This is a genomic window from Variovorax sp. KK3 (assembly GCF_001984055.1).
Taxonomy (GTDB): Bacteria; Pseudomonadota; Gammaproteobacteria; order Burkholderiales; family Burkholderiaceae_C; genus Variovorax.
Genome location: NZ_LYVO01000010.1, coordinates 1 through 110,674, shown reverse-complemented (window position 1 = coordinate 110,674; position 110,674 = coordinate 1). Strand labels below are relative to the sequence as shown.

Annotated in this window: 113 protein-coding genes, 1 tRNA gene and 1 pseudogene (1 of these 115 cut by a window edge); 39 read left to right on the top strand and 76 right to left on the bottom strand. The window is 67.6% G+C overall.

What is annotated here, in order from left to right:
- Positions 1–22, bottom strand: the start of a protein-coding gene (thiD, locus tag B0W80_RS07510) for a bifunctional hydroxymethylpyrimidine kinase/phosphomethylpyrimidine kinase (protein WP_076998496.1). Its footprint begins 824 nt before the window's first position; the window shows 22 of its 846 coding nt (coding positions 1–22); it begins with the start codon at positions 20–22; the stop codon falls past the left edge of the window.
- 47 nt (positions 23–69) lie between these two features.
- Here thiD and B0W80_RS07505 point away from each other — a divergent pair, with 47 nt between their 5' ends.
- From B0W80_RS07505 to B0W80_RS07480, 6 genes are all read left to right on the top strand, one after another.
- Positions 70–1,164 carry an FAD-dependent oxidoreductase gene (locus B0W80_RS07505; RefSeq protein ID WP_076998495.1) on the top strand — a complete coding sequence of 365 codons (1,095 nt, stop codon included), beginning with the start codon at positions 70–72 and terminating at the stop codon, positions 1,162–1,164.
- Complete coding sequence (gene thiS / locus B0W80_RS07500) at positions 1,161–1,358, top strand: sulfur carrier protein ThiS (protein WP_076998494.1); 198 nt, start codon at positions 1,161–1,163, stop codon at positions 1,356–1,358. The genes B0W80_RS07505 and thiS overlap by 4 nt, the downstream gene beginning before the upstream one ends.
- A 21-nt stretch (positions 1,359–1,379) precedes the next feature.
- Positions 1,380–2,204, top strand: coding sequence for a thiazole synthase (locus B0W80_RS07495; protein ID WP_076998493.1), 825 nt, complete (start codon positions 1,380–1,382; stop codon positions 2,202–2,204).
- A gap of 11 nt (positions 2,205–2,215) precedes the next feature.
- Entirely contained in the window at positions 2,216–3,130 is a 915-nt protein-coding gene (locus B0W80_RS07490; RefSeq protein WP_076998492.1) for a thiamine phosphate synthase, read from the top strand.
- A gap of 78 nt (positions 3,131–3,208) precedes the next feature.
- Positions 3,209–3,284, top strand: a tRNA-Asn gene (locus B0W80_RS07485).
- Positions 3,285–3,431: 147 nt separating this feature from the next.
- Positions 3,432–3,668 (top strand): hypothetical protein, encoded by a 237-nt coding sequence (locus B0W80_RS07480; protein ID WP_076998491.1) that lies wholly within the window; start codon positions 3,432–3,434, stop codon positions 3,666–3,668.
- A 46-nt stretch (positions 3,669–3,714) separates the two neighbouring features.
- Here the strand turns inward: B0W80_RS07480 and B0W80_RS07475 are convergent, their stop codons facing one another.
- Complete coding sequence (locus B0W80_RS07475; RefSeq protein WP_076998490.1) at positions 3,715–4,011, bottom strand: DUF4148 domain-containing protein; 297 nt, start codon at positions 4,009–4,011, stop codon at positions 3,715–3,717.
- A gap of 220 nt (positions 4,012–4,231) precedes the next feature.
- Between B0W80_RS07475 and B0W80_RS07470 the strand changes: the two genes are divergently transcribed.
- From B0W80_RS07470 to B0W80_RS07425, 10 genes are all read left to right on the top strand, one after another.
- Positions 4,232–4,408: a DUF3606 domain-containing protein gene (locus B0W80_RS07470; protein WP_076998489.1), complete on the top strand. Its 177-nt coding sequence runs from the start codon at positions 4,232–4,234 to the stop codon at positions 4,406–4,408.
- 191 nt (positions 4,409–4,599) lie between these two features.
- Positions 4,600–5,910, top strand: coding sequence for a sugar ABC transporter substrate-binding protein (locus tag B0W80_RS07465; protein WP_076998488.1), 1,311 nt, complete (start codon positions 4,600–4,602; stop codon positions 5,908–5,910).
- A 143-nt stretch (positions 5,911–6,053) separates the two neighbouring features.
- On the top strand, positions 6,054–6,890 hold the full coding sequence (locus B0W80_RS07460; RefSeq protein ID WP_076998507.1) for a carbohydrate ABC transporter permease: 837 nt from the start codon (positions 6,054–6,056) through the stop codon (positions 6,888–6,890).
- A gap of 13 nt (positions 6,891–6,903) precedes the next feature.
- Complete coding sequence (locus B0W80_RS07455) at positions 6,904–7,728, top strand: carbohydrate ABC transporter permease (protein WP_076998487.1); 825 nt, start codon at positions 6,904–6,906, stop codon at positions 7,726–7,728.
- A gap of 14 nt (positions 7,729–7,742) precedes the next feature.
- The gene (locus B0W80_RS07450; RefSeq protein WP_076998486.1) at positions 7,743–8,774 is read left to right on the top strand and encodes an ABC transporter ATP-binding protein; all 1,032 of its coding nucleotides are present in this window, start codon (positions 7,743–7,745) and stop codon (positions 8,772–8,774) included.
- A 7-nt stretch (positions 8,775–8,781) separates the two neighbouring features.
- Entirely contained in the window at positions 8,782–10,200 is a 1,419-nt protein-coding gene (dalD, locus tag B0W80_RS07445; protein ID WP_179106850.1) for a D-arabinitol 4-dehydrogenase, read from the top strand.
- A complete protein-coding gene (locus B0W80_RS07440) occupies positions 10,197–10,985 on the top strand; it encodes an L-iditol 2-dehydrogenase (protein WP_076998485.1) in 789 nt (262 codons plus the stop codon). Before dalD ends, B0W80_RS07440 begins: the two co-directional genes overlap by 4 nt.
- A 19-nt stretch (positions 10,986–11,004) precedes the next feature.
- Positions 11,005–11,940, top strand: a complete 936-nt coding sequence (locus B0W80_RS07435; protein WP_076998484.1) for an AraC family transcriptional regulator — start codon at positions 11,005–11,007, stop codon at positions 11,938–11,940.
- Between the two features lie 21 nt (positions 11,941–11,961).
- Entirely contained in the window at positions 11,962–13,461 is a 1,500-nt protein-coding gene (gene xylB / locus B0W80_RS07430) for a xylulokinase (protein ID WP_076998483.1), read from the top strand.
- A gap of 1 nt (position 13,462) precedes the next feature.
- A complete protein-coding gene (locus B0W80_RS07425) occupies positions 13,463–14,389 on the top strand; it encodes a carbohydrate kinase (RefSeq protein WP_076998482.1) in 927 nt (308 codons plus the stop codon).
- Positions 14,390–14,492: 103 nt separating this feature from the next.
- Here the strand turns inward: B0W80_RS07425 and B0W80_RS07420 are convergent, their stop codons facing one another.
- The 5 genes from B0W80_RS07420 to B0W80_RS07400 form a co-directional block, all read right to left on the bottom strand.
- The gene (locus tag B0W80_RS07420) at positions 14,493–14,837 is read right to left on the bottom strand and encodes a hypothetical protein (RefSeq protein ID WP_143684514.1); all 345 of its coding nucleotides are present in this window, start codon (positions 14,835–14,837) and stop codon (positions 14,493–14,495) included.
- Between the two features lie 142 nt (positions 14,838–14,979).
- Complete coding sequence (locus B0W80_RS07415) at positions 14,980–16,452, bottom strand: DegQ family serine endoprotease (RefSeq protein WP_076998480.1); 1,473 nt, start codon at positions 16,450–16,452, stop codon at positions 14,980–14,982.
- A gap of 59 nt (positions 16,453–16,511) precedes the next feature.
- Complete coding sequence (locus B0W80_RS07410; protein ID WP_076998479.1) at positions 16,512–17,843, bottom strand: ATP-binding protein; 1,332 nt, start codon at positions 17,841–17,843, stop codon at positions 16,512–16,514.
- Positions 17,843–18,499 (bottom strand): response regulator transcription factor, encoded by a 657-nt coding sequence (locus B0W80_RS07405; protein WP_076998478.1) that lies wholly within the window; start codon positions 18,497–18,499, stop codon positions 17,843–17,845. The genes B0W80_RS07410 and B0W80_RS07405 overlap by 1 nt, the downstream gene beginning before the upstream one ends.
- A gap of 49 nt (positions 18,500–18,548) precedes the next feature.
- The gene (locus tag B0W80_RS07400; RefSeq protein ID WP_076998477.1) at positions 18,549–19,319 is read right to left on the bottom strand and encodes an IclR family transcriptional regulator C-terminal domain-containing protein; all 771 of its coding nucleotides are present in this window, start codon (positions 19,317–19,319) and stop codon (positions 18,549–18,551) included.
- Between the two features lie 149 nt (positions 19,320–19,468).
- On the opposite strand from B0W80_RS07400, the gene pobA reads away from it, so the two are divergent.
- The gene (gene pobA / locus B0W80_RS07395; protein WP_076998476.1) at positions 19,469–20,650 is read left to right on the top strand and encodes a 4-hydroxybenzoate 3-monooxygenase; all 1,182 of its coding nucleotides are present in this window, start codon (positions 19,469–19,471) and stop codon (positions 20,648–20,650) included.
- 15 nt (positions 20,651–20,665) lie between these two features.
- Here the strand turns inward: pobA and B0W80_RS07390 are convergent, their stop codons facing one another.
- Positions 20,666–22,996, bottom strand: coding sequence for a xanthine dehydrogenase family protein molybdopterin-binding subunit (locus tag B0W80_RS07390; protein ID WP_076998475.1), 2,331 nt, complete (start codon positions 22,994–22,996; stop codon positions 20,666–20,668).
- Positions 22,997–23,111: 115 nt separating this feature from the next.
- Here B0W80_RS07390 and aat point away from each other — a divergent pair, with 115 nt between their 5' ends.
- Genes aat through B0W80_RS07375 form a run of 3 tightly spaced genes read left to right on the top strand, consistent with a single transcriptional unit; the run spans position 23,112 to position 25,438 of the window.
- Positions 23,112–23,864: a leucyl/phenylalanyl-tRNA--protein transferase gene (aat, locus tag B0W80_RS07385; protein ID WP_076998474.1), complete on the top strand. Its 753-nt coding sequence runs from the start codon at positions 23,112–23,114 to the stop codon at positions 23,862–23,864.
- Positions 23,861–24,610 carry an arginyltransferase gene (locus B0W80_RS07380; protein ID WP_076998473.1) on the top strand — a complete coding sequence of 250 codons (750 nt, stop codon included), beginning with the start codon at positions 23,861–23,863 and terminating at the stop codon, positions 24,608–24,610. Before aat ends, B0W80_RS07380 begins: the two co-directional genes overlap by 4 nt.
- Before the next feature lie 30 nt (positions 24,611–24,640).
- Positions 24,641–25,438 carry an IclR family transcriptional regulator gene (locus B0W80_RS07375; RefSeq protein ID WP_076998472.1) on the top strand — a complete coding sequence of 266 codons (798 nt, stop codon included), beginning with the start codon at positions 24,641–24,643 and terminating at the stop codon, positions 25,436–25,438.
- 40 nt (positions 25,439–25,478) lie between these two features.
- Here the strand turns inward: B0W80_RS07375 and B0W80_RS07370 are convergent, their stop codons facing one another.
- The 7 genes from B0W80_RS07370 to B0W80_RS07340 form a co-directional block, all read right to left on the bottom strand.
- The gene (locus B0W80_RS07370) at positions 25,479–26,669 is read right to left on the bottom strand and encodes a serine hydrolase (protein WP_076998471.1); all 1,191 of its coding nucleotides are present in this window, start codon (positions 26,667–26,669) and stop codon (positions 25,479–25,481) included.
- A gap of 115 nt (positions 26,670–26,784) precedes the next feature.
- On the bottom strand, positions 26,785–28,323 hold the full coding sequence (locus B0W80_RS07365; RefSeq protein ID WP_076998470.1) for a 2-isopropylmalate synthase: 1,539 nt from the start codon (positions 28,321–28,323) through the stop codon (positions 26,785–26,787).
- A 16-nt stretch (positions 28,324–28,339) separates the two neighbouring features.
- Complete coding sequence (gene leuA / locus B0W80_RS07360; RefSeq protein ID WP_076998469.1) at positions 28,340–30,049, bottom strand: 2-isopropylmalate synthase; 1,710 nt, start codon at positions 30,047–30,049, stop codon at positions 28,340–28,342.
- Positions 30,050–30,233: 184 nt separating this feature from the next.
- Positions 30,234–31,058, bottom strand: a complete 825-nt coding sequence (gene pssA, locus B0W80_RS07355; protein ID WP_076998468.1) for a CDP-diacylglycerol--serine O-phosphatidyltransferase — start codon at positions 31,056–31,058, stop codon at positions 30,234–30,236.
- A gap of 90 nt (positions 31,059–31,148) precedes the next feature.
- Complete coding sequence (gene ilvC, locus B0W80_RS07350) at positions 31,149–32,165, bottom strand: ketol-acid reductoisomerase (protein WP_076998467.1); 1,017 nt, start codon at positions 32,163–32,165, stop codon at positions 31,149–31,151.
- Positions 32,166–32,219: 54 nt separating this feature from the next.
- On the bottom strand, positions 32,220–32,711 hold the full coding sequence (ilvN, locus tag B0W80_RS07345) for an acetolactate synthase small subunit (protein WP_076998466.1): 492 nt from the start codon (positions 32,709–32,711) through the stop codon (positions 32,220–32,222).
- 132 nt (positions 32,712–32,843) lie between these two features.
- Positions 32,844–34,619, bottom strand: a complete 1,776-nt coding sequence (locus B0W80_RS07340; protein WP_076998465.1) for an acetolactate synthase 3 catalytic subunit — start codon at positions 34,617–34,619, stop codon at positions 32,844–32,846.
- Between the two features lie 283 nt (positions 34,620–34,902).
- Between B0W80_RS07340 and B0W80_RS07335 the strand changes: the two genes are divergently transcribed.
- The 6 genes from B0W80_RS07335 to B0W80_RS07310 all read left to right on the top strand — a co-directional run bounded on the left by B0W80_RS07335 (position 34,903) and on the right by B0W80_RS07310 (position 38,314).
- Positions 34,903–35,469 (top strand): RNA polymerase sigma factor, encoded by a 567-nt coding sequence (locus B0W80_RS07335; RefSeq protein ID WP_076998464.1) that lies wholly within the window; start codon positions 34,903–34,905, stop codon positions 35,467–35,469.
- Positions 35,466–35,891, top strand: a complete 426-nt coding sequence (locus B0W80_RS07330; protein ID WP_076998463.1) for a DUF3619 family protein — start codon at positions 35,466–35,468, stop codon at positions 35,889–35,891. The genes B0W80_RS07335 and B0W80_RS07330 overlap by 4 nt, the downstream gene beginning before the upstream one ends.
- A gap of 20 nt (positions 35,892–35,911) precedes the next feature.
- Positions 35,912–36,706: a DUF3106 domain-containing protein gene (locus tag B0W80_RS07325; protein WP_083745236.1), complete on the top strand. Its 795-nt coding sequence runs from the start codon at positions 35,912–35,914 to the stop codon at positions 36,704–36,706.
- Between the two features lie 120 nt (positions 36,707–36,826).
- On the top strand, positions 36,827–37,288 hold the full coding sequence (locus tag B0W80_RS07320; protein ID WP_373038390.1) for an RDD family protein: 462 nt from the start codon (positions 36,827–36,829) through the stop codon (positions 37,286–37,288).
- Complete coding sequence (locus tag B0W80_RS07315) at positions 37,285–37,680, top strand: diacylglycerol kinase (protein ID WP_076998461.1); 396 nt, start codon at positions 37,285–37,287, stop codon at positions 37,678–37,680. The genes B0W80_RS07320 and B0W80_RS07315 overlap by 4 nt, the downstream gene beginning before the upstream one ends.
- Positions 37,681–37,723: 43 nt before the next feature.
- Positions 37,724–38,314 (top strand): TIGR00730 family Rossman fold protein, encoded by a 591-nt coding sequence (locus tag B0W80_RS07310; protein ID WP_076998460.1) that lies wholly within the window; start codon positions 37,724–37,726, stop codon positions 38,312–38,314.
- 16 nt (positions 38,315–38,330) lie between these two features.
- Here B0W80_RS07310 and B0W80_RS07305 read toward each other — a convergent pair whose 3' ends face one another.
- On the bottom strand, positions 38,331–38,669 hold the full coding sequence (locus B0W80_RS07305; protein ID WP_076998459.1) for a P-II family nitrogen regulator: 339 nt from the start codon (positions 38,667–38,669) through the stop codon (positions 38,331–38,333).
- Positions 38,670–38,892: 223 nt separating this feature from the next.
- Between B0W80_RS07305 and B0W80_RS07300 the strand changes: the two genes are divergently transcribed.
- The gene (locus tag B0W80_RS07300; RefSeq protein WP_076998458.1) at positions 38,893–39,831 is read left to right on the top strand and encodes a DMT family transporter; all 939 of its coding nucleotides are present in this window, start codon (positions 38,893–38,895) and stop codon (positions 39,829–39,831) included.
- 17 nt (positions 39,832–39,848) lie between these two features.
- Positions 39,849–41,000: a GNAT family N-acetyltransferase gene (locus B0W80_RS07295; RefSeq protein WP_083745235.1), complete on the top strand. Its 1,152-nt coding sequence runs from the start codon at positions 39,849–39,851 to the stop codon at positions 40,998–41,000.
- A gap of 56 nt (positions 41,001–41,056) precedes the next feature.
- Here B0W80_RS07295 and B0W80_RS07290 read toward each other — a convergent pair whose 3' ends face one another.
- From B0W80_RS07290 to nac (B0W80_RS07235), 12 genes are all read right to left on the bottom strand, one after another.
- A complete protein-coding gene (locus B0W80_RS07290; RefSeq protein ID WP_076998457.1) occupies positions 41,057–41,899 on the bottom strand; it encodes an ABC transporter substrate-binding protein in 843 nt (280 codons plus the stop codon).
- 60 nt (positions 41,900–41,959) lie between these two features.
- Positions 41,960–42,694, bottom strand: a complete 735-nt coding sequence (locus B0W80_RS07285) for an amino acid ABC transporter ATP-binding protein (RefSeq protein ID WP_076998503.1) — start codon at positions 42,692–42,694, stop codon at positions 41,960–41,962.
- Between the two features lie 90 nt (positions 42,695–42,784).
- Complete coding sequence (locus B0W80_RS07280; RefSeq protein ID WP_076998456.1) at positions 42,785–43,543, bottom strand: amino acid ABC transporter permease; 759 nt, start codon at positions 43,541–43,543, stop codon at positions 42,785–42,787.
- Between the two features lie 3 nt (positions 43,544–43,546).
- A complete protein-coding gene (locus B0W80_RS07275; protein WP_076998455.1) occupies positions 43,547–44,248 on the bottom strand; it encodes an amino acid ABC transporter permease in 702 nt (233 codons plus the stop codon).
- A gap of 31 nt (positions 44,249–44,279) precedes the next feature.
- The gene (locus tag B0W80_RS07270) at positions 44,280–45,032 is read right to left on the bottom strand and encodes an SDR family oxidoreductase (protein WP_076998454.1); all 753 of its coding nucleotides are present in this window, start codon (positions 45,030–45,032) and stop codon (positions 44,280–44,282) included.
- A 146-nt stretch (positions 45,033–45,178) separates the two neighbouring features.
- Positions 45,179–45,946 (bottom strand): LamB/YcsF family protein, encoded by a 768-nt coding sequence (locus B0W80_RS07265; RefSeq protein ID WP_076998453.1) that lies wholly within the window; start codon positions 45,944–45,946, stop codon positions 45,179–45,181.
- A 36-nt stretch (positions 45,947–45,982) separates the two neighbouring features.
- Entirely contained in the window at positions 45,983–46,399 is a 417-nt protein-coding gene (locus tag B0W80_RS07260; RefSeq protein ID WP_076998452.1) for a biotin/lipoyl-containing protein, read from the bottom strand.
- Position 46,400: 1 nt separating this feature from the next.
- Positions 46,401–47,387, bottom strand: coding sequence for a biotin-dependent carboxyltransferase family protein (locus tag B0W80_RS07255; RefSeq protein WP_076998451.1), 987 nt, complete (start codon positions 47,385–47,387; stop codon positions 46,401–46,403).
- The gene (pxpB, locus tag B0W80_RS07250; protein WP_076998450.1) at positions 47,384–48,052 is read right to left on the bottom strand and encodes a 5-oxoprolinase subunit PxpB; all 669 of its coding nucleotides are present in this window, start codon (positions 48,050–48,052) and stop codon (positions 47,384–47,386) included. Before pxpB ends, B0W80_RS07255 begins: the two co-directional genes overlap by 4 nt.
- Positions 48,049–49,401, bottom strand: a complete 1,353-nt coding sequence (gene accC, locus B0W80_RS07245) for an acetyl-CoA carboxylase biotin carboxylase subunit (RefSeq protein WP_076998449.1) — start codon at positions 49,399–49,401, stop codon at positions 48,049–48,051. The genes pxpB and accC overlap by 4 nt, the downstream gene beginning before the upstream one ends.
- Positions 49,402–49,414: 13 nt before the next feature.
- Positions 49,415–49,867, bottom strand: a complete 453-nt coding sequence (locus B0W80_RS07240) for an acetyl-CoA carboxylase biotin carboxyl carrier protein subunit (RefSeq protein ID WP_076998448.1) — start codon at positions 49,865–49,867, stop codon at positions 49,415–49,417.
- Between the two features lie 111 nt (positions 49,868–49,978).
- Positions 49,979–50,920 (bottom strand): nitrogen assimilation transcriptional regulator NAC, encoded by a 942-nt coding sequence (gene nac / locus B0W80_RS07235; RefSeq protein WP_076998447.1) that lies wholly within the window; start codon positions 50,918–50,920, stop codon positions 49,979–49,981.
- A gap of 175 nt (positions 50,921–51,095) precedes the next feature.
- On the opposite strand from nac (B0W80_RS07235), the gene B0W80_RS07230 reads away from it, so the two are divergent.
- Both B0W80_RS07230 and B0W80_RS07225 read left to right on the top strand, forming a co-directional pair.
- Positions 51,096–52,304, top strand: coding sequence for an aspartate transaminase (locus tag B0W80_RS07230; RefSeq protein WP_076998446.1), 1,209 nt, complete (start codon positions 51,096–51,098; stop codon positions 52,302–52,304).
- 33 nt (positions 52,305–52,337) lie between these two features.
- Positions 52,338–53,015 carry an RraA family protein gene (locus tag B0W80_RS07225; RefSeq protein WP_076998445.1) on the top strand — a complete coding sequence of 226 codons (678 nt, stop codon included), beginning with the start codon at positions 52,338–52,340 and terminating at the stop codon, positions 53,013–53,015.
- A gap of 19 nt (positions 53,016–53,034) precedes the next feature.
- Here B0W80_RS07225 and nac (B0W80_RS07220) read toward each other — a convergent pair whose 3' ends face one another.
- Positions 53,035–53,958: a nitrogen assimilation transcriptional regulator NAC gene (gene nac / locus B0W80_RS07220; protein ID WP_076998444.1), complete on the bottom strand. Its 924-nt coding sequence runs from the start codon at positions 53,956–53,958 to the stop codon at positions 53,035–53,037.
- Between the two features lie 121 nt (positions 53,959–54,079).
- Here nac (B0W80_RS07220) and B0W80_RS07215 point away from each other — a divergent pair, with 121 nt between their 5' ends.
- Positions 54,080–55,042: a LysR substrate-binding domain-containing protein gene (locus B0W80_RS07215; protein ID WP_076998443.1), complete on the top strand. Its 963-nt coding sequence runs from the start codon at positions 54,080–54,082 to the stop codon at positions 55,040–55,042.
- Positions 55,043–55,048: 6 nt separating this feature from the next.
- Here B0W80_RS07215 and B0W80_RS07210 read toward each other — a convergent pair whose 3' ends face one another.
- The 19 genes from B0W80_RS07210 to B0W80_RS07120 form a co-directional block, all read right to left on the bottom strand.
- Positions 55,049–55,843 (bottom strand): Fic family protein, encoded by a 795-nt coding sequence (locus tag B0W80_RS07210; protein WP_076998442.1) that lies wholly within the window; start codon positions 55,841–55,843, stop codon positions 55,049–55,051.
- 67 nt (positions 55,844–55,910) lie between these two features.
- Positions 55,911–56,636 (bottom strand): HpcH/HpaI aldolase/citrate lyase family protein, encoded by a 726-nt coding sequence (locus B0W80_RS07205; RefSeq protein ID WP_076998441.1) that lies wholly within the window; start codon positions 56,634–56,636, stop codon positions 55,911–55,913.
- A 14-nt stretch (positions 56,637–56,650) separates the two neighbouring features.
- Positions 56,651–57,454, bottom strand: a complete 804-nt coding sequence (locus tag B0W80_RS07200; RefSeq protein ID WP_076998440.1) for an SDR family oxidoreductase — start codon at positions 57,452–57,454, stop codon at positions 56,651–56,653.
- The gene (locus tag B0W80_RS07195; RefSeq protein ID WP_076998439.1) at positions 57,454–59,136 is read right to left on the bottom strand and encodes a hydantoinase B/oxoprolinase family protein; all 1,683 of its coding nucleotides are present in this window, start codon (positions 59,134–59,136) and stop codon (positions 57,454–57,456) included. Before B0W80_RS07195 ends, B0W80_RS07200 begins: the two co-directional genes overlap by 1 nt.
- A gap of 8 nt (positions 59,137–59,144) precedes the next feature.
- A complete protein-coding gene (locus B0W80_RS07190) occupies positions 59,145–61,253 on the bottom strand; it encodes a hydantoinase/oxoprolinase family protein (protein WP_076998438.1) in 2,109 nt (702 codons plus the stop codon).
- A gap of 35 nt (positions 61,254–61,288) precedes the next feature.
- On the bottom strand, positions 61,289–62,029 hold the full coding sequence (locus B0W80_RS07185) for an ABC transporter ATP-binding protein (protein WP_076998437.1): 741 nt from the start codon (positions 62,027–62,029) through the stop codon (positions 61,289–61,291).
- A gap of 1 nt (position 62,030) precedes the next feature.
- Positions 62,031–62,804, bottom strand: a complete 774-nt coding sequence (locus B0W80_RS07180; RefSeq protein WP_076998436.1) for an ABC transporter ATP-binding protein — start codon at positions 62,802–62,804, stop codon at positions 62,031–62,033.
- Entirely contained in the window at positions 62,794–63,849 is a 1,056-nt protein-coding gene (locus B0W80_RS07175; RefSeq protein ID WP_076998435.1) for a branched-chain amino acid ABC transporter permease, read from the bottom strand. The genes B0W80_RS07180 and B0W80_RS07175 overlap by 11 nt, the downstream gene beginning before the upstream one ends.
- Positions 63,850–63,875: 26 nt before the next feature.
- Positions 63,876–64,748: a branched-chain amino acid ABC transporter permease gene (locus tag B0W80_RS07170; RefSeq protein WP_076998434.1), complete on the bottom strand. Its 873-nt coding sequence runs from the start codon at positions 64,746–64,748 to the stop codon at positions 63,876–63,878.
- 33 nt (positions 64,749–64,781) lie between these two features.
- The gene (locus B0W80_RS07165) at positions 64,782–66,005 is read right to left on the bottom strand and encodes an ABC transporter substrate-binding protein (RefSeq protein ID WP_076998433.1); all 1,224 of its coding nucleotides are present in this window, start codon (positions 66,003–66,005) and stop codon (positions 64,782–64,784) included.
- Between the two features lie 139 nt (positions 66,006–66,144).
- Positions 66,145–67,353 carry an aspartate transaminase gene (locus tag B0W80_RS07160; protein ID WP_076998432.1) on the bottom strand — a complete coding sequence of 403 codons (1,209 nt, stop codon included), beginning with the start codon at positions 67,351–67,353 and terminating at the stop codon, positions 66,145–66,147.
- Positions 67,354–67,550: 197 nt separating this feature from the next.
- Positions 67,551–68,954 (bottom strand): acyclic terpene utilization AtuA family protein, encoded by a 1,404-nt coding sequence (locus tag B0W80_RS07155; protein ID WP_256856511.1) that lies wholly within the window; start codon positions 68,952–68,954, stop codon positions 67,551–67,553.
- Positions 68,951–69,271, bottom strand: a complete 321-nt coding sequence (locus B0W80_RS07150; protein WP_076998431.1) for a DUF4387 domain-containing protein — start codon at positions 69,269–69,271, stop codon at positions 68,951–68,953. Before B0W80_RS07150 ends, B0W80_RS07155 begins: the two co-directional genes overlap by 4 nt.
- Entirely contained in the window at positions 69,268–70,215 is a 948-nt protein-coding gene (locus B0W80_RS07145; RefSeq protein ID WP_076998501.1) for a D-2-hydroxyacid dehydrogenase family protein, read from the bottom strand. The genes B0W80_RS07150 and B0W80_RS07145 overlap by 4 nt, the downstream gene beginning before the upstream one ends.
- A gap of 52 nt (positions 70,216–70,267) precedes the next feature.
- The gene (locus B0W80_RS07140; RefSeq protein WP_076998430.1) at positions 70,268–71,011 is read right to left on the bottom strand and encodes an isochorismatase family protein; all 744 of its coding nucleotides are present in this window, start codon (positions 71,009–71,011) and stop codon (positions 70,268–70,270) included.
- Complete coding sequence (locus B0W80_RS07135; RefSeq protein ID WP_076998500.1) at positions 71,008–72,246, bottom strand: CaiB/BaiF CoA-transferase family protein; 1,239 nt, start codon at positions 72,244–72,246, stop codon at positions 71,008–71,010. Before B0W80_RS07135 ends, B0W80_RS07140 begins: the two co-directional genes overlap by 4 nt.
- On the bottom strand, positions 72,243–73,421 hold the full coding sequence (locus tag B0W80_RS07130; RefSeq protein ID WP_083745233.1) for an iron-containing alcohol dehydrogenase family protein: 1,179 nt from the start codon (positions 73,419–73,421) through the stop codon (positions 72,243–72,245). Before B0W80_RS07130 ends, B0W80_RS07135 begins: the two co-directional genes overlap by 4 nt.
- Positions 73,418–74,194 (bottom strand): HpcH/HpaI aldolase/citrate lyase family protein, encoded by a 777-nt coding sequence (locus tag B0W80_RS07125; protein WP_076998429.1) that lies wholly within the window; start codon positions 74,192–74,194, stop codon positions 73,418–73,420. Before B0W80_RS07125 ends, B0W80_RS07130 begins: the two co-directional genes overlap by 4 nt.
- The gene (locus tag B0W80_RS07120; protein WP_076998428.1) at positions 74,191–75,180 is read right to left on the bottom strand and encodes a tripartite tricarboxylate transporter substrate binding protein; all 990 of its coding nucleotides are present in this window, start codon (positions 75,178–75,180) and stop codon (positions 74,191–74,193) included. Before B0W80_RS07120 ends, B0W80_RS07125 begins: the two co-directional genes overlap by 4 nt.
- A gap of 114 nt (positions 75,181–75,294) precedes the next feature.
- On the opposite strand from B0W80_RS07120, the gene B0W80_RS07115 reads away from it, so the two are divergent.
- The 3 genes from B0W80_RS07115 (at position 75,295) to B0W80_RS07105 (ending at position 78,326) form a co-directional block, all read left to right on the top strand.
- Positions 75,295–76,227: a LysR family transcriptional regulator gene (locus tag B0W80_RS07115; protein WP_076998427.1), complete on the top strand. Its 933-nt coding sequence runs from the start codon at positions 75,295–75,297 to the stop codon at positions 76,225–76,227.
- A gap of 254 nt (positions 76,228–76,481) precedes the next feature.
- Positions 76,482–77,255, top strand: a complete 774-nt coding sequence (locus tag B0W80_RS07110; protein WP_076998426.1) for a glucose 1-dehydrogenase — start codon at positions 76,482–76,484, stop codon at positions 77,253–77,255.
- 36 nt (positions 77,256–77,291) lie between these two features.
- Complete coding sequence (locus tag B0W80_RS07105) at positions 77,292–78,326, top strand: L-idonate 5-dehydrogenase (protein ID WP_076998425.1); 1,035 nt, start codon at positions 77,292–77,294, stop codon at positions 78,324–78,326.
- A gap of 72 nt (positions 78,327–78,398) precedes the next feature.
- On the opposite strand, the gene ppa is transcribed toward B0W80_RS07105, so the two are convergent.
- Positions 78,399–78,929, bottom strand: coding sequence for an inorganic diphosphatase (ppa, locus tag B0W80_RS07100; RefSeq protein WP_076998424.1), 531 nt, complete (start codon positions 78,927–78,929; stop codon positions 78,399–78,401).
- Positions 78,930–79,164: 235 nt separating this feature from the next.
- Here ppa and B0W80_RS07095 point away from each other — a divergent pair, with 235 nt between their 5' ends.
- Complete coding sequence (locus B0W80_RS07095; RefSeq protein ID WP_076998423.1) at positions 79,165–81,699, top strand: sodium-translocating pyrophosphatase; 2,535 nt, start codon at positions 79,165–79,167, stop codon at positions 81,697–81,699.
- A gap of 58 nt (positions 81,700–81,757) precedes the next feature.
- Here the strand turns inward: B0W80_RS07095 and B0W80_RS07090 are convergent, their stop codons facing one another.
- The 7 genes from B0W80_RS07090 to B0W80_RS07060 all read right to left on the bottom strand — a co-directional run bounded on the left by B0W80_RS07090 (position 81,758) and on the right by B0W80_RS07060 (position 88,443).
- Positions 81,758–82,327 (bottom strand): hypothetical protein, encoded by a 570-nt coding sequence (locus B0W80_RS07090; protein WP_076998422.1) that lies wholly within the window; start codon positions 82,325–82,327, stop codon positions 81,758–81,760.
- A 205-nt stretch (positions 82,328–82,532) separates the two neighbouring features.
- Positions 82,533–82,766, bottom strand: coding sequence for a hypothetical protein (locus B0W80_RS07085; RefSeq protein ID WP_076998421.1), 234 nt, complete (start codon positions 82,764–82,766; stop codon positions 82,533–82,535).
- Positions 82,753–83,106 carry a hypothetical protein gene (locus B0W80_RS07080; RefSeq protein ID WP_179106849.1) on the bottom strand — a complete coding sequence of 118 codons (354 nt, stop codon included), beginning with the start codon at positions 83,104–83,106 and terminating at the stop codon, positions 82,753–82,755. Before B0W80_RS07080 ends, B0W80_RS07085 begins: the two co-directional genes overlap by 14 nt.
- Positions 83,107–83,134: 28 nt before the next feature.
- Positions 83,135–84,028 (bottom strand): hypothetical protein, encoded by an 894-nt coding sequence (locus B0W80_RS07075; RefSeq protein WP_076998419.1) that lies wholly within the window; start codon positions 84,026–84,028, stop codon positions 83,135–83,137.
- Entirely contained in the window at positions 84,025–85,938 is a 1,914-nt protein-coding gene (locus B0W80_RS07070) for a StlD/DarB family beta-ketosynthase (protein ID WP_076998418.1), read from the bottom strand. The genes B0W80_RS07075 and B0W80_RS07070 overlap by 4 nt, the downstream gene beginning before the upstream one ends.
- Before the next feature lie 3 nt (positions 85,939–85,941).
- Complete coding sequence (locus B0W80_RS07065; RefSeq protein WP_076998417.1) at positions 85,942–86,832, bottom strand: fatty acid desaturase; 891 nt, start codon at positions 86,830–86,832, stop codon at positions 85,942–85,944.
- 36 nt (positions 86,833–86,868) lie between these two features.
- Positions 86,869–88,443 carry a phospholipase D family protein gene (locus B0W80_RS07060; RefSeq protein WP_076998416.1) on the bottom strand — a complete coding sequence of 525 codons (1,575 nt, stop codon included), beginning with the start codon at positions 88,441–88,443 and terminating at the stop codon, positions 86,869–86,871.
- Positions 88,444–88,558: 115 nt separating this feature from the next.
- Between B0W80_RS07060 and B0W80_RS07055 the strand changes: the two genes are divergently transcribed.
- Both B0W80_RS07055 and B0W80_RS07050 read left to right on the top strand, forming a co-directional pair.
- Positions 88,559–89,122, top strand: coding sequence for a peroxiredoxin (locus tag B0W80_RS07055; RefSeq protein WP_076998415.1), 564 nt, complete (start codon positions 88,559–88,561; stop codon positions 89,120–89,122).
- A 48-nt stretch (positions 89,123–89,170) separates the two neighbouring features.
- Complete coding sequence (locus B0W80_RS07050) at positions 89,171–90,604, top strand: aldehyde dehydrogenase family protein (protein WP_076998414.1); 1,434 nt, start codon at positions 89,171–89,173, stop codon at positions 90,602–90,604.
- Between the two features lie 18 nt (positions 90,605–90,622).
- Here the strand turns inward: B0W80_RS07050 and B0W80_RS07045 are convergent, their stop codons facing one another.
- Both B0W80_RS07045 and B0W80_RS07040 read right to left on the bottom strand, forming a co-directional pair.
- Positions 90,623–90,826 (bottom strand): hypothetical protein, encoded by a 204-nt coding sequence (locus B0W80_RS07045; RefSeq protein ID WP_076998413.1) that lies wholly within the window; start codon positions 90,824–90,826, stop codon positions 90,623–90,625.
- 70 nt (positions 90,827–90,896) lie between these two features.
- Positions 90,897–92,090, bottom strand: coding sequence for a cystathionine beta-lyase (locus B0W80_RS07040; protein WP_076998412.1), 1,194 nt, complete (start codon positions 92,088–92,090; stop codon positions 90,897–90,899).
- A 48-nt stretch (positions 92,091–92,138) separates the two neighbouring features.
- On the opposite strand from B0W80_RS07040, the gene B0W80_RS07035 reads away from it, so the two are divergent.
- Positions 92,139–93,050, top strand: a complete 912-nt coding sequence (locus tag B0W80_RS07035) for an AraC family transcriptional regulator (protein WP_076998411.1) — start codon at positions 92,139–92,141, stop codon at positions 93,048–93,050.
- Positions 93,037–93,489, top strand: a complete 453-nt coding sequence (locus B0W80_RS07030) for a VOC family protein (protein WP_076998410.1) — start codon at positions 93,037–93,039, stop codon at positions 93,487–93,489. Before B0W80_RS07035 ends, B0W80_RS07030 begins: the two co-directional genes overlap by 14 nt.
- Before the next feature lie 117 nt (positions 93,490–93,606).
- On the opposite strand, the gene B0W80_RS07025 is transcribed toward B0W80_RS07030, so the two are convergent.
- From B0W80_RS07025 to B0W80_RS34405, 18 genes and pseudogenes are all read right to left on the bottom strand, one after another.
- Positions 93,607–94,131: a phosphoribosyltransferase gene (locus B0W80_RS07025; RefSeq protein WP_076998409.1), complete on the bottom strand. Its 525-nt coding sequence runs from the start codon at positions 94,129–94,131 to the stop codon at positions 93,607–93,609.
- A 31-nt stretch (positions 94,132–94,162) separates the two neighbouring features.
- Positions 94,163–95,494: an adenylosuccinate synthase gene (locus tag B0W80_RS07020; protein WP_076998408.1), complete on the bottom strand. Its 1,332-nt coding sequence runs from the start codon at positions 95,492–95,494 to the stop codon at positions 94,163–94,165.
- Positions 95,495–95,513: 19 nt separating this feature from the next.
- Entirely contained in the window at positions 95,514–96,665 is a 1,152-nt protein-coding gene (locus tag B0W80_RS07015) for an ATP phosphoribosyltransferase regulatory subunit (RefSeq protein WP_076998407.1), read from the bottom strand.
- A 74-nt stretch (positions 96,666–96,739) separates the two neighbouring features.
- The gene (locus B0W80_RS07010; RefSeq protein ID WP_076998406.1) at positions 96,740–96,928 is read right to left on the bottom strand and encodes a DUF2065 domain-containing protein; all 189 of its coding nucleotides are present in this window, start codon (positions 96,926–96,928) and stop codon (positions 96,740–96,742) included.
- Between the two features lie 16 nt (positions 96,929–96,944).
- On the bottom strand, positions 96,945–97,844 hold the full coding sequence (hflC, locus tag B0W80_RS07005) for a protease modulator HflC (protein WP_076998405.1): 900 nt from the start codon (positions 97,842–97,844) through the stop codon (positions 96,945–96,947).
- Positions 97,845–97,858: 14 nt separating this feature from the next.
- Positions 97,859–99,217 carry an FtsH protease activity modulator HflK gene (gene hflK, locus B0W80_RS07000; RefSeq protein ID WP_076998404.1) on the bottom strand — a complete coding sequence of 453 codons (1,359 nt, stop codon included), beginning with the start codon at positions 99,215–99,217 and terminating at the stop codon, positions 97,859–97,861.
- Positions 99,218–99,269: 52 nt separating this feature from the next.
- Positions 99,270–100,463, bottom strand: a complete 1,194-nt coding sequence (gene hflX, locus B0W80_RS06995) for a GTPase HflX (protein WP_076998403.1) — start codon at positions 100,461–100,463, stop codon at positions 99,270–99,272.
- A 53-nt stretch (positions 100,464–100,516) separates the two neighbouring features.
- Entirely contained in the window at positions 100,517–100,762 is a 246-nt protein-coding gene (gene hfq, locus B0W80_RS06990; RefSeq protein ID WP_076998498.1) for an RNA chaperone Hfq, read from the bottom strand.
- A gap of 197 nt (positions 100,763–100,959) precedes the next feature.
- Positions 100,960–102,303, bottom strand: coding sequence for a ribosome biogenesis GTPase Der (gene der / locus B0W80_RS06985; RefSeq protein WP_076998402.1), 1,344 nt, complete (start codon positions 102,301–102,303; stop codon positions 100,960–100,962).
- Positions 102,304–102,320: 17 nt separating this feature from the next.
- Complete coding sequence (gene bamB / locus B0W80_RS06980) at positions 102,321–103,466, bottom strand: outer membrane protein assembly factor BamB (RefSeq protein WP_076998401.1); 1,146 nt, start codon at positions 103,464–103,466, stop codon at positions 102,321–102,323.
- 6 nt (positions 103,467–103,472) lie between these two features.
- Positions 103,473–104,183 (bottom strand): tetratricopeptide repeat protein, encoded by a 711-nt coding sequence (locus tag B0W80_RS06975; protein ID WP_076998400.1) that lies wholly within the window; start codon positions 104,181–104,183, stop codon positions 103,473–103,475.
- 6 nt (positions 104,184–104,189) lie between these two features.
- Positions 104,190–105,500, bottom strand: a complete 1,311-nt coding sequence (gene hisS / locus B0W80_RS06970) for a histidine--tRNA ligase (protein ID WP_076998399.1) — start codon at positions 105,498–105,500, stop codon at positions 104,190–104,192.
- Between the two features lie 11 nt (positions 105,501–105,511).
- The gene (gene ispG / locus B0W80_RS06965; protein ID WP_076998398.1) at positions 105,512–106,813 is read right to left on the bottom strand and encodes a flavodoxin-dependent (E)-4-hydroxy-3-methylbut-2-enyl-diphosphate synthase; all 1,302 of its coding nucleotides are present in this window, start codon (positions 106,811–106,813) and stop codon (positions 105,512–105,514) included.
- On the bottom strand, positions 106,810–107,670 hold the full coding sequence (locus tag B0W80_RS06960) for a helix-turn-helix domain-containing protein (protein WP_256856510.1): 861 nt from the start codon (positions 107,668–107,670) through the stop codon (positions 106,810–106,812). Before B0W80_RS06960 ends, ispG begins: the two co-directional genes overlap by 4 nt.
- A 61-nt stretch (positions 107,671–107,731) precedes the next feature.
- A complete protein-coding gene (gene pilW / locus B0W80_RS06955) occupies positions 107,732–108,562 on the bottom strand; it encodes a type IV pilus biogenesis/stability protein PilW (RefSeq protein WP_076998396.1) in 831 nt (276 codons plus the stop codon).
- 4 nt (positions 108,563–108,566) lie between these two features.
- Complete coding sequence (gene rlmN, locus B0W80_RS06950) at positions 108,567–109,712, bottom strand: 23S rRNA (adenine(2503)-C(2))-methyltransferase RlmN (RefSeq protein WP_076998395.1); 1,146 nt, start codon at positions 109,710–109,712, stop codon at positions 108,567–108,569.
- Positions 109,713–109,732: 20 nt separating this feature from the next.
- Positions 109,733–110,152: a nucleoside-diphosphate kinase gene (gene ndk / locus B0W80_RS06945; protein ID WP_076998394.1), complete on the bottom strand. Its 420-nt coding sequence runs from the start codon at positions 110,150–110,152 to the stop codon at positions 109,733–109,735.
- Positions 110,153–110,416: 264 nt separating this feature from the next.
- A pseudogene (locus B0W80_RS34405) lies at positions 110,417–110,674 on the bottom strand (23S rRNA pseudouridylate synthase B); the annotation flags it as partial.

Genomic DNA, 110,674 nt, shown 5'->3' with positions numbered 1-110,674 from the left:
ATCGGGAAGATGCTGCAGTCATGCGGAAAATTATCGGCCACGTGGCGGTGCCCTCGCGGAGCAAGAGCCATGATGCCCTTCCGCTCGGCCACCATCCTCGGCGCCGGCCTCATGGGGCGCCTGCTCGCGGTCGCGCTCGCCCGCGCCGGCTGCCGCGTCGAGCTCTTCGATGCCAGCGGCCCGGAAGCCGACGGCGCGGCAGCGCGCGTCGCGGCGGCGATGCTCGCGCCCTTGGCCGAATCGGCCGTCGCACCGCCCTCTGTCGTGCGAATGGGCCACCATGCGCTCGACCGCTGGCCGGCGCTGCTCGCCGAGCTGGCGCGGCCGGTGTTCTTTCAACGCCAGGGCACGCTGGTGCTGTGGCACCGGCAGGATGCCGCCGAGGCTGCGCGGCTTGCGCGCGTGCTGGCACGCACCGGCGAACAGGTGCCCGAGCTGCCGGCCATGAAGACGCTGGACGCCACCGGCATCGCCGCGCTCGAGCCCGCACTGGGCCAGCGATTCGCTCAGGGATGGCTGCTGCCTGAAGAAGGCCAGCTCGACAACCGCGAACTGCTCGCCGCCCTGCTCGACACGCTGCAGTCCATGCCGAACGTCGCGCTGCACTGGCACTCGCCACGCAGCCTCGACGACGTGTCGCCGCGCACGGACGAACGCGTCATCGACTGCCGCGGCCTGGGCGCGCGGCCGCAATGGAGCGCACTGCGCGGCGTGCGTGGCGAAGTGATCCGCGTGCATGCGCCCGAAGTGACGCTGACGCGGCCCACGCGCCTGGTGCATCCGCGCTATCCGCTGTACATCGCGCCCAAGCCGGGCCAGGTGTTCGTGATCGGCGCCACCGAGATCGAATCGGAAGACATGTCGCCGGCCAGCGTGCGCTCCACGCTCGAACTGTTGAGCGCGGCCTATGCCGTGCACAGCGGCTTCGCCGAAGCGCGCATCCTCGAAATCGCCACCCAGTGCCGCCCCACCTTGCCCGACAACCTGCCGGCCTTTCGCCAGCCGCGGCCGGGCGTGATGCAGATCAACGGCCTGTACCGCCACGGCTTCATGATCGCGCCGGCCCTACTCGACGTGGCGCTGGAGCTGCTGCGCGACGGCCGCTCGGCGCTTGCACCGCGCTTCGCGCTGCCGGACTGCCTCGAAGAGACAAGCCCATCATGAACGTCCTGATCAACGACAACCCCCGGACGCTGCCCGACCGCGCCACGCTGGCCGATGCCATCGCGCTCATCGAAGCCGTTCCGCCTTTCGCGGCCGCGGTGAACCGCCAGTTCGTGCCGCGCTCGAGCTATGCCTCGCATCTGCTGCAACCCGACGACCGCATCGAAGTCATCCGCCCCGTCACGGGCGGCTGACATCAACAACGGAGACACGCCATGACAACGAACGCCAACGACGCCCTGGTGCTGTACGGCCAGGCCTTCCAGAGCCGGCTGCTGCTCGGCACTGCCCGCTACCCCTCGCCCGACGTGCTCGAAGCCGCAGTGCGCCGTGCCAAGCCGGCGATGCTCACCGCCTCGCTGCGCCGGCAGACCGCCTCGCCAGGTACCACCGGCACCAGCGGCGAAGGCAACGGCTTCTGGGATCTGCTGCGGCGGCTCGACGTGCCCGTGCTGCCCAACACCGCCGGCTGCCACAGCGTGCAGGAAGCCATCGCCACCGCACAGATGGCGCGCGAGTTGTTCGACACGCCCTGGATCAAGCTCGAGCTCATCGGCGACGACTACACGCTGCAGCCCGACACGCTCAACCTGGTGGACGCCGCCTCGCAACTGGTGCGCGACGGCTTTCACGTGCTGCCCTATTGCACCGAAGACCTGGTGCTCTGCCAGCGCTTGGTGGACGTGGGCTGCCAGGCGGTGATGCCGTGGGCCGCACCCATCGGCACCGGCCGCGGGCCCGTCAACCCCTATGCCATGCAGGTGCTGCGCGAGCGATTGACCGTGCCCATGCTGGTCGACGCCGGCCTGGGGCTGCCTTCGCATGCGTGCCAGGTGATGGAATGGGGCTACGACGGCGTGCTGCTCAACACGGCAGTGGCGCTGTCGCAAGACCCGGTCGCCATGGCCGGTGCCTTCGCCGACGCGGTGCAGGCAGGGCGCAGCGCACACCTGGCCGGCGCCATGGCCGCGCAGGAATCCGCCCAGCCCAGCACGCCGGTGCTGGGCACGCCCTTCTGGCATCACGCCAACTCACAGTGACGAAGCAAGCCATGAACGACCAGCACGAGATCACGCGCGACATTCTGGCGGCGCATGCGGCGCGCTTCGGCCAATCGGGCGGGAGCCCGGCTTCCTTCTCCGGCGACGACGCGGTGTACCGCGGCGCCAAGTCCGCCTGTGCGGCGCTGGGCTTCATCGACGTCGATGCCGAATGCCTGGCCCGTGCGTGGCATGCGCAGACCCAGGGCACAGGCCGCTTCGATGCGAACGAATGGCCCGCCACGCCGGCCGATTTCGGCATGCGGCCCTTTCCGCCGACGGCTCGCGGCGACGCTTTCCCGGCCTGCCCCGACAAGCTCGGCCTCTACGCCGTGCTGCCCGATGCCACCTGGGTCGGCCGAATGGCGCGTGCCGGCGTGCCGACCGTTCAACTGCGCTTCAAATCCGACGATCGCGATGCGATCCAGCGCGAAGTGAAGGCGGCCGTGGACGCGGTGCGCGGCACGAATGCGCTGCTCTTCATCAACGACCATTGGCGCGACGCCATCGAAGCCAAGGCTTACGGCCTGCACCTGGGCCAGGAAGACCTCGATGCGCTGAGCCCGCAGGACCTGCAGGCCATCCGCGCTTCGGGCATTCGGCTGGGCGTCAGCACCCATGGCTACGCGGAGATGGTCCGGGCCGATGCGGTGAGCCCGAGCTACATCGCCATGGGCGCGGTGTACCCGACCACGCTCAAGCAGATGGCGACCGCGCCGCAGGGTGTGGCGCGCCTGGCAGCCTATGCGCGCCTCATGCGCGGCTATTCGCAAGTGGGCATCGGCGGCGTCGATGCGCAAAGGTTGCCAGAGGTGTTGGCGACCGGCGTCGGTTCGGTGGCCGTCGTGCGCGCCCTGGTCGCCGAAGCCGACCCCGAAGCCGCAGCAGCGCGCTTGATGGCCGCCATGTCGGAGAAGCAGGGCTGAAAATTTTTCGCACTTTTGCATCGTGCGTGCCGATGGCTCCAGATCAGCCCATAAAGCGGGCTATAATCTGAGGCTTGTTCCTCGATAGCTCAGTCGGTAGAGCGCCGGACTGTTAATCCGTAGGTCCCTGGTTCGAGCCCAGGTCGAGGAGCCACCTACAAGCCTCACGGCACTCAAAGCCCTGCTACCCACCGGTTGCAGGGCTTTTTCTTTGTCTGCGGTGTTCGACGCGTTGCCGTCCGACACAACTTCATGACCGCTCTGCACGCCGGAGCCCCGGCTCGGGCTCATAGTGGCATCCATGCTCTTCTTCTTTCGACGAAGGGGCGCGGCCAAGAAGGGTGAGAAGCGTCGCGACCTGCCAGACGTCAGCCAACCAGCACCGCTCACGCGTCCTCCCATCGAGGACGACTCGGCCGAGTCCGGTGTCACGGTGACCGAGTTGTCCGAGATGGAAGCGCGCGTGCTGTGCGCGCGTGAAGACATTCCGGTGTTCTGGAGCAGGCCCGACAAGGAGAAAAAGGAACGCAAGGGCTGAAATGTTCCGCTCCCGGGCTGCCCCGCGCGCCCTCACGCTCTGTGACTCAGCGTTGCACTTCTCCATAGGTCGCCGGCCCCTTGGCGCTGATCGCCAAAGCCTGCGCGCGCACGGTCGCGCGATCGGCCATGCCCGCCAGCATCGCCACACCGGTACCGCCGTTGCTGATCTGCACGGGGCGCCGCGCCTCCTGCTGTACCGCCGCGCGTGAAAGCGTCGACTGGAAGGTCTGCGGAGGCAGCGGATTCTGCTCCCCTTGGAAGGCCTGGGCGCCAGCTGCGGCGCACAGCGCGGCCGTGGCAAACGCGATGTGGGAAACGACGCGACGAGTGATGATCTGCATGATGTGCTCCGGGTAGGGATGCCCGCTGCACCGACGCAGCAAGCTGCTCCAGATACGCGGTCGACGAGGCGACGGATTCAGCAGACAGGCATGGGCATGCGCCGGTCTGCCGTCGTCGACGTCAGCTTCCCTCTTGCAGCCGCACGCGCCCTGGTCCGGCCACGTTGCGTGCACGAGCTACACACACTCCGGCGCATTCACAAGCGCAAGGAGACAAGACATGGCAGACGATCTGAGCAATCGCGGGCCGCAGGACCGGTCGCGCATCAACGTCAGCGAAGTCCACGAGCTTCGCTACTGGACGCAGACCCTCGGCGTGAGCGAGTCGCAGTTGAGGGCCGCCGTGGCAGCGGCGGGCACGTCGGTGCAGGCCGTTCGCCAATACCTCGGCAAGTAAGCCGAGCCCCCGGCAGGGCGGGCTCGTACGCCCTGCTCTCATGCATCCATAGTTGCCAAAACTAGGGAAGTCACTGAGCGATCGGTGCATCCAAGTATCGATCCAGGCAATACCAGTACCAATTCGGCAAGCTGGAGTCTCCAGAATCGGCGCGAGCGACTGCCTCGTCGCCAACCCCAAGGAGACAACACATGAAGCGTTTTCAGAAGGCCGGTCTGCTGCTCGCACTGGCCGGTGTCGGCTTGGCCGCCAATGCGGCCACCGAATTGGTCGTGGCCACCGTGAACAACGGCCACATGATCGAGATGCAGAAGCTCACGCCGATCTTCGAGAAGGCCTATCCCGAGATCAAGCTCAAGTGGGTCACGCTCGAAGAAGGCACGCTGCGCCAGCGCGTCACCACCGACATCGCCACCAAGGGCGGCCAGTTCGACGTGATGACCATCGGCATGTACGAGACGCCCATCTGGGCCAAGAAGGGCTGGCTCAACCCCATCGCGACCGACGCCGCCTATGACGTCGACGACCTGCTGCCCGCCATGCGCACCGGCCTGTCGGCGGACGGCAAGCTCTACGCCGCGCCTTTCTACGGCGAAAGCTCGATGCTCATGTACCGCAAGGATCTGGCCGACAAGGTGGGCTTCAAGATGCCCGACCAGCCGACCTGGGCGCAGGTGAAGGAACTCGCCGGCAAGGTGCACGACCCGAAGGCCGGCGTGTACGGCATGTGCCTGCGCGGCAAGCCCGGCTGGGGCGACAACATGGCCCTGCTGACCACGATGGTCAACACCAACGGCGGCCAGTGGTTCGACATGAGCTGGAAGCCGCAGATCGACTCCAAGCCTTGGAAGGACGCGATCAGCTTCTACGTCGACCTGATGAAAGCCTACGGCCCGCCCGGCGCGTCGGCCAACAGCTTCAACGAGAACCTCGCGCTCTTCAACGAGGGCAAGTGCGGCATGTGGGTCGACGCGACCATCGCGGCGTCCTTCGTGAGTGACCCGAAGCAGTCGAAGGTGGCCGACAAGGTGGCTTTCGCGCAGGCACCGGTCGCCGTCACGCCCAAGGGCGCCAACTGGCTGTGGGCCTGGGCGCTCGCGATTCCGGCGGGCTCGCAGAAGGTCGACGCCGCGCAGACCTTCATCAAGTGGGCGACCTCCAAGGACTACATCAAGCTCGTCGCCAAGGAACAAGGCTGGAACGCAGTGCCCACCGGCACGCGCAAGTCGACCTACGCCAACCCCGAGTTCATGAAGGCGGCGCGCTTCGCCGAGGCCGAGAAGAAGGCCATCGACACCGCCAACCCGACCGACAGCACGCTGCCCAAGTCGCCCTACGTCGGCGTGCAGTACGCGGCCATTCCCGAGTTCCAGGCCATCGGCGTGGCGGTCGGGCAGCAGATGAGCGCGGCGCTGGCAGGCAAGACCTCGGTCGACCAGGCGCTCAAGACCGCCCAGACGGCGGCCGAGCGCGAGATGAAGAAAGCCGGGTACTACAAGTGAGCTCGCTCACACCCTCCTCCGCGGGGGAGGGTCGGGCCGGCGGCGTGCCGTCCGCACAGGACGACGCGCCGGCACGTCCCGGCTTCTCCGAGAGCGGGAAGAAGAACAAGAACAACACCGCCCCCGACCGCTTTCTGCCGCGCATGCTGATGGCGCCGGCGGTGATCACGCTCTTCCTCTGGATGATCGTGCCGCTCGCGATGACGATCTACTTCTCGTTCGTCAACTACAACCTGATGCAGCCGGGCGACCATCCCTTCGCCCGCTTCGAGAACTTCCACTACTTCATCACCGACCCCGACTTCTGGCCGGCGGTATGGAACACCCTGCTGCTGATCGGCAGCGTGATCGTGAGCACGGTGGTGCTGGGCGTGCTGCTGGCGCTGCTGGTCAACGAGCCTTTCCCCGGGCAAGGCATCGTGCGCGTGCTGCTGATCTCGCCCTTCTTCGTCATGCCCACGGTCAATGCGCTGCTGTGGAAGCACATGATGATGAACCCCATCTACGGCGTGCTCGCGGACGTGTGGCGCATGTTCGGCGCCGAGCCGGTCGACTGGCTGACCGACGTGCCGCTGCTGTCGGTGATCATCATGGTGGCGTGGCAGTGGCTGCCCTTCGCCTGCCTGATCTTCATCACCTCGCTGCAGTCGCTGGACCGCGAGCAGATGGAAGCTGCACGCATGGACGGCGCCAGCGCCATCCAGCGCTTCGGCTACCTGACCATTCCGCACCTGGCGCGGCCGATGGCGGTAGTCATCATGATCGAGATGATCTTTCTGCTCTCGGTCTTCGCCGAGATTGCGGTCACCACCAACGGCGGGCCGGGCAACGAGAGCACCAACCTCACGTACATGATCTTCAAGCAGTCGCTGATGAACTTCGACGTGGGCGTGGCATCGGCGGGCGCGCTGTTCGCGGTGATCCTGGCGAACATCGTGGCGGCCTTCCTGATCCGCATCATCGGCAAGAGCCTGGACTGAGGGAGCGATCACCATGCAAACCGACAGCATCGTTCCCGTCATCCTGCGCACCGCCGGTGCATGGGTGCTTTCACTGCTGCTCTTCTTCCCGCTGGGCTGGCTGGTGCTCACAGCGTTCAAGACGGAGTTGCAGGCGATCCACGTGCCGCCGCTGTTCATCTTCGAGCCGACGATGGACAACTTCTCCGAGGTGCAGCGGCGCAGCGACTACCTGCTCTTCGCCAAGAACTCGATCATCACCAGCGTGGGCTCGACCATCCTCGGCCTGGCGATCGCGGCACCGGCGGCCTACTCGATGGCCTTCTTCCGGACCAAGCGCACGCGCGACATCCTGATGTGGATGCTCTCCACCAAGATGATGCCGGCCGTGGGCGCGCTGGTGCCCATCTACGTGCTCGCGCAGACCGCCGGCCTGCTGGACTCGCGCACCGCACTGGTGGTGGTGTTCACCTTGTCCAACCTGCCGATCATGGTGTGGATGCTGTACACCAGCTTCAAGGACATTCCGCCCGAGATCCTGGAAGCCGCGCGCATGGACGGCGCCACGCTGTGGACCGAGTTCCGCAACGTGGTGATGCCGCTGTCGATCGGCGGCCTGGCCTCCACCGGCCTGCTGTGCCTGGTGCTGAGCTGGAACGAGGCCTTCTGGGCCCTCAACCTGAGCTCGGCCAAGGCCGGCACATTGGCGGTGCTGATCGCTTCCTACTCCAGCCCCGAAGGCCTGTTCTGGGCCAAGCTCTCGGCCGCCTCGCTGCTGGCCATCGCGCCGATCGTGGTGTTCGGCTGGTTCAGTCAAAAGCAGCTGGTGCAAGGCCTGACCTTCGGCGCCGTCAAATGAACAAGGAGACCTGAATGGCCTACCTCCAACTCGACAACATCAAGAAGAGCTTCGGCGACACCCACGTCATCAAGGGCGTGGACCTGCAGATCGAGAAAGGCGAGTTCATCGTCTTCGTCGGTCCTTCGGGCTGCGGCAAGTCGACGCTGCTGCGCCTGATCGCCGGGCTCGAGCCCATCACCAGCGGCACGCTGTCGCTCGACGGCCGCGACATCACGCGCACGCCATCGGGCAAGCGCGACCTGGCGATGGTGTTCCAGAGCTATGCGCTCTATCCGCACATGAGCGTGTACGACAACATGTCCTTCGCGCTCAAGCTGGCCAAGGTGCCCAAGGACGAGATCAAGACCAAGGTCGAGTACGCGGCCAAGCAGCTCAACCTGACGCAGTACCTGCAGCGCACGCCCAAGGAGCTGTCGGGCGGCCAGCGCCAGCGGGTGGCGATCGGCCGCGCGATCGTGCGCGCGCCGAAGGTCTTCCTGTTCGACGAGCCGCTGTCCAACCTCGACGCCGCGCTGCGCGGCAACACGCGCGTCGAGATCAGCAAGCTGCACCGCGCGCTCGGCGCGACCAGCATCTACGTCACCCACGACCAGGTCGAGGCGATGACGCTGGCCGACCGCGTGGTGGTGTTGCGCGACGGGCTCATCGAGCAGGTCGGCACGCCGATGGAGCTCTACGACCGTCCGGCCAACCAGTTCGTCGCGCAGTTCATCGGCATGCCGTCGATGAACATGGTGCAGGCGCGCGCCATCCCGAGCTTTTCGGCCCAGGTCAACGGCCGGCTGCCGACCGACGGCTTCCTCGGCGTGCGGCCCGAGGGCCTGCGCGTGCACCCGCAAAGCGGCGTCGGCGCACCGGGTCGCGTGGAGTTGGTCGAGGCGCTCGGTGCCGACACGCTGATCCACGTCGACGTGGGCGGCGTGCCGCTGGTGGCGCGGCAGAACGAGCGCACGCCGCTGCATGCGGGCGATACGGTGAGTGTCGAGCTCGATCCTTCGGTGCTGCACTTCTTCAACCAGGAAGGCCGCGCGGTCGCGGCGTAGAGCACACATGCCCGTCCTTCCGATCTCGGAGTTCGTGATCCTGCATCTCGGACTCGGCTCCTTCCATCGCGCGCACCAGGCGGTGTACCTGCAGCAGCTGATCGAGGCCGGCGATGCGCGCTGGTCGATTTCGGGTGCCAACCTGCGGCCCGACATGGCCGAGGTGGTCGACGCCCTGCGCGCGCAAGACGGCTGCTACACGGTGGAAACCGTGTCCCCGGCCGGCGACTACCGCTATCAGCGCATCGGCGCCATCCGCGAGGTGCTGCCCTGGGACGCGTCGCTGGCCGGCGTGATCGTGCGCGGCGCCGATCCGCGCACGCGCATCGTGTCGTTCACCGTGACCGAGGCCGGCTACTACCTCGATCCGCACGACCGCCTCGACCTCGACGCCGCGGAGCTGGCGCAGGATCTCGAACGCGCCCGCCGCGGCGAGGCCGGCCAGACCATCTACGGTGCCGCCTGCGCGATCCTTCGGGCCCGGCGCAGCGCCGATGCGGGGCCGCTCACGCTGCTCAATTGCGACAACCTGCGCCACAACGGCGAACGCTTCCGCCGCGGCTTGTTGGAGTTCATCGGCCTTGCCGGCCAGCAAGACCTGGCGGACTGGGTGCGCGACAACACCCGCTGCCCCAACGCGATGGTCGACCGCATCACGCCGCGCCCGCCGCCCGAGTTGCGCGAGCGCGTGCGGCAAGCCACGGGCAACGACGACGCCGCAGCGGTCACGGCGGAACGCTTCACGCAGTGGGTGATCGAGGACGACTTCATCAACGGCCGCCCCGACTGGGCGCGCGTGGGCGTGGAGCTGGTCGACTCGGTGGCTCCCTACGAAGAAGCCAAGATCCGCATCCTCAACGCCAGCCACAGCTGCATCGCCTGGGCGGGAACGTTAATCGGCCTGCAGTACATCCACGAAGGCACGCACGACCCGGCCATCCGGCGCATGGCCTTCGACTACGTTACCGAAGACGTGATTCCCTGCCTGCACACGCCGGAGCGCCCCAGCCCGATCGACCTGGCGGCCTACCGCGACGTGGTGCTCGACCGCTTCGGAAACCCGGCCATCCGCGACACCAACCAGCGCGTGGCGATGGACGGCTTCTCCAAGATTCCGGGCTTCATCGCGCCCACCGTGCGCGAGCGCCTGGCGCGCGACCAGAGCATCGCGAGCGTCGCGATGCTGCCGGCGCTGTTCCTGGCTTTCCTGCAGCGCTGGCACGCAGGCGCCCTGCCCTACACCTACCAGGACCAGGTCATGGACGAGGCCACCGCGCATGCGATCTGCGCGGCGCCCGATCCGGTCGCCGCGCTGTGCGGCGACACCGGCCTGTGGGGCGAGGTCGCGGGCGACGCGCGCCTAACCGCGGCTGTGCGCGACGCTGCGGTCCGGGTCCGGGCCTTCATCGAGGGCACGCCGACATGACGAATCGTCTGCAGGGGCGCCACGTGCTCGTCACCGGCGCGGGCGGCGGCATCGGCCTCGCCATCGCCGAAGCCTGCCTGCTGGAAGGCGCGCGTTGCACGCTGGTCGACCGCGCGCCGGCGCCGCCGGACGGCGTGGCCGTGTTGCAGCGCGTCCATCCGAAGCAGGTCGTCTATCTGCCGGCGGACGTGACGGACGCCCATTCGGTGGCGCACCTGCTCGAGGCGGCGCAGGCCGCCGGGGGGCCGGTGCATACGCTGGTCAACAACGCCGCCGTCTTCGACATGGCACCGCTGCTCGACAGCGACGAAGCTTCGTTCGACCGCCTGTTCGCGGTCAACGTCAAAGGCCTGTTCTTCGTGATGCAGCGGGTGCTGCAGCACATGGTCGACCACGGCGCGCCGGGCTGCTCGGTGATCAACATGGCATCGCAGGCCGGCCGGCGCGGCGAGGCGCTGGTGTCGCACTACTGCGCGACCAAGGCCGCCGTCATCAGCTACACCCAGAGCGCGGCGCTGGCCATGGCGCCGCACGGCATTCGCGTCAATGCCATTTCGCCGGGCGTGGTCGACACACCGATGTGGGACCAGGTCGATGCCCTGTTCGCCCGGCACGAAGGCCTGCAGCCCGGCGAGAAGAAGCGCCTGGTCGGCCTGGAGGTGCCGCTCGGCCGCATGGGGGTGCCGGCCGAGATCGCCGACGCCGCCGTCTTCCTGGCCAGCGACGAGGCTCGGTACATCACCGCACAGACGCTCAATGTCGACGGTGGTAACGTCATGAGCTGAAGGTGTGGAGAACACGGCCATGACATCGGTGCGACAGCGCCACCTGCCCCGTCACCGCGAGCCCGAACTCGAACGCGACATCGCGCGCTCGCCCTCGCTCGGCTACGAAGCCGCCGAAGAAGCCGGCCTGGTGCGCTGCCTCGCCCATGGCTTTCCGAGCCCGCTGGTGCGCTGGCATTTCCACGAGGAATACGAGCTGCACCTCATCACCGAAACATCGGGCAAGGCCTTCATCGGCGACTGGATCGGCCCCTTCCAACCCGGGCACCTGGTGCTGTGCGGGCCGCGCCTGCCGCACAACTGGATCTCGCTCGATGCACCGGCCGGCGGCGCCGCGGGGCGCGACCGGGTGATCCAGTTTCGCCACGAGCCGATCGAAGCCGCGGCGGCCGGCATTCCGGAGCTGCGCGAGGTGCTGCAGCTGCTGGAGCGCTCGCGCCACGGCATCGAATTTTTCGGCCTGGCCGAACGCGCGCAGTCGCACTGGGACGCGGTCAAGGGCGCGCGCGGCCTGCGCCGCTTCGCGCTCTTCTGCGACTACCTGGCCGACCTGGCCCAATGCACCGACTACCGGCTGTTGTCCAACGTGCAGATGCAGGGCGTCGAGGGCGAGGCCGGCGTCGACCAGATCAACGTGATCGTCGACCGCATCACCTCCAACCTGGCCGAGCCGATCGCCATGTCCGACATCGCCGCCGAGCTCGGCATGAGCGAAAGCCGCTTCAGCCGATTCTTCAAGCGGTCCACCGGCAACAGCTTCACTGACTTCGTCAACCGCGTGCGCATCAACAGCGCCTGCCACCTGCTGATGCAGACGGACCACTACGTCACCGACATCTGCTACCAGGTCGGTTTCAACAACGTGGCCAACTTCAACCGTCGCTTCCTGGAGATCAAGGGCATGACGCCGACCGAATTCAGGCGCCAGAGCGACCACCGCTTTTTCGGCGCCTGACCAGGCGTGGACCGTACCGCCATGTACCTTGGGCTCGACCTGGGCACGTCCGAGCTGAAGGCCCTGCTGCTGGCCGACGACCATCGCATCGTCGGCATGGCGCGGGCATCGCTCGAAGTCAGCCGGCCCGCGCCGCTGCATTCGGAACAGCACCCTTCGCAGTGGTGGGAAGCAGTGGAGGCCGTGATGGCCGAACTGGGGCGGACCCAACCCGCAGCGCTGAAGGCCGTGCGCGCCATCGGCCTGTCGGGCCAGATGCACGGGGCCGTCGTCATGGATGCGCAGCATCAGGTGCTGCGCCCGGCCATCCTCTGGAACGACGGGCGCAGCGCCGCGCAGTGCCGTCGACTCACCGAACAGGTGCCGCGCCTGGCCGCCATCGCCGGCAATCTGGCCATGCCGGGCTTCACCGCGCCCAAGCTGCTGTGGATGCGCGAGCACGAGCCATCGCTGTTCGAACGCATCGCGCACGTGCTGCTGCCCAAGGATTGGCTGCGCTTCAGGCTCGGAGGCGAGCTGGCCAGCGACATGTCGGACGCCTCGGGCACGCTGTGGCTGGACGTGGGCGCGCGCGACTGGTCGGACGAATTGCTCGCAGCCTGCGGCCTCACGCGCGCGCAGATGCCCCGGCTGGTCGAAGGCAGCGCGCCGGCCGGCCGGCTCGAACCCGCGCTGGCGCAGCGATGGGGGATGGCGCCGGGCGTCGTGATCGCCGGCGGCGGTGGCGACAACGCGGCCAGCGCGGTCGGCATGGGGCTCGTCGATGCAGGCCAGGGCTTCGTGTCGCTCGGTACCTCGGGTGTGATCTTCGTCTGCAGCGATCGCTTCGAACCACGGCCCGAAGCGGCTGTGCATGCCTTCTGCCACGCGTTGCCCGGCCGCTGGCACCAGATGTCCGTGATGCTTTCGGCCTCCAGCGCCGTCAACTGGGCCGCACGCAGCTTCGGGCTCGGCGACGCGGTTTCGCTGCTGGCCGCGGCCGCCACGCTCGGCGACGAAGCGCGCCGGGGAGCGCCGCTGTTCCTGCCCTACCTGTCGGGCGAACGCTCGCCGCACAACGACGCCGATGCGCAGGGCGTGCTCTTCGGCCTGACGCATGCGCACGGGCCGGCAGAGATCGCCTATGCCGTGGCCGAGGGCGTCGGCATGGGCCTGCGCGACGGGCTGGACACGCTCGCCAGGCCGGCGGGCGACCTGGTGCTGGTCGGCGGCGGTGCGCGCAGCAGTTGGTGGGCGCAACTGCTGGCGGACGTGCTGGAAACGCCCTTGGCCATCTGCGAAGGCGGCGAAGCCGGCGCGGCACTCGGCGCGGCACGGCTGGCCTGGCTGGCGGACGGCGGACAGGCCGACCAGGTGTGCCTGCGCCCGGCGGTGCGGCGCCGCTTCGAGCCGAGGCATGCGGCGGCCGACAGCCTTCGCACGCGCCACGCGCGCTTCAAGGCGCTCTACGCGCGGCTGCGGCCGTTCTTCGCCGAGGCCGGTGCCTCGGGCGACTCATCCGATTCATCGAAGGGGGATTGACATGTTCGTGGTGTGCGGCGAGGCGCTGATGGATGTCTACGTGCAGGAGGCGACGCCCACCGGCCTGCGCCTGGATGCACGCATCGGCGGCTCGCCCTTCAACGTGGCGGTCGGCCTGGCGCGACTCGGTCGGCCGGCGGCATTGCTGACCGGCCTGTCGCGCGACGCGGCCGGCGAGCGGCTGCTGCAGGCGCTGGCGGCGGAAGGCGTGGACGCCGGGCTGGTCGTCCGCAGCGATGCACCTACCACCCTGAGCGTGGTCAGCGTCGACGCCGCCGGCACGCCGCGCTACACCTTCTACGGGCACGGCACGGCCGACCGGGCGATCACCACCGACAACCTGCCTGCGCTGCCTGCCGAAGCACGTGTTCTCCAGTTCGGGTCTTACGCGCTGGTGGTCGAGCCCGTCGGCAGCGCCTTGCGCGCCTTGGCGGCCCGGGAGCGGGGCCGCTGCCTCGTCGCCTACGACCCCAACGTGCGGCTCAACGTCGAACCCGATCTGGCGCGCTGGCGCGAAACGGTCGAGGCCATGGCTGGCCTGGCGCACATCGTCAAGGTGAGCGACGAAGACCTGGGCCTGCTGTACCCCGATGTCCCGCCGGCCGAGATGGCGCGGCGCTGGCTCGGCGCCGGCGCCGGTCTGGTGGTGCTCACGCGAGGCGCCCACGGCAGCGAAGCCTGGACGCGGAAGCTGCATGAAACGGGCGCGGCCGTCACGGTGAAGGTGGTGGATGCGGTGGGTGCCGGCGACACCTTTCAGGCGGCGCTGCTGACCTGGCTGGACGAGCACGATGCGCTGAGTTCCGACGGACTGGACGGGCTCGATGCCGCAGGCCTGGCGGCGCTGCTCAGCTTCGCGTCGCGGGCCGCCGCGATTACCTGCTCACGCCGGGGTGCCGACATGCCGCGCCGCGCCGAATTGGACTGAGGCCTGTCGGCGGCTTCGTGCTGCTGCGCCTATGGTTTCGCGCTTGTTTGTGACGAGTGCGGTTGCAGTTGCGGTTGCGCTTGCTTGCGGTTGCCGTTGCGGCTCAGAGCAGCGAATGGTCGGTGGTCAGCATGCAGGAATCCGCTTCGGTCGGCGTCTGCGAATCTTCTGCGGGGGCCAGGCGCGTCGACAGCGCCTTGGGCGAACCGCCGAGGATGCCCGTGGGGGCGACAGGCTTGCCGAAGGGCGCCAGGCCCTGCAGCACGCGCAGCGCGGAAGCCCCCTGGATCAGCGCCTCGGAGTAGTCGGGCAGCCCCTGGGTGGAGGAATCGACCGGCCGATAGACCAGGCATTCCTCGGATTCCGCCACCACGGCCTCCATCAGAACCCAATGGAATTCAAAGGGCTCGAGTTCGAGAACTGTCAGTGCAAGGTCGCGGAGTGCCATGGGGGAAACCTCTTATTCAATTGCTCCGGCGAATTGTTACAGGTTAACAATTTGCGACAAGGCACTTTTGCACGATGTATCGCTGCCACACCTCCCCGGCCGTGTGGCAGCGTGACGGGCGCCACGCCGACGCCCGCCTTCGTCACCCCAGGCGCACCGGCACGAAGATCCGGTCGCCGTCGCGCTGGATCAGCAAGGCGACGGATTTGTCGGCCTTGGCCGCCACTTCGCGTACCTGCTCGACGCTCTTGGCCGGCGTGCCGTTGATGGCCAGCAGCACGTCGCCGGGCTGCACGCCTGCCAGCGCAGCGGGGCCGCCCGCGTCCTCGATCAGCAGGCCGGCGTCGACGCGCGCCTCGCGTCGCTCCTGCGGTTGCAGCGGGCGCAGCGCAAGGCCCAGCTTGCCGTTGCCGGGGCCGGCCTCGTTCTTCGCGACGGTGCTCGTCTTCTCGGCTGCGTCGCCGAGCCGGGCGCTGATCTCGTGGCGCTCGCCCTGGCGCCAGACATCGAGCGTGATGCGGCTGCCAGGCTTCTTCTGGCCGATGAGCGCCGGCAGGTCGCCCGAGGCGACGATGGGACTGCCGTCGACCTTGCGGATCACGTCGCCCGAGCGCAGGCCCGCCTCGTCGGCCGGGCCGCCCTTCTCGACGTTCGACACCAGCGCGCCCTCGGGCTTGTCGAGCTTGAAGGAGTCGGCGAAGGTCTGGTTCACCTCCTGCACCGCGACGCCCAGCCGTGCATGCGTGGCCTTGCCGGTGGCGACGATCTGGTCTTTCACCTGGATCGCGATGTCGATCGGAATCGCGAAGGAAACGCCCTGGAAGCCGCCGCTGCGGCTGTAGATCTGCGAGTTGATGCCCACCACCTCGCCGCGCGTGTTGAGCAGCGGGCCGCCCGAGTTGCCAGGGTTGATCGCCACGTCGGTCTGGATGAAGGGCACGTAGCTGTCGTCGGGCAGCGAACGTCCCTTGGCGCTGACCACGCCGGCCGTCACCGTATTCTCGAAGCCGAAGGGCGAGCCGATGGCGAGCACCCATTCGCCGACCTTGAGGTCCTTGTTGCTGCCCAGCGAGAGCGTGGGCAGGTTCTTGGCCTCGATCTTGAGCACCGCGATGTCGGTCTTGGCATCCGAGCCGACCACCTTGGCGCGGAACTCGCGACGGTCGGTGAGCTTGACGGTGACTTCGCTGGCGTCCTTCACCACGTGGGCGTTGGTGAGGATCACGCCGTCGGCACTGACGATGAAGCCCGAACCCTGTCCACGCACGGGCGTGTCGCGCTGCTGGCCGCGCGGGCCGGCGCCGCCGCCGAAGCGCTTGAAGAACTCGTACATCGGGTCGTCCGGGTCCATGCCGGGCACACCGCCTTGCATCGAGGTCTTGGTGGTGCCCGTGACGCTGATGTTGACCACGGCCGGGCCGTCGCGCGAGGTGATGGCCGAGAAGTCGGGCATGGTGACCAGCGGCGCGGCGGTCGGGGCCACCGCGGCAGGCGCGGCGGCCGACGTACCGAGGGCGCTGGCGCTTGTGTAGGCGCCCGCGCCGACGGCACCGATCACGCCGGCGGCGGCGAGCGCGGCCGCGAGCGCGCGGGGCGAGTTCAGACGGACTTTCATGAAGCTTCCTTTCGAGGTGCCAGTTGAAACACGATGGAAAGGAATGTCGGCGCAGTCGCTTAGGCCCGTCTTAAAACATCCGAAGGAAAACGCAGCACCACGCGCAGGCCACCCAAGGCCTCGGAACGCCCGATGCCCAGGCCCGCGTTGTGCTGCTCGGCGATGGATTTGACGATCGACAGGCCGAGGCCGCTGCCGGGTGCCTGCGGCTCGCCCGAGCGGTAGAAGCGGTCGAACACGCGCCCGCGTTCATCCTCGGGCAGGCCGGGCCCGCTGTCTTCGACGATGAGTTCGCTGGCGCCGTTGCGGCGCGCGATGCGGATGTCGACGCGACCGCCTTCGGGCGTGTACTTGATGGCGTTGTCGAGCAGGTTGCGCAGCAGCGTGCGCAGCGGCTCGAGGCGGCCTTGCACCTGCGCGGCATCGTCGTCGGCGTCGGCGATGCCGACATCGATGCCTCGCGCCTGTGCCGCGGCGATCGCGTCGGACAGCGCGAGCCGCGCGACCTCGCGCAGGTCCACGGTTTCCATCGGCGAGCCGGCGGCGGCGCTGGCTTCCTGGCGGGCCAGCACCAGCATCTGCTCGACCAGCCGGGTCGCACGGTCGATGCCGGCCGCGAGCCGGCCCACGGCCAGGTCGCGCGCGGCATCGTCGTGCGCGCGTTGCAGCCCCTGCACCTGAAGCTTGAGTGCCGCGAGCGGTGAGCGCAGTTCGTGCGCGGCATCGGCCACGAAATGCCGCTGCGCTTCGAAGGCGCGCCGCACGCGATCGAACAGCAGGTTGAGTTCCTGCACCAGCGGGCGCACTTCCTCCGGCAGCCCGTCGTCGCTGACCGGGGACAGGTCGTCCGCCTGCCGCGACGCGACCTGCCCGCGCACGCGCGCCACCGGCGCCAGCGAACGGCTCACCACCCACCACACGACCAGCATCAGCAGCGGTGCCGCAAGCGCGATGGGTCCGACGGTGCGCAATGCCAAGGTGCCTGCCATGTTGCGGCGCGCAGCCATGTCCTGCGCGACCTGGATCACCAGCGTGCGGCTCTGCAGCGAGAACACGCGGTAGGTGGTGCCGCGCGCGCGGACGTTGGAAAAGCCCAGCACCGCGCGCTGCGGCAGCGCGGCCTGCGCGGCCGATTCGAAGATGCGCTGGCCGTCGAGGGTCCACACCTGCACGACGAATTCGAAGTTCTCCTCGCTGTCGCCCAGGCCGCTGACGGCCGCGCTCGGCGGCAAGCCGGCGCGCAGCGACAGGGCCATCTGCTGCATGTGGTAGTCGAAGATCTGGTCGGCTTCTTCGAGCACCGTGCGGTAGGCGACGAAGCCTTGCACACCCGCGGCGAGCACGATGGCCGCCAGCAGAAACAGGAGGAGGCGCGCGCGTAGAGACTTCATTACTTGGGCACCATGTACCCCACGCCCCGCACGTTGCGGATCAGGTCTGCGCCGAGCTTCTTGCGCAATCCGTGCACGTAGACCTCGACCGCGTTGCTGCTGATCTCGTCCTTCCAGCCGTAGAGCTTTTCTTCCAACTGCGCGCGCGACAGCACCATGCCCGGCCGTGCGATCAAGGGCTCGAGCACGGCCCACTCGCGTGCCGACAGCACGACGGACTGGCCATTCACCGTGACTTCTCGCGTGGTCGGGTAGATGCTGACGCCCATGTGTTCGTAGACGGGCTCGGCACGCCCCGATGCACGGCGCAGCAGCGCACGGATACGCGCCAGAAGTTCGTCGAGGTCGTAGGGCTTGAGCACGTAGTCGTCGGCGCCGGCATCCAGGCCCTCGATGCGCTGCTGCACGGAATCGCGCGCCGTGGCGATGAGCACGGGCATGCGCTGCTTGCGCGTGCGAAGGGCACGCAGCACCTCCAGCCCATCGCGCCGCGGCACGCCCAGGTCGAGCAGGACCAGGTCGTACTGCTGGGTGCGCAACGCGGTGTCGGCGGTGTCGCCGTCCTTCACCCAGTCGACCGCGTAGTTCTCGGCCCGCAGCAGGTCGAGCACGGCCTCGCCGATCATCACGTCGTCTTCCAGCAGCAGCAGTCGCATGACGGGTTCGTCCGAAAAATGGTGTTCGAGATGGTAGCGACGGTGAAGTTCAGAGCAGCGAACGCACCTCCCGCGCGGCCTCGAACAGCAGCGGCAGCATGTCGCGGCGCAATGCTTCTTCGGGGTAGCGCGCGCCGGACAGCACCACGTTGAGCGCGGCCACGGTGTGCCCCTGCATGTCGCGGAGCGGCACGGCCAATGCCTGCACGCCGAGTTCGTGTTCCTCGCTGGCGAAGCAATAGTCGTCCTTGCGCACCTGGGCGATGCGCTGCCGCAGCGCACGCACCTGGGTGACGGTGTGCGGCGTGAGCCGCGGCAGCGCGCGCCCCTTGAGCCATTGGGCGAGTTGGCCCGCGCTCATGGCCGCGAGCAGCACGCGGCCGGTCGAGGTCGCATGCGCGGGCAGGCGCGCGCCCAGGTGCAGGCCGTAGGCCAGCACACGCGTCGGCGTGCCGTAGCTGCCGCTGCGCGCGACGATCACCACCTCTTCGCTGTCGAGCACCACGGCCGAGAACGACTCCCCGGTCTGCGCCGCCAGCCGGTTGAGCGTGGGCTGCAATGCGCGCGGGAGCCGGGACGATGCAAGGTAGCTGCCCGAGAAGCGCAGCACTTTCGGCGCCATCCAGAAGTAGCTGCCGTCGGTTTCGAGGTAGCCCAGGTGGGCCAGCGTGAGCAGGTGGCGCCGGGCCGCGGCGCGGGTCAGCCCGGCGCGCTCGGCGGCCAGGGTGGCGTTCAGGCGCTGGCGCTCGGTGTCGAAGCTTTCCAGCACGGCCATGCCCTTGGCGATGCCTTCGATGAAGTCCGGCTTGGCGATGGTCATGTGCGGCTCGGGTACGGCAGGAGGGAGGCTGCAAGTGTTGCGCGATCATCGCGCAGGCGGCCTCATCATCGCACAGAGCATGCGTTGTCGGCACCCTCGAAAGCGCACTGCGCCCTACGCTCGGTCCATCGACTAAACAGGAGACATTCATGCGCACCCAGGTCGCCATCATCGGCGCCGGCCCGGCCGGACTGCTGCTCGGCCAGCTGCTGTTCAAGGCCGGCATCGACAACGTGATCGTCGAACGCCAGACCGCCGACTACGTGCTGGGCCGCATCCGCGCCGGCGTGCTCGAACAGGTCACCATGGACCTGCTGGCACGCGCCGGCGTCGACAGCCGCGCCAAATCCGAAGGCTTGCCGCATGAAGGCATCGAGCTGCTGTTCAAGGGCGCGCGCCATCGCATCGACCTGCACGGGCTGACCGGCGGCAAGCAGGTCACGGTGTACGGCCAGACCGAGGTGACGCACGACTTGATGAATGCGCGCGAAGCCGAGGGTCTGACGACGATCTACAGCGCGTCCAACGTGAGCCTGCACGACTTCGACGGCGAGCGGCCGACGGTGCGCTACGAGAAGGACGGTGCCACGCACGAGATCCAGTGCGACTTCATCGCCGGCTGCGACGGCTACCACGGCGTGAGCCGTGCCAGCGTGCCGGCCGACGCCATCCATACCTACGAAAAAATCTACCCTTTCGGCTGGCTCGGCGTGCTGGCCGACGTGCCGCCCGTGTCGCACGAGCTGATCTACGCCAACACGCAGCGCGGCTTCGCACTGTGCAGCATGCGCAGCACCACACGCAGCCGCTATTACGTGCAGGTGCCGGTGGAGGAAAAGGTGGAAAAGTGGAGCGACGAAGCCTTCTGGAACGAGTTGCGCCTGCGCCTGGACCCCGAAGCGCGCGAACGGCTGGTGACCGGTCCTTCGTTGGAGAAGAGCATCGCACCGCTGCGCAGCTTCGTGGCCGAGCCAATGCGCTTCGGCAAGCTCTTCCTGGCGGGCGACGCGGCGCACATCGTGCCGCCGACGGGCGCCAAGGGCCTGAACCTGGCGACGGCCGACGTCGGCTTTCTGTCTCGCGCCTTCGAGATCCATTACGGCGAACGCAGCGCCTCGGCGCTCGACCGCTACTCTGAGCTGTGCCTGCGCCGGGTCTGGAAGGCGGAGCGCTTCTCGTGGTGGTTCACGTCGCTGATGCACCGCTTTCCGGACACCGGCGAATTCGGGCAAAAGATCCAGGAGGCCGAGCTCGACTACCTGGTGAACTCGCGCGCGGCGTCGACCTCGCTGGCCGAGAACTACGTGGGCCTGCCGCTCGAAGACTTCTGACGGACGACCCGGCGCTCAGGGGCCGGTCTGCATCAGCTGCCAGATGCGCGCCGAGGTCAGCGGCATGTCGAGGCGCTCGGTCAGCGCTTCCATGCCGGCGCGCGCCAGCGCATCGGCCACGGCATTCACCACCGCGGGCGTAGCGCCGATGGTGCCCAGCTCGCCCACACCTTTCACGCCCAGCGGGTTGTTCTTGCAGGGCGTGCTCTCGTCCATCTCGGTCTTCATCATCGCGCCCATGATCTCGGCGCGCGGCGCGGCATAGTCCATCAGGCTGCCGGTCAGCGGCTGGCCGGTTTCGGCGTCGTACACCACGCGCTCGCACAGCGCCTGGCCAATGCCTTGCACGGCGCCGCCTTCGAGCTGGCCGCGCACGATGAGCGGGTTGATCACACGGCCCACGTCGTTGACGGAGGCGTAGGCGACCACACCGATCTCACCGGTGGGCGCGTCGATCTCGATCTCGCAGATGTGGCAGCCGTTCGGCCAGGTCGGGCCGGCGACGGTGCTGGTGGAGTCGACGAAGATCTCGCGTTCGGGCTGGCGGCCGGCCAGTGCGAACAGGTCGAGCCGCAGGTCGGTGCCGGGCACCTGGAATGCGCCCTCTGCGTACTGCAGGTCTTCGGCCGCCACTTCGAGCTCTTTCGCCGCGAGCGTGCGGGCCTTGTCGATGGTGCGCTCCGCGCCCACGCGGACGGCCGAGCCGCCCGTGAAGATGGAGCGCGAGCCGGCGCTGCCGAAGCCATCGCCGCGATCGGTGTCGCCGAGCACGATGCGCACCTTGTCCATCGGCACGCCGAAGGCATCGACCACCAGTTGCGCCAACGTGGTCGCGATGCCCTGCCCCATGGCGTTTACGGCCGAGAACACCTCGATCACGCCATCGGCCTGGACGGCGACCGTCACGCGCTCTTCGAAGACGTTGCCGCCGGTCCACTCGAGAAAGGTCGCGATGCCGAGCCCGCGCAGGCGGCCTTTGCTTCGCGATTCCTCGGCACGGGCGTCGAAGCCCTGCCAATCGGCGAGCGTGAGGGCGCGATCCATCACCTGTTCGAAGCGACCCGTGTCGTAGGTCTGCTTCATCGGGTTGGTGTAGGGCATCTGTTCCGGCTGGATGAAATTGCGGCGGCGCAGCTCGATGCGGTCGATGCCGATCTGGCGGGCGGCCTCGTCCATCAGCCGCTCGATGGTGTAGATGGCCTCGGGACGGCCAGCGCCGCGATAGGCGCCGGTGGGGGCGGTGTTGGTGAGCACCGCCAGGAAATCGAAGTCGATGGTCTGGATGTCGTAGACGCTGGTCTGCACCCATGGCCCGATCAGCAACTGGATGGCGACGCCGGTGCCGGTGGCGTAGGCGCCGACGTTGGCCAGCGTGCGGATGCGCAGGGCGAGGATCTTGCCGTCGGCGTCGAGCGCCAGTTCGGCCAGCGCCTCGATGTCCCGGCCGTGAGAGGTCGACAGGAATTCCTCGCTGCGCTCGGCCACCCACTTGACCGGTCGGCGCAGCACGTGGGCGGCGTAGGCGACCACGATGTCTTCAGGGTAGGCGCCGGTCTTCATGCCGAAGCCCCCGCCCACGTCGCCGACCACCACGCGCACCTGCTTGTGCTCGAGGCCGATCGCGTCGCAGATCGAGTTGCGCACGCCCGAAGGCATCTGGGTGCTCATGCGCACCGACAGGCGGCCAGACGCGGCGTCGACGTCGACGAGCACCGAGCGCGGCTCGATGGTCAACGCGACCACGCGCTGGTTGACGACGTCCAGCGACACCACGTGCTCGGCCCGGGCGAAAGCCTCGCTGGCGGCCTCGGTGCTGCCGTGGCGCATCTCGGCGGCGATGTTGCCGGTGGCGGCCGGCCAGACCTGGGGCGCGCCGTCGGCCACCGCGGCCTGCGTTTCGACGACCATCGGCAGCTCTTCGTAGTCGACCATCACGGCCTCCGCGGCATCGCGCGCCTCGCGCCAGGTGTCGGCGATCACGGCCGCCACCGCCTCGCCCACGAAGCGCACCGTGTCGGTGGCCAGCACGTGGCGCGGCGGCGAGGCGCAGTCGGAGCCGTCGGCACGCTTGAAGGCCGCGGCGCCCGGCAGTGGCTGCACGCCGGCCTGCGCCAGCTCGGCGCCGGTGAGGACGCGCAACACGCCGGGCATCGCAGCAGCAGCAGCGGTGTCGACCGATGTCACCCGCGCGTGCGGATACGGGGAACGCACGAAGACCAGATGGGTCTGACCGGGCAATGTGACGTCGTCCGTGTAGCGGCCGGCACCGGCGAGAAGACTTTCGTCTTCGAGACGTCGGACGGCCTGGCCGCTGCCGAAGCGGGTGGGGTTGGTTTCTGCTGTCACCGTGGTCCTCTGCTGTTGTGCGCGAGCCGCACGCCAGCGACGACTATATGGGCTTCCCACCCATTCGGCATCGCGGCGGCGTCACGCCCATCCGAAGCCGTGTATATCTTCGACTATGCAACTGCCCTGGCTCGCCCCCGGTGACCCGCTTCCCGACGCCGCTTCGGCCTGGGGTGAATCCGACCCCGTCCCCGGACTGCTCGCCGCAGGTGGCGGCCTCGACGTGCCGAGCCTGCTGCAGGCTTATTCGCATGGCATCTTCCCGTGGTTCAGCGAAGGCCAGCCGATCCTCTGGTGGAGCCCGGACCCGCGCATGGTGCTCGAGGTCGACCGCTTTCGCCTGCACCGCTCGCTGCGCAAGACGCTGCAGCGATTCGTTGTCGAGCCGGGTTGCGAAATCCGCATCGACCACGGCTTCGAGGCGGTGATCCGGGCCTGTTCACAGGCGCCGCGCGAGGGCCAGACGGGGACCTGGATCCTCCCCGAGATGGTGCAGGCCTACACCGCGCTGCATCGCGCCGGCCATGCGCACAGCGTCGAGACCTGGATCGCCGGCGAACTCGTCGGCGGCCTCTATTGCGTGGCGATCGGCCGCGCCGTGTTCGGCGAATCGATGTTCGCCCGCCGGCCCGACGCGTCCAAGATCGCACTGGCGGCGCTCATCGCCTTTTGCCGCCACCATGGCATCGGCATGATCGACTGCCAGCAGAACACGAGCCACCTGGCCAGCCTGGGCGCAGAGGAGATGCCGCGTGCACGCTTTCTGTCACACGTGGCAGGGGCACGCCGATTGGCCGGCCCGTCGTGGCGTTTCGAGCCCGTATACTGGCTCGACCTCCTGCCCACGCCAAGCTCTCGACCGACGTGACGCACCTCAAGGATCTCCCGCTCCACACGCTGCAGTTCTACGCGACGGCGCCCTACCCGTGCAGCTACCTGCCGGACCGGCAGGCCCGCTCGCAGGTGGCGACTCCCAGCCATCTGATCCACAACGACGCCTACTCGGACCTCGTTCTCAGCGGCTTCCGGCGCAGCGGGATGTTCACCTACCGGCCCCACTGCGACGGCTGCAACGCGTGCGTGCCGCTGCGCGTGCTGGCGAACGAGTTCAGGCCCACCCGCAGCCAGCGCCGGGCGGTGGCGCGCCATGCGAACCTGCAGGCACGCGTGCTCAAGCTGTGCTTCGTGCCCGAGCACTACCAGCTCTACCTGCGCTACCAGAACGGTCGCCATGCAGGCGGGGGCATGGACCACGACAGCATCGACCAGTACACCCAGTTTCTGCTGCAGAGCCGGGTCAATTCGCGGCTGGTGGAGTTTCGCGAGACGCAAGCCGACGGCAGCCCGGGCGCGCTCAAGATGGTGTCCATCCTCGACGTGTTGAACGATGGCCTGTCGGCCGTCTACACCTTCTACGAGCCCGAGGCATGCGCGGGCTACGGCAACTACAGCGTTCTCTGGCAGATCGAGCAGGCGCGCAAGCTGGGCCTGGCGCACGTCTATCTGGGCTACTGGATCGAGGGCAGCGCCAAGATGAACTACAAGGCGCGTTTCGCGCCACATGAAGTGCTGGTCGGCGGCCGCTGGCAAGCAACAAACGATTTCACCAAGTAAAATCGCAACCGGTTCCACCACCGCGTTGCCATGAGAAAACCCCAATCAGACGTTCCGGCCACGCCGGTCATCCAGGTGATCGAGCGCATGTTCTCGCTGATCGACGTCCTGGCTTCACGCGAAGAAGCGATCTCCCTGAAGGAAATCAGCGAGAAAACCGGCCTGCACCCCTCCACCGCGCACCGCATCCTCAACGACCTGGCGGTCGGCCGTTTCGTCGACCGGCCCGAGGCGGGCAGCTACCGGCTCGGCATGCGCCTGCTCGAGTTGGGCAACCTTGTGAAGGGAAGGCTCAACGTGCGCGATGCGGCAATGACGCCGATGCGCGAGCTCCACAAGCTCACGCAGCAGCCGGTCAACCTCAGCATGCGCCAGGGCGACGAGATCGTCTACATCGAACGCGCCTACAGCGAGCGCTCCGGCATGCAGGTGGTTCGCGCCATCGGCGGACGGGCGCCCCTGCACCTGACGTCCACCGGCAAGCTGTTCCTGGCGGTCGACGAGCCCCAGCGCGTTCGCAGCTACGCCACCCGTACCGGCCTGGCCGGTCACACCCGCAACAGCATCACCCAGTTGCCGGCATTGGAGCGCGAGTTGTCGAAAGCACGCCAGTACGGCATCGCACGTGACAACGAAGAGCTGGAACTCGGCGTGCGCTGCATGGCCGCTGGCATCTATGACGATCAGGGGAAGCTGGTGGCCGGGCTGTCGATTTCGGCGCCGGCCGATCGGCTCGACGATGGCTGGCTGCCGAAGCTGCAGGCCACCGCCGACGAGATTTCGAACGCGCTGGGCTACAGCGCGAAGGCGCCGCCCGCTGCGGCTTGAAGCCTGGGGCGCCTTGGGTGCTCGCGGGAAGAAAAGAGGTTCAGCCCGCGACTTGCTGAGCAAGCACCGGCTGGGCAGCCGCCGGGTTGGTCAGGTGAGGATTGGCCTCGACCCACCGCCGCACGCGCTCGGCATCGCCGATGCGGCCGAATTTGCCGGCCGAGTCGAGGAACACCATGATCAGCTTGCGCCCGGCGATCTTGGCCTGCATCACGAGGCACTGGCCGGCTTCGGAGATATAGCCGGTCTTTTGCAAACCGATGTCCCATTCCGGGCTGCGCACCAGGCGATTGGTGGTGTTGTACTGCAGCACCCGGTTGCCGACCTCGACCTGGTATTCGGGCGAGGTGGACAGCTGGCGCACCGTGGAATCCGCGTAGGCGGCATTGACCAGAAGGGCCAGGTCTTGCGCGCTCGACTGGTTGCGGCTGGACAGGCCGGTCGGCTCGACGTAGCGCGTGTCCTTCATGCCCAGCATCTTGGCCTTGGCGTTCATGACGCTCACGAAGGTGGCGAGCCCGCCCGGGTAAGTGCGGCCGAGCGCGTGTGCTGCGCGGTTCTCGCTCGACATCAGCGCCAGGTGGAGCATCTCGCCGCGCGGCAGCGTGGTACCGACGGTCAGCCTGGACCGGCTTCCCTTCTCGGTGTCGACGTCGTCCTGGGTGATGGTGATGAGCTCGTCGTTCGGCAGGTGAGCCTCGCTGATGAGCAGGCCCGTCATGAGCTTGGTCAACGAGGCGATCGGCAGTACGACGCTGTCGTTCTTGCTGAAGAGCACTTCGTGCGTGTCTTGATCGATCACCAGCGCGACACTCGACTTGAGGTCGAGTGCGTCTTCGGTGTGGTGAAGGCCGGCGAGTTGACCGAACGATTGGCGCGCCGCCACTTCGGGCACGCGCACCACCGACCGACGTTGCACCGCGACCACCGTCTTGCCGTCGCGCTTGCGGATCGATGCGACGACGTTGCGGCCACCGCTCACGACGCGGTCAGCCTGCTCGGCCTTCGCGGTATTGCGCTTGGAAGATGCTGCGCGAGGAGCCGCAGACTTGGCTGCCGTGCTGCGCTTGCTGTCGACGCTGGTTGACGCCTTCTTGGCGGCGGCTGCCTTCTTGTTGGCTGCCTGCGCTGCGGGCAACAAAAACGCCGTGGCGCAAAGCGCGACGGCGACGAAGCGAAGAGCGGGGAGGAACCGCTGGCTGGAGACTCGAAAAGAGCGGGCTTCGGGCATCAAAAATCTCCAGCGGCGACGATCAGAGACCGCAGTGTATCGAAATCAAAAAAGGCAGGCAATATCAGTTACTTGCATCCTTTTCTTCAAACGATTCAAAGGATCACACTTTCTACTAACCTTGTGCTGCCACTCTCTCAGCTTGGCTCTGTAACTTGTTGAGCGCACTCAAGTAAGCCTTGGCAGAAGCCACCACGATGTCGGGATCGGCACCGATGCCGTTGACGACCCGGCCGGCATTCTGCAGCCGCACCGTGACTTCACCCTGGCTCTCGGTCGACCCGCTGATCGCATTCACCGAATAGAGCACCATCTCCGCCCCGCTATTGACGTGGGCTTCGATGGCCTTCAGCGAAGCATCGACCGGGCCATTGCCATCCGACACACTCGTGACTTCCTTGCCTTGCACCGTGAACACGATCCGCGCCTGAGGCCGCTCGCCGGTTTCGCTGTGCTGCGCCAAGGATACAAAACCAAACTGTTCGGAAACGTGCGAGTGCTCCTCGTCGCTTACAAGTGCGAGGATGTCTTCGTCAAATATTTCGCTTTTTCGATCGGCCAGCTCTTTGAAGCGTGAAAAGGCGGTGTTGATGTCGGCCTCGCTCCCCATCGTCACGCCCAGTTCTTGCAACCGCTGCTTGAATGCATTGCGGCCGCTCAGCTTGCCGAGCACGATCTTGTTGGCCGCCCAGCCCACGTCTTCGGCCCGCATGATCTCGTAGGTGTCGCGTGCCTTGAGCACGCCGTCCTGGTGGATGCCCGAGGCGTGCGCGAAGGCGTTGGCGCCGACCACGGCCTTGTTGGGCTGCACGACAAAGCCGGTGGTCTGGCTGACCATGCGGCTGGCGGCCACGATGTGGCGGGCATCGATACCAAGCTCGAGCCCGAAGTAGTCCTTTCGTGTCTTCACGGCCATCACGATTTCTTCGAGAGAGCAATTGCCGGCCCTCTCGCCCAGGCCGTTGATCGTGCATTCGACCTGCCGCGCCCCACCGATCTTCACGCCTGCCAGGGAGTTGGCGACCGCCATCCCCAGGTCGTTGTGACAGTGGACGGACCAGACGGCCTTGTCGCTGTTCGGAATGCGCTCGCGCAGCGTCCGGATAAAGTTGCCGTAGAGCTCAGGCACGGCATAACCAACCGTGTCGGGCACGTTGATGGTCGTCGCGCCTTCATGAATGACGGCCTCGAGCACCCGGCACAGGAAATCGACGTCGCTGCGATAGCCGTCTTCGGGGCTGAACTCGACATCGCCGACCAGGTTGCGCGCGAAACGCACCGACAGCTTGGCCTGCTCGAACACCTCGTCGGGCGTCATGCGCAGCTTCTTCTCCATGTGCAGCGGCGACGTTGCGATGAAGGTATGGATGCGGCTGCTGGCCGCGCCCTTCAGCGCCTCGGCTGCGCGGGAGATGTCGCGGTCGTTCGCCCGCGAAAGGCCGCAGACCGTCGACTCCTTGATCGCAGCGGCGATCGCCGCGACGGCCTCGAAATCACCATTCGAGCTGGCCGGGAAGCCGGCTTCGATCACATCCACCCGCAGACGTTCGAGCTGGCGTGCGATGCGCAGCTTCTCGTCCTTGGTCATCGAGGCGCCGGGCGATTGCTCGCCGTCGCGCAGGGTGGTGTCGAAGATGATGAGTTTGTCGGCCATCGTGGGTCTCCTAGATTCAGGCGGCTTGCGCAGCCTCCGATTGTGCGCTGGACGCGCCCTGCGCCCTGGCCCGCACCAGGCCGGAGACGATCGCCTTGAGCGAAGCCGAAACGATGTCGGCATCGCGTCCAACACCGAAGAGCGTCTGGCTTTCGTCCACGCGCAGTTCGAGATAAGCCACCGCCTGCGCATCGGCACCGGTGCCGATCGCGTGCTGGTGATAGTCGATCACGCGAATGGCGTGCCCCGTTGCATCGGCCAGCGCGTGAATGAAGGCATCGATCGGCCCGTTGCCACGGCCTTCGATGCGACGCAGTTCGCCTTCCCAGGGCAGGTCGGCGCGCAGCACCACCTCGGCGTCGCCCCCCTCGCCTCGTTCCTCCAGCACCCGGTGCTGGGGCGCGGCCTGCTGGTCGCCGAGGCGGTATTCGCCTTCGAACAAATGCCAGAGATCGGCCGCCGTCAGCTCCTTGCCGGCGACGTCCATCACTCGCTGCACCACTTGGCTGAACTCCATCTGCAGGCGCCGCGGCAGTTCGAGACCGTATTCGCTTTCGAGCAGGTACGAGATGCCGCCCTTGCCCGACTGGCTGTTGACGCGGATCACCGCCTCGTAGCTCCGGCCCACGTCCTTGGGGTCGATGGGGAGATAGGGCATGTCCCACACATCGCCTTCCTTGCGGGCCGCGAAGGCTTTCTTGATCGCGTCCTGGTGCGAGCCCGAGAAGGAGGTGTACACCAGGTCGCCCACGTAGGGATGGCGCGGGTGCACCGGCAACTGATTGCAGTGCTCGACGGTGGTGCGGATCTCGTCGATGTTGGAGAAGTCCAGCCCCGGCGAAACGCCCTGTGTGTAGAGATTGAGCGCGACATTCACCAGGTCGAGGTTGCCGGTGCGCTCACCGTTGCCGAACAGGCAGCCCTCGATACGCTCGGCGCCCGCCATCAGGGCGAACTCACCGGCCGCAGTGCCGGTGCCGCGGTCGTTGTGCGGATGCACGCACAGCACGATCGAGTCGCGTCGCGCCAGGTTGCGGTGCATCCACTCGATCATGTCGGCGAAGATGTTCGGCGTCGAATGCTCGACGGTCGAGGGCAGGTTGACGATGCACTTTCGCTCGGGCGTCGGTGCCCACACCGCGGTGACCGCGTCCACAACTCGCTTCGAGAAGGCCAGCTCGGTGCCCGAGAACATCTCGGGCGAATACTGAAAGGTCCACTTCGTCGTCGGCTGCTTGGCGGCAAGCTCGTTGAACAGGCGGGCATGCGTGGTGGCGAGCTCGACGATCTCGTCTTCATCCATGCCGAGGACGACCCGGCGCATGATGGGGGCGACGGCGTTGTACAGATGCACGATGACGCGAGGCGCGCCCTGAAGCGCTTCGAAGGTGCGCTCGATCAAATGGTCGCGCGCCTGGGTCAGCACCTGGATGGTGACGTCGTCGGGAATGCGGTCTTCCTCGATCAGCTTGCGGACGAAGTCGAACTCGATCTGTGATGCGGAGGGGAAGCCGACCTCGATCTCCTTGAAGCCGATGGCCACCAGCGTTTCGAACATCCGCATCTTGCGGGCGATGTCCATCGGTTCCACCAGCGCCTGGTTGCCATCGCGCAGGTCGGTCGACAGCCAGATAGGGGCCTGGGTCAGCACGGCATCGGGCCAGGTCCGGTCCTTGAGGCCGATCGGTGCGGAGGCGCGGTACTTGCGGTCGGGTTGCTTCAACATCTGGTATTTCTCGCTATGGTTGGATGGACAACCAGCAACCCCAAAACAAACGGCCCGTTGCTGGTGCGAACGGGCCGTGTGAGGGAATGTCGCTTGCGCGCTCTACCGTCTCCGCCCGTGGGGGATCAGTAGTAGGGCCAGCGAAAGCTTGTTCATGGGAGCGGCAAATGTAGCACAGGCCGAATCACTTGTGCAGCCCGCGCTCGTCGGGTTCTTCCGTCGAGGTGCTGATCACGCTCACGTGCTGGCCCTTGGCCTTGCGCCAGGCGTAGACGGCGTACCCGCTCAGGCCGTAGGCCACGAACACGCCGAACAACACCGTCGGCGGATGGATGTTGATGACGGCGATGGCCAGCGCGATCAACACGATCACCGCGAAGGGCACGCTCCGCTTCATCTGCACATCCTTGAAGCTATAGAACGGCACGTTGGTCACCATGGTGAGCCCGGCGTAGAGCGTGAAAGCGAAGGTGATCCAGGTGATCTGGTGCCACGACAGATACAGCACCTCGCCACCGCGCTTGCCCCATTCCGTCATGAGCCAGATGAAGCCCGCCACCAACGCCGCCGCTGCCGGCGACGGCAGTCCTTGAAACCAGCGCTTGTCGACCACGCCGGTATTGACGTTGAAACGCGCGAGCCGCAATGCCGCGCACGCACAGTAGACGAAGGCAGCGATCCAGCCCCAGCGCCCGAGGCCCTTGAGCGACCATTCGTAGGCGATCAGGGCCGGCGCCGCGCCGAACGACACCATGTCGGACAACGAATCCATCTGCTCACCGAAGGCGCTTTGCGTGTTGGTCATGCGAGCCACACGCCCGTCCAGGCTATCGAGGATCATCGCGGCGAACACACCCAGCGCCGCCAGGTCGAAGCGCGCGTTCATGGCCATCACGACCGAATAAAAACCGCCGAACAGCGCCGCCAGCGTGAACAGGTTGGGCAGGATGTAGATGCCTTTGCGGCGCTTGCGCGGCGCTGCATCGTCGGGGAGCGTGTCGTCATGCATGGATCGCGGCAGTGTAGTTCAGCGGCCGAGGCGGCCTCAAAGAAGAAGGGCCACCTCGCGGGTGGCCCTCTGAGGCTGGATCGGCGCCGATCAGTTACGAGTCTGGTCGACCAGCTTGTTCTTCTTGATCCAGGGCATCATCGCGCGCAGCTTCTCGCCGACGACCTCGATCTGATGCTCTGCGTTCAGCCGGCGGCGGCTGATCAGCGTGGGCGCGCCACCGGCGTTCTCGAGCACGAAGCTCTTGGCGTACTCGCCGGTCTGGATGTCCTTCAGGACCTGCTTCATGACCTTCTTGGTTTCGTCGGTCACGATGCGCGGACCCGTCACGTACTCGCCGTACTCGGCGTTGTTCGAGATCGAATAGTTCATGTTGGCGATGCCGCCTTCGTAGATCAGGTCCACGATCAGCTTGAGCTCGTGCAGGCACTCGAAGTAGGCCATCTCGGGCGCATAGCCGGCTTCCACCAGCGTCTCGAAGCCGGCCTTGATCAGCTCGACGGTGCCGCCGCACAGCACGGCTTGCTCGCCGAACAGGTCGGTCTCGGTTTCTTCGCGGAAGTTGGTTTCGATGATGCCGGCCTTGCCGCCGCCGTTGGCGGTGGCGTAGGACAGGGCCAGGTCACGCGCCTTGCCGCTCTTGTCGGCATGCACCGCAATCAGGTGCGGCACGCCGCCGCCCTGGGTGTACGTGCTGCGCACGGTGTGGCCGGGGGCCTTGGGCGCCACCATCCACACGTCGAGGTCGGCACGCGGCTGGACGAAGCCGTAGTGCACGTTGAAGCCGTGCGCGAACACGAGCGACGCGCCTTCCTTGATGTTCGGAGCCACGTCGTTCTTGTAGACGCTGGCGATCTGCTCGTCGGGCAGCAGGATCATCACGACGTCGGCCGACTTCACGGCATCGGCCACTTCGGCGACCTTGAGGCCGGCCTTCTCGACCTTGGGCCAGGAGGCGCCGCCCTTGCGCAGGCCGACCACGACCTTCACGCCGCTGTCGTTGAGGTTCTGCGCGTGCGCATGGCCTTGGCTGCCGTAGCCGATGATCGCCACGGTCTTGCCCTTGATCAGGCTCAGATCGGCGTCCTTGTCGTAATAGACCTTCATGGTGTTGCTCCTTCGTAGATTCGGTGATGTGTGGTTGAGAGGGCGGGGGCTGGTTCAGACGCGCAGGATGCGCTCGCCGCGGCCGATGCCGCTGGCGCCGGTGCGAACGGTTTCGAGGATGGCGCCACGGTCGATCGCCTCGAGGAAGGCGTCGTTCTTGCCGTGGTCGCCGGTGAGCTCGATGGTGTAGCTCTTGTCGGTCACGTCGATGATGCGGCCGCGGAAGATCTCGGCCATGCGCATCATTTCCTCGCGCTCCTTGCCGACCGCACGCACCTTCACCATCATGAGCTCGCGCTCGGTGTAGGCGCCTTCGGTCAGGTCGACGACCTTGACCACCTCGATCAGGCGGTTCAGGTGCTTGGTGATCTGCTCGATCACGTCGTCCGAGCCGGCCGTGACGATGGTCATGCGCGACAGGCTCGGGTCCTCGGTCGGCGCGACGGTGAGCGATTCGATGTTGTAGCCACGGGCGGAAAACAGGCCCACGACGCGGGAGAGTGCACCGGGCTCGTTTTCGAGCAGCACGGCAATGATGTGTTTCATGTCAGCAAGGGAATCCTCTTTTCGCCGCCCTCCCCCGCGCACGGTAATGCACGGGCTCGGCGGACAATAGATTCATCCGCGAAAAAAGTTAAACAAGGAGCCGGCCCGCGCAGCAGGCCGACTTGTCGTCCGTTACAGATCCTCGGAACCCAGCAGCATCTCGGTGATGCCCATGCCCGCCTTGACCATCGGGAACACGTTCTCGGTGGGGTCGGTGCGGAAGTCCATGAACACGGTCCGATCCTTGAGCTTCCGAGCTTCGCGCAGCGCGGGTTCGACGTCCTGCGGCCGCTCGATCAGCATGCCGACGTGCCCATAGGCCTCGGCCAACTTCACGAAATTGGGCAGCGCATCCATGTAGCTGTGGCTATAGCGGCCGGAGTACTCGATCTCCTGCCACTGGCGCACCATGCCGAGGTAGCGGTTGTTCAGCGAAACGATCTTGATCGGCGTGTTGTACTGCAGGCAGGTGGAAAGCTCCTGGATGCACATCTGCACCGAGCCCTCGCCCGTGACGCAGAACACTTCCGAATCCGGCTTGGCCAGCTTGATGCCCATGGCGTACGGAATACCCACGCCCATGGTGCCCAGGCCACCGGAGTTGATCCACCTGCGCGGTTCGTCGAAGCGGTAGTACTGCGCCGCCCACATCTGATGCTGGCCGACGTCCGACGTGATGTAGGTGTCGGCATCCTTGGTCATGTCCCAGAGCGTCTCGACCACGTGCTGCGGCTTGATCACGTCCTTGTTGCCGCGGTCGTACTTGAGGCAGTCCTTGCTGCGCCAGCTCTCGATGGTCTCCCACCAGCCGGCCAGAGCGCTCGGGTCGGCGCGCTGGGGGCTTTCCTTGATCATCGAGATCAGCTCGGTCAGCACTTCCTTCACGTCGCCGACGATCGGGATGTCGACCTTCACCCGCTTCGAGATGCTCGACGGGTCGATGTCGATGTGGATGATCTTGCGTTCGTTCTGCGCGAAATGCTTGGGATTGCCGATCACGCGGTCGTCGAAGCGTGCACCCACCGCCAGCAGCACGTCGCAGTTCTGCATCGCGTTGTTGGCTTCGATGGTGCCGTGCATCCCCAGCATGCCCAGGAACTTGCGGTCGCTGGCCGGATAGGCGCCCAGGCCCATCAGCGTGTTGGTGACCGGGTAGCCCAGCATGTCGACCAACGCGCGCAGCTCGTTCGTCGCGTTGCCGAGCAGAACGCCGCCGCCGGTGTAGATGTAAGGGCGCTTGGCCGAGAGAAGCAACTGCAGCGCCTTGCGGATCTGGCCGCCGTGGCCCTTGCGCACCGGGTTGTACGAGCGCATCTCGACCTTATCGGGATAGCCGTTGTAGCTGACCTTCTTGAAGGACACGTCCTTGGGCACGTCCACCACCACGGGGCCCGGACGGCCGCTGCGTGCGATGTGGAAGGCCTTCTTCATCGTCATCGCCAGGTCCTTCGGGTCCTTGACGAGGAAGTTGTGCTTGACGATCGGCCGGGTGATGCCGACGGTGTCGCATTCCTGGAAAGCATCGAGCCCGATGGCCGCCGTCGGCACCTGGCCCGAGATGATCACCATGGGGATGCTGTCCATGTACGCCGTCGCGATGCCCGTGACCGCGTTGGTCAGGCCGGGACCGGAGGTCACGAGCGCCACGCCGACGTCGCCTGTGGCGCGCGCATAGCCGTCGGCAGCGTGCACGGCTGCCTGCTCATGACGCACCAGCACGTGCTGGATGGTGTCTTGCTTGTAGAAAGCGTCGTAGATGTAGAGCACGGCGCCGCCTGGATAGCCCCAGACGTATTGCACGCCTTCGGCCTGCAGTGCCTTGACCAGCACCTCGGCGCCCATGAGTTCTTGCGTTTGACTGCCGGTGACGGCTGCTGCGGACGCGAGTTCCGCCTTTGACATTTCCATGATCAACCTTTGCGTTTTTTCGGGAACGAAAAACCTTGGGTGCTTCTTCGCGGGCTCTTGTGAAGCTGCGTCGAAACTTGAGGCCAAAGCCATGAGCGGACTTGTCGAACCGCCGGACCGTGACCCGTTTGCCTTTTGACTTGCAGCGCGGATTATGACATTGGAAAAGCCGCGCGGCCGCGGCCGGAGCGCCCCTTATGGCCGGAAGGCATAATCCGCGGCGACAAAAGCAAGCTTCGTCTTCGAGACATTCCCCACGCGGCGCCCCCTGCGCCAGATCCGCTTGGCCACTGAAAAAGAACTCTCCGACTTCCTGAAAGGCGCCGAGCGGCGGGCCTTCAAGCGCACGGTCTACCACGTGCGAGAGGAGGAAGCCGCGCTCGACATCGTGCAAGACAGCATGATGAAGCTCGCCGAGCACTACGGCGACAAGCCGCCCAACGAGCTGCCGCTGCTGTTCCAGCGCATTCTCTCGAACTGCACCCTGGACTGGTTCCGCCGCCAGAAGACGCGCCGCGCCTTGTTCTCGAACATGAACGACTTCGAGGCGGTCGCCGACGACGGCGAATTCGACCTGCTCGAGCATTTCACGGCCGGCCCCGACACGCGGGAAAGCGAAAGCGCGGAAGACAGCACGCGGCGTAACCAGATCTTTCACCAGATCGAGGAACAAATCGCCGCGCTTCCGACTCGTCAACGCGAGGCGTTTTTGATGCGTTACTGGGAAGAGATGGACGTCGCAGAGACGGCCGCTGCAATGGGCTGCTCCGAAGGCAGCGTCAAAACGCACTGCTCGCGTGCCGTCCACGCCCTGAGCAAGGCACTCAAGGCCAAGGGAATTTCGCTATGAACACAACGCTTTCGACCACCGCTGCCGCAACCGAAGAGCTGTTCGGCCGCCGCGTGGCCGCACGGCTGTCGGCCGGAACGCAGCAACTGCCGCACGACATCGGCGAGCGCCTGCGCGCTGCCCGCGAGCAGGCCCTGGCGCGCCGCAAGGTGGTGCGGGTGCTGCAGGCCGCCCCTGCCGTCGTGCAGAGCGGCGGTGCCGCGGCACTGGGCGGCGGCTGGTGGACCCGCATCGGCTCGGTGATCCCGCTGGTCGCGTTGGTGGCCGGCCTCGTGGTCATCACCACGCTGCAGGAAGACAACCGCGCCAACGAACTGGCCGAAGTCGATGCAGCCTTGCTCACGGACGATCTGCCGCCCTCGGCCTACACCGACCCCGGCTTCGCTCAGTTCCTGAAATCCGAAAGCGCCACGCAGCGCTGAACCCTTCCATCCCGCTTCGCATGCTTCAGCCCCGCCGCCCCCTCGCAAAAGTGACGCTGCCGATTCATTCGGCTGCGACGGCGGGTGCAGTCGTCCTGATCGCGCTGGCCGGCCTGGCAGCGTGCCCGGCCGGTGCGCAGTCCTCCAAGGCCGAGCCGGGCGCTGCCGTGGCCTCCAGGCCGATCGCCTCCAAGCCGCTGTGGCGCGACCTGAGTAGCCGTCAGCAGCGCGCGCTCGAACCGCTTGCTCCCCATTGGGACACCCTGACCGAGCCGCACAAGCGCAAGTGGCTGGCGCTCTCGCGCAACTACGCCGACCTCTCCACGGACGAACAGCAGATCCTGCATAGCCGCATGACGGCCTGGGCCCAGCTCAGCAACCAAGAGCGCTCCCAGGCCCGCTTCAACTTCGCCGAGGTCAAGCAGGTTCCCGCCGACGAGCGCAAGGCCAAGTGGGAGGCCTACCAGGCGCTCAGCGAAGACGAAAAGCGCGAACTGGCTTCGCGCGCGGTGCCCCGTCCGGGCGCCGCAGCTGCAATCCGGCCCGTGCCGGCGCAGAAGCTGGCTCCCCTGCCCTCGCTCGCGTCGGACGGAAGCCACACACCCCGCATACAGCTGACGCCGCCGGCGCCGGTGGTCACGCGGCTTCCGGCTGTCATTCCCGCGGCGGCGCCGGCCACCACGACCGCTTCGCCCACCGGAGCTCCCGTGGCGGCAGAGGCACAGGTGCCGCCGCCTTCCGAATCGACGGCCGAGCCGTCCGTTTCCGCCACACCGTCCGTCCGCGCTTCCGACCAGCCGTCCGCTGCGCCGTGATACAAGCTGCGGATGGCTTCCAGTTCCCCTGACGGGGTCGGCGCGAGCGGTCCGACGCTCGCCGACTCTTCTTTCCCGTCCTCCCCCAGCACCCTCGTCGCACCCGGCCTGTGGCGCCGCATGGCCTGCTGGCTCTACGAAGGCATGCTGCTCTTCGCCGTGGTCTTCGTCGCAGGCTGGCTCTTCAGCACGCTGGGCCAGATGCGCGACGCGATGGACTCCCGCCGGCACCTGCTGCAGGCCTTCCTGTTCGTCGTCTTCGGCGTCTATTTCGTCTGGTTCTGGTCCCGTGGCCAGACGCTCGCCATGAAGACCTGGGGCCTGCGCGTGGTCGACCGCCTCGGCCGCCCCGTCACGCAAAGCCGCGCGCTGCTGCGCTACCTGCTTTGCTGGATCTGGTTCCTGCCGCCGCTGGCCGCCATCGCTCCCTTCAAGCTGGGCGGCGGCGAATCGTCGGTGCTGATCTTCGGCTGGGTGATCGTCTGGGCCCTGCTGTCCCGTTTCCATCCCGAACGCCAGTTCTGGCACGACGCATGGGCCGGCACCCGGCTGATCGCGTCCAAACCTATGAGCCGCCGATGAGCATCGTGAACCAACCCGTCAATCCGCAGAAGGCACGGCGTGGCCTGAACCGCATCTGGCACGCCACCCTGATCTCGCTCGACGGCTTTCGCGCCGGCTGGGGCGAAACCGCGTTCCGACAAGAAGTGCTGCTCGCCATCGTCATGGTGCCGGCCGCCTTCTGGGTCGGGCGCAGCTGGGTCGAGGTGGCGCTGCTCGTGTCCCTGGTCGTGCTGGTGATGATCGTCGAGCTGCTCAACACCGGCATCGAGGCCGCCATCAACCGCGTGGGGCCCGAATGGCACGCCCTCTCCAAGAACGCCAAGGACCTGGGCAGCGCCGCCGTGCTGATGTCCATCCTGCTGTGCAGCGGCGTCTGGATCGCAGCCCTGTGGCACCGCTTCGCCGGATGAGCCTTGCAAGCTGTCCGTCATTCGATGGCGGCATGATCGCGGCATGACCTCCAATTTCTCGATTTGCGTCTATTGCGGCTCTCGACCCGGCGAGCGGCCCGAATTCTCCGAAGCGGCCCGTGCAGTCGGCCGATGGATCGGCGAGCGCGGTGGCCAGTTGGTCTACGGCGGCGGCCGCACCGGCCTCATGGGCACCGTGGCCGAGGCCACGCGCCAGGCCGGCGGGCGGGTGGTCGGCATCATCCCCAAGGCCCTTGTCGACAAGGAACTGGCCAACCCGCTGTGCGACGAGCTGCACGTGGTCGACACCATGCACGAGCGCAAGGCCATGATGGGCGAACGCGCCGACGCCTTCGTCGCATTGCCGGGCGGCATCGGTACCTTCGAGGAATTGTTCGAGATCTGGACCTGGCGCCAGCTCGGCTACCACGACAAGCCGGTCGGCATTCTCGACGTGTCGGGCTACTACGCCGGCTTGCTCGAGTTTCTGGCCCACAGCGTGCGCGAGGGCTTCATGGGCGAATGGCAGATGGGGCTGATCCGCTCGGGCACCGAAGTCGCGCCTCTGCTCGAAGCCCTGGTCGAGGACGCCAGCCGGCATCCGCGCGGCGACAAACTCGCCGAAGTGCTCTAAGCCGGCGCCTTGGGCGTCAGACGGCCTGTTCGTCTTCCTCGCCGGTGCGGATGCGCACCACGCGCTCCACGTTGGTCACGAAGATCTTGCCGTCGCCGATCTTGCCGGTGCGCGCGGCACTGACGATGGCGTCGACGCAGCGATCGAGATCGGCCTCGTTCACCACCACCTCGACCTTCATCTTCGGCAGGAAATCGACCACGTACTCGGCGCCGCGGTAGAGCTCGGTATGCCCCTTCTGCCTGCCGAAGCCCTTGACCTCGGTCACGGTGAGCCCGGTCACGCCGACCTCGGCGAGCGCCTCGCGCACGTCGTCGAGCTTGAACGGTTTGACGATGGCGGTGATTTGCTTCATACGTAAGGTCTTTCTTCCGGCGATGTCGATGGAACTGGCTGATAGGGTAGCGCCATCCCGCCGATGGCGGCGGAACGACCTTGGGTCCACGATGCCCGTGCCTTTCAGCATGTAGCGTGCCAGGCTCGCGTCGCGAATCGATTATGCATTCGCCTTCGCTCATCGATGGCTTGGGGCCCGCAGCCCGGCGCACCGTCGCAGGGGCTGATACGCTCTGCGGGCCATGCGCTCAGGTTCTTCCTCTCCCGGTTTCTTCGCCTCCTTCGTTCCCTGGCTCCACGACCAAGCCTACGTGCTGCTGGTCTTCACCATGCTGATCTGGGGCGCCAACGCGGTGGCGGCGCGCCTGGCGGTGGGCGAGGTCTCGCCCATGATGCTGACCTTCTCTCGCTGGATCGTCTGCTGTATCGCGCTGGGTTTGTGCGCGCGCCGGCAGATCGCCCTTCATTGGCGCAGCCTGCTGCCCTCGTGGCGCTTCATCACGCTGATGGGCACCCTGGGCTTCACCGGCTTCAACGCGCTGTTCTACGCGGCGGCCCATCACACCACGGCGATCAACATCGCGATCATCCAGGGCACCATCCCGGTGCTGGTGCTGCTGGGCAGCCTGTTCTTCTTTCGAACGAAAGTCGGCGGACTGCAGCTGGCAGGTGTCGCACTCACGCTGGCGGGCATCGTGGTCGTGGCATCCGGGGGCCATCCGGAGCGCCTGGCCCAGCTGGGCTTCAACATCGGCGACCTGTGGATGATCGTGGCCTCGCTGCTCTACGCCGCCTACGCGCTGGGCCTGCGGCGCCGGCCCGACGTGCCCGCCATCGTCTTCTTCGCGGCGACCGCGGCGGTGGCCTGCCTGGTGTCGGTGCCTCTGCTCGTCGCCGAAGTCGCGATGGGCGACTTCATCGTGCCCACGCCGACGGGCTGGATGCTGATCCTGTTCGTCGGCCTGCTGCCCTCCTTCATCTCGCAGGTCACCTTCATCCATGCCGTCGGCCTGATCGGGCCGGCGCGGGCGGGCGTGTTCCTCAACCTGGTGCCGATCTTCGGCCCGCTGCTCGCGGTGCTGGTGCTCGGCGAGCCGCTGTCGCTCTATCACGCGCTGGCCCTGGGGCTGGTGCTGGGCGGCATCTACATCGCCGAGACCATGGGTCCGCGCGGCCGCTGAAGAGAAAGAGAGCTTTCTTGGCCACCCCCGTCGTCCGCATCCACGGCAGCGTATCCGAGATCGATTCCGCCACCTGGGACGGCCTGCTCGCCGCCCAGGCCGTGCCCTCCCCCTTCATGCGCCACGCCTACCTGGCCGCGATGGAGCAAAGCGACAGCGCCGCGCCCCAGAGCGGCTGGGCGACGCGCTTCGTGACGCTGTGGCGCGGCCGCCAACTGGTCGCGGCCTGCCCGATGTACCTCAAGGGCCATTCCTACGGCGAGTACGTGTTCGACTGGGCCTGGGCCAACGCCTACCAGCAGCATGGCCTCGCCTACTACCCCAAAGCTTTGGTGGCGGTGCCCTTCACGCCGGTGCCGGGCACACGCCTGCTCGCACGCGACGCCGAAAGCCGGGCGCTGCTCGTGCAAGCGGTCATCGCCTGGTGCAAGGAAGAAGAGCTGTCGTCCCTGCACCTGCTCTTCGGCGCCGACGAGGACATCGCGGCCTGCGCCGAAGCGGGCCTGATGCTGCGCCACACCGTCCAGTTCCATTGGACCAACCATGTCGAATGGCACGACTTCGACGCCTTCCTCGCCAGCCTCGCCCACGACAAGCGCAAGAAGATCCGCCAGGAGCGCCGCAAGGTCCACGATGCCGGCGTGCGATTCCGCTGGTCGCGCGGTGCGGACATCGCCGAGGCCGACTGGAAGTTCTTCTACCGCTGCTATGCCCGCACCTACCGCGAGCATGGCAACCCGCCCTACCTCACGCCCGATTTCTTCGCTCGCATGGCCCAGGACATGCCCGAAGCCTGGCTGCTCTTCATCGCGGAGCGAGACGGCAAGCCCATCGCCTGCAGCCTGATCGCGCTCTCGGCCGACGCCTCGGTCGCCTACGGCCGCTACTGGGGCGCGATGGAGCGGGTCGATTGCCTGCATTTCGAGGCCTGCTACTACCAGCCTCTCGCCTGGTGCATCGAGCACGGCGTGCAGCGCTTCGAAGGCGGCGCGCAGGGCGAACACAAGATGGCCCGCGCGCTGATGCCTGTGAAGACCACCAGCGCGCATTGGCTGGCGCATCCTTCCTTCGCCGACGCGGTGGAGCGCTTTCTGGAGCGCGAAGACGAAGGGATCTCCGGCTACCTCGATCACCTGGGCGAGCGCAGCCCCTTCCGTCACCCTGCCTGAGGGTCTGCGTCTCACGCAGGAGCGCCGCCGCGCAAGCCCCGGCTGCGATCAAGTGATCAAGGCAGCAGCTCGAACTTCAGGTCAGCCAACGGCGTGACCTTCTCATCGCGCGTCATCTTGTACTCGGTGTTCGGCCCCAGCCACTTGGCCCAGATCCGGTCGAGCTCGCCCGACTTCTCGAGCGCATAAAGAGCCCCGTTCACCTTCGACAGCAAGACAGGCTCGTCCTTCTTCATCCCGACCCCGATCGGCTGCAGCACCATCGGGTCCTTGATCATCTTCAGCTCGACGCCCGCCGTCTTCGACTGGTTGACCAGCTTGGTGATGGTCATCGTGTTGGCGACCATGCCCACCGACTTGTTCTGCTGCACCGCCATGAAGGCCGAGCCGGTGTCCTGGAAAGTCACAGGCTCCGAGCCGTTCATCTTGATCGACAGCTCCGAGGTCGAACCCTTGGTCGAGCTCAGGCGCTTGCCCTTGAAGTCGGCCTTGGCCATGCCCGGGTCCGACGCCTTCACGGCCAGCATTTCCTTGGCCACGTAGTACGGGTCGCTGAACTGGATCTGCTCGCCGCGGCTCTTGGTGTAGGCCAGGTTGGCCACCGTCACATCGACGCGGCCCAGCTTCACCTCGGGCACGCGCGCTTCCACCGACAGCGGCGTGATCTTGGCCGTCAGGCCCAACTGCTTGGCCACCGCGTTGCACAGGTCGATGTCATGCCCCACCATCTCGCGCGTCTTCGGATCGGGCGCGGCGAAGGGCGGCACGTCGGCGAAGGTGCCGCACTTGAGCTCCTTGCGCTGTGTGATCTCGTCCCACTGATCGGCCTGCGCCACGCCGCAAAGCGCGAGGACACATCCGGCGACGGCGGCAACATGAAAAGCAGTCTTCTTCGACATGATCGATTCCTCGTGTGAGTAAGTGAGTGAGAGAAATGGAGTGGATGAAACGAACGCAGCTCAGTGGGAGCGCAGGTCCGACAGAAAGCGCTGCGCGCGCGGATGCTGCGGCTTGGTGAAGAAGGCTTCCGGCTCGGCCTTTTCCAGGATGCGGCCCGCATCCATGAACCAGATGCAGTCGGCCACCTCGCGGGCGAAATTCATCTCGTGCGTGACGCACATCATCGTCATGCCGTCGTTGGCCAGGCCGCGCATCACGGACAGCACCTCGCCCACCATTTCGGGGTCGAGCGCGCTGGTGGGCTCGTCGAACAGCATGGCTGGCGGCTCCATCGCCAGCGCGCGAGCGATCGCCACCCGCTGCTGCTGGCCCCCCGAGAGCTGCGCCGGGTAGGCGCCGGCCTTGGCGGCCAGGCCCACGCGCTCGAGCAACTGCATCGCCTTGGTCTTCGCCGCGGCACGTTTCACACCCAGCACGCGCATCGGCGACAGCATTACGTTGTCGAGCACCGACAGGTGCGGGAACAGGTTGAAGCTCTGGAACACGAAGCCGATGCGGCTGCGCAGCTTGTTGAGCGCGGCGCTATGCATCGGCGCATGCACGTCGTTGCCGTCGAACAGCAGCTGCCCCGACTTGACTTCTTCGAGCCGGTTCACCGTGCGGATCAGTGTGGACTTGCCCGAGCCCGAAGGCCCGCACACCACCACCACTTCGCCCTTCTTCACTTCGGCGTTGACGTCGGCGAGTGCCTGGTAGTCGCCGTACCACTTGTTGATGTTCGAGAACAGGATCATCGGAGCGCTTTCTGCGTTCGTCGGTTGGGTCATGGTTCTTGTCTCCTGTTGTCTTGTCGTGTCGCGTCCTGGGCCGTCTGCGCGGCTTTGTCAGGGGTTGGCCGCCACCGGCGGCGGCAGCGATACGTCGCTGGGCGACACGCGCGCGACGCCGCTGCCGGCCCGCTTGTGCGCGATGCGCCGCTCCAGCCACAGCGCCAGCTGCGTCAGGCTGAAGCACACCACGTAGTACGTCATCGCGAGGATGAAGAACACCTGGAAGGGCTTGGTCAGCAGCTGGTTGTTGATCTGGTTGGCCGCGAAGGTGAGCTCGTTCACGTTGATGACGTAGCCCAGCGTCGTTTCCTTGATCGTCGAGATGAACTGGCTCAGCATGCTCGGCAGCATGTTGTAGAGCGCCTGCGGGAGGATCACGAACCACATCGTCTTCAGGTGGCTGTGGCCCAGCGCACGCGCCGCTTCGGTCTGTCCCTTCGGCAGTGCGAGGATGCCGGCGCGCACCACTTCCGACAGGTAGGCGCCCTCGTAGATCACCAGCGTGCAAACCATGGTCGTGAAGCCCGAGATCTCGCGGCCGATCAGCAGCGGCACCAGGAAGTAGACCCACAGGATCACCATCAGCAGCGGCACGCCGCGCACCACGTACACCAGCGCCGCCACCGGCCAGCGCAGCACTTTCCAGGGCGACAGCCGCGCCAGCGCCATCAGCACCGACAGCGGAAACGCCAGCACGATGCCGAGCACCGACAGCACCAGCGTGGCGACGATGCCGCCCATCGGGCCGTTGGGGTACTGCCCGATGAGCAGCAGCAGCCAGTTGTCGCGCAGGATCTCGAAGATGCTGAACATCGCTCACCTCGCTCCGGCAATGCGGTAGTGCCGCGACACCCAGCCGCCCGCGGCCATGATGAGCAGCGAGAACACCAGGTACAGCACCGTGGCCACGCTGTAGGCCTCGAAGGCACGGAAGCTCTGGCTCTCGACCTCCTTGACGGCATGCGTCAGCTCGGCCACGCCGATGGCCATGGCCAGGCTGCTGTTCTTGAACAGCGACACGCTGTGGTTGATGAGCGCCGGAATTGCGTTGCGCATGGCCTGCGGCAACATCACGTAGCGCATCGAGCCGATGAAGCCGTGGCCCAGCGCCCGGGCCGCTTCGGCCTGGCCGGCCGGAATGGAGCGCAGGCCCGAGCGCATGTCTTCGCTGAAATACGCGGCCTGGCACAGCCCGAGCGCGACGATCGAAAGAATCGCCTCCGCGTTGTGCGCCGACAGCCAGGCCTGCAGAAACTCGGGCAGCAGGCTGAAGATGCCGAAATACCACAGCATCAGCTGCACCAGCGTAGGCACGTTGCGGTGGTACGAAACATAGGCGGCCACCGCGCGTTCGCCGATGCGGCTCGGCATGAGTCGCACCGTCAGCAGCACCACGGCCAGGCTCATCGCCAGCATCCACGAGCCGGCCGCGATCTTCAGCGTCATCTCCACGCCGTGCAGCAGCATCGCGCCGAACTCCGGCTTCAGCAGGATGGCCAGCAGGTCGAAGTCCTTCATGCCTTGCTCCTGTGCGCGTCGTGGCGGCCGTTCAGGCGCGGGGCGACTCGGGCCGGGTGGTGGAGAGGCCGCCCGGCACCTGCAGCGTCGGCGTGATCTCCATGTGGCCGACGTTCATCGACACGGGCGCGGCGATGGCGAAGGCGATGGCGTTCGCGATGTCTTCGGCCTGCGGCAGTTCGAAGCCTTCGATGAAGCGCTTGTGCATCTCTTCCGCGTTGCCGTGGACGTGGGCGAAGATGTCCGTGGCCACGCGGCCCGGGCAGATCTCGGTGACGCGCACGCGCTTGCCGAAGACGTCGATGCGCAGCTGGCGCGACAGCATGCTCACCGCCGCCTTGGTCGCGTGGTAGGTGCTGTTGCCGCCGAAGTTGTAGGCACCGGCGATGGAGCTGATGTTGACCACGTGGCCACGGTCGCGCGCCGCCATGCCGGGCACCACCAGCCGGCACAGGTGCAGCACGGCGCGCAGGTTCACGTCCACCAGCAGGTCGATGCCCTCGGCGTCGGCCTTGAGGATCGAGCCCGGCCGGTCGACGCCGGCGTTGTTGACCAGCACATCGAACTCGAATTCGTTCGCCAGGCGGGTGATGCCTGCGAGATCGCTCACGTCGATGGCGTGCGGGATGCAGCCGGTGCGCGAGGCCAGCTCGTCGAGCTTGCCGGCGCTGCGTGCGAGTGCATGGACCTGCAGGCCTTCCTTGCAGAGGCGCTCGACGACGGCGGCGCCGATGCCCGAGGAGGCACCGGTCACCAGCGCGGTCTTGTAATCGGAGAAAGGCATCTTCGGCTTCTTTCGTTATGACGAATTCACTGTATCCAGGGGGGCCTCGGGGCGCCAAGACGGAATGTCTGTGGAGAGATAAGCCGTCCTTATGTCGCCCCGGGGTGCATCGGAGCGCCCCTTTTCAGGGCGCTTTCAGGGCGCCTTCAGGCCGCCAGCTGTTGCGATATGGGCACCACGCGCCCGGCCGCTTCGACCACGCTGCGCACGGCGCGAGCCAGTTCCACCGCGCCGGGCGTGTCGCCGTGAACGAGGATGGAGCGGGCCTGCATCGCGATCTTGTTGCCACCGTGCGTGGTGACGGTGCCGTCCTCCAGCAGTTGGCGCACGCGCGCCAGCACCGCCTCGCGTTCGTGGATGACGGCGCCGGGCAGCTTGCGCGGCACCAGCAGGCCTTCGTCGTCGCAGGCACGGTCGGCCAGGAAGGTGCGCGCCACGCGCATTCCGCAGCGCTCGGCAGCGTCCTCGATGGCGCGGCTGGCGGAGGTGCTCATGATGAGTGCCGGGTCGAAATCGGCCACCGCGCGCACCAGCGGGCCGGCCAGCGCCGCATCGGCAGCCGCCATGTTGCCCAGGGCGCCGTGAAAGCTCATGTGCGTCATCCGGTGGCCGGCCGCCCGGGCCATGCCGGCCAGCGCGCCCAGCTGGTAAATGACGTAGGTCGCGAGTTCGGCCACGTCCATCTGCATCTGGCGGCGGCCGAAGCCCTGCAGGTCGGGAAAACCCACATGCGCCCCCACGTCGACGCCTCGCTCACGGGCCATGCGCACCGTGCGATTCATGATGACCGGGTCGCCGGCATGGAAACCGCAGGCCACGTTGGCGGAGCTGACGATGTCCAGCAGCGCCTCGTCCTCGCCCATGCGCCAGGGGCCGAAGCCCTCGCCCAGGTCGGCATTCAGATCGATGTCCATCGCGATGTGCTCCCGTGTTCCTGTGGTCGTATTGCGTCAATCGTCGGGCTGCAGCTCGACCAGCGGCGTGCCGAAGCCCACGGCCTGGCCGTCGGGCACCAGGTGGCCGACCGGCGTGCCGGCTTGTGACGCGTTGACCGGCAGCAGCAACGGACCGATCTGGATCAGGCCCACAGGCTGCCCCGCGGCCAAGCGCTCGCCAGGTCGGGCCAGCGGCGCGGCATGGAGCGGATGAGCGTGCAGAAAAGCGCCCAGGGACGGCGCGACGACGGTAATGACCGGCGCCGTTTCCTCGGGCTCGTCCTCATCGGCATCCAGCGGAACCACCTCGTTGCCGGATTCGGCCGTCCGCCCCAGGCGCAACACGCCGTATGGCGTGCGCAGCTCCAGCAGCCCGATGTCGGTGGCCGCCAGCCACGCAGCCAGTTCCTGGACTTGTTCGGGACTCTTCATGTCAATTCACCTGAGGCGCGCTGCGATGCAGCGACACCATGCGCCCGACCCGAGCCAACCACGCATCGACTTCGTCCTGCGCCGCAACCGCTTCGTCCCAGCTGCATTCGACGAAGCGGATGCGGCTGCCGATCGGCGCCTGCCCCAGCCGCCACAGATCGGCCTCGATCACGGTGCCGAACTTGGGGTAGCCCCCCGACGGCTGCGCGTCGCGCATCTGGATGATGGGCTGCCCGCTGTGCGGCACCTGGATCACGCCGGGCACGATGCCGTGCGAGCGGATTTCCATCGGCGCGACCGGGCGCAGGGCCTCGCCATCCAGGCGATAGCCATAGCGGTCGCTCTGCGCCGTGATCTTCCACGCACCGGCCCAGAAGGCGGCACGCGAGCTTTCCTCGAAGCCCAGGTACTCGGCAGCCGGCAGCACCCGCACCGCCGGCAGGTCGTCGACCTGCAGCGGCAGGCTCAACGAGGGCGGCACCAGGCCGAAGCCGGTGCGGCGCTCCTGCCCCTCACCGACCGCCCGCAGCACGTCGCCGCGCTGCAGCGCCCGGCCCTCGTGGCCGCCGAAGGCACCGCGCAGCTGGGTGCTGCGCGAGCCCAGCACACGGGGGACGTCCACGCCGCCCGCCAGGCACAGCATGGCCCGGCTGCCGCGGTGCGCGCCGCCCTGCGGAAGGCCCAGCGTCAGCGTCTGCCCGGCGCGCGCCTGATGCACCCACCAGGGCAGCAACGGCGTGTCGTCGAGCTTCGCGGCGCAATCCGCGCCGGTCAGCGCGAAGGCGCAGTCGGCGTCGAAGCGCAGCTTGAACGGGAACACCGGCACCTCGATGGCGGCCGCGTCGGATTCGTTGCCCAGCAGCAGGTTGCCGGCCGCGAGCGCCAGCTTGTCCATGGCGCCCGAGGTGCCCACGCCCCAGCGCAGGCTGCCGGTGCGCCCCATGTCCTGCACGGTGGCCAGGGCGGTGGAAGACAGCACTTCGATCATCGAATCACTCCCTGCACCCGAAAACGGATCATGTCGCCCGGCTGCAGCACGGCCGGCGGGTCTTGCGACGGGTCGAAGAAGGACATCGCCGTGCTGCCGATGGTGTTCCAGCCGCTCGGGCCGGCCGAGGCCGACACGCCGGTCTGCGCGCCGCCGATCGAGACCGCCCCGCCCGGAATGCTGAGCACCGGCACCTTGCGGCGCGGCGTGGCGATGCGCGGGTCCATGCCGCCCAGGTAGCAGTAGCCGGGGTGGCTGCCGAGCGCGTAAACCGGGTAGACCGGCGTGCTGTGCAATTCGACGATCTCGTCCACGCTCAGGCCGGTGTGCGACACCACGTCCGCCATGTGCGGGCCGCCCTCGCCACCGTAGACCACGGGCAGCTCGACCACGCGGCCTTCCAGCGGCAGCGGCGCCGCCGCCTCCCAGGCGGCCTGCAGCCGCGCCTCCAGCGCGTCCAGCGCCGCGGCGCCGCGCGGCGCTTGCTCGAAAGTGAGCATCAGGTTGTTCATGCCGGGCACCGCCTCGCGCACCTCGGGCCAGTCTTGCGCCTCGCGCGCCAGCGTCCAGATTCGCTGCTGGGAGGGCAGCGCCAGTTCGCCGGGCGCCTCGAACAGCAGCGCGGTGGTGCCGAGCAGACTGATCGATGCCGTCGTGGAGATCATGAGGCGCTCCTCTGCTGCAGCCAGCGCTCGAGATGGTGGATGTCCACGCCGCCGACGGCGAAACCTTCGTCGCGCAGCAGCTCGCGGTGCAACGGCACGTTGGTCGCGATGCCGTCGACGCGCATCTCGGCCAGCGCCAGGCGCATGCGGTCCAGCGCATCGTCGCGCGTGCTGCCGTGCGCGACCAGCTTGGCGATCATCGAGTCGTAATACGGCGGCACGCGGTAGCCGGCGCCGGCATGCGAATCCACCCGCACGCCGAAGCCGCCGGGCAGCTGCCAGCCGCTGATGCGGCCCGGCGATGGCGCGAAGGTCCGCGGGTCTTCGGCATTGATGCGGCATTCGATCGCATGGCCCTGGCAGCGCACGTCGGCCTGCGTCAGCACCAGCCGCTCGCCACGGGCCACGCGCAGCTGCTGCTGCACGATGTCGATGCCGGTCGTCATCTCGGTCACGGGGTGCTCCACCTGCAGGCGGGTGTTCATCTCGATGAAGTAGAAGGCGCCCTGCTCGTATAGGAACTCGAAGGTGCCGACGCCGCAGTAGCCGATCTGCCGGCAGGCCGCGGCACAGCGCTCGCCCACGTCGGCCAGCAGCGCCTCGTCGATGCCGATGGCGGGCGCTTCCTCGATCACTTTCTGGTGGCGGCGCTGCAGCGAGCAGTCGCGGCTGCCGAGCCACAGCGCGTTGCCGTGGCTGTCGGCCAGCACCTGGATCTCGACGTGCCGCGGGTGCAGCAGGAATTTCTCGATGTACACCTCGGGGTTGCTGAAGGCGCGGCGCGCCTCTTCGCGGGTCAGCGACATCGCCTCGGGCAACGCGGCCTCGTCGTGCACCACACGCATGCCTCGGCCGCCACCGCCACCGGCGGCCTTCACGATCACCGGGAAGCCGATCTCGCGTGCCAGCGACAGGATCGCGGCCGGATCGTCCGGCAGGCTGGCGTCCGGCCCGGGCACACAGGGCACGCCGGCGCGGCGCATCGCGCGCTTGGCGGCCACCTTGTCGCCCATGGTGCGGATGCAGGCGGCACTAGGGCCGACGAAGACCAGGCCGGCCTGCTCGATGCGCTCGGCGAAGCCCGCGTTCTCCGACAGGAAGCCGTAGCCCGGATGGATGGCCTGCGCGCCACTGACCTCGGCGGCGAACAGGATGGCGGCCTGGTTCAGGTAGCTCAGCCCCGGCGCCGACGGGCCGATGCACAGCGCCTGGTCGGCCTGCGCCACGTAGCTCGCGTCGCGGTCGGCCTCGGAATACACGGCCACTGTACGAAGCCCCAGGCCACGGCACGCACGCTGGATGCGCAGCGCGATCTCCCCACGGTTGGCGATGAGCACGGTGTCGAACATGGTCGTCGCTCCCTCACGCATCGACGAAGCGGAACAGTGCCTGCCCGGCCTCGACCTCTTGCCCCGAGCGCACCAGCACCGCCTGCAGCGTGCCATCGCGCTCGGCGCGCACCTCGTTGAAGACCTTCATGGCTTCGATCACGCACAGCGTCTGGCCGGCCTTGATGGACTGCCCGGCCTGCACGAAGGGCGGCTGATCGGGCGTGGGCTGCAAGTGCACCACGCCGTACAGGGGCGCAAGGCACTCGGCCGATGCAGATGCCGCAGCCGCGGGTGGCGGCGTGTTCGCGCCCGGCGAAGCAAGGCGCGACGGCCGTGCCGCTGCCGCCGTGCGACGCGGCGCCGTGGCGTCCGCCGCGGGCTTCTTGACCAGCCGCAGCGTGCAGCCGTTCTCGCTGAACTCCAGCTCGGACAGGTCCGAGCCTGCCAGTGCGTCGATGAGCGTCTTGATCTGTTCCTGGTTCATGCCAATCTCCGCCGCCGGTGCATTCGACGAACGCATCGGGGCTGGCATGAACGGTAGCGGCCCGCGGCCGCAAAGCCCAAGACGGATTGACTGTGCCGCGATAAGAGCGGCTTATGACAAGGCGGCGAGGCTCGGTTCGGGCGTGGCCGCGACGTGGGCGGCCAGGTCGGTCACCAGTTCGAGCAGGATGTCCTTCACCGCCTGGGCGGGCTCCGACAGCGGCAGGTGGTCGGACTGGCACAGCGCGAGCGGGGCCTCGATCACCGGGTCGACGATCTGGAACTTCCACGCCCCGCAGGAGGCCGCCATCTCGCGCGCCATCGAGGCCGGCAGGATGGTCGCGCCCAGCCCGTCGGCGATGGCGGCCGTCAGCGTGAAGGCCGATTCGATCTCGGCCACCACGCGCGGCGGCGTCGCGCCCGAGCGCGCGAACGCCGCATCGACCAGCTTGCGCACCACGTTGTACGGTCGCGGAAGAAACAGCTCGATCTCGCGCAGGTCGGCCAGCTTCACCGGCTCCGCCGGCGGCGGCATCGATGCCGGCCCCACCAGGAACAGGGGTTCCTTCAGCAGCGGCAGGAAGGTCAGGCCATGGATCGCCTTGTCGCCGTACAGCACGGCCAGGTCCATGCGGCCGTTCATGATGAGTTCGCTGAGCGTGGTGCCGTAGTTCTCGTTGAGGTAGAGCAGGATGCCCGGGTGCCGCGCCCGCACGGTGCGCAAGAGCGGCAGCGACAGCGCCGAGGCCGCCGTGCCCGGCGCCAGGCCCACCGACACCGGCCCCGACAGGCCCGCACCGGCCGCTTCCATGTCGACCCGCGCCTGCTCGCACTGGCGCAGGATGATCTGCGCATGGCGGTAGAGCACCTTGCCCGCCTCGGTGGGCGTGACGCCGCGCTTGGTGCGCACCAGCAACTGCTGGCGCACCTCGCCTTCGAGCGTGGCGAGCTGCTGGCTCAACGCGGGCTGGGCGATGAACAAGACTTCGGCCGCCTGCGTCAGGCTGCCGATGTCCACGATCTTCACGAAGTATTTGAGGCGCCTGAGGTTCACGCCTTGTCTCCAAGCAAAAGCCAAGCCTGCCTGAGCCTAGCACCGCCCTCGCCCGGGGCATACCCGGGCTCACCATAAGCTGTGCCTATACGACCAGAGCGATCTCGTCTTGGCCTCGCGCAGGCGATGTGCGTACCGTACGTCCCATCCATCCTCGCCATTCCAGGAAGAGACCGTGACCACCTCCCGCATCGCTTCGCGCGTTCGCCGCATCAAGCCCTCCCCCAGCACCTCTGCCGCCGACCGCGCCAACGAACTGCGCCGCCAGGGCAAGTCGATCGTCAACCTGGTGGTGGGCGAGCCCGACTTCGACACCCCCGAACACATCCGCCAGGCCGCCGCCGAGGCCATGAACCGCGGCGCGACGCGCTACACGCTGATGGCCGGCACGGTCGACCTGCGCCAAGCCATCGCCGCCAAGCTGGAGCGCGAGAACGGCCTGCGCTATGCGATGAACGAGATCATCGTGACCAGCGGCGCCAAGAGCGCCATCTACAACGCGCTGGCCATCACGCTGGAGCCGGGCGACGAGGTCATCATTCCGGCGCCCTACTGGGTGTCGTATCCGGACATGGTGCTGGCCTGCGAAGGCACGCCCGTCACCGTCGCCTGCCCCGAAGAGAACGGCTTCAAGCTCACGCCGGCCCAGCTGGAAGCGGCCATCACGCCGCGCACGCGCTGGCTGCTCATCAATTCGCCGAGCAATCCCACCGGCGCGAGCTACACCGCCGACGAGTACCGGGCGCTCGCCGACGTGCTGGAGAAGCATCCGCACGTGATGGTGATGACCGACGACATCTACGAGCACATCCGCTTCGACGGCCAGCCGACGCCGCACCTGCTGGCCGTGGCGCCCGCGCTGCGCGAGCGCACGCTGGCGATCAACGGCGTGTCGAAGACCTATGCGATGACCGGCTGGCGCATCGGCTGGGCCGCCGGGCCCACGGACCTGGTGCAGGCCATGGACACGCTGCTGTCGCAGTCGTCCGGCAACTGCTGCTCGATCAGCCAGGCCGGCGCGGCCGCCGCGCTCAACGGCGACCAAGCCTTCGTGGCCGAAAGCGTCGCGGTGTACAAGGCGCGGCGCGACCGCACCTTGGCACTCATCAATGCGATTCCCGGCTTGAGCTGCGCCACGCCGCCCGGCGCCTTCTATCTGTACATCCGCTGCGAGGGCCTGATCGGCAAGACCACGCCGGCAGGCAAGACCCTGGCCGAGGATGGCGACGTCGTGATGTACCTGCTCGAAAGCGCCGGTGTCGCCACGGTGGCCGGCACCGCCTACGGACTCTCGCCCTACTTCCGCCTGTCCATCGCCACGGCCATCGAGACCCTCGAAGAAGGCTGCGCGCGCATCGCCCGCGCGGTGGCCGAACTGCTCTGAGCCCACGACACCGAGACCAGAAACCCACACGCCATGCCCACGCCCTACAAAGCCCTCCGCAAGAACCCTTCTTCGCCGTCCGTCGATGCCGACATCCTCGCCGCGCTGCGCGAGATCCCGGTCGCCGCGCTCAGCGACAACATGCACCGCAACATCGGCAGCACCGGCCTGCAGCCGTACCACCGGCCCGTGGCCGCCACCATGGCCGGCACGGCCGTCACCGCACGCTCGCGCGGCGGAGACAACCTGACCTACCTGCGCGCCCTCGAGTTCTGCCGGCCGGGCGACGTGCTGGTGATCGATGCCGGCGGCGACCTGAACAACGCGGTGGTCGGCGGCATCCTGTCGTTCTACGCGGCGCAGATCGGCGTCGTAGGCCTCGTCATCGACGGCGCGATCCGCGACGTGTCGGAGATCCGCGACCGCGAGTTTCCGGTGTACGCGCGTGGCGTCACGCACCGCGGCCCCTACAAGGACGGCCCCGGCGAAATCAACGTGCCGGTCTCGGTCGGCGGCATGGTCGTGAACCCCGGCGACGTCGTCGTGGGCGATCAAGACGGCCTGCTGGCTTTCGCGCCCGAAGGCACCGAACTGCTGATCGAGAAGGCCCGCGCGCACCTGGCGGCGGAAGCGGAAACGATCCGCGCGATGAAGGAAGGCCGCTGGGACCGCGCCTTCATCGATGCGCTCGAGGCGCGCTGCAACAACTGAGGTGCAGTGAACGCGCGGGTCAGTGCAGCGTGTGCAGGCCGGCGTCGAGTTCGAGCCGCCCCACCAGCTCCAGCACGATCGCCTTGACCACCTGCGCCGGCTCCGACAGCGGCAGGTGATCCGATTCGCAGAGGGCCAGCGGCACCTCGATGGGCGGCGAGACGATGCGGTGCAGCTGCAGGTCGGCCGCAGCCGCGACTGCGCGCGCCGCCGACACCGGCAGGATCGTCGCGCCCACGCCCGAGGCCACCGCCGCGGCCAGCGTGTTCGACGACTCCATCTCGGCCACCACGCGCGGCACCACCTGCGCCGAGGCGAAGGCCTGGTCCACGTAGCGGCGCAGCTGGTTGCTCGCGCAGGGCAGCAGCAGGTCGACGCCGCGCAGGTCGGCCAGCGCCACTTCGCCCTCGCTTTGCAGCAGGCCGTCGGGTGCCACCACGAACAGGTCTTCGGTGAGCAAGGGGTCGAAAGACAGACCCTGGATCGCATTGCCGCCGCCGTAGAGCACGGCCATGTCCATCGCGCCGTTGCGCACCACCTCGCAAAGCGTGGTGCCGAAGTTCTCGTTGATGTGCAGCACGATCTGCGGATGCCGCCCCTGCACGGTCTGCAGCAGGGGCAACGCGAGTGCCGACGCGGCCGTGCCGGGCGCCATGCCGACCGACACCTGCCCCGCCAGCGTGCGCCCGGCATTGAGCACGTCGGCCTGCGCCTGGCTGAACTGCCGCAGCATGATCTGCGCATGCCGGTACAGCGCCTTGCCGGCCTCGGTGGGCATCACGCCCTTCTGCGTGCGCAGCAGCAGCTGCTGCTTGAACTCCGCTTCGAGCGTGGCGAGCTGCTGGCTCAGCGCGGGCTGCGCGACGTGCAGCACTTCAGATGCATGGGTGAGGCTGCCGACATCGACGATCTTCACGAAGTACTTCAAACGCCTGAGATTCACCGGGGCCTCTTCGATGACTGGATGACTGGATGACTGGATGCTTGGCTGCCGCTCCACAGGGCATCAAGCAAGCATCGAGCCACGGGCCCGCGCCCGTCAACCGGGGTTACGATCACCCGGCATGACGGTGAACTTCAAGACGCTGCGCAGCTTCGTCACGGCGGTGGATGCCAAGAGCCTCTCCGCCGCGGCGCAACAGTTGCGCGTGGCGCAGCCGGCGCTGAGCCAGCACATCGCGTCGCTCGAAGAACATTTCAAGCACAAGCTGCTGAACCGCTCGAACGCCGGCGTCACGCCCACGCGCACCGGCAGCGAGCTGTACCGCCATGCGCAGATCATCCTGAGCCACCTCGAGCAGATGGAGCGCGAGCTGGCCAGCCGCAGCGAGGCCAGCTTCATTTCAGGCCCGGTCTCGGTGGGCCTGGCCACCTACAGCACGGCCGCGATCCTCTCCATGCCGCTGCTGCAGGCCGTGCGACGCGAGTACCCCGACATCAGCCTCTTCATCAACGACAACTTCGGCCTGGTGCTCAGCGAGATGGTGATGACCGGCCGCATGGACATGGCCATCATCTACGCGGCCGGGCCCATGAAGGGCGTGACGTTGCAGCCGCTGTTCACCGAATCGCTGTGCCTGATCGCGCCGCCCGGCCTGCCCTTGCCGCCGGGCAGCGATGCAGCCGTCGCGCTGCGTGCCCTCGCCGACATCGACCTGCTGCTGCCGAGCCGCACGCACTTCCTGCGCCGGGTGATCGACGAAGCCTTCGCCCGAATCGGCGTGACGCCACGCATCACGGCCGAGATCGAATCGGCCGCGACCTTGCGCCAGGCCATCGAAGCCGGCGTCGGTGCCACCATCCTCCCGTCGGCCTCGGCGCGCGACTCCAGCCTGGCGCAGCTCGTCGTCCGCCCGATCGCCGAGCCTGCGCTGCAAGCCACCGTGTCGCTGTGCGTGGCCGACCATGTGCCGATGTCCGACCAAGCGCGGGCAGTGCTGCAGATCCTCAGGAAGCAGATCGATGCGCTGTTCGCGGACGGGAGACTGGTGGGTATCCGCGCGGCGGAGCCCAATGCGAACGGCTGAGCCGAATCAGGAACTGGTCTCCGCCCCTTCGAGCGGCGGCGTATCCGGATAAGACGCCCTGTAGGTTTCGAGCACGAACCCGCGATGCATGAGGTAGTCGCCGGTCTCGTAGTAGACGAGCTGCGCGTCGATGTAGGCCTCGATCATCGAGATCGGAAACTGGATCGGCGGCAGCCCGGCAGCGATCAGGATGGCATTCTGGAAGACGCGCGACGTGCGCTTGTTGCCATCTTCGAAGACCTGCAGGTACGACAGATTGCAGGCGGCATAAACGGAGGCATCGAACGCATTGCTCGCGAGCCCGACATTGCCGAAGATCGCGTCGGCCTGCTTCTCGATGTAGGCAACGCCGTCGGGCGGCACGTACTCGGTGCCGGCGATTCGCACCCGCGTCGTCTTGCGCGTCGCCCCCAATTGGTCGTCGGGCAGAATGCCGCGCATCAGCACGGCATGAACCCGTCGCAGGCCGTCGATACCCGCTTCGACGATGTCCTGCGCATGGTCGAGCACCAGTGAGTACGCATCCCGAAGGTTCACGATCATCTGGGCTTCCATGAAGCTCTTGCCGCCCGCGGTTCTGCCCAGCTTCAACAGCGTGATCGTGTCGGCGCGCGAGTAGGTGTTGCCTTCGATCTGCGCGGAGGTGTAGGCGAAATTGATCGCAGACTCCTCCTTCCACCTTGCGTTGCCGAGAAGCGCCGCGAGCGGGTTGGCTTCGGCACAGCGACGCAGTTCCGCCAGCTCGACATCACGAAAAATGTCGGCGCTCTCCAGGCGTGATGGGATGAAGCCAGTGGTCATCCGCGCCCAGTTTATCGGGCTGACGCCAGCTTGGTCGATTCATCGCAGAGCGCCCGCCCCGTCCGTGTCAAGCTGTCGCAGCTGACTCGCGGCTCGCCGTACACAGCCCCCGCATCGCCCCCACCCCCTCCACCACGAACGGATCGGCGTGGTAGTAGATCAACTGCGCGCCCATCGACACCAGGTGCGCCGCGTCGTGCCGCACGGCCAGCGTGCCTGCCAGCTTGCCTGCCGCACGGATGCGCCGCAGCGTCTGGTCGACGAGGTCGAGCGCCGGTTGCGGCCGGCGTTGGCCCGTCGCCACGGCGGGCGAATAGCCCATCGACTGCGACAGGTCACCCGGCCCGACGAAGAACACGTCGATGCCGTCCACGGCCAGGATCTCGTCGAGGTTGCTCACGGCTTCGAGCGACTCGACCATGCCGACCAGCAGCCGCGTCTCGTGATCGTCCGGGCAGGCATAGCGGAAGGTGTGCACCACCTGGCGCGCGATCTCGGCGGTATGGATCAGCGGCACCATCACGCCGTCGGCGCCGGCGTTGAGGCAGCGCGTGATGGTCGAGCGTTCCTGGTTCTGCGGCCGCACGATGCCGAAGCCGCCCGCGTAGCGCGCGGCCTTCGCCATGTGGTGGATGTCCTCGAAGCTGGCCAGGCCGTGCTCGCAGTCGATGAAGACCGAGTCGGCGCCCGAGTGCACGAGCTTTTCGCACAGCGTGGGCGAGATGTGGTTGGGGTTGACCATCAGCACGCTGTCGCCGCGGGCCAGGCGTTCTTTCAATGACGGGTTGCTCATCGCTTGTCTCTCGCTCAAGGCTTGCCGGGGGTGCCGTCTGGGGCGCCGAGCCAGCGGCTGATCTCGACATCGGGCGCCTGGTCGCGCGCCAGCGTCGGGCTGATGACCAGTTGCTCGATCGTCGTACCCTGCGGCAGCGTGCACGCCAGCAGGATGGCGCGTGCCACGTCTTCGGGCGCGACCATGGCGGCGCGCTCGGCGGCCGTGGGCGGGCGCACGCGCGTGTCCATGATCGGGGTGTTCACTTCGCCCGGCAGGATGGTGGTCGAGCGGATGTTGTCGTTGCGGAAGGTGGCGTGCATGAAGCCCATCAGGTTGCTCACCGCCGCCTTGGCCGCACCGTAGGGTGCGCCGCCCAGCATGTTGGGCCGCACTGCCGCCAGCGACGACACCGTGACGATGGTGCCCGCGCCGGCCGCCAGCATGCCGGGCAGCACGGCCTGGATCAGCACGTAGACGGCGGTCAGATTGACCGAGATCGCGGACTCCCAGTCGTCGGGCTCGATCCAGCGGATGTTGCGCACACGGCTCGTGAGGCCGGCGTTGTTGACGAGGATGCCGACCGGCCCGACCTCGGCTTCGGTCCAGCGCACGAGTTCCTGCAGCTGCTCGCGGCTTTGCAGGTCGGCCTGCCGCGCCCAGGCCTGGCCGCCGGCGGCGTGGATCTCGGCAACCACGTCGTCGAGCGCTTCCTTGCGGCGACCCATGATCACCACCCGCGCGCCCTCGGCCGCGAGCATCAGGGCCGTCGATCGACCGATGCCGGAACCGCCGCCGGTGACCAGTGCGACCTGCCCGGACAAAGACTGCGCCGCCATCACGCCCTCACTTTCATGGGCCGGCCGAGCGACTGGTAGCCATAGTCCGCGCGCGCAGCCTCGGGGCTGACCAGCCCTTGCTTCAGGTCGTCTTCGACCAACTCGCGCGGACGCTCTCGCGCATCGCCCCAGCCGCCGCCACCGGGCAGCTCGATGGTCAGGCGTTCGCCCGGCGCCAGCACCAGCCGCCCCTTGGCGAACACCGGCTTGTCGTCGTGCAGCACGGCGCCGTTGCGGCCGGCCTGGCCACCCAGCACGCCCAGGCAGGGATGCTTGACGTGCTCGGTGCTCAGGTAGATGTTCATCTCGCGATCCGACAGGTTGCGGATCACGCCGCGCTGGCCCAGCCCGCCACGGTACTTGCCGGGGCCGCCCGAATCGGGAATCAGCTCCTTGCATTCGGTGAGCACCGGCACCGCGAGCTCGTACATCTCGATCGGCGTCACGCGGCAGTTCGACGGAAAGCTCAGGGTGTCGAGCCCGTCCATGGTCGAGCGGCCGCCCTGCCCACCGTGGAAGTTCTGTGCGCTGCCGTAGGCGGTGCCGTCGGAGCGCTGGCCCTGGCAGTTGATGCCCCAGATGGGCGCGCCGCCGCTGTCGCCCATCGCGCCCTCGGGCACCACGTTCTGCAGCGCCTTGAAGATCAGGCTGGGGATGCAGTGGCCGACCAGGTTGCGGGCCGCACCGGCCGCATGCGGGCGTGGGTTGAGGATCGAGCCCGCAGGCGCGGAGTCGGTCAGCGGCACCATGCAGCCCTCGTTGTTGGGCGTGTCGGGGTCCAGCAAGCACTTGAGCGCGTACACGCTGTGGGCCACGCGGTAGTGCGGCACCACGTTGATGCCGCGCGCCACCTCGGGCGACGTGCCGGTGTAGTCGACGTGGATCGAGTCCTCGCGCACCTCCACGCTCACGCACAGCTTCACCTCGGTCTCGAAGCCGTCGATGGTCATGTCGGCCTTGTAGCTGCCGGCGGGCCAGGCGGCGATGGCCTGGCGCATATGGCGCTCGGAGCGGCTGAAGATCGCTTCGCCCAGGGCCTCGCAATCGTCGAGCCCGTACTCGTCCATGAAGCGGCTGAACTCGCGGCTCATCACCTCGTTGGCGGCCACCATGCTCTGGATGTCGCCGCGCACCTCGTGGGGCAGGCGCACGCTGGCTTCGATGACCGAGAACACGTCGACGTTGGGCTGGCCGGCCTTGAAGAGCTTGAGCATCGGGATGCGGATGCCCTCCTCGAACATGTCGGTGGAGTCCGGCGACTGCGGCCGCCCGCCGATGTCGGGCAGGTGCGCGATGCTGCCGGCATAAGCCACGATCTTCCCTCGGCGGAAGATGGGCGTGAGCATCACCATGTCGGGCAGGTGGCCGGTGCCGATCACGGGGTCGTTGGTGGCGAGCACGTCGCCCGGCTCCAGCGACTCCGGCGGAAAGGCCTTGAGGAAGTAGTTCTGTGCCGCCATCGGCAGCGTGGTGATGAACACCGGGATCGACCAGGTGCATTGCGCCAGCGCGCGGCCCTGGGCGTCGAGCAGCACGTTCACGTAGTCGTGGTTCTCGCGCACGATCGGCGAGAAGGCGGTGCGGCCCAGCGCGGTGTCGGCCTGGTCGGCGATGAAGACCAGGCGGTCCCACATCACCTGCAGCGTGATCGGGTCGTTGAAGTCGGGTTTGGCGAGGGACATGGCGGCCTTCAGGACAGAAGCATGATGAGGTTGTGCTGCTCGTCGAGCGAGGCGGTGGCGTTCGGCCCCATCACCACGGTCGACTCGCGCTGCTCGATGATGGCCGGGCCTTCCACCGGCACGCCGGGCAGCAGCGCGTATTGGTCGTACACGGGCGTGTCGACGGCCTTGCCCAGCTCGGAGAAGTAGACAGGCCGCGTCCCCTTTCGCGGGTCGCGTACCGCGCCGGCCTCGCCGCGCAGCCCGGCCAGCGAGACGACACCCTTCGGCCCGCTGGCCCGGATGCGCCAGGTGATGACCTCGGCATCGGTGCCGCTGACCGCACGCCCGTAGAGCGCCACGTAGTTGGCGTGGAAGCGCGCCATCAGCTCGGCCACGAAGCCAGGGTCTTCGGGGTCCAGCTCCGGCAGCGCGACCGAGATTTCGTAGCCCTGCCCCACGTGTCGCATGTCCACCGAATACGAGAAGCGGATGCGGTCGGCCGGCACCTTGCTGGCCAGCACCACCTCGCGCCCTTGCTCGGCGAGCGAGGTCTTGACGACCTTCACCGCGCTCGGGTTCCAGGCCGAGACGCGCATCGGCAGGCTGGTCGACAGGTCGGCCGCCACCGGCGCGCCGAGCAGGCCGATGGCCGAGGTGACGCCGGCGCCGATCGGGCAGATCACCTTGCGGATGCCGAGCTTGCGCGCCACGCCGTAGGCATGCACCGGGCCGGCGCCACCGAAGGCGATCAGCGGCAACGCGCGCGGGTCGACGCCGCTGTCGGTCGCCTGCATCGAGGCGGCCTCGGCCATGCTCTCGTTGACCATGTCGTGGATGCCCCAGGCGCAGCGCTCCCGCGAAATGCCCAGGTCCTCGGCCAGGCGGTCCATCGCGGCTTCGGCGGCAGGCCGGTCGAGCGCGAAGTCACCGCCGAGAAAGGACTTCTCGTCGAGGTAGCCCAGCAACAGGTCGGCATCGGTCACCGTCGGCTCGGTGCCGCCGCGGCCGTAGCAGGCCGGGCCGGGAGCGGCCGCTGCGCTGCGCGGCCCCACGCCCAGCAGGCCCAGCTTGTTGCGCGCCGCGATGCTGCCGCCACCGGCGCCGATCTCGATCATGTGGATCGACTGGATCTTGAGCGGGAAGCCGCTTCCCTTGCGGAAGCGCTCGTGCCGCGCGACTTCGAGGTCGTTGGCGACCATCGGCTCGCCGTTCGGGATCAGGCACAGCTTGGCCGTGGTGCCGCCCATGTCGAAGGAAAGCACGCTGGCCTCGCCGGCCTGCCGTGCGTAGTCCGCCGCGGCCACCGCGCCGGCCGCGGGGCCCGACTCGATCAGCCGCACCGGCGTGCGCGCAGCCGCGGAGCTGGGCACCACGCCGCCGCTCGAGGTCATCCAGAGCAGTTGCCCGTCGACGCCGCGCTGCGACAACTCGCGCTCCAGGTGGTTGACGTGGCCCACCATCATCGGCCGCGTGTAGGCGTTGACGACGGTGGTGGAGGCGCGGTCGTATTCGCGCACCTCGGGGCACACGGTGGACGACAGCGATACCGAGATGCCCGGCGCCACCTCGGCGATCAGCTCGGCCACCCGCTTCTCGTGCTGCGCGTACTTGTAGGCATGCAACAGGCACACGGCGACCGATTCGACCTGGCGCTCCAGCAGCGTGCGGGCGATGGCGCGCACGCCCTCCTCGTCCAGCGGCTTGATCACCGTGCCGTCGGCCGCGATGCGCTCCTCCACGCCGAAGCACAGCTCGCGCGACACCAGCGGGTCCGGGTACTTGATGCGCAGGTCGTAGAGGTCGTAGCGCCCCTCGGTACGGATGCGCAGCATGTCCTGGAAGCCATCGGTGGTGATGAAGGCGGTGTTCACGCCACGCCGCTCCAGCACGGCGTTGGTGACGACCGTGGTGGCGCCGAGGATCTGCAGCGCGCCATTGCCCGCCGCCTTGGCCGCCTCGGCCGCCTTGGTCGCGTGCTTGTCCCGCACCTTGGCGAGCAGTTCGTCGACGCCCTGCAGCACGGCCCGCGCCGGTGCGTCGGGGGTGCTCAAGACCTTGTGCAGCAGGATGGTTCCGTCGTCTTCGGTCATCGCGAAGTCGGTGAAGGTGCCGCCCGTGTCGAATGCCAGTTTCATGCCTTTCAGCTCCTTGAATGTTCGCTATGTTTCGATCAGGCCGGCTGCGCGTCGGATGCGCGCCGCCCCGTCATGAACAGCTCGCCGAGGTCGGCGTTGCTCAGTTCGCCCACCGGGCTGTCCCAGATCACCTTGCCCAGGCGCAGCACCACGGCGCGTTCGGCCGCCTGCATCGCCTTGCGGGTGTTCTGCTCGACGAGCAGGATGGTCCGGCCCCCTTCGTGCAGCCGCTTGAGCTCGTTGAAGACCAGCGTGATGGCTTGCGGCGACAGCCCGACCGAGGGCTCGTCCACCAGCAGGATCTCGGGCCGGCGCAGCACCGCCATCGCCATCTCGAGCAGCTGCTGCTCGCCGCCGGACATGTTCCCGGCCAGCTCGTTGCGGCGCTTGCGCAGGATGGGGAACAGGTCGTACACGTAGTCGCGCTCGCCCTTCAGGTCGCCGTCGCGCAGGGTGTACGCCGCCATCTCCAGGTTCTCGTCGATGGACATCAGCTGGAAGTTGCAGCGCCCCTGCGGCACGTAGGCGATGCCGTGCGACAGCATCTGCTGCGGACGCAGGCCCGCGATGTCCTGGCCCTTCCAGCGGATGGCACCGCCCTTGTGCGTGGTCATGCCGAAGAGCGACTTGAGCAGCGTCGACTTGCCCGCGCCATTGGGCCCGAGCAGCGTGACGAACTCGCCGTGGCGGATCTTCAAGTCGACGCCGTGCAGGATGTCGAGATGGCCGTAGCCGGAGCGCAGGTTGTCGATGTCGAGTTCCATGATCGGGTTCATGTCAGCCTCCCAGGTACGCATCGATGACTTCGGGGTTGCGCACCACCGCCTCGGGCGTGTCGTCGGCCAGCTTGGCGCCCTGGTGCAGCACCACCACACGGTGGCTCAGGTTCATCAGCACGTCGGTGTTGTGCTCGATGACGACGAAGGTCACGCCCAGCGCCTGGTTCGCATGCTCGATGCACTGGATCACCTTCTCGATCAGCACCGGGTTGATGCCGGCCAGCGGTTCGTCGAGCAGGATCAGCTCGGGCTCCGGCATCAGCATCGACGCGAACTGCAGCAGCTTCTGCTGGCCGCCCGACATCTGGCCGGCCGGCAGGTGCGCCACGCGCGACAGGCCCGACACCTCGATCAGCTCGCGCGCCCGCTCGCGCAGCGCCTTCACCCGCTTCTTGGCCGACGGCCCGACCCAGAAGGTGGACAGCACGCTCGGAAACCGCGACATCTGCCCCGCGAGCACCAGGTTCTCTTCGGAATCGAGCGTGGGGAACACCACCGTCTTTTGAAAGCTGCGCAGGAAGCGGCCTTCGCGGGCGATGCGGTTCATGGGCCAGCCCGTGATGTCGACGCCCTTGAGCAGCACGCGGCCAGCGTCGCTCTTCTGCAGGCCGGTGCAGCAGTCGAAGAGCGTCGACTTGCCCGAGCCGTTGGGGCCGATCAGGCCCATCACCTCGCCGCGGCGGACTTCGATGTCGACACCCTGCAGCGCGGCCACCGCGCCGTAATTCTTGCGCAGGCCTTCGATGCGCAGCATGGCTTGCTCAGCGGCCATCGTGCTGCTCCTTGCCGTTGCCGTTGCCAGCCTGGCCGATGCGGGCGATGCGCTCGGCCACGCTCTGGAACAGCGGCGCGAGGCCCTGCGGGAACAGGAACACCAGCCCCAGCAGCACGAAGCCGTAGATGACCATGCGCAGCTCGGGCGTGATGCGCAGCGCCTCGGACACGGCCACGAAGACGAAGCTGCCGATGATCGCGCCCGGCACCTTGCCCACGCCACCGCCCAGCACGATGATGAGGATGGTGTTCGAGTAGTAGGCCTGGAACACCAGCGGGCTCACCACCGTCGAGAAGTGCGCGTAGAGGCTGCCGCCGAGGCCGGCGAACACCGCGCTCAGCATGAATACGATGAGCTTGTAGGTCCAGGTGGGCACGCCCAGCGATTCGGCCAACGTCTCGTTGTCGCGAATCGCCACCATGCAGCGGCCGGCCGGCGAGCGGATGAGCGCGACGAAGGCCGCCACCGCCAGCGCCGCGACGGCGAGCACCAGGTAGAAGTATTCGGGGGCCTTGACGATGGTCAGCACCATGTCGCCCAGGCCCAGCGTCGGCCGCGGCACGCCCGACAGGCCCATGTCGCCGCGCGTGAGGTCGACCCAGTTCTTCGACACCACCTGGGCGATGACCACCATGCCCAGCGTGCACATCACGAACGAGGTGTCGCGCAGCCGCAGGGCCGGTATGCCCAGCGGCAGCGCGACCAATGCGGCGAGCAGCCCGGCGCACAGAAAGTTGACCAGGAAAGGCGTGCCGAAGTGAATGGCCATCAGCGCCGAGCCGTAGGCGCCCAGGCCGAAGAACACGCCCTGGGCCAGCGACAGCATGCCGGTGTAGCCCAGGATCAGGTTCAGGCCCAGCGCGGGAAGCAGGAAGATCATGGCCAGCACCATCGCGTGCAGGTAGTAGTCGCCCAGCACCAGCGGCGCTGCGAGCAACGCGGCCACTGCGAGGCCGCAGGCGCTCCAGTTCACCGTGGCCAACCGGGCAGCGGGCAGGCGGGGCGTGTCCAGCGTGGTGATCGACGTCATCGTGCGTTCCATGGGGTGGGGTCTCGCGGGTCGGGCAATCAGAAACGGGCCTTGCTGCTGAACAGGCCGTGCGGCCGCAGCATCAGCATGAGGAGCAGCGCGATGAAGCCGACCGAGTCGCGGTACTGCAGGCCGATGAAGCCGGCCACCAGGCTTTCGACGACGCCCAGCAGGCAACCCGCGATCAGCGTGCCGCGCACGTTGCCCATGCCGCCCATCACGATCACGGCGAAGGTCTTGAGCGTGATCGACTCGCCCATGCCGCCGTAGATGCTGACGTTGATCGGGCCGGTGAGGATGCCCGACAGCGCGGCGATGCCGACACCGATCAGGAAGGTGCGGCGCACCACCTGCTCGACGTCGATGCCGTTGACCTGGCAGCACTCGATGTTCTGCGACACGGCGCGGATGGAGCGGCCCAGCCGCGTGCTGCGCACCATCCATTCGAGCGTGGCGAACACGGCGAGCGTGACCACCACCAGGATCACGCGCTGCTGCGACATGCCGAAGTCGCCGAGCTCGATCGGCTCGATCCAGCCGCCGGAGAACACCTTGTAGCCCCCGCCGAACGCCAGGATGACGACGTTCTGCAAGATGAGCGACAGGCCCAGCGTGGCCAGCACGCCGGCCTGGAAGGGCTGGCCGACGAGCCGCTGCATCACGGTGCGGCCGATCAGCACGGCGATGAGCGACACGATGGCCACGCCCCCGACGATGGCCAGGCTGTAGTCGGCCATCAGCTTCGACATGACCCACCAGGCCGCGAAGGTGCCCAGCATGTAGTACTCGCCATGGGCGAAGTTGATGGCACGCAGCACGCCGAAGATCATCGTCATGCCGGCCGCGACCAGCGCGTACACCGAGCCGGTGATGATGCCGTTGACGATCTGTTCGAGGATGAAGGAGCTCACGTGGTGTTCCCGCAGGCGGATGGAGCCGTGGCCTTACTTCGGCGCGGCGTAGTCGACCTTGGTGGTGATCGTTCCCTTGATGGCCGGCTTGCCGTCGGCGATCTCGAGCAGCACCATGGGCAGCACGGCCTGGTTGTGGTCGTCGAAGGTGACCACGCCCATCGGGCTGTCGTACTGGATCCTGGCGAGCGCATTGCGCACGTCCTCGCCCTTCAGGCTGTTGGCGCTCTTGATGGCCTGCGCCACCAGCTGCAGCGTGTCGTAGTGCGTGTACGCGTGGTTGTTGGGCATCTCGCCGCCGTTGGCCTTCTTGTAGTCCTCCACGAACTTCAGGCTGCGCGGCGCCGGCACCTCGGGCAGCCAGGCGGCCGCCTCGACCGCGCCGTTCATCACCTTGGGTGCGGCGGCGATGGTTTCCTTGGTGTTGAACTCGCCGTTACCCACCAGCGCCACCTTGCCGGCCAAGCCCAGTTCGAGCATCTGGCGCGCGATGATCGGCGTGGTGTCGGCCTGCCCGTAGAGGATGATGGCCTGTGCACCCGAGCGGCGGATCTTGCTGAGTACCGAGCGGAAATCGGTCTCGGAGTCCTTGTAGTAGTCCTCGCTGAGGATCTCGGCGCCTTCGTACTTGGGCAGGTAGCGCTTGGTGAACTTGATGGCGCCGCGGCCGTAGTCGCTGTCGACCGACAGCACGGCGTACTTCTTGAAGCCCTTGGTCTTCGATGCGTATTCGAGCACCGTGGCGGCGCGCACCTCATCGGTCGGGTAGTTGCGGAAGGTCCACTTGAAGCCGCCGACGCCGGACTTGTAGGTGATGTCGGGGTTGGACGATGCTGCATTGACCAGCAGCACCTTCGACTCCTCCACCAGCGGCTGCATCGCGAGCGTGACCGAGCTGCAGACGTCGCCGATGATGATCGGCGTCTTTTCGAGGCTGATCATGCGCTGCGTGGCGGCCACGCCTTCGGCCGGGACGCACTGGCTGTCGCCGCTCACGAGCTCGATCTTCTTGCCGAGCACGCCGCCGGCGGCATTGATCTCCTTGGCCGCCAGCGCGGCGCCCTTGTTGGCGAAGGCGCCGTAGCGGGCATTGGGGCCGCTCATGGGGCTGATGATGCCGACCTTGAAGGTGTCGGTACCTTGAGCATGCGCAGGTGCGAAACACAGGCCCGAGAGCGCGGACAGCGCCGAGAGCGCAACGAGCGCCATCCGGGCCGCGGGGCGCATGTTCGTCCTGGTCGTGGGGTGGAAGTTCATCGCGAGTGCTCCAGTCGAAGAGGTCAATGAAGTCAATGAAGAGGGGTTGCAGGAAATCATAGGAAGGGCTCCCGCAGCGGGCCAATACGTCATGCGTCTTTGCGTATAAGCGTTCTTGATAGGGCCCCGCACAGGGCTCTCAGTGCAGCATCGCCACGGCCTTGGCGATGCGCCGGCAGCCCTCTTCGATGAGCTCCACGCTGGTCGCGGTCGACATGCGGAAGTACGGCGACACGCCATACGCCGTGCCGGCCAGCACCATCACCCCGCCGGCCTCCAGCAGGTGGATCACGACGTCGTTGTCGGTCTCCAGCGTCTTGCCCTCGGGCGTGCGCTTGCCGATCAGGCCGCCGCAATGCGGGTAGAGGTAGAAGGCGCCGCCAGGCGCGCGTGCGCGGATGCCGGGGATGTCGTTCAGCAGGCGCACCGCGGTGTCGCGCCGATGGCGGTAGGTCGCCACCCAGTCGGGCAGGAAGGCGGTCTCGGTGTTCAGGGCCTCGACGGCCGCCGCCTGGCTCACCGAGCAGACGCCGCTGGTCGACTGGGACTGCAGCATGTCCAACGCCGCGACGATGTCGGCGGGGCCGGCCGCGTAGCCGATGCGCCAGCCCGTCATCGCATAGGTCTTCGAGACGCCGTTGACCACCAGCATGCGCTCGCGCAGCGCGGGCTCGATGGCCAGCAGGTGCCGCGGCGATGCGCCGTCGAAGCGGATGTGCTCGTAGATGTCGTCGGCCAGCACCATCACCTGCGGGTGGCGAAGCAGCACGTCGGCCAGCGCACGCAACTGGGGCTCGGTGTAGGTGGTGCCGGTCGGGTTGGTCGGCGAGTTGAAGACCAGCCAGCGCGTGGCCGGCGTGATCGCGGCCTCCAAGGCCTCGGGCGTGAGGCGGAAGTCGTCTTCCTCGCGGCAGGCCACGATGACCGGCGTGCCGTCGCAGGCCAGCACCATGTCGGGGTACGACACCCAGAAGGGCGCAGGCACGATCACCTCGTGGCCCGCTTCCACGGTGACCGACAAGGCGTTGAAGAGCGCGTGCTTCGCGCCGCAGGTGACGATGATCTCGCGTGGGCGGTAGTCGAGCCCGTTCTCGCGCTTCAGCTTGGCGGCGATGGCCTCGCGCATTGCGAGCGTGCCGGCCACCGGCGTGTAGCGCGTCTCGCCGCGCTCAATCGCCCCGCAGCCGGCCCGCCGGATGTGGGCGGGCGTGTCGAAGTCGGGTTCGCCGATCGCCAGGTTGACGATGTCGCGGCCTTCGCGGCGCAGTTCGGCGAAGCGGTCCGCGGCGGCGCTGCTCGGGGATGGCTTGATGCGGCGGATGCGCGACGAGATGCGGGAGGGGCTCACGGGGTGTCCTGTTCAGTTGCAACAGGTGCGACGGTAGGCCGGCCGCGCCGCAGACGCCAAGACGGCTTCGCTCTAGGGGTCTCGCAAGCTCTTATGGGCCGGCGCCGGCGTCGCGGCAACCTGCCGGCCTTGCCAATCCTGACGTGCTGGCGAAAGCTCGCTGAACGACGGCGACAAGCGCGGCCGATCGTCCCCCGCTACAGCACTTCCACCCGCAACGGAAACAACGAAGCGTACTCCGGCGTCCGCATGATGTGATACACGTTGAAGCGGTACGCCGTGCCCATTCCCACTTCAGGCGGTGTGAACGGGAACGCGATGTTGCCGCCCGTCGACAGCCGCCCCGCATAGCCGAAGTGAAGCAGGTACTGCTTCATGGTGCGCGCCACTTCCTCGGCACGCGCGAGGGTCGGCGCGATGCATTCGATCAGCAGGAACACTTCCGCGGGCAGCGGCGCACCGGGCTGGGCGTCGGTGACGCCGTCCACGCCATACACCCGCCAGCGCAGCGCGTAGTCCTCCTCGGCCTCTTCGCACACCAGGTCGCGGACGATCTTCGCGACGGCCGGCAGGATGTCGCGATGCTGGGCGATGAAGCGCGGGTCTGCCGCGCCGGCCATCAGGATGGCCCGTTCGCCCACCACACGGGCGCCTTCGAGCTTCACGCTCGGCTCCGTCGCCGCGATCCAGCGAGCGCCGCTCACGCGGGTCCGCCGCTCGTCGATGGCCTCGTAGCGGGCCTCGCGCAGGTCCGCGCGGCCCTCGGGCTCGATGATCGAGTACGGGTCGCCTTGTTCGTAGAGGCTGTGGGCCGCCACGGACAGTGGCGTCGCGCGGCGCTGCGGCGCCATGCTTTCGAGCTCGAAGCCCTCGTCGTCCAGCGTCGCGAGGATGGTGTCGCGGCCACCCGGCAGGCAGCACAGCGATGCGCATTCGATGATCTTGGCCATGTGAACGGCCAGGCCCAGCGGGAAACCCAGCATCGCCGGCAGCGTCGAGAAGATGGCGGCGTCGCAGGCGCGGCCCGCGATGACGATGTCCACGCCGGCTTCGAAGGCGCGGCGAAAGGCGTCCATGCCCATCTGGCCGACCAGGTGGGTGCTGGCGCCGATCTCTTCTTCGGTGAGATCGGCCATGCCGTCGATGCCGGTGACGGTGCCCGCCCGCACGGCAGCGCAGGCCACCTGGCGATCGATGTCCCCCGCAAGCACGCCGAGCCGGAAGTGCCAATCCTCGGTGCGCGCGATCTCGCGCACCATGGCCAGCGTTTGCTCCAGGTGGGGCGCAGCGCCTGCGCTGCCGGCCGTGCCGATCACCAGCGGAATGCGCAGCTTCAACGCACCGGCCATCACCTTGCGCAGGTCGCGGCGGGTTTGCCCGGGGGCCGTGGCCAGGTTGCCGCTGCCCAGGTAGTACGGGCCCGGGTCGATGGACCCCATGTCGCAACCGATGAGGTCGGGCGAGCGTGCGAGGCCGGCCTCGAAAGCCGGTGTGGGAATGCCGTAGCCCAGTTGTCCCGAGGCGCCGAGGATGCGCAGCGGCCTGCGCGGACCGGCGGCGAAGGCGTCGAGGATGCGGCGCGTGGCCGAATCGCCGCTCACACGCGCACCCCGAACAGGCGCGCATGCTGTTGTGCGCCGTAGACGTCGCGGTCACCGGGATCGCCGGCCGTGAGCTTGCGCGGAAAGGTGATCTTGATCGCCCGGCAGTCCGGAACCTCGATCACCCGCACGTCTTGCGCCGCCACGCCGTAGAGCACCGCGATGTTCGGGGCGGACAGCGCGCCGCTCGCGCGCACGCGTGCGAAGGCGGCCTCGTCGGCGAAGATCACGTCGAGCGTGGTCGTGCGCGGGCCGGCGTTCTTGCTGCGGATCACCTGCGCGATGTCCGCGAGGCATGTTGTCGCAGCACCGCTCAATTGATCACCCGCATGGGCTTGCCGGCGATGTAGGCCTGGAGGTTCTCCACCGACTGGCCGTAGAAGAGGTCGTAGTTCTCTTGCGTCACATAGCCGATGTGCGGCGTCGCCACCACGTTCTGCAGCAGGCGGAAGGGATGGTCGGCGGCGAGCGGCTCGCTTTCGTAGACGTCGACGCCGAGCCCGCCGATGCGGCCATCGCGCAGCGCGGCGATCAGCGCGTCCTGGTCGACCAGCGGCGCGCGAGAGGTGTTGACGAGCACCGCATCGCGCTTCATGCGCCCGATGTCCGTCGCGTTCACCAGGCCGCGGCTGCGGTCCGACAGCGGCAGGTGCAGCGTGATGGCGTCGGCCTGGCTGAACAGCTGCTCGCGCGACACGGCCTGCACGCCGTGCGGCTCGGTGCGTTCCGCCGTGAGGTTCGGGCTCCACGCGATCACCTTCATCTCGAAGGCCAGCGCCACGCGCGACACCGGAATGCCCATGGTGCCGAAGCCGACGATGCCCAAGGTCTTGCCGGTGAGGCGGCGCCCCACGCCCAACTGCCAGCCGCCCGCGCGCAGCGACGCCATCTCGCGTGGCAGCCCGCGGAACAGCAACAGGATCAGGCCCCAGGTGAGCTCGACCGTCTCGCGCTGCAGCGCCTCGGTGCTGCAGACCGTGATGCCCAGCTCGCGTGCGGCGGCCAGGTCGATCGAGTCCTTGTTGCGGATGCCTGTCGCCAGGATCAGCTTGAGACGCGGGAGCCGTGCGAGCAGCGAACGCGGGAATTCCGTGCGCTCGCGGATGCGCAACACCGCGTCGAAATCCGCGAGGCGGCTCGCAAGCTCGTCCTCGTCGTGTACATGGTCGCGAAACGGCACGACGGTCGCGCCCTCCACTTTCGTCCAATCGCCGTGGCGCAATGCCACGCCCTGGTAGTCATCCAGCAAAGCCACTCGCATGCTGCTCACTCGTTGCTCTCCTCGTGTCAAAAAACTCGAACGATCAGGGCCGTCACGGCTCCGCGTGGAAGGCGATGGCCTCCAGCGCCCGATCCAGCGTCACCACGTCGCCGTACTTCTGGTCGATGTCGAAGAGGCTCACGGCATGCGAGGCTTCGAGCCGGTCGAACACGCATTCCTCCACGACCATCATGCGCAGCCGGTTCGCCGCGCCGTCCACCACGCTCGCCCGCACGCAGCCGCTGGTCGCCATGCCCGCGACGAGCACCGTGTCCACGCGCAGCTGCTGCAGGTGGCCCACCAGCGGCGTGCCCCAGAAGGCGCTGGGCGCCGACTTGGCGATCACCGCTTCGCCGGGTCGCGGGCCGGCCTCTTCCAGGATCTCCTTGGCGCGCGCGTTGCGCTGTGCGTCCCCGCGCGCCATGGCGCCGCCGTTGTCGCCGTGCAACGCCTCCATCCATCCGAGCAGGCCGTCGTCGGACTGGCGCATCGTCGAATGGATCACCGGCACCTGCGCCGCGCGCGCGGCCGCCAGCAGCGTGCGGATGTGCGGCAAGGCGCGCCAGCCGTGCGGGCCGCAGCTCCAGGGCCATTCGCGCATCGATTCGAGCAGGGGTTGGTCGCGGTCGCCGAAGCCACCTCGGTACAGATCGATCACCAGCAGCGCGCAACGCTCGCCGAAGCCGATGGGGCGCTTGGCGCGCAATTGCGCCCACTGCCGGTCCGTGGGCGTGAGAAACGCGTCCCAGATGCGGGCACCGCCGGCCTGGACGGACGTGGGGTCTGCGGCGCTCATACGACACCTTCTTCGCGCAGGCGCGCGATGCCGGCGGCGTCGTAGCCTTGCGTCGCCAGGATCTCGTCGGTGTGCTGGCCCAGCAGCGGCGGCGGAGAATCCACGCGCACGCCACCCGCCGACATCAGGAAAGGCGCGGTCGGAAAGCTCGCCGCACCGGTGATGCCCGGAACGTCGTGCATGGTGTGCATCACGCCACGGGCCTGCACCTGTTCCATCGCCAGCGCTTCGGGAATCGTGCGCGCGCGCGCGGCCGGTACGCCTGCCTCGTTCAGGATGTCCTCCCACGCCTGCGCGCCGCGTGTGCGGAACGTGCGTTCCATCTCCGCGTGCAGCAGGTCGATGTTGCGGCTGCACAGTTCGTCGGTCGCGAAGCGCGCATCCGCCGGGATGTCGGCCCGCCCCATGGCCTGCCACATCCGCGCGCGGTGGTAAGGCTCCATGGCGGCGATCGAGATCAACCCATCGGCGCACTGGAAGCAGGCATTGCCGTAGGTCTCCGCCGGCGCCCGGTTGCCGGGCGGCTTGGGGAGCGATTGCGCGGTGGCGGCCTCGGTGACGAGCGCGCCCATCATGACGAGCGCGGTGTCCAGCATGGACACGTCGACGTACTGCCCCAGGCCGCTGCGCGAGCGCTCGAACAGCGCGCTGGCGATGCCGAAGGCGGCCGCCAGGCCCGCCGAGTAGTCCATGACGGGTGCGCCCACGCGCACCGGTGCGATGTCGGCCGTGCCGTTGACGCTCATGAGCCCGCTCGCGGCCTGGATCACCGGGTCGTAGGCGCCATGCGTGCGCTTGGGGCCGGTGTGGCCGAAGCCGGTGAGCGAGCAGTACACGAGGCGCGGGTTCTCGTCCTTGAGGTCTTCGTAGCCGAAACCCATGCGCGCCATCGCACCGGCGCGGAGGTTTTCGACGAGCACGTCGGCTTCGAGCGCCATCTTGCGGAAGATGGCACGCGCTTCGGGCTTGCGCAGGTCGAGCGTCATCGACTTCTTGTTCGCGCTTTGCGACAGGTAGAAGGTCGCCATGCCGTTGGCGCCGTAGGCGGGCTTGGTGCCTTTGCGATAGCGCATGGTGTCGCCACGGCTTAGCGGGTCTTCGATCTTGATGACCTCGGCACCGAGCAGGCCGAGCTGGTACGAGGCGAAGGGCCCCGCGACGACCCGCGTCACGTCGAGCACGCGGATGCCGGCGAAGGGCCTGCGGGGGGTCGACGCGGCGTGTGCGCCGCTCACCACGCAGCCTCCAGCAGCGACAGCACGGCCTGGGGCGTGGGCGTGGGGCCGGGGTTGAAGTACAAGGCCCGGTCGCCCATGGCGTGGTCGGCAATGGCCGGCAGCAGCGCGCGGTCGAGCGGCGTGTCGCGAAGCCGCGTCGGCACGCCGAGGTCGCGCTGCAGTTGCCGCACGGCCTCCACCGAAGCGTCAACGGCCGCGGCTTCGTCCATGCCTCGCACATCGACACCGAAGGCCTCGGCCGCCAAGGCGAGCTTGGACGCGGCCGCCTCGCGATTGAAATGCATGGCATGCGGCAGCAGGATGGCGTTGGCGACGCCATGCGGCAGGCCGCCGAGCGCACCCAGGCAGTGGCAGACGCCGTGGTGGATGCAGGTCCGCGTGTTGGGGATCACCATGCCGCTCAGGTGGGCGCCGTTGAGCACGTCGGCACGCGCGTCGATGCTGTCTGGATCGCCCACCATGGCGCGAAGCCCTTGCGCGAGCAGGCGAATGCCGTGCAGCGCCAGCGCGTCCGATATCGGGTTGGCGCGCTTCGAATACAGGCCCTCGATGCAATGCGCGAGGGCATTCATGCCGGAGGTGGTCATGATCGCGAGCGGCACCTCCAGGTTCGCCTGCGGGTCCAGGATGATCGTGCGCGGCATCGCCTTGGCGTCCCACAGCAGCAGCTTGTGGCCGTGTTCGTCGCGGATGCCGAGGCCGGGCGTCACTTCGGCGGCAGACGCCGTGGTCGGCACCGCGATGATCGGCATCTTGGGCTGCAGCAGTTCCTGCTGCACGAGTTTGTCGGGTGGCGTGAAGGTGTTGGCGTGGCGCGCCAGCGGCGGGCCCTCGGCCAGCAGGATGGCCACGCCCTTGGCGGTGTCGGATGCGCTGCCGCCGCCGACGGCCAGCAGCAGGTCGGCATCGATCTCGCGCACCCTTCGAGCGAGCTGCTCCACGATCGCCACGGACGAATGCTCCGTCACGCCGTCGAAGGTCTCGACCAGCAGCTCGCCGAGCACGGTGCGAATGCGTGCGACCAGTTGTGTCTGGCCCGTGCGCCGGCCGGTGATGAGCAGGACGCGCTTCGCGTCGAGCCGGCGCACTTCGTCGGCGATGCGGTCGATCGTTCCGGGGCCACTCAGCACACGGCTGGCGAAGCCGGCGTAGTCGAAGGAGGGAGACATCATGGTGGGGACGAAGGCTTGAGCGCACGCGTCGCATCGCGAAACGCGGCGCCGAGGATCTTGAGATCGATGAGGTAGACGACGAAATCGAGCCCGGCATCACGCCAGTCGGCCGACTCGTCCAGGGAATTGAGGTACATGCCCGTGCGCACGCCCGCGTGCCGCGCCCGGGCCAGGGTGTGTTCGATGGCTTCGCGCACGCGCGGATGGCCCGGCTCGCCCGGCACGCCGAGCGAGGTGGCGATGTCGCCGGGGCCCGGCATCACGGCGTCGCAGGGCGCTTGCTCGAGCACGGTGTCGATGTTCTCGACGGCCGCCATGTCTTCGATGAGCCCGATGCCGAGCACGCCGGCATCGGACTCGCGCACGTAGCCCGCGAAAGGACGCAGCCCGTAGCCGGCCGCCCGCACGCCCGTGCAGCTGGGGCGCATGCCGCCAGGCGCATATCGCAGCATGACCGTCGCGGCGCGCGAGGCGGCCAGGTCGACGCCGAAATGCGGAAAGACGATGCCGTCGGCGCCCAGGTCCAGCGCCTTCGCGGCCAGCGCCGTATGGGCCACGCCGGGCACACGGACCAGCGCCGACGCGCCATGCATCCGCGCGGCCCGGATGTGCTGCTCCACCTCGCGCAGTTCGAGCGCGGCATGCTCCATGTCGGCCACCACGAAGTCGAAGCCGGCCATTGCCGCCAGTTCGCTCACCGCCGCGTCGCGCGAGAACACGAAGGTGCCGGCGGCACGCTCGCCGGCACTCCACGCGCGGCGAATGGCATTCATGAACTCTCGACCTTGATGCCGATGTCCTTGATCAGGCGGGTCCACTGTTCGGCCTCCGAGCGCGTGAAGGCCGCTTGCTGCTCCGGTGTCCCGGGGATCGGTTCGAGGCCGGTCGACAGCATCTGCGTCCGCACCTCGGGCAGCTGCAGGATGCGCACGATCTCGGCGTTGAGCTTGGCGACGACGTCCTTGGGCGTGCCGGCCGGCACCGCCATCGCGTTCCAGAGCGTCACGTTGTAGCCGGCCACGCCCGCTTCGGCAACGGTCGGCAGATCCGCCACCAGATCGAGGCGCTTCGGGCCGGTGACGGCCAGCGCGCGCAGCCGGCCATCGCGCACCTGCGGCAGCACGTACATCGGCGCGAACATCAGCTGCACCTGGCCCGACAGCAGGTCGGGCATGGCCGCCGCGCTGCCGCGGGCGTAGGGCACGTGCGTCATCGGCGCGCCAGTCATCTTCTTGAACAGTTCGGTGGCCAGGTGCACCGGATTGCCGATGCCGGGCGTGGCGTAGTTCAGGGCCTGCGGGTTCGCCTTGGCATAGGCGATCAACTCGGGAATGGACTTGATCGGCAGGCTGGGATGCACGACGACGATCAGCGGCTGCGCGGCCAGCATGCTCACCGGCGCCAGGTCCTTGGTCGGGTCGAAGGACATCTTGTAGAGCGCCTGGTTCACCGCCAGCGTGGAGGTCGACCCTACGAACATCGTGTAGCCGTCGGGGGTGGCCCGCGCGACGAATTCGCTGCCGACCACGCCGTTGGCGCCGGTGCGCGACTCCACGATCACCGGCTGGCCGAAAGTGACCTGCATCCGGTTGGAGACGATGCGGGCGATGATGTCCGTCGTCGCCCCGGGCGCGAAGGCGTCGATGATCTTGATGGGCCGGCTCGGAAAGGCCTGCGCGAACGCCATCGGCGCCGCCACCGCAGCGCCCAATGCGACGATGGCATGCCGCCTATCCAGTCGAGAACGGAACAGATCCATGAGAACTCCTGGTCAAGGGTGCCGCGCCCGCCGCAGCCGTTCGCTCATTATGGAAACGGCGACGCGTCCTGGCAGCCACCTTCGCGGGCCATCAGTTGTTCCGATAATGCACAGATGGCCGATCCCTCCCCCACCCCTGCGCTGACCCTCGAACTGCTCGACCTGTTCCTGGCGGTGCACGCCCGCGGCAGCATTTCGGCGGCTGCGCGCAGCCTGGGGCTGTCGCCCTCGTTGGCCAACCGCAGGCTGGCAGCCATGGAGCGCGCGCTCAAGACCACGCTCTTCCAGCGCACCACGCGCCGCATGCGGCTGACCGATGGCGGGCAGCTGTTGCTCGAGTGGGCGCAGCGAACGACCGACGGCTTCGCGGAAGTGTCGGAGTCGCTTGCCGGCCTGCGCGGCGAGGCCGCCGGGGCGCTGCGGATCGCGATTTCGGACCATGCGTCGGCCACTTTCCTCGCACCCTTCCTGCAGGAGTTCGCGCCGCGCTTTCCGCACATCCGCTTCATCATCGCCACGACGGACCGGCTGGTGAACCTGGTGGAGAACGGCTTCGACCTGGCCCTGCACACCGGCTTCGTGCCCGACTCGGGACTGATCGGCGTGAAACTGCATTCGGTGCGTCGCATCCTCTGCGCCGCGCCCGACTACCTGGCACGGCGCGGCGCACCGCGCACGCCCGCCGAATTGGCCGCGCACGACTGCCTCGCGCACGCACCGACCGAAGCGAGCACGTGGTTCTTCCAGCACGAAGGGCAACTGCTGCGGCAGGCCGTGGCGCCGCGCATCATCGTCGACAGCTACGTGACGCTCGCAGAACTCGCGAGGCGCGGCCTGGGGGTGGTGCGGGTCAGCCGCAACGTGGTGCGCGACGACCTGAAGTCGGGGCGGCTTCAACAGGTGCTGGAGGAGTACGAATGCGCCTACCCGGCGAGCGACGAGCCCGCGGTGTGGATGCTCTACCCCGACCGGCGCATGCCACGCCGCGCGCGGGTCTTCGTCGAAGAGTTCGGGCGCTACATGAAGGGGGCGCTGGCGCAGCACTAGGGCGTCGCGCCGGCTTCGCTGCGCGGGCCGAATCACTGTTCACTGTCCACTGCTCGCGGCTCGCGGCTCGCGGCTCGCGGCTCGCGGCTCGCATAAGCCTTTGCTATAGAGCCAGACCGATCTCGTCTTGGTGGCCGGCGCCGGCTTGCGTACCTTCGGGTCGCATCAGTGGAAGGTGCCGCGGATGCCGCCGCCAGCGCGATACTGCGGCGGCGCGGACACACCACATTCCAAACCTCGATGGAAACTCCGACTTGAACCCCGTCCTCAAAAGCTTCGACCTCACGGGGCGCACCGCGCTCGTCACCGGCTCCAGCGGCGGCATCGGCCTTGCGCTGGCACGCGGCCTGGCAGGCGCCGGCGCGCGCATCGTGCTCAATGCGCGCGGCAGCGACAAGCTCGAACAGGCGGCTGCCAAGCTGCGGCAGGAAGGCGCGACGGTCTTCACCGCCGTCTTCGACGTGACCAGCGGTGACGCCGTGGGCGCGGCGGTCGAACGCATCGAGGCGGAGATCGGCGCCATCGACATCCTCGTCAACAACGCCGGAATGCAGCGCCGCGCGCCGCTCGACCAGTTCGAGGAAGCGCAGTGGCACGAGCTGATGAAGACCAACGTCGACAGCGTGTTCCTGGTCGGCCAGGCGGTGGCGCGGCGCATGATTCCGCGCCAGCGCGGCAAGATCATCAACATATGTTCGGTGCAGAGCGAGCTGGGGCGGCCCGGCATCGCGCCCTACACCGCGAGCAAAGGCGCGGTGAAGATGCTGACCAAGGGCATGGCGATCGACTGGGGGCAGCACGGCATCCAGGTCAACGGCCTGGGGCCGGGCTACTTCAAGACCGAGCTGACCGATGCGCTGGTCAAGAACGCCGAGTTCACCTCGTGGCTGGTCGGCCGCACGCCCTCGCGGCGCTGGGGCGACGTGGAAGACCTGGTCGGCGCGGCGGTGTTCCTGGCGAGCGACGCGTCCAACTTCGTCAACGGCCACATCCTGTACGTGGACGGCGGCGTGACCGCGACGCTCTGATCGATCGGCACCCTCACTCATCAAGAAGCACACACCATGGAAGCACTCGTCATCCACGCGCCCGGCGACCTGCGGGTCGAAGACGTACCCACGCCCGAGATCGGCCCCGGCCAGCTGCGCGTGCGGGTACGCTGCGGCGGCATCTGCGGGTCGGACCTGCACTACTACCAGCACGGCGGCTTCGGCACCGTGCGCATCAAGGAGCCGATGGTGCTGGGCCATGAAGTGGCCGGCATCATCGAGGCGGTTGGCGACGGCGCTGGCGGCTTCGCGGCCGGCGAGCGCGTGGCCATCAGCCCGAGCCGGCCTTGCGGCCTGTGCCGCTACTGCCAGGAAGGGCTGCAGAACCACTGCCTGGACATGCGCTACTACGGCAGCGCCATGCGCACGCCGCACGTGCAGGGCGCCTTCCGGCAGGAGATCGTGGTGGAGCACTGGCAGGCGCATCGCCTAGCCGACAGCGTGAGCGACGGCGAGGGCTCGATGGCCGAGCCGCTGTCGGTGGCGCTGCATGCGGTGCGGCGCGCGGGGCCGCTGCTGGGCAAGAGCGTGCTGGTGACGGGCTGCGGGCCGATCGGTGCGCTGGCCATCATCGCGGCGCGGCGCGCGGGGGCGACGCACATCGTGGCGACCGACGTCGGTTCGCACACGCTGGGCAAGGCGCTCAAGGTAGGCGCCGACGAGGTCGTCAACGTGGCGGAGGAGCCGGACGGCCTGAAGCGCTTCACAGCCGACAAGGGGCATTTCGACGTGCTGTTCGAGGCCAGCGGCAACCAGCGCGCGCTGATCGGGGCCTTCGATGCGGTTCGTCCGCGCGGCATCATCGTGCAGCTCGGACTGGGCGGCGAGATGACGCTCCCCATCAACACCATCGTCGCGAAAGAATTCGACCTGCGCGGCGCGTTCCGCTTTCACGAGGAGTTCGCGGTGGCGGTGGCGCTGCTCAACAAGGGGCTGGTGGACGTGAAGCCGCTGATTTCGGCGACGCTGTCGTACCGCGATTCGGCCCGCGCGTTCGCCTTGGCGGCGGATCGGTCGCAGGCGATGAAGGTGTTGCTCAACTTCGATTGAGCGGGAGTGCGGGGGGCGTTGCCCTCACCCCAACCCTCTCCCAGAGGGAGAGGGAGAAGGAACAAGAACGGATCACCCCTTCTTGTAATTCGCGATGCCGTCCAGGATTTCCTTCTTCGCGGCATCGAGCCCTTCCCAACCGAGCACCTTGACCCACTTGCCCTGCTCCAGGTCCTTGTAGTGCTCGAAAAAGTGCGTCACGGCCTTCAGGCGCATCGGGTTGACGTCTTCCACCTTCTTCCAGTGGCTGTAGATGGGCAGCACCTTGTCGGTGGGCACGGCCAGCACCTTGCCGTCGACGCCCGCCTCGTCTTCCATCATGAGGATGCCCAGCGGCCGGCAGGGCACCACCACGCCAGGCACCAGCGCCCACGGCGTGATGACCAGCACGTCGACCGGGTCGCCGTCGCCCGACAGCGTCTGCGGCACGTAGCCGTAGTTGGTCGGGTAGTGCATGGCGGTCGTCATGAAGCGGTCGACGAAGATCGCGCCGGACTCCTTGTCGACCTCGTACTTGATCGGGTCGGCATTCATCGGGATCTCGATGACGACGTTGAAAGCATCGGGGGCGTCTTTGCCGGGGGAAACTTTGCCGAGGGACATAGGAGCGATCTGTAGTGGATAAGTGTTATCGGGATGGGGACTAACCCGAAGTTTACTTTCGGTGTCATCGCACGGTCGCACACAACTTCACATTTGCCTGTAAATTGCCAGCGTTGGCCAATCGGCCCCGGCCTTCGCAGGCATCGGGGCTTCGAGGAAGCAACGCGGCGAAGGCATCGACCCCGTACGCGTTGCGCACAGGCTGCTGTCTTCGTCTCCGCCAGTCAACGAACGAATGGAGAAGCAAGGCATGGGCAACACCCCTCTGGTCCTCGCCATCGTCTGCGGCCTCGTGGCCGTGGTCTATGGGTTCTGGGCCCGCAGTTGGATTCTTTCGAAAGACCCGGGCAACGCCCGAATGCAGGAGATCGCGGCGGCCATCCAGACCGGTGCGGCCGCCTACCTGGCCAAGCAGTACCGCACCATCGCCATCGTCGGCATCGTGCTGGCGATATTGATCGGGCTCTTTCTCGACGTGACCACCGCCGTCGGCTTCGTGGTCGGTGCGGTGCTCTCGGGCGCCTGCGGCTTCATCGGCATGAACGTCTCGGTGCGCGCCAACGTGCGCACCGCGCAGGCCGCCACGCAAGGCATCGGGCCGGCCCTCGACGTCGCCTTCCGCGGCGGTGCCATCACCGGCATGCTGGTGGTCGGGCTGGGCCTGCTGGGCGTCACCGTGTTCTATTGGGTCCTGGTCGGCAACGGGCAGCTCACGCCCGACGTCAAGCTGGCCACCCTGCTCAATCCGCTGATCGGCTTCGCCTTCGGTTCGTCGCTGATCTCGATCTTCGCGCGGCTGGGCGGCGGCATCTTCACCAAGGGCGCCGACGTGGGCGCCGACCTGGTGGGCAAGGTGGAAGCCGGCATTCCGGAAGATGATCCGCGCAACCCCGCGGTGATCGCCGACAACGTGGGCGACAACGTCGGCGACTGCGCCGGCATGGCGGCCGACCTGTTCGAGACCTACGCGGTCACGCTGATCGCCACCATGGTGCTGGGCGCGCTGATGGTGACTGCGGCGCCGGTCAATGCGGTGCTGTATCCGCTGGCGCTGGGCGGCGTGTCGATCGTCGCGTCGATCATCGGCTGCTTCTTCGTGCGGGCCTCGCCGGGCATGGTCAACGTGATGCCGGCGCTCTACAAGGGGTTGGCGGTGGCGGGCATCCTGTCGCTGATCGCCTTCTGGTTCGTCACGCAGTGGATCATTCCGGACAACGCGATCGCGGCCTCGGGCAGCCAGCTGAAGCTCTTCGGCGCCTGCTTCGTGGGGCTGGCACTGACGGCGGCGCTGGTGTGGATCACCGAGTTCTATACGGGCACGCAGTACTCGCCGGTGCGCCACATCGCGCAGGCCTCGACCACCGGCCACGGCACCAACATCATCGCGGGCCTGGGCGTGTCGATGCGTTCGACGGCCTGGCCGGTGATCTTCGTCTGCATCGCGATCCTGGCGTCGTACATGCTGGCGGGTCTCTACGGCATCGCGGTGGCGGCCATGGCGATGCTGAGCATGGCCGGCATCGTGGTGGCGCTGGACGCCTACGGGCCCATCACCGACAACGCCGGCGGCATCGCCGAGATGTCGGAGCTGCCGGCCAGCGTGCGCGACATCACCGATCCGCTGGACGCGGTGGGCAACACCACCAAGGCGGTGACCAAGGGCTACGCGATCGGCTCCGCAGGCCTGGCTTCGCTGGTGCTGTTCGCCGACTACACGCACAAGCTCGAGACCTATGGGCAAGCCATCAGCTTCAACCTGAGCGAGCCGATGGTGATCGTGGGCCTGTTCATCGGCGGCCTGATTCCCTACCTTTTCGGCGCCATGGCCATGGAGGCCGTGGGCCGCGCCGCCGGCTCGGTGGTGGAGGAAGTGCGGCGCCAGTTCCGCGAGATCCCCGGCATCATGGAAGGCACGGCCAAGCCCGAATACGGGCGCGCCGTGAGCATGCTGACCGGCGCTGCGATCAAGGAAATGATGATCCCCAGCCTGCTGCCGGTGGTGGTGCCGATCCTGATCGGCCTGCTGCTGGGGCCGAAGGCTCTGGGCGGCTTGTTGATGGGCACCATCGTGACGGGCCTGTTCGTCGCGATCTCGATGTGTACGGGCGGCGGCGCCTGGGACAACGCCAAGAAGTACATCGAAGACGGGCACCACGGCGGCAAGGGCTCCGAGGCGCACAAGGCCGCGGTCACGGGCGACACGGTCGGTGATCCGTACAAGGACACGGCAGGCCCAGCGGTGAATCCGTTGATCAAGATCATCAACATCGTGGCGCTGCTCATCGTGCCGCTGGTGGTCAAGTTCCATCCCGGCGACGCTGCCGCGATGGCGCCGCCGACGGCCGCGCCTGCGCCCGTGGTCGCGCCTGCTACGGCGCCCGCACCGGCCGCCGCGCCTGCGGCTGCCGCGCCTGCGGCTGCCGCGGCGCCGGCGGGCGACACGGCTGCGTCGATCAAGACGGAGAACGGCGTGGTGAAGTTCTACTTCGCCTCCGCGAGTGCGGATGTCCCGCCCGGCGCGAGCGCCGCGCTGGCCGACATCGTGAAGGCCGCCCAGGGCGGCGGCCGCGTGCTGGTGAGCGGCTTCCACGACGCGACGGGCGACCCTGAAAAGAACGCCGAGTTGGCCAAGCAGCGCGCGATGACCGTGGGCGCCGCGCTCAAGATGGCCGGCGTGCCGGATGACAAGGTGGAACTGGCCAAGCCGGCGCAGACGCAGGCCGATGGACCGCCGGCCGAGGCGCGGCGCGTCGAGGTCAAGGTCCAGTAGAGAAAAAGCGGCGCCGGCGGCCCATGCGCCGCGGCGCCGGCTTCACTTCACCAGCTCATCAGTTCAGGCTGGCGTTGTGCGTTGGCAATGCGCCCGGCTCGGTGCGCAGCGGCACGCCCTGTAGCGTGTCGAAATCGGACGGCCCTTCGGGCACCCGCGACTCCGCGATTTCATGGAGCGAGGCCACCCAGCGGCCGGCTGCGGAGTTGGCGGGCTCGTCGTTGGTGAAGATGCCGTCGCGGATGAAGAAGGTCTCGCCGGCCGGCCTTTCGGCGTGGAGTTCGATGAGCCGCGCGATCGGGAAGGTGTAGGTGACCAGCTTTTCCTTCGACTGGCGATCCTTGCCGCCGCAGTTGAAGAAGCCTTCCGCAGCGATGACGATGCAAGAGCCGTCGACCTGCGCGGGCTCGTCGCCGCCCAGGCGCCAGACCGCCGTGGGGAGCCGAACCCGCACCTTGTCGATCACCAGGTCACGCTGCCGGTTCAGGGCATTGAGGGGCGGCACCAACGAACGCAACTGCCGAAGACGCTCGGCGAAGTTGTCGTCCATGATGAATTCGACGTGGTGCGTGGAGCCGCCGGAGCGCTTCACGACCTGCATCACGACATGGCGAGGCGGCCGGCTCATCGGACCCGCTTTCCAGTCTGATGAGCGCGCATCAACAAAAAACAGCGAAAGGTTTTAAGCGAACGCATTGGAAAACCACAGAATTAGAACCAAAGTATTGAAGCAAAGATTTGCTTCAATTGTTTCCAACTGTAGGACTATTCTGGCGTTTTTGGTAGACCCTTTACAGAACCAAATCGAATTGGTCGGCTACGTCGTCAAACTGTCACGAAGGCGTCTCTTCGTCCAGCGCTTTGCAGGACGGCGCGCACACGGTTTGTGACTTTCCCAGGATCTGGCGGGTGCGCATCTGCGAGCGAACTCGGTGCTTGCCGCACAGAAAACAGGACATGGTCGCCCCGCTGAACGAAGCCGACGCCCGGAAGGGCGATCCGGAAGCCTTGGCCTTGTAGCGCAGGCCGTCGGCAACGATAGCGGTCTTGGTTTCAGCCTTGGCCATGAGCAGTGTCCGGTTCGGCACGATGCTTGGCGCGATCGATGGCGGCCTTGGCCGCCAGCTCGGCGGCGAGCGAGGCATCCAGGCCCGACCGGCAAAGGCCGGCGTGCTGATAGTTCATGCTTTCGTACACCTCGGCGGCGGCGGGATAGGCATCCAGCAGCTGGCCGAGCCCGTCGCCGGGGGCGACGTCGCGGAATTCATCCACCAGGTGCATCACGACCGAACGGTACTGCTCGGGGCCCACTGGCACGGGGCTGTGCTCGAGCCGTTCGAGAAGTTGGGCGAGGACGTGCGTCACCGCCAAGTCGGTCTTTTGCGCCGGAGTGTGGGTAGCGTTCATGGGTTCCATCTGGGGCGGCAAGCCGCGATTACAAGGGAGCGACGGTGGCGGCAGCGCCCCGTGCGGCATGGAATTTGACCAGCAGAGCATGCAGCATTTCGGTCGAAAGGCCATGAATGACCAGACGGTGCCCCGCTCGCAGCGTGGACATCGGCACCATCGGGTGCTTGTTGTTGACCAGGATCAGGTGCTCGCGCGCGTCCAGCAGAGTCGCCGCGTAGATGCCGATCGTCTCGTCCAGCTGCAGCGAATTGGCGGCTCGCCAGAAGTCGTTGTCGGTCAACATCAGCTGGTAGAGAGGCGTGAACAGTTCGATCGCGCTCTGCAGGTCGAGGATGTTCAGCCGCCCGCGCGGCATGTCGGCGAGGTGCACGGGCGGCTCCGAAATCATCGAGAAATCGACCGTCTGCGCCTTGCACAGCTCAACCCCCTTCGCACGCAGTGCCTGGTTGAGCCGGATCACGAAGTTGAACAGGTTGAGGTCGTGCTTCAGGAACATGTCGTCCCGCAGCGCGTCGATGTCGGCCGGCTCCAGCGGCGACGTCTCGACTCGCGCGGGCGAATTGGTGCCGATGAAGGCCAGCACCTGCGAGCCGAGGTGAAAGTGCCGAAGGATGAGCCAGTTGGCCTCCGGCGAGACGAAGCGCTTGAGCCCCCACGCCAGCAGGCGGTGCAGCATCCCCGAATGCGCCCAGTTGCGCGGCACGAACACCTTGCAGACCTGGAACAGCACGATCGCCAGGCGCGCCAGCGGACGCAAAAATGGCAGCAGGTACTGCCGCGATGCCGAGCTCGAGTCGGCCAGCCAGGCCTCCTTGACCGGATCGGGCAAGGGCGTGCTCTGGTCGAGGTACAGCGCGAGCCACGGGTTCGGGTCGCGCGGGTCGTGCTCGCGCGCCAGGAAATCGGGCATCGGCTTCATGCGCGCCCCGGCGGCCGGGTGACGTGCTCGAACTGCATGAGGTACAGCGCCGCGGTGTTGCGGGCCGTGTCGACGATGCGTCGCGCCGCCCCGCCCTCGTCGTCCAGATCCATCACCATCTCGACCGCAGCCAGCCAGCGCTCGAGGTGGTTCTCGTCGTTGTGCCCGTGGTATTCGAGGAAGCGGAACACCTCCGGCGACAGAGGCAGCCCGGCCTTGATCAACGGCAGCAGCGCCGGCACGATGCGCTGCCCGGTGCCCTCGATGATGTAGATCGCGCCCAGCAGGCCGATGGGATTGGGCCGCGCGGCCAGGCCGTGCAGGTAGGCGTTGAGCGCCTCGCCACCCGGGTTGCGGCGCAGGGTGTCGATGTCGGCGACGCTTCCGCCGGCCTTGCGGTAGTCGTCGAAGAGGATCATGAAGTCGTTCTGTTCCTCGCCCGCATGCACGCCGATCAGCGCGGCCAGCGCCTCGTAAGGTGCGGCCAGCGAAGCAGCGCCCTCGCGCATCCACTTGCTGCCCTCGCGCACCTGCGGAATCCAGTTCTCCATCCAGTTCAGGTAGTCGGGCGCCTTGAACCGGCGCTCGCGGATCTGCCGAACCAGCGGTGTACGCCAGACACGCGAGCGGTAGTCGTGCCAGATGGATGCCAGCTCCGTCAGTAGCGCCTGCAGGCGCTCGGGCGCTGCGGCCGGGTCGTGCGGCGCCGCGATGGCATCCGCCTCGGCTTCGAGTGGCGCAGACACGGCCGGGACCACCACCGCCGATGCGTCGGCACCAGATTCTTCCGCCTCGAACAGAAGGTAGCCGGCAGTGAAACGCCCCGATTCGGGCACGTAGCAGAAGATCTGCTCACCCGGCTTCAAGCTCCGGCCCTGCAGGAACTCGGCCAGCATGATCATGATCGAGGCCGCCCCCGTGTTGCCGCGCCAGGCCAGGTTGCTCCACCAGCGCTCGCGCGGAATGGCAAGCCCCGCCTTCTGCATGAGCCCGTCGACCACCGGAATGAATTTTTCGGACGAGTAGTGACACAGAAAATGGTCGACCCGCGCCGGGTCGAGCCAGCCGTCGCGCACCAACCCCGCGTATTCATGGATGCCCACGTCGAACAGGTGCGGCAACAACCGGATGTCCTGCCGCAGCGACAGCGCGCCTGCGGCCTCGGCCTCGCCCCAGGAGTCGAAGTCGAAGTGGCCGCGTGAGCGGTCCTCGGTCAGGCCCAGCTGCATGCACACCGGATAGTCGCCCGAGAAGGAGCGGTGATGAATCCACTTCAAGCGCAGCCGCACGCCCGCCTGGCCTCCCAACGCCGGCGTGCCGCCCGACAACAGCAGCGCCCCGGCGCCATCCGACAGCATCCAGCGCAGGAAGTGCGCATCGAAGTCGCAGTCGTAGCCGCGCGCGGCGAAGCGCGAGCGCTTGAAGATGCGCGATGGCATTTCGCTGGCGACGGCCAGCGCCGTGCGGTGCGCGCCCAGCTCGATGCCCTGCGCGGCCGCCTGGATGGCGCCCACGCTGGCCGCGCACACGCCCTGCACGGAGATGGTTTCCATCGGCGGTGCCGCCAGTTCGCCCTGGATCATGTTGGCGAAGCCCGGCATCACCGCATCGCCGCCCGACGAGCCACTGGCCAGCATCGAGACCCGCGAGATCTCGGCCGCGCCTCGCTGCAGGCAATGCCGGATCGCGTTTGCGGCCATCTGCGCATTGCTGTGGACCGTGCGGCCTTCGGCGTCGATGCCATAGTGGCGCTGGCGGATGCCGTTCTCGGCCAGGATGCGCCGCTTGATGCGCTCCGACATGCGATTGATCGGCGCGATGTATGCATCCATCTCGTCGTTGGACACGGGCTCGCCGGGCATGAAGAAGCCGGCACTTTCAAGATAGACGCGCTGGAATGGAACAGGCATGGATCAGGACCGTGGAAGAGAACCGGGAGGCATCAGCGAACGGGTGCGAAATCGCGGCAGCAACGCGCCCAGCAGGAAGACGCGCGCCATGTAGGCGAGCAGGCCGCCTTCGTTCAACGACGGATGCACGCGCGCCCGGTAGCGCTCGCGATGCAGCCGCATCAATTCGGACCAGTGCGCCTTCGAGTTCTCGTGGTGGGCCGTGTGCAGGCCGATGTTGAAGAGCAGCGGGTTGACCAGGCCCTCGAAGTTGCGAGCGTAGGCCAGCGGGCCGTCCTTGGCGCCCGTGCGTCCGTCCGCATGCGCATGCTGCAGGTAGTTGGTGGCCAGCAGCCAGTGCAGCCCATGCAACTGAGGCAGGATCACGAACACCAGCGCGCGGCGCCAGTCGATGGCCAGCAACAGCGCCCAGCTGCCCAGCCACAGCGCGTACTGCGCCATGCAGTAACGCCAGGCGCCCGGCCAATGGCGGCGCAGATGCTTCAGCCAGCCGATGAAGATCGGATAGAGCACCGCCGCCGCCTGCAGCGGATGCAACAGGTAGCCCAGCAGATGGTTGGTGTCGCCGCCGAATCGGTAGGTGCGCGCGGCGTCTCGCGGCCCGTGCCGAAAGCGGTGGTGGTTGGCCACGTGCGCCGGCCAGAACACGAAGGTCGGATGCCCCTGCAGCAGCGTCAGCCAGGCGTCGGTGAAACGGTTGGCCCAGCGGCCGTGCCACATGCGCAGGTGCGCATGGTTGTGGTGGATCACGCCGGTGCCGAGGGTCAAGAAAAGCATGGCGCCGTACAGCAGCCAATGAAAGCCGTGCACCCACTGCCACGCCGCCAGCACCGGCAGCAGCACCATGTACGCCAGGCTCTGCCAGTCGCGCCAATGACGCAGCCGCGGCAGCATCGACGAATGGACAAGCGAGGACGCCACTTGCGCAGGCTACAACAACATTTCCGGCACGATCGGTGCGATCAGCCTGTTGTAGAAGCGTTGGAAGAAGGTCGCTTCCGGTTCGGAGGTGAGCACCATTTCCTTCTCGCCATCGGTGGTCAGCCATTCGAGCTGGCCGCTGTCCTTGGCCAGGCGCAGGCGATAGGAGTTTTGCACCCGGCTCACGTTGATGACCCGCAGCATCTCGCGCGCCAGTTGCGGGCTGTCGATCAGCAGGCCCATCTCGGTGTTCTGCGTGGCCGAGCGCGGGTCGAGGTTGGCCGAGCCGATCATGATGCGCGACCGGTCGATGGCAGCCGTCTTGGCATGCAGGCGCCCGAGCGAGCTGCCGAAGGAGCCGAAGCGCTTGCTGGCCATGGTGCGCTCGGGGCTCAGCTCGTAGAGGTCGGCGCCGGTCTTGAGCAAGCGCAGGCGGTAGCGCACGTAGCCCGTGTGAACCAGCGGCTCGTCGTTGGCGGCCAGCGAATTGGTGAGCAGCACCAGCTTGATCTTGCGCCTGCCCAGTTCCTCGAACGCGGCCATGCCCTGCTCGCCCGGGACCAGGTAGGGCGAGGTCATCTGCACCTCTTGCTTGGCCTCGAGCAGGTTGGTCCAGATGCGCATGGTCACACTGGTGGCCAGGGCCTGCTCGGCCGTCATGGTGGTGGGCTTGGTGGGCGGGTCTGCCACTGCGTTGGCCGTGCCCCACAGCAGACCCATGCGCCCGGCGTCCAGCTCTTCGCTGATCGGCCCGTAACCGAGGATGTCGACCGGCGGCAGGATGATCTGGGGCGGCGGCGCGGCCATGCCGATCCACGCGTCGAATTCGGCGGTGCCGGGATTCGTGCCGCCCTGGCCGTGCACGATGTCCTCGATGGGCCAGACCTGCTCGCTGTTCCAGTACGTGTCGAAGATGGTTTCGAGCCGCGGCACCACCTTGCCCACCACCACCGCGTCCATGTCGATGAAGTTCTGCGCTTCGCTGAGCACGAAGTACTCGTCGGCGATGTTGCGGCCGCCGACCACCGCCATCACGCCGTCGGCGATGAACAGCTTGTTGTGCATCCGGTGGTTCAGGCGGTAGATCTCTTGCGGCGAGGCGGCGAAACGCGACAGGAAGCCGTCGCGGCCGCAGCAGAAGGGATTGAAGAGCCGGACTTCCACGTTCGGCGTGCGCGACAGCGCCAGCAGCAGGTATTGGCTCTTGGCGGTGTACAGGTCGTCGACGATGACCCGCACCTTGACGCCACGCGCGGCGGCTTCGCGCAGCGAGCGCATCAGCAGCCGGCCGACGGCATCGTTCTCGAGCTGGTAGTACTGCACCACCAGCGAACGCTCGGCCCGCTTCGCCAGCTGGATGCGCGCGTCCAACGAGTACACGCCCAGCGGCATCAGGCGAAAGCCGGAGTGCTCGTCAGGCGGCGTGGAGGCGGCCACCACCTTGGCCAGGGTGGTCGACGGATCGACCGCCGCGGCGTTCGTGACCGGCCGCTCCTTGGCCGGCGGCAGCGAGCCGCAGGCGCCGAGAACTGCGGCCAAAACGCATGGCAGCGCGGCGCGCAACAAACGAACCCAAGCATTCATGATCGATCCTCTCTTTTGTTATTCCCGATACGCCGGAGGGCACCCGACGGTTTCATGCTGGCCCTACGGCGTCCCGGTTCTAGAATTTCGCGATGCCTCTTCCCGGAGTTACACCATGACCCGTCGGATTCTCGCGCGTCTCACCGCGCTCTCGTTCCTTTCGATCCTTCCGGTGGTTTTTTCACCTGCCTTGGCCGCGCTGGACATCGGCGACCCCGTCCCGAAGTTCACCGCCACCGCGGCGCTCGACGGCAAGACCTTCAGCTATTCGCTGGCCGATGCGCTGAAGAAGGGCCCGGTGGTGGTGTACTTCTTCCCCGCAGCCGGCACCCAGGACTGCAACATCGAGGCGCATGCCTTCGCCGAGGCGATGGCCGCCTTCGAGGCGGTCGGCGCCAGCGTGATCGGCGTCTCGGCCGACGACATCGACACGCTGAAGGACTTCTCGGTCAAGCAGTGCCAGAGCAAGTTTCCGGTCGCCTCCGACCAGGCCAAGACGGTGATCGAGGGCTTCGACGCCGTCATGCAGACCCGCCCGGATTTCGCCAACCGCCTGTCGTACGTGGTGTCGCCCAACGGCACGGTCGCCTACTACTACCAGAACCTCAACCCGGACAAGCACGTGGAGCGCATGCTCAACGCGGTCAAGGCCCTGCCGAAGCCAGGCGCTAGTCGTTAAAGGGCGCTCGGCAGCGGCGGCCTGGCGCTTCGCGCACAATTTCGGCCCATGCAGCTCCACTACATCGCCAACGAGGGCGTGCCCTCCTCTTCCGGCCGCACCCTCCCCGTTCTCGACCCTTCGGACGGCCAGGCCTTCGACGAAATCCAGCGCGGCACTTCGGCCGACATCGACGCCGCTGTGCGCGCCGCGCGCGACTGCTTCGAGACGACGTGGGAGAAGCAGAGCGCAGCCGACCGCGGCCGGCTGCTCTACAAGCTCTCGCAGAAGATCGCCGAGCACACCGACGAACTCGCCCTGCTCGAACAACGCGATTGCGGCAAGCCTGTGAAGCAGGCCCGTGCCGACGCGCTGGCGCTGGTGCGCTACTTCGAGTTCTATGCCGGTGCCTGCGACAAGCTGCACGGCGAGACCATTCCCTACCAGGACGGGTACAGCGTCTTCACCTGGCGCGAGCCGCATGGCGTCACGGGGCACATCATCCCGTGGAACTACCCGATGCAGATCTTCGGCCGCAGCGTCGGCGGTGCGCTGGCCGCGGGCAATGTCTGCGTCGTCAAGCCTTCCGAAGATGCCTGCCTGTCGCTGATCCGCGTGGCGCAACTGGCGGCCGAGGTGGGCTTTCCGCCCGGTGCGATCAACATCGTGACGGGTTACGGCCACGAAGTGGGCGACGCGCTCGCGCGACACCCCGGCATCGACCACATCAGCTTCACCGGCAGCCCGAAGGTGGGCACGCTGATCCAGCAGGTGGCGGCCGAGCGGCATTGTCCTGTCACGCTGGAACTGGGCGGCAAGAGCCCGCAGATCATCTTCGCGGATGCCGACCTCGGCGCCGCCATTCCGGTGCTGATCAACGCGATCGTGCAGAACGCGGGCCAGACCTGCTCGGCCGGCTCGCGCGTTCTGGTCGAGCGTGAAATCTACGAACTGCTGATGGAGCGCCTGGGACAGGCCTTCACGGCGCTGCGCGTGGGGCCGGCGGCCATGGACCTCGACGCGGGCCCCCTGATCCGCCAGACGCAGCAGCAGCGCGTGTGGGACTTTCTATCGGACGCGCAGCACGCCGGCATCCCGATGGTGGCGCAGGGCACGGTGGTCGACGATGCGCCGCAAACAGGCTTCTACCAGGCGCCGACGCTGTTGCGCGACGTGCCGGTGACGCATCGCCTGGCGCAGGAAGAAGTGTTCGGGCCGGTGCTGGCCGCGATGAGCTTTCGGGACGAGGACGAAGCGGTGGCGCTGGCCAATGCGACGCAGTTCGGTTTGGTCGCCGGCATCTGGACACAGAACGGTGGCCGCCAGTTCCGCATGGCCAAGCGGGTGAGGAGCGGCCAAGTCTTCATCAACAACTACGGTGCCGGCGGCGGTGTCGAGCTTCCGTTCGGCGGTGTGAAGTCGTCGGGCTACGGGCGCGAGAAGGGGTTCGAGGCCCTGTACGGATTCACCACCCTCAAGACCGTGGCAGTGCGCCACGGCTGAGGATCGTCTTCACTGTCGCTAGCCGTCCTTGGTCGGCTGGGCCGGGATGGTCGGCGGGTCGTGCTCCAGCGAAGCAACATCGGTTTCGGGATCTCCCTGCGCGAGGCCCGGGCTGCTCGGATTCAGCTTGCGGGCGGCTTTCTCTCGCGCCTTGTCTTCCTTCTTCTTCTTCTTGGCCAACTCCTTCTGACGTTTCTCGTAGCCGTAGTTCGGTGTTGCCACGCGTCTTCTCCTTCCTGAAAGGCAGTCCCGGTGACTGCGACTGCCCAATGTAAGCGATAACCGAGCCCGTTCAGAGCACCGCGAGCGCTTGTTCGAGGTCGGCCCGCAGATCGTCCACGTCCTCCAGACCGATCGAGAAGCGCACCAGCGTGCCCTTGTGGGGCCAGTGCGAAACGTTCGGTTCGCGCATCAGGCCGATGTCGTAGGGCACGACCAGGCTGATGGGGCCGCCCCATGAATAGCCGAGGCGGAACAGGCGCAGGCCGTCGCAGAAGCGGTCGACCTGCTCTGCGCTGTAGCGGTCGTCGAAGACCACCGAGAACAGGCCGGCCGCCATGTCTCGCGCGCCGCACAGCCGCAGCCAGTTCGCATGGCCGGGCGAACTCTCCAATGCGGGGTGCAGCACCTGTGCGATCTCCGCGCGATCGGCCAGCCAGCGGGCCAGTTCGCGGGCGGCGTTGTCGTGCGCCTGGTAGCGCAGGCCGATGCTGGGCAGCGAACGCAGCAGGGTCTCGACGTCGCCGACGCCAACGCCGTAGCCCATGCGCATGTGGCTGAGCTTGAGGGCGCGGTGCAGGCGATCGTCGCGCGTGACCACGCTGCCCATGAGCACGTCGCCGCCACCGCTCGGGTACTTGGTCAGCGCGTGGACCGAGATGTCGACGCCCTCCCCGCTGCCGTTGAAATCGAAGGGCGCGAAGGCCAGGCCGGCGCCCCAGGTGTTGTCGAGCGCGGTGATCACGTTGCGTGCGCGGCACGCGGCCACCAGGGCGGGCAGGTCCGGGAATTCCATGGTCACCGAACCGGGGGCCTCGACCCAGACGAGCCTGGTGCGCTCCGACAGCTTGGCCGCAAGGTCGGCCGGATTCATCGGGTCGTAGAGCCGGTGCGTGATGCCGAAGTTGGCCAGCTCGCCGCTGCACAGCGCCTTGTTCGGGCCGTAGGCGTTGTCGGGCACCAGCACTTCGTCGCCGGTCTTCAGGAACGCGAAGGCCACCAGCGCGATGGCCGCCAGGCCGCTGGGCACCAGCAGGCATTCGGCGCCGCCTTCGAGACTGGCCAGCCGCTCTTCCAGCGTGAAGGTGGTGGGCGTGCCGTGCAGGCCGTAGGTGTAGCCGGCCTTGGTTTTCCAGTCGCGCGCGCGCATGGCGGCGACGTCGGCGAAGAAGACGGTGGAAGCCTTGTAGACGCCCGGCTGGGGCGCGGCAAAACGGGACGGCGGTACGTAGGGATGGTGGATCAGTTCGGTGATGGGCTTCGGCATGGTGTGATGCTAGTCGACGCCGCTCGTCGAGCGGCCCACAATGCCCGCATGCTGCTGACGCGCGATCCCTGCCCACGGCTGCGCCCCTTCGTGCGCTCGGTGTGGGTGTCGGTGCCCGACGCAGCCGGCCGTGCCACGCGCTCACCGCGCGAACACGTGCTGCCCACCGGTGACATGCATCTGGTCCTGCGGCTGTCGGGCCCGCCGCTGCGGCTGTTTACAAGCCCGGCGGACACCGCGGGCCACACGGTCGGCCATGCGATCGTGGGCGGTGCGCGCTCGGTCTTCTATGCACGCGACGTCTCGGTGCCGACCCGCTCCGTCGGTGCGCAGTTGCGGCCAGGCGCGGCCTTGGCGCTGCTCGGACTGCCGGCCGATGCGCTGGCCGGCCAGCACACGCCGCTGGACGCGCTTTGGGGCGATGCGGCCGTGCAAGGGGCGCTGCAGCGGGTTCACGACGCCATTGGCCCCAAGGCGCAGCTGTCGGTCTTCGAGACGTTGCTGGCCGAGCGCCTTGCGCCGCAGCCGCGGGCCATGCATCCTGCCGTCGCGCAGGCCTTGGCGGGCCTGGGCGGCGGCCTGCCGGTCCGGGCGCTGGTGGAAGCCAGTGGCTACAGCCACCGCCGCTTCATCACGCTGTTCCGCGAGGCGACGGGGCTTGCGCCCAAAGAATGGCAACGCGTGCGCAGACTGCAGCGGCTGATGTCGGACGAACCGGCCCGGCCGGAACGGCGTTGGGTCGCGCTGGCACTGGAGGCCGGGTACAGCGACCAGTCGCATTTCAACCGCGACTTCCTCGAGATCGCAGGCATGACGCCCCAGGCCTACCGCCGTGCCGCGCCCGATGCGCCCAATCACGTGCGGGCCGACTTCAATTTCTTGCAAGACCGGGGGCGAACGCGAGACCAAAATGGCCGCCGATCTTCCACTTCGACAGGAGCCTCCGATGGTCATTCATGAGTTGTTCGCCTACCTGTGCGTCGACGACACCGCCAAAGCAATCGACTGGTATGGCGACGTGTTCGGCGCCACCGAGAAGTTCAGGTTGACCGAGCCTTCCGGCCGCATCGGCCACGCGGAACTGGCCTTCGGCGGCACCACGCTGATGCTGTCCGACGAGTTCCCTGAATACGGCATCCGCGGTGCCGCGACCATCGGTGCGACCTCGGTCACCATCCACCTGCACGTCGACGACGCCGATGCGCTCGTCGAGCGCGCCGTGAACGCCGGCGCCGCGCTCGAGATCGCGGTGCAGGACCAGTTCTACGGCGAGCGCTCGGGCTCCTTCAAGGATCCGTTCGGCCACCGCTGGAACGTGGGCCACAGCATCGAGGAGCTGTCGCCCGAGGAAATGCAGCGGCGCTACACGGAGCTCATGAAGTCGGAATCGGCGCAGTAACAAAACCGCCCGCTGCGACAGCCGCCGCCGCCGGGCCGCCCCAAGGCGGCTGCGCCTCCCCCTCGGGGGGTGGAGTTACACGAAGCGAAGCGCAGTGAAAGGCCGGGGGGCCGTATTTCAGACCGACCACTTCTCGAGCAGCTTCTCGGCGCCGAGCGAGTCGTAGCCCTCGAAGGGCTGGTGAATCCACGGATTGGTGGGCAGGTACTCGACCGAGTAGTCCGGCGTGAAGGTCGACAGCGCCTTGGTCCAGATCACGGCGCTGCGCAGCTCGGTGATCGGCTTGTAGTTGCTCTTGAGCATCTCCACCACCGCGTGAAGGGTGTGGCCAGAGTCGGCCAGATCGTCCACCAGGAGCACCCGGCCCGCGATCTCGCCCTTGGGCGTGGTGATGTAGCGCGCGATGTCCAGGTGGCCCTGGATCGTGCCCGCGTCGGCGCGGTACGAGCTGGTCGACATGATCGCCAGCGGCTTGTCGAAGATGCGCGACAGCACGTCGCCGGGGCGCATGCCGCCGCGCGCCAGGCACAGGATGGTGTCGAACGCCCAGCCCGACTGATGCACCTTGATCGCGAGCTTCTCGATCAGGTTGTGGTACTCGTCGTAGCTCACGTACAGGTGTTTGCCGTCTTCGGTCAGCATGGAAAAGCTTCTCCTGGTGGTGGTCGTTCGGTCAATCGGCGAGGTAGGGGTGGCGCATCATGATCGTGTGATCGCGATCAGGGCTGGTCGACACCATGTGGATCGGCACGCCCGTCACCTGCTCGATGCGCTGCAGGTAGAGCCGCGCATTGATCGGCAGCTTGTCGTAGTGGGAGATGCCGACGGTGCTGTCGCTCCAGCCCTCGAGCGTTTCGTAGACGGGCTTGCAGCGCGCGATCTCGTCGGCGCCCAGCGGCAGGATGTCGGTGTACTCGCCGTCGAGCTCGTAGCCGGTGCACAGCTGAAGCTCCTTCAGGCCGTCCAGCACGTCGAGCTTGGTGATGCACAGGCCGGACAGCCCGTTGACCTGGGCCGAACGCTTGAGCAGCGCGGCATCGAACCACCCGCAGCGGCGGCTGCGGCCGGTGGTCACGCCCTTCTCGGCGCCCACCGTGCTCAGGTGGTAGCCGACGGTGCCGGGCTTGTCCCAGTCGAGCTCGGTCGGGAAAGGCCCGCCGCCGACGCGCGTGCAATACGCCTTGGTGATGCCCAGGATGTAGTGCAGCATGCCCGGCCCCACACCCGCCCCGGCCGCGGCATTGCCGGCCACGCAGTTGCTCGACGTGACGTAGGGATAGGTGCCATGGTCGACGTCGAGCAGCGTGCCTTGCGCGCCTTCGAAGAGCAGGTTGGCGCCGGCGCGATGGGCATCGTTGAGCTCGCGCGATACGTCCGCCATCATGGGCTTGAGCAGTTCGGCGTGGCGCATGGCCTCGTCGTAGACCGCGTCGAATTCGATGGCCGGCGCATTGAGCACCTGCGTCAGCACGTGGTTGTGCAGGTCGAGCAGCACGCGCAGCTTGTCGGCGAAGCGCTCGGGGTGCTTCAGGTCCTGCACGCGCAGCGCACGGCGCGCGATCTTGTCTTCGTAGGCCGGGCCGATGCCGCGGCCGGTGGTGCCGATTTTCTCGATGCCACCTTTTTCGCGATAGGCCTCGCGCGCGATGTCCAGCGCCGCGTGAAAAGGCAGGATGAGCGGGCAGGCCTCGCTGATGCGCAGGCGCGAACGCACCTCGACGCCGGCTTTCTCGAGCCCCTCGATCTCCTCGAACAGTTTGCCGGCCGACAGCACGACACCGTTGCCGATGTAGCACTTGACGCCCGGCCGCATGATGCCGCTGGGGATCAGGTGCAGCGCGGTCTTCACGCCGTTGATGACCAGCGTGTGGCCCGCGTTGTGGCCGCCCTGGAAGCGCACCACGCCCTGCGCGCTCTCGGTCAGCCAGTCGACCAGTTTGCCCTTGCCTTCGTCGCCCCATTGGGTGCCGACGACGACGACGTTTCGTCCGGTGGTAACGCTCATGATTTCCGCTCTCGAAGATTCAGATGGATTGGACCTTCCATTGCCCTGCCTGCTCGATCAGCTCGCGGTCGCAATGGAATTCGTCGATCTCGCTCTCGTGGCCCGGCAACACGCAGACCACGGTCTCGCCCTGGCCGCGCAGCGCCGCGATGGATTGGCCCAGGCCCGGGGCGTCGCTCCAGGGCGCACGAATGGCCGCCCGCAAGGGCCGCGCGGGCAGCACGCCCACGAGCTCGCGCACGTCGAGGCTGAAGCCGACGGCCGGGCGGTTGCGGCCGAACACGGCCCCGACCTCGTCGTATCGCCCGCCGCGCACCAGCGCATCGCTGGCGCCTTCGGTGTAGATGCCGAAGCGCATGCCGCTGTAGTAGGCATAGCCGCGCAGGTCGGCCAGGTCGAAGCTCAGGCGTGCGCCTTCGAGGCGGCCGGCCAGCTGCCTGAGATCGCTCAATGCCTGGCGCATGGTCGCGGTGTCGGGCAGCACCCGCGCCGCTTCGTCCAGCACCGCGGCGTCGCCGTACAGACTCGGCAGCGCCAGCAGGCCCTCGCGCGCGACGGCGGGGAAATCCTTGGTGATGTCGCTCAAGGCGCTGGCGTCCTTCGCGGCCAACGCGGCATGAACGCGGGCGATGGTGGCGGCGTCGACCGGCACGCCGGCGAACAGCGCGCGCACGATGCGCGCATCGGCCAGGTCGACGATGACAGGATGCTTCACGCCAGCCGCGCGAAGGCAGTCGAGCGCGAGGCGAAGTACCTCGGTGTCTGCTTCCAGGCCGGCATGGCCGTAGATTTCGGCGCCGAACTGCAGCGGCTCGCGCGTGGCGTGGGGACGGTCGGGCCGGGTATGGAGCACGGGGCCGCAGTAGCAGAGCCTTGCGACGCCGCGGCGGTTGAGCAGGTGGGCATCGATGCGCGCGACCTGGGGCGTGGTGTCGGCACGCAGGCCCATGCTGCGGCCAGAGAGCTGGTCCACCAGCTTGAAGGTTTGCAGGTCCAGCGCCTCGCCAGTGCCGGACAGAAGCGATTCGAGGTGCTCCAGCAGCGGCGGCATGACAAGCTCGCAACCATAACCACGGGCGGTGTCGAGCAGCTGGCGTCGAAGTTCTTCGATGTGACGCGCCTCGGAGGGCAGCACATCGGCAATGTGATCCGGGAGGACCCAGGCAGACATGGGGAATCGGGGGCGTGGTTAAACCAGGATTCTACCGGGCCACCGACACGCGGCCGCGCTCGCGATGCACGGCCCTATGCCAGAACCCAGAGCAGGAAGAGGCCCAGCAGGATGCTGCACAGGCCGAAGAAGCGCAGCTGCCCATCGCGCAGTTGCATGAGCTGGCCGAAGCCGCGCCGCCAGCCGCCCGGTGACACGAAGGGCAGTATTCCTTCGATCACCAGCACGAGCGCCAGTGCGCTCCAGAAGATCTCCCCGCTCACAAGTGCACCGGATGGGCTATCGCCTCGGGCCCGCCGTGGCGCCGCCCGAGCTCTGCATCGCGCGGAAGAAGTCCGACGACGGGTCGAGCACCATCACGTCGCTCTTCTTGTTGAAGCTCTGCTTGTAGGCGTCGAGGCTGCGGTAGAACTGGGCGAACTGCGGGTCGCGGCCGAAGGCTTCGGCATAGGCCGCAGCGGCCCGCGCGTCGCCCTCGCCCTTGATCTTCTGCGCATCGCGGTACGCGTTGGCCACGACCACCTCGCGCTGGCGATCGGCATCGGCACGGATCTTCTCGCCCTCGGCGAAGCCGGTGGAGCGCAGCTCGTTGGCCACGCGTTTGCGCTCGGCTTCCATGCGGCGGTACACGGACTCGGTGATCGCCTCGACGTAGTCGACGCGCGTGACGCGCACGTCGATGATCTCGATGCCCCACGGCTTGGCGCCCTTCACCACGGCCGCCATCTCGCGCTGCACGTCGCTCATCAGGGCTTCCCGCCGGGTCGAGATCAACTCGCGCACGGTGCGCTTGTTGACGTTTTCCTGGAAGGCGTTGCGCACCACGCGGTTCAGTTGCACGGCACCGGCGTTCTCGTCGAGCCCGACGTTGCGGATGTATTCCGACGGGTTGCTGATGCGCCAGCGCACGTACCAGTCGATCACCACCCGCTGCTTCTCGGACGTGAGCATCGGCTCAGGGTCGAGGCTGGACAGCGTGAGCAGGCGCTTGTCGATGTACGACACGTTCTGGAAAGGCGGTGGCAGCTTGAAGTTCAGGCCCGGCTCGGTGATCACTTCCTTGATCTGACCCAGGGCATAGACCACGCCGAACTGGCGCTGGTCGACCACGAAAAGGGTGGAACTCAGCAGCGCGAGCGCCACCAGAACCGACGAAACGATGAAGCCAAGTTTGTTCATTGTTGTGTTGCTCCTCAGCGCACGTCGCGGTCGCGCGAGCGGCCGTCGCGGGCGCGGGACTCGACGGGCGCGACGGGAATCACCGACGACTGCGGCGGCGCGGTACCGGCCACGTTCGGAGTGGCACCGTCGACCGGCGCGCCTGCGCCGCCCGGACCGGCGCCCTGGATGAGCTTGTCGAGCGGCAGGTACAGCAGGTTCGAACCCTGCTTCGAATCGACCAGCACCTTGGTGGTGTTGGTGTAGATCTGCTGCATCGCGTCGGTGTACATGCGGTCGCGGGTGACCTGCGGCGCGCGCTGGTATTCGGCAAGCACCGAGCTGAAGCGCTGCGCATCACCCTGGGCCTGCGCCGTGATGCGGGCCTTGTAGGCTTCGGACTCCTCGAGCAGCCGCGAAGCGGTACCGGTGGCACGCGGCACCACGTCGTTGGCGTAGGCCTGGGCCTCGTTCTTGGTGCGCTCGCGTTCCTGGCCGGCCTTGAGCACGTCGTCGAACGCCGCCTGCACCTGCTCGGGCGGACGCAACCCGCCCTGCTGCACATTGATGCCGACCACCTCGATGCCCACCTTGTAGCGGTCGAGGATGTTCTGCATCAGCGCGCGCACGCGCGGCGCGATCTGGTCGCGCTCTTCGGCCAGCGCCGCGTCCATCTTCATCTTGCCGACCACCTCGCGCACGGCCGTTTCGGCGACCTGCACGACGGCGTCGGTCGGCGTCTTGCTCTCGTAGAGATAGGCGCGCGCATCGCTCAGGCGGTATTGCACGGCGAACTTGATCTCGACGATGTTCTCGTCCTCGGTCAGCATGGCCGAGTCCCGCAGGCCGGTGGAGCGCACGATGGTGTCGCGGCCCACGTCGATGGAACGGATCTGGGTCACCACCACGATCTCGTGGCGCTGGATCGGATACGGCAGGCGCCAGTTGAAGCCGGCACCCACGGTTGCCTTGTAGCGCCCGAACTGGGTGATCACGCCCTGCTGGCCTTCGTTCACGATGAAGAAGCCGGTACCCAGCCAGATCAGCACCGCGACCGCCGCCACCAGGCCCAGGCCGACGCCGGCGTTCTTCATGTCGGGCTTCATGCCGTTGCCGCCGCCATTGCCGCCGGTGGGACGCCCACCGTTGCCGCCGCGGCCGCCACCGAACAGCCCGCCGAGCTTGCGGTTGAAGTCACGCCAGAGCTCGTCGAGGTCGGGTGGCCCCTGGTTCGGGCCTTGACCCTGGCCGCGCGGCCGGTTGTTGTTGTTGCTGTTGTTGTTGTTGTTGCCGGATGGCCCGGCGTCCTCGTCAGGACGGTTGGCATTCGGACGGTCGCCGTTCGACGAGGGCTCGTCGCCTCGCCCCCAACGGCCGTCGTTCAGGTTGAACATGCCCTGAAACCGTCTCCACACTGGCTTTGCATTCATTCGTCGTCTTCTCTGGTCAGTGAGGGGATTGTGCCAATGCGCCGACGCCGTCGTGCAATTCGGCGCCAGGCTCTGGGGTCATGCCGGGCTGCGACGACGACATCGCACGCCGTGCGAGCTCTGCCCGCAGGGCGGGCAGGCCCTCGCCGCTGTGCGCGCTCAGGAAGATGCGCGCCACCTGCGCGCCGTCGACCTCGATCTCGTCGACCAGCGCGAGCGGCCGCTGTGCTGCGTCGATCGCGTCCAGCTTGTTGAAGACGAGGAGCTGGGGCACCGTATCGGCGCCGATCTCTTTCAGCACCGACTGCACCTCGGCCATCTGCTCGGGGTGGTGCGGATTGGAAGCGTCCACCACGTGCAGCAGCAGGTCGGCATCGACCGCCTCCTGCAGGGTGGCCTTGAAGGCGTCGATCAGGCCGTGGGGCAGTTCGCGGATGAAGCCCACCGTGTCGGAGATCGACACCTTGCGATTCGCGTCACCCAGGTAAAGATGGCGCGTGGTCGTGTCCAGCGTGGCGAAGAGCTGGTCGGCCGCATAGGCGCGTGCCTTCACGAGCGCGTTGAACAGCGAAGACTTGCCGGCGTTGGTGTAGCCCACCAGGGAGATGTTGAAGGTGTCACGACGCTCGCGCTGGCGGCGCTGCGTGCCGCGCTGTCGCTGCACCTTGGACAGGCGCTCGCGCGTGCGGCGGATGGCGTCGCCGATCATGCGGCGGTCGAGTTCGATCTGCGTTTCGCCCGGGCCGCCACGCGTGCCGATGCCGCCGCGCTGCCGCTCCAGGTGGGACCAGCGCCGCACCAGGTGCGTGCTGAGGTACTGAAGGCGCGCGAGTTCGACCTGCAGCTTGCCTTCGTGCGAGCGCGCGCGCTGGGCGAAGATTTCGAGGATCAGGAAGGTGCGGTCGTACACGGCGACGCCCAGCTGGCGCTCGAGGTTGCGTTGCTGCGCCGGGCTCAGGGCCTGGTCGAAGATGACCTCGCTGGCGCCGTGCAGTTCGGCGAGCTCGCGGATCTCGTCGGCCTTGCCGCTGCCGACGAACAGGGCTGCATCGGGCGCACGGCGCTTGGCGACCAGGCGCGCGACAGGCTCGAGGCCGGCAGTCTGCGCGAGCAGGCCGAGTTCTTCGAGTTCGCCGTCGAAATGGGGCAGCCCGAAATCGACGCCGACGAGAACGACGGCCCCCTCTTTTCGGGAATTCAGTTCAGACAAGCGGTATCAATGAGAAAAAAGCGCGGCAGCCGGGGCCACCGCGCTTCGTGCCGTCAGGCGGCAGCGTCGTCGCTCTCGGAAGCCGAGAAGTTGACCGCCCGGCCCGGCACGATGGTGGAGATGGCATGCTTGTAGACCATCTGGGTCACCGTGTTGCGAAGCAACACGACATACTGATCGAAAGACTCGATCTGACCTTGCAGCTTGATGCCGTTGACCAAATAGATGGACACTGGCACGTGCTCTCGACGCAAGGTATTCAGGAAGGGGTCTTGTAAAAGTTGCCCTTTATTGCTCACGATATTCTCCGTGTTCAAGAGTAGTTGTTGGACTGGTCACCATAACACAGCACTTCCGCACCGCAGCACGAAACCCTGATCGCCCCCACAAAATATGGGCGCTCGAATGGCGGAACTCGTGACCGCGCCGTTGCTCCGCGCTTTCGCCTGCCCCGGAATGAGGCGTCGACGCGCCATGCAGGGGCGCAGCGGCGGGCTCAGCCTTCCTTGTCGGCGAAGGGATTCTGCTGCGTCTTGAACTCGATGCGCAACGGCGTGCCGACCAGGTCGAACTCCTTGCGAAAGCGGCCTTCGAGGAAGCGCCTGTAAGCCTCGGTCACGTGCTCCAGCGAATTGCCGTGGATCACGATCACCGGCGGGTTCATGCCGCCCTGGTGCGCATAGCGCATCTTGGGGCGGAACATGCCCGACTTCTTGGGCGCCTGGAACTGCACGGCCTCCTGCAGGAGCCGCGTGAGCACCGGCGTCGACATCTTGCGCGTGGCCGACTTGTGGGCCTGGGCAATGGCCTGCCAGAGCGGACCGAGCCCCTGGCGCTTGACGGCCGAGATGAAGTGCAGCGAGGCGAACTTGAGGAAGGCAAGCCGGGTCTCGATCTGGCGCTGGATCTGCTCGCGCTGGTAGCTGTCCACCGCGTCCCACTTGTTGATCGCGATCACCACCGCACGACCGCTTTCGAGAACGTAGCCGGCGATGTGGGCGTCTTGGTCGGTCACGCCCTCGGTGGCGTCGATCAGCAGCAGCACCACGTTGGCCGACTCGATGGCCTGGAGCGTCTTGACCACCGAGAACTTCTCGATCGCCTCGAAGACCTTGCCCTTGCGCCGCAGACCGGCCGTGTCGATCAGCTCGAAGCGCTGGCCGTTGCGTTCGAAGGGCACCGAGATCGCGTCGCGCGTGGTACCCGGCAGATCGAAGGCGACGAGGCGCTCCTCGCCCAGCCAGGTGTTGATGAGCGTGGACTTCCCGACGTTGGGCCGGCCGGCCACCGCCAGCCTGATCGGCTTGTTGACGTCTGCTTCGTCGTCGTCTTCGTCCGGCTCGGGCAAGGCCAGGGGCTCCAGGGCCAGCTCGACGAGCCCGCGGGTGCCTTGGCCGTGCGCCGCCGAGATGCCGTGCACTTCGCCGAAGCCCAGTTCGTAGAACTCTGCCAGCTTCACGCCTTCCTGCATGCCTTCGGCCTTGTTCGCGGCCAGCACGCAGGGCTTGCCGAGGCGGCGCAGCTCGTTGGCGATGTCGTGGTCCTGCGCCGAGAGGCCTTCCCGCGCATCGACCACGAAGATGACCACGTCGGCCTCGGCCACTGCCTGGCGTGTCTGCTTGGCCATCTCCTTGAAGATGCCGCTGCCGGCGTCGGGCTCGAAGCCGCCGGTGTCGATCACGATGAACTCGTGCCGGCCCTGGCGCCCATTGCCGTAGTGACGGTCGCGCGTGAGGCCGGCGAAGTCGGCGACGATGGCGTCGCGGGTCTGGGTCAGGCGGTTGAACAGCGTCGACTTGCCGACGTTGGGGCGCCCGACCAGCGCGATGACGGGTTTCATGGTCGAGCGCTCGGCCGTTACTCGGGCCGGTAGCCGAACACGCCGCCGTTGCGCGTGACCACGACCACCGTATTGCCCGCCAGCACGGGCCGCGCCGCGATGGCGGAACCATCAGGCGTCAGGCGGTTCAGCGTGGCGCCGTCCTCGCGCGACAGCACGTGGAGGAAGCCGGTGCTGTCGCCGATGATCAGCGAGCGCCCCACGGCCAGCGGCGCGGTCAGCGTGCGGTATTTGAAGCGGTCGACCTGCCAGGCGCGCTCGCCGTCGTTGCGGCGCCAGGCGACGACGTTGCCGTTCTCCTCGGTGCCGTAAACGAAGCGGTCGTCACCGCTCAGGCCCTCGGCGCTGCTCGCAGGCTTGGTCCACACCAGGGTGCCGCGCGACGTGTCCACGCAGCCGACGGTGGCGTAGTAGGCGCGTGCGCAGACCGAGTCGCCGACGCGGCTCGCGCTGCCGGTCAGGTCGACCAGGCGTTCGACGTCGTTGGTGCCGCGCGGCGCTGCGATGGGCGATTCCCAACGCGAGCTGCCGTTGGCGGGGTTGATGCCGACCAGCCGCCCCCCGATGCCGACCACCAGGGTGTCGCCCACTGCGAGCATCACGCCCGGACGCTTGAGGACGAGGTTCTCGGCGGTACGCTGTTGCGACCACAGGCGGCGGCCGGTCTGGCCGTCCCAGGCGCTCGTCGTGCGGTCGGCCGTCTGCACGAAGATGCGGCGGCCGGCCACCAGGGGCGCGGTGTAGGTCTGCGCGGTGAGCCGCTGGCGCCACAGCACCTTGCCGCCCTGCAGCGCGACGAGTTCGTTGTCTGAAGTGACCGCTGCCGCGAGCGACCCATCGCTGCCGACGCCGGCGACCAGCGCCCCGCCGACATTGGCTCGCCATGCCTCTTGGCCCGAGCGCGCGTCGATCATGACCACGGTGCCGTCGCTCGAACCGACCGTCACCATGTCGCCGCTCACGTCGGTGACGAGGGGGAACTCGACCTTCGGGATGCGGATGGTCCAGGCCTGGCGCACGCCCATCACCGCTTGCACCGGCGGCAGTTCGGCCGGCTTCGGCTTGGGCGTGCCGGAGCAGGCGGCCAGCGCGGCGATCGCGAGCGCGGCGGCACCCGCGCGCAGAACGGAGACGGAAAGCATCGAACGGCAGCAGGAATTCATGGTGTGTTATTTGGCAGCGGATGCGTTGGCGGCAGGTACGGCGGCAGCAGGCGCGGCCGCCGGGGCCAGGCTCACGGGATCGACGCCGACCGCATTGAGCTTGATCTCGACCAGTCGGCGGTACTCGTTGCCCGGCGAAAAGGCGGACCAGGCCTTGCGGTACTCGGCCTTGGCCTCCTCGCGCTTGCCCTGGGCGATGTAGATGTCTCCCTTGCGGTCGGCCGCGAGCGCCTCGAACTCCTGGCTGGGCATGGCGCCCGACAGTTGCTTCAGCGCCTCGTCGTAGGACTTGGCAGCCATCAGCTCTCCGGCCAGCCGCAGGCGGGCAACGGCCTGGTAGCCCGGGTCGGTGCCCTTGTCGACCACCCACGACAACGCGGCGCGCGAAGCGTCGGCATTGCCCTTGTCGTGCAGCACGCGGGCGGCCAAAAGGCCGGCCTGCTGCGCGTAGGCGGTGGAGGCGAACTTGCTCTTCATGTCGGCCAACGCGCGCTCGACGCGTGCCGTGTCGCCGGCCTGGGCGCCGCGCTCGAGTTCGTCATAGAGCGCTGCGGCGCGCGCCGATTGATCGCGCTGCCAGTACTGCCAACCGTTCCATGCCAGGAACGCGCCGGCGGCCAGCAGCAGAACCCAGGTGATCAGCGTCCCATAGGTGTTCCAGAAATGCTTGAGCTGGTCGAGCTGTTCCTGTTCTTCGAGGTCGAGATGGGTTGCCATGCGCTGTCAGTTGTTGGGAGCCGGGGATTGTAGGGTGGCGGCCCAGGCCGCCAGGTCGGCCAGAGGCCGCGCCACCTGGGCGCCGGCACCGTCGCGCAACGACTTGACCGTGAGCTCGCCGCGCGCCAGTTCGTCGGCGCCGAAGATCAGCGCGTAGTTGGCGCCACTGCCGTCGGCCTTCTTGAACTGCGACTTGAAACTGCCCATGCCGTCGCCGGTGGACGCGTGCATCTGCACGCGCACGCCGGCTTCTCGCAGTTGCTGCAGCGTACGCAGCACCAACGGCATCGCGGCCGCGTCGGGCACCACCGCATAGGCGTCGGGCACCGACACCGGGACCACGGTACCCTGCTCCTTCACCAGGTCGAGCACCCGCTCCACGCCGATGGCCCAGCCCACCGCGGGCGCCGGCTTGCCGCCGAGCTGCTCGAACAGGCCGTCGTAGCGGCCGCCGGCGCACACGGTGCCCTGCGAGCCGAGCCGATCGGTCACGAACTCGAAGACGCTGAGGTTGTAGTAGTCGAGGCCACGCACCAAGCGCGGATTGACGGTGTAAGCGACGCCGTTGGCATCGAGGATGGCCTTGAACCCTTCGAAGTGGGTCAGCGATTCGGCGCCGAGAAAGTCGATCAGCTTCGGCGCAGCTTCCACCAGCGACTTCATCGCGGGGTTCTTCGTGTCGAGGATGCGCAGCGGGTTGCTGTGCAGGCGGCGCTGCGCGTCCTCGTCGAGTTGGTCGGCATGGGCCTCGAAATGGGCGATGAGCTGGGCGCGATGTTGCGCACGCTCGGCCGGCTGGCCCAGGCTGTTGATCTCCAGGCGCACGTCGGTCAGGCCGATCGCCTTCCAGAGTGCCGAAGCCAGCAGCACCAGTTCGGCGTCGACATCGGGTCCGGCGAAGCCGAGCGCCTCGAAGTCGATCTGGTGAAACTGCCGGAAGCGCCCGCGCTGCGGCTTCTCGCGTCGGAACATCGGCCCGATGGCCCACAGCCGCTTGCCGCCGTCGTAGAGCATGTTGTGCTCGATCGCGGCACGCACGATGCCGGCAGTGTTCTCGGGGCGCAGCGTCAGGTGGTCGTTGTCGCCGTATTTGTCGGAGCGGTCGTGGAAGGAATACATCTCCTTCTCGACGATGTCGGTCACCTCGCCGATGCCGCGCACGAACAGCGCCGTGTGCTCGAGGATGGGCGTTCGGATGTTGCGGTAGGCGAAGCGCGAGGCCACCTCGCGCACGATGCTCTCGAGCCATTCCCAGCGCGCCGATTCCGGCGGCAGGGTGTCGTTCATGCCTTTGACGGCATTCAGTTTGTCAGCCATGGATGTGATGCTCAGGCAGCGACAGTGGCTGCACCGAAGCGCTTTTCGACGTAGTTTTCGACCAGTTGATGGAACTCGGCAGCGATGTTCTCGCCGCGCAGCGTGAGCGCCTTCTCGCCGTCGATGAAGACGGGCGCGGCCGGCGCCTCGCCGGTGCCGGGCAGGCTGATGCCGATGTCGGCATGCTTGCTCTCGCCGGGGCCGTTGACGATGCAGCCCATCACGGCGACCTTCATCGTCTCGACCCCCGGGTACTTGGTGCGCCAGACCGGCATCTGCATGCGCAGGTAGTCGTCGATCTGCTTGGCCAGTTCCTGGAAGGTGGTGCTCGTGGTGCGGCCGCAGCCCGGGCAGGCGGTGACGCTGGGCACGAAAACGCGCAGGCCGAGCGCTTGCAGGATCTCGTTGGCGATCACTACTTCCTGGGTGCGCGATTCACCCGGCTGGGGCGTGAGCGACACACGGATGGTGTCGCCGATGCCCTCTTGCAGCAGGATCGACAGCGCGGTGGCCGAGGCCACCGTGCCCTTGGTACCCATGCCGGCTTCGGTCAGGCCCAGGTGCAGCGCGTAGTCGCAGCGCCGGGCCAACTCGCGGTAGACGGAGACCAGGTCCTGCACGCCGCTCACCTTGCAGCTCAGGATGATCTGGTCGCCGCGCATGCCCATGGATTCGGCGAGTTGCGCGGAGCCGATGGCCGAGCTCACGAGTGCTTCGTACATCACCTGCTTCGCGTCCCAGGGCACGGCCCGGCGGCTGTTGACGTCCATCAGGCTGGCCAGCAGTTCCTGGTCGAGGCTGCCCCAGTTGACGCCGATGCGCACCACCTTGTTCCAGCGCATCGCGGCCTCGATCATCTGGCCGAACTGGCGGTCGCGCTTGTCACCCTTGCCCACGTTGCCGGGGTTGATGCGGTACTTGCTCAGCGCCTCGGCGCAGGCCGGGAAATCGGTGAGCAGCCGGTGGCCGTTGTAGTGAAAGTCGCCGATCAGCGGCACGTCGACGCCCATGCGGTCGAGCTGCTCGCGGATGTAGGGCACCTGGGCCGCCGCCTCGGGCGTGTTGACGGTGATGCGCACCATCTCCGACCCGGCCTGGGCCAATTCCTTGACCTGGATGGCCGTGCCGATGGCATCGACCGTGTCGGTGTTGGTCATGGACTGCACGCGCACCGGGGCATCGCCGCCCACGGTGACAGTGCGCGGCCCCCAGACGACGCTGGCCTGGCGCGAACGGCGCGGGCTGGGCGATGCGGCCTCGATGGGTTGCCCGTCCACGGAGTTGGACGAGAGGCCGGTGATGGAATCGCTCATGGCTTCACCTCGAAACGGGCGACGCCGCCCGCCTTGGTCAATGGCTTCAGGTCGAAGGCCTTGCCGCGCACCTGCACATCGACGCCGGAGGCACGGCCGATCACGACCGTGAGCGGCAGCGTGCCGGTCAAGCCGACGGTTTCGCCGGACTGCACGGTGCGGCGCAGCAGCGACTTGCCGCCGGCCTCGTTCACCATCACCCAGGATTCTTCGCGCGCCGTGAAGACGATCAGGTCGCCGCCGGCGGCAGGCGAGCCGGTCGCGGCGGAGGTCGCCGGTGTCGCGGACGCGGGCGCTGCGGTGGCGACAGTGCCCGACGTCGCGGGCATGGCTGGCATGACGGGCTGGACCTGCTCCATCACCGTGCCCGGCGCTGCGGCAGCGGTCGCGGTGGTTGTCGCCGGCTGCGCCTCGCCTGCATCGCCCGACGAGGGGCTGGTGATGTGGGCCACGGTCTCGCCGAGGCTGTCGAAGATCGACTGCGGCAGCCAGAAGATGGCAGCGGCGCCGACCAGCAGCAGCACGACCACCGTCAGCAAGGCGCGTGAAGGCAGGCCCGACGGATTGCCGGAGCGCGCCTGCGAGGGGAGTGCCCTGCTCATGGTGCGGTCGGCATTGGCCAGCCCCGATGGCTGCGCACCGGGCAGCTTGGCAAGCACGGGCGCCGGATCGATGCGCAGGGCCCGGGCCACGCTCGCGGCCAGTGCACGCGCGAAGACCGGGTCGGGCAAGGCGTCGATGTCGTCGGCCTCCAGCGCCGCAAGCTTCTGCGGCGTCACCTTGAGCGCCGCTGCCACCACGTCCAGGTGCAGGTCGTGGGCCTCGCGGGCCGCGCGCAACATATCTCCGGCCGTCATGTGGGAGCGGTCGACAGTGATCAAGGGCGCCGCTGCAGAGGCGCCGAACTCGCTCGCCTTCTCAATCATTGAAGCTACCGCGCTCATAGGCCACCGCCTCGCGCGATTGGGGGAAGCGCCGCTGCAGCTGGCCGGCGAGCTGTCCCACCGCCTCCCGGTTGTTGAGCTTGCGCTCGACCTTGATGCCCAGCCACAGTGTCTCGGCGTTGGCGGACGGGCCGTTGTTGATGCGCCGGATGTAGAACTGCGCGCGCGACCATTCCTCGCGCTGCACCAGCAGCGAAGCCAGGTTGTAGCCGATCACGGGGTTGCCGGCATCGAGCTCGTAGGCCTGCGTCAGGCTGCGCTCTGCGTCGGCACGTTGGCCGGCGCGCAGCTGGCACACGCCCTGGGTCATCAGCGTCTTGGCGCGTTCGCCGTAGTTGGAAATGGCCAACGCCGCAGAGAACTGCTGCTGCGCATCGCCGAAGCGGTTCTGCTGGCACAGGAGCCAGCCGTAGTTGTGCAGGGTGTTGGGTTCGCGCGGGTTCAGCGCGATCGCTCGGCGAAAGCTGTCTTCGGCCAGGCCCGCGTCGTCCAGGCGCATGTAGATCAGGCCGCGCAGGTTGTACGCCTCGGGAAAAGTCGGGTCGGCCGCGAGCGACTGCTTGACTTCGTCGAGCGCCACGGTCGGCTGGCCCTGCTCGAAGTAGCCGATCGCCAGTTCGAGCCGCAGGCGCGCGCGCTTGCGTGCATTGCCCTCGTCGGAGTCGGTGACGATGCCCGCGGCATTGCCTGCCGTGCTGGGCACGCTGGTGTCCCGTGCCGCGCAGCCCGCCAACAGGACAGCGGCGGCGACGCCGAAGAGCATTTGCGTCATCCGCTGCTGCGCGATCGAGGGGACCTGGGTCATCGGTTCATTGCTCCTGGGCGGTGGAAGGCGCTGGCTTCCTGCGCGGGTGCAGCACGACGGTGCGCCGCTGCGCCATTCGACGGGCTGCATCCGTCCGGTCTTTCACGTCGCCGGCCAGTTGGCCGCAGGCCGCGTCGATGTCGTCGCCGCGGGTCTTGCGCACGGTGGTCACGATGCCGGCTTCGCTCAGGAGCTTGGCGAAGGCCAGCACGCGCGGCGGCGGCGAACGCAGCAGGCCGGATGCCGGGAAGGGGTTGAAGGGAATCAGGTTGAACTTGCAGGAGACGCCCTGCGAACGCACCAGCTCGATGAGCTGGCGCGCATGCTCGGGCTGGTCGTTCACGCCGTCGAGCATGCAGTACTCGAAGGTGATGAAGTCGCGCGGCGCATGCGCCAGGTAGCGCTTGCAGGCGTCGAGCAACTCGGCCAGCGGGTACTTGCGGTTGAGCGGCACCAGTTCGTCGCGCAGCGGGTCGTTGGGCGCGTGCAGCGAGACGGCCAGCGCAACCGGACAGTCCGCGCCGAGCCGGTCGATCATCGGCACCACCCCCGAGGTCGACACCGTGACGCGTCGGCGCGACAGGCCATAGGCGTTGTCGTCGAGCATGGTGCGCAGGGCCGGCACCAGGGCCGTGTAGTTCTGAAGCGGCTCGCCCATGCCCATCATCACCACGTTGGAGATGACGCGCTCGTCGCGTTTCAGGTGCTTGCGCAGGAAGTGCTCGGCGAACCAGAGCTGGGCGACGATTTCGCCGGTGCTCAGGTTGCGGCTGAAGCCCTGGTGGCCGGTCGAACAGAAGCGGCAGCCGACGGCGCAGCCCGCCTGCGACGACACGCACAGCGTGCCCCGGTCGTCTTCGGGAATGAACACGGCCTCGACCGCATTGCCGTCACCGACATCGAACAGCCACTTGATGGTGCCGTCGGCCGATTCCTGCTGCGTGAGCACCGGCAAGGCCTCGACGCGCGCAGTGCCGGCGAGCTTTTCGCGCAGCGACTTGGCAAGATCGGTCATCTGCGCGAAGTCGCTCGCGCCGCGTTGATGGATCCAGCGGAACAGCTGGGTGGCGCGAAAGCGCTTCTCGCCGAGCTTTTCGCAGAACGCGGCCAGCCCCTCGAGATCGAAATCGAGCAGGTTGGCCGTGGTCATTGCTGGGGGCGGGCTCCGCCTCAGCGGGCCTTGAGCTCGGGGAAGAAGAAAGCGATTTCGACCTTGGCGGTCTCGACGGCGTCGGAGCCGTGGACGGCATTGGCGTCGATGCTGTCGGCGAAGTCGGCGCGGATGGTGCCGGCAGCAGCCTTCTTGGGATCGGTGGCGCCCATCAGGTCGCGGTTCTTGGCGATGGCGTCTTCACCTTCGAGCGCCTGCACGAACACGGGGCCGGAGATCATGAACTTGACCAGGTCGCCGAAGAAGGGGCGTTCCTTGTGCACGGCGTAGAACTGCTCGGCATCGGCCTGCGACAGCTGGACCAGCTTGGCGGCGACGATCTTGAGGCCGGCAGCCTCGAAACGGGAAACGATCTTGCCGATGACGTTCTTCGCGACGGCGTCGGGCTTGATGATGGAGAGGGTGCGTTCGATGGCCATTGAAGTGCTTTCCTGATTGCTTGGATTTCGAGGAGTTCCGTCAAGCTGCAGCCCGCGGCTGCGCTCCCTTGACAAAGCCCGTGATTTTAACCGGCGTCTCCATCGCCTCCCGTGACATGTGGACGAATGTCGCGGGCGGCAAGGGCACGCCACTTTGCGGAGCCCAGTGGGACACCGCAGAGCCGGCTTTGCCGGGCCGCCGATGCCACCCTGGGCGAGAGAATTGGCGCAACCCCACAAAGAAGTGGGGCCTGGCGAGTGCTTCTATCTGCCGCGACGGCGGTTGCCGCCGCCGCCTTGCCCGCCGAAATTGCCGCCGGAAGGGCCGCCACCGCCGCCCCGCCGCGGACGCTGCTCCTTGCGCTGGCGCGAGAAGCTGTCGGCGCCGATGTAGCCCAGCGAGGTCTTCATCGGATCGGGCTGGTTGCCGCCGCCGCCCGGCGCACCATCGCGCCGACCGCCCTGCCCTTGACCCTGTCCCTGGCCTTGGCGATTTCGCCGGCCCTGCCCACCGCCGCTGCC

Bases quoted from the DNA above. Each gene is read 5' to 3' on its own strand.
- B0W80_RS07490 (WP_076998492.1), top strand. From the start codon at position 2,216: ATGAACGACCAGCACGAGATCACGCGCGACATTCTGGCGGCGCATGCG.
- B0W80_RS07095 (WP_076998423.1), top strand. From the start codon at position 79,165: ATGGAGAAGCAAGGCATGGGCAACACCCCTCTGGTCCTCGCCATCGTC.
- ndk (WP_076998394.1), bottom strand. From the start codon at position 110,152: ATGGCCATCGAACGCACCCTCTCCATCATCAAGCCCGACGCCGTCGCG.
- B0W80_RS07435 (WP_076998484.1), top strand. From the start codon at position 11,005: ATGACATCGGTGCGACAGCGCCACCTGCCCCGTCACCGCGAGCCCGAA.
- B0W80_RS07290 (WP_076998457.1), bottom strand. From the start codon at position 41,899: ATGTCGAAGAAGACTGCTTTTCATGTTGCCGCCGTCGCCGGATGTGTC.
- B0W80_RS07185 (WP_076998437.1), bottom strand. From the start codon at position 62,029: ATGAACCCGATCATGGAACTCGACATCGACAACCTGCGCTCCGGCTAC.
- pobA (WP_076998476.1), top strand. From the start codon at position 19,469: ATGCGCACCCAGGTCGCCATCATCGGCGCCGGCCCGGCCGGACTGCTG.
- B0W80_RS07440 (WP_076998485.1), top strand. From the start codon at position 10,197: ATGACGAATCGTCTGCAGGGGCGCCACGTGCTCGTCACCGGCGCGGGC.
- B0W80_RS07275 (WP_076998455.1), bottom strand. From the start codon at position 44,248: ATGAAGGACTTCGACCTGCTGGCCATCCTGCTGAAGCCGGAGTTCGGC.
- B0W80_RS07475 (WP_076998490.1), bottom strand. From the start codon at position 4,011: ATGCAGATCATCACTCGTCGCGTCGTTTCCCACATCGCGTTTGCCACG.
- B0W80_RS07280 (WP_076998456.1), bottom strand. From the start codon at position 43,543: ATGTTCAGCATCTTCGAGATCCTGCGCGACAACTGGCTGCTGCTGCTC.
- B0W80_RS07495 (WP_076998493.1), top strand. From the start codon at position 1,380: ATGACAACGAACGCCAACGACGCCCTGGTGCTGTACGGCCAGGCCTTC.
- B0W80_RS07085 (WP_076998421.1), bottom strand. From the start codon at position 82,766: ATGGCCAAGGCTGAAACCAAGACCGCTATCGTTGCCGACGGCCTGCGC.
- hisS (WP_076998399.1), bottom strand. From the start codon at position 105,500: ATGGCTGACAAACTGAATGCCGTCAAAGGCATGAACGACACCCTGCCG.
- B0W80_RS07130 (WP_083745233.1), bottom strand. From the start codon at position 73,421: ATGATGTCTCCCTCCTTCGACTACGCCGGCTTCGCCAGCCGTGTGCTG.
- dalD (WP_179106850.1), top strand. From the start codon at position 8,782: ATGCCCGTCCTTCCGATCTCGGAGTTCGTGATCCTGCATCTCGGACTC.
- B0W80_RS07195 (WP_076998439.1), bottom strand. From the start codon at position 59,136: ATGTCCCTCGCCAAACCCGACTTCAACGACCCGATCACGCTGCAGGTG.
- B0W80_RS07375 (WP_076998472.1), top strand. From the start codon at position 24,641: ATGAGAAAACCCCAATCAGACGTTCCGGCCACGCCGGTCATCCAGGTG.
- B0W80_RS07065 (WP_076998417.1), bottom strand. From the start codon at position 86,832: ATGCTGCCGCGGCTGCGTCATTGGCGCGACTGGCAGAGCCTGGCGTAC.
- B0W80_RS07460 (WP_076998507.1), top strand. From the start codon at position 6,054: ATGCTGATGGCGCCGGCGGTGATCACGCTCTTCCTCTGGATGATCGTG.
- B0W80_RS07080 (WP_179106849.1), bottom strand. From the start codon at position 83,106: ATGAACGCTACCCACACTCCGGCGCAAAAGACCGACTTGGCGGTGACG.
- B0W80_RS07165 (WP_076998433.1), bottom strand. From the start codon at position 66,005: ATGAACTTCCACCCCACGACCAGGACGAACATGCGCCCCGCGGCCCGG.
- B0W80_RS07175 (WP_076998435.1), bottom strand. From the start codon at position 63,849: ATGGAACGCACGATGACGTCGATCACCACGCTGGACACGCCCCGCCTG.
- B0W80_RS07505 (WP_076998495.1), top strand. From the start codon at position 70: ATGATGCCCTTCCGCTCGGCCACCATCCTCGGCGCCGGCCTCATGGGG.
- ilvC (WP_076998467.1), bottom strand. From the start codon at position 32,165: ATGAAGGTCTATTACGACAAGGACGCCGATCTGAGCCTGATCAAGGGC.
- ilvN (WP_076998466.1), bottom strand. From the start codon at position 32,711: ATGAAACACATCATTGCCGTGCTGCTCGAAAACGAGCCCGGTGCACTC.
- B0W80_RS07340 (WP_076998465.1), bottom strand. From the start codon at position 34,619: ATGGAAATGTCAAAGGCGGAACTCGCGTCCGCAGCAGCCGTCACCGGC.
- der (WP_076998402.1), bottom strand. From the start codon at position 102,303: ATGAAACCCGTCATCGCGCTGGTCGGGCGCCCCAACGTCGGCAAGTCG.
- B0W80_RS07060 (WP_076998416.1), bottom strand. From the start codon at position 88,443: ATGAATGCTTGGGTTCGTTTGTTGCGCGCCGCGCTGCCATGCGTTTTG.
- B0W80_RS07400 (WP_076998477.1), bottom strand. From the start codon at position 19,319: ATGACCATCGCCAAGCCGGACTTCATCGAAGGCATCGCCAAGGGCATG.
- B0W80_RS07480 (WP_076998491.1), top strand. From the start codon at position 3,432: ATGCTCTTCTTCTTTCGACGAAGGGGCGCGGCCAAGAAGGGTGAGAAG.
- B0W80_RS07040 (WP_076998412.1), bottom strand. From the start codon at position 92,090: ATGCCGAAGCCCATCACCGAACTGATCCACCATCCCTACGTACCGCCG.
- B0W80_RS07285 (WP_076998503.1), bottom strand. From the start codon at position 42,694: ATGATCCTGTTCTCGAACATCAACAAGTGGTACGGCGACTACCAGGCA.
- rlmN (WP_076998395.1), bottom strand. From the start codon at position 109,712: ATGACCACGGCCAACCTGCTCGATTTCGATCTCGAGGGGCTGGCCGCG.
- B0W80_RS07450 (WP_076998486.1), top strand. From the start codon at position 7,743: ATGGCCTACCTCCAACTCGACAACATCAAGAAGAGCTTCGGCGACACC.
- pssA (WP_076998468.1), bottom strand. From the start codon at position 31,058: ATGCATGACGACACGCTCCCCGACGATGCAGCGCCGCGCAAGCGCCGC.
- B0W80_RS07215 (WP_076998443.1), top strand. From the start codon at position 54,080: ATGACGGTGAACTTCAAGACGCTGCGCAGCTTCGTCACGGCGGTGGAT.
- ppa (WP_076998424.1), bottom strand. From the start codon at position 78,929: ATGTCCCTCGGCAAAGTTTCCCCCGGCAAAGACGCCCCCGATGCTTTC.
- B0W80_RS07370 (WP_076998471.1), bottom strand. From the start codon at position 26,669: ATGCCCGAAGCCCGCTCTTTTCGAGTCTCCAGCCAGCGGTTCCTCCCC.
- B0W80_RS07120 (WP_076998428.1), bottom strand. From the start codon at position 75,180: ATGGATCTGTTCCGTTCTCGACTGGATAGGCGGCATGCCATCGTCGCA.
- B0W80_RS07320 (WP_373038390.1), top strand. From the start codon at position 36,827: ATGGCCTGCTGGCTCTACGAAGGCATGCTGCTCTTCGCCGTGGTCTTC.
- B0W80_RS07415 (WP_076998480.1), bottom strand. From the start codon at position 16,452: ATGAAAGTCCGTCTGAACTCGCCCCGCGCGCTCGCGGCCGCGCTCGCC.
- B0W80_RS07420 (WP_143684514.1), bottom strand. From the start codon at position 14,837: ATGGCACTCCGCGACCTTGCACTGACAGTTCTCGAACTCGAGCCCTTT.
- ispG (WP_076998398.1), bottom strand. From the start codon at position 106,813: ATGAGCGATTCCATCACCGGCCTCTCGTCCAACTCCGTGGACGGGCAA.
- B0W80_RS07145 (WP_076998501.1), bottom strand. From the start codon at position 70,215: ATGCGAGTGGCTTTGCTGGATGACTACCAGGGCGTGGCATTGCGCCAC.
- B0W80_RS07035 (WP_076998411.1), top strand. From the start codon at position 92,139: ATGCTGCTGACGCGCGATCCCTGCCCACGGCTGCGCCCCTTCGTGCGC.
- B0W80_RS07470 (WP_076998489.1), top strand. From the start codon at position 4,232: ATGGCAGACGATCTGAGCAATCGCGGGCCGCAGGACCGGTCGCGCATC.
- B0W80_RS07205 (WP_076998441.1), bottom strand. From the start codon at position 56,636: ATGAGCAACCCGTCATTGAAAGAACGCCTGGCCCGCGGCGACAGCGTG.
- B0W80_RS07305 (WP_076998459.1), bottom strand. From the start codon at position 38,669: ATGAAGCAAATCACCGCCATCGTCAAACCGTTCAAGCTCGACGACGTG.
- B0W80_RS07015 (WP_076998407.1), bottom strand. From the start codon at position 96,665: ATGTCTGCCTGGGTCCTCCCGGATCACATTGCCGATGTGCTGCCCTCC.
- B0W80_RS07325 (WP_083745236.1), top strand. From the start codon at position 35,912: ATGCTTCAGCCCCGCCGCCCCCTCGCAAAAGTGACGCTGCCGATTCAT.
- B0W80_RS06975 (WP_076998400.1), bottom strand. From the start codon at position 104,183: ATGGCAACCCATCTCGACCTCGAAGAACAGGAACAGCTCGACCAGCTC.
- B0W80_RS07070 (WP_076998418.1), bottom strand. From the start codon at position 85,938: ATGCCTGTTCCATTCCAGCGCGTCTATCTTGAAAGTGCCGGCTTCTTC.
- B0W80_RS07025 (WP_076998409.1), bottom strand. From the start codon at position 94,131: ATGCTGACCGAAGACGGCAAACACCTGTACGTGAGCTACGACGAGTAC.
- B0W80_RS07315 (WP_076998461.1), top strand. From the start codon at position 37,285: ATGAGCATCGTGAACCAACCCGTCAATCCGCAGAAGGCACGGCGTGGC.
- hflK (WP_076998404.1), bottom strand. From the start codon at position 99,217: ATGTTCAACCTGAACGACGGCCGTTGGGGGCGAGGCGACGAGCCCTCG.
- B0W80_RS07405 (WP_076998478.1), bottom strand. From the start codon at position 18,499: ATGCGACTGCTGCTGCTGGAAGACGACGTGATGATCGGCGAGGCCGTG.
- hflC (WP_076998405.1), bottom strand. From the start codon at position 97,844: ATGAACAAACTTGGCTTCATCGTTTCGTCGGTTCTGGTGGCGCTCGCG.
- B0W80_RS07260 (WP_076998452.1), bottom strand. From the start codon at position 46,399: ATGAAGAGTCCCGAACAAGTCCAGGAACTGGCTGCGTGGCTGGCGGCC.
- B0W80_RS07225 (WP_076998445.1), top strand. From the start codon at position 52,338: ATGCCCACGCCCTACAAAGCCCTCCGCAAGAACCCTTCTTCGCCGTCC.
- thiS (WP_076998494.1), top strand. From the start codon at position 1,161: ATGAACGTCCTGATCAACGACAACCCCCGGACGCTGCCCGACCGCGCC.
- B0W80_RS07330 (WP_076998463.1), top strand. From the start codon at position 35,466: ATGAACACAACGCTTTCGACCACCGCTGCCGCAACCGAAGAGCTGTTC.
- B0W80_RS07465 (WP_076998488.1), top strand. From the start codon at position 4,600: ATGAAGCGTTTTCAGAAGGCCGGTCTGCTGCTCGCACTGGCCGGTGTC.
- pxpB (WP_076998450.1), bottom strand. From the start codon at position 48,052: ATGATCTCCACGACGGCATCGATCAGTCTGCTCGGCACCACCGCGCTG.
- B0W80_RS07090 (WP_076998422.1), bottom strand. From the start codon at position 82,327: ATGAGCCGGCCGCCTCGCCATGTCGTGATGCAGGTCGTGAAGCGCTCC.
- B0W80_RS07105 (WP_076998425.1), top strand. From the start codon at position 77,292: ATGGAAGCACTCGTCATCCACGCGCCCGGCGACCTGCGGGTCGAAGAC.
- pilW (WP_076998396.1), bottom strand. From the start codon at position 108,562: ATGACCCAGGTCCCCTCGATCGCGCAGCAGCGGATGACGCAAATGCTC.
- B0W80_RS07210 (WP_076998442.1), bottom strand. From the start codon at position 55,843: ATGACCACTGGCTTCATCCCATCACGCCTGGAGAGCGCCGACATTTTT.
- accC (WP_076998449.1), bottom strand. From the start codon at position 49,401: ATGTTCGACACCGTGCTCATCGCCAACCGTGGGGAGATCGCGCTGCGC.
- B0W80_RS07200 (WP_076998440.1), bottom strand. From the start codon at position 57,454: ATGGCGGCGCAGTCTTTGTCCGGGCAGGTCGCACTGGTCACCGGCGGC.
- B0W80_RS07115 (WP_076998427.1), top strand. From the start codon at position 75,295: ATGGCCGATCCCTCCCCCACCCCTGCGCTGACCCTCGAACTGCTCGAC.
- B0W80_RS07125 (WP_076998429.1), bottom strand. From the start codon at position 74,194: ATGAATGCCATTCGCCGCGCGTGGAGTGCCGGCGAGCGTGCCGCCGGC.
- B0W80_RS07365 (WP_076998470.1), bottom strand. From the start codon at position 28,323: ATGGCCGACAAACTCATCATCTTCGACACCACCCTGCGCGACGGCGAG.
- B0W80_RS07180 (WP_076998436.1), bottom strand. From the start codon at position 62,804: ATGGCCGCTGAGCAAGCCATGCTGCGCATCGAAGGCCTGCGCAAGAAT.
- B0W80_RS07410 (WP_076998479.1), bottom strand. From the start codon at position 17,843: ATGAAGTCTCTACGCGCGCGCCTCCTCCTGTTTCTGCTGGCGGCCATC.
- B0W80_RS06960 (WP_256856510.1), bottom strand. From the start codon at position 107,670: ATGACGGCCGGAGATATGTTGCGCGCGGCCCGCGAGGCCCACGACCTG.
- B0W80_RS07300 (WP_076998458.1), top strand. From the start codon at position 38,893: ATGCGCTCAGGTTCTTCCTCTCCCGGTTTCTTCGCCTCCTTCGTTCCC.
- aat (WP_076998474.1), top strand. From the start codon at position 23,112: ATGCAACTGCCCTGGCTCGCCCCCGGTGACCCGCTTCCCGACGCCGCT.
- B0W80_RS07265 (WP_076998453.1), bottom strand. From the start codon at position 45,946: ATGGACATCGATCTGAATGCCGACCTGGGCGAGGGCTTCGGCCCCTGG.
- B0W80_RS07020 (WP_076998408.1), bottom strand. From the start codon at position 95,494: ATGAGCGTTACCACCGGACGAAACGTCGTCGTCGTCGGCACCCAATGG.
- xylB (WP_076998483.1), top strand. From the start codon at position 11,962: ATGTACCTTGGGCTCGACCTGGGCACGTCCGAGCTGAAGGCCCTGCTG.
- B0W80_RS07075 (WP_076998419.1), bottom strand. From the start codon at position 84,028: ATGAAGCCGATGCCCGATTTCCTGGCGCGCGAGCACGACCCGCGCGAC.
- B0W80_RS07190 (WP_076998438.1), bottom strand. From the start codon at position 61,253: ATGAAACTGGCATTCGACACGGGCGGCACCTTCACCGACTTCGCGATG.
- B0W80_RS07050 (WP_076998414.1), top strand. From the start codon at position 89,171: ATGCAGCTCCACTACATCGCCAACGAGGGCGTGCCCTCCTCTTCCGGC.
- B0W80_RS07240 (WP_076998448.1), bottom strand. From the start codon at position 49,867: ATGAACCAGGAACAGATCAAGACGCTCATCGACGCACTGGCAGGCTCG.
- leuA (WP_076998469.1), bottom strand. From the start codon at position 30,049: ATGTTGAAGCAACCCGACCGCAAGTACCGCGCCTCCGCACCGATCGGC.
- B0W80_RS07255 (WP_076998451.1), bottom strand. From the start codon at position 47,387: ATGATCGAAGTGCTGTCTTCCACCGCCCTGGCCACCGTGCAGGACATG.
- B0W80_RS07310 (WP_076998460.1), top strand. From the start codon at position 37,724: ATGACCTCCAATTTCTCGATTTGCGTCTATTGCGGCTCTCGACCCGGC.
- B0W80_RS07140 (WP_076998430.1), bottom strand. From the start codon at position 71,011: ATGAGCGCCGCAGACCCCACGTCCGTCCAGGCCGGCGGTGCCCGCATC.
- B0W80_RS07055 (WP_076998415.1), top strand. From the start codon at position 88,559: ATGACCCGTCGGATTCTCGCGCGTCTCACCGCGCTCTCGTTCCTTTCG.
- B0W80_RS07455 (WP_076998487.1), top strand. From the start codon at position 6,904: ATGCAAACCGACAGCATCGTTCCCGTCATCCTGCGCACCGCCGGTGCA.
- bamB (WP_076998401.1), bottom strand. From the start codon at position 103,466: ATGAATTCCTGCTGCCGTTCGATGCTTTCCGTCTCCGTTCTGCGCGCG.
- B0W80_RS07425 (WP_076998482.1), top strand. From the start codon at position 13,463: ATGTTCGTGGTGTGCGGCGAGGCGCTGATGGATGTCTACGTGCAGGAG.
- B0W80_RS07270 (WP_076998454.1), bottom strand. From the start codon at position 45,032: ATGCCTTTCTCCGATTACAAGACCGCGCTGGTGACCGGTGCCTCCTCG.
- B0W80_RS07030 (WP_076998410.1), top strand. From the start codon at position 93,037: ATGGTCATTCATGAGTTGTTCGCCTACCTGTGCGTCGACGACACCGCC.